Annotated in this window: 90 protein-coding genes and 1 other RNA gene; 50 read left to right on the top strand and 41 right to left on the bottom strand. The window is 49.7% G+C overall.

The window, feature by feature from the left end:
• Nucleotides 1–177: 177 nt before the first annotated feature.
• From ACYVB1_RS04505 to ACYVB1_RS04465, 9 genes are all read right to left on the bottom strand, one after another.
• Nucleotides 178–1,383, bottom strand: a complete 1,206-nt coding sequence (locus ACYVB1_RS04505) for a DUF4861 domain-containing protein (RefSeq protein WP_460921019.1) — start codon at nucleotides 1,381–1,383, stop codon at nucleotides 178–180.
• 410 nt (nucleotides 1,384–1,793) lie between these two features.
• Nucleotides 1,794–3,203 (bottom strand): alkaline phosphatase PhoX, encoded by a 1,410-nt coding sequence (locus ACYVB1_RS04500; protein WP_460921017.1) that lies wholly within the window; start codon nucleotides 3,201–3,203, stop codon nucleotides 1,794–1,796.
• Between the two features lie 507 nt (nucleotides 3,204–3,710).
• Nucleotides 3,711–4,244 (bottom strand): TetR/AcrR family transcriptional regulator, encoded by a 534-nt coding sequence (locus ACYVB1_RS04495; RefSeq protein ID WP_460921015.1) that lies wholly within the window; start codon nucleotides 4,242–4,244, stop codon nucleotides 3,711–3,713.
• A gap of 627 nt (nucleotides 4,245–4,871) precedes the next feature.
• Nucleotides 4,872–7,754, bottom strand: a complete 2,883-nt coding sequence (locus ACYVB1_RS04490) for an FAD-binding and (Fe-S)-binding domain-containing protein (RefSeq protein ID WP_460921013.1) — start codon at nucleotides 7,752–7,754, stop codon at nucleotides 4,872–4,874.
• A gap of 9 nt (nucleotides 7,755–7,763) precedes the next feature.
• Nucleotides 7,764–9,293, bottom strand: a complete 1,530-nt coding sequence (locus ACYVB1_RS04485; RefSeq protein WP_460921011.1) for a sodium:solute symporter — start codon at nucleotides 9,291–9,293, stop codon at nucleotides 7,764–7,766.
• A gap of 247 nt (nucleotides 9,294–9,540) precedes the next feature.
• Complete coding sequence (locus ACYVB1_RS04480; protein WP_460921009.1) at nucleotides 9,541–11,145, bottom strand: glycoside hydrolase; 1,605 nt, start codon at nucleotides 11,143–11,145, stop codon at nucleotides 9,541–9,543.
• 499 nt (nucleotides 11,146–11,644) lie between these two features.
• Nucleotides 11,645–12,017, bottom strand: a transfer-messenger RNA (tmRNA) gene (gene ssrA / locus ACYVB1_RS04475).
• Nucleotides 12,018–12,212: 195 nt separating this feature from the next.
• Nucleotides 12,213–13,361, bottom strand: coding sequence for a transglutaminase-like domain-containing protein (locus ACYVB1_RS04470; RefSeq protein ID WP_460921007.1), 1,149 nt, complete (start codon nucleotides 13,359–13,361; stop codon nucleotides 12,213–12,215).
• A gap of 443 nt (nucleotides 13,362–13,804) precedes the next feature.
• Nucleotides 13,805–16,177 (bottom strand): ABC transporter permease, encoded by a 2,373-nt coding sequence (locus ACYVB1_RS04465; RefSeq protein ID WP_460921005.1) that lies wholly within the window; start codon nucleotides 16,175–16,177, stop codon nucleotides 13,805–13,807.
• 411 nt (nucleotides 16,178–16,588) lie between these two features.
• Between ACYVB1_RS04465 and ACYVB1_RS04460 the strand changes: the two genes are divergently transcribed.
• From ACYVB1_RS04460 to ACYVB1_RS04440, 5 genes are all read left to right on the top strand, one after another.
• Nucleotides 16,589–17,965 carry a sigma-54-dependent transcriptional regulator gene (locus ACYVB1_RS04460; protein WP_460921003.1) on the top strand — a complete coding sequence of 459 codons (1,377 nt, stop codon included), beginning with the start codon at nucleotides 16,589–16,591 and terminating at the stop codon, nucleotides 17,963–17,965.
• Nucleotides 17,955–19,313 (top strand): sensor histidine kinase, encoded by a 1,359-nt coding sequence (locus ACYVB1_RS04455; RefSeq protein ID WP_460921001.1) that lies wholly within the window; start codon nucleotides 17,955–17,957, stop codon nucleotides 19,311–19,313. Before ACYVB1_RS04460 ends, ACYVB1_RS04455 begins: the two co-directional genes overlap by 11 nt.
• 610 nt (nucleotides 19,314–19,923) lie before the next feature.
• Complete coding sequence (cfa, locus tag ACYVB1_RS04450; protein ID WP_460920999.1) at nucleotides 19,924–21,045, top strand: cyclopropane fatty acyl phospholipid synthase; 1,122 nt, start codon at nucleotides 19,924–19,926, stop codon at nucleotides 21,043–21,045.
• 155 nt (nucleotides 21,046–21,200) lie between these two features.
• Nucleotides 21,201–23,126, top strand: a complete 1,926-nt coding sequence (locus ACYVB1_RS04445; RefSeq protein WP_460920997.1) for a DNA polymerase III subunit gamma/tau — start codon at nucleotides 21,201–21,203, stop codon at nucleotides 23,124–23,126.
• A 128-nt stretch (nucleotides 23,127–23,254) separates the two neighbouring features.
• Nucleotides 23,255–26,218: a M16 family metallopeptidase gene (locus ACYVB1_RS04440; protein ID WP_460920995.1), complete on the top strand. Its 2,964-nt coding sequence runs from the start codon at nucleotides 23,255–23,257 to the stop codon at nucleotides 26,216–26,218.
• Nucleotides 26,219–26,502: 284 nt separating this feature from the next.
• Here the strand turns inward: ACYVB1_RS04440 and ACYVB1_RS04435 are convergent, their stop codons facing one another.
• Nucleotides 26,503–28,731, bottom strand: a complete 2,229-nt coding sequence (locus ACYVB1_RS04435) for an NADP-dependent isocitrate dehydrogenase (RefSeq protein ID WP_460920993.1) — start codon at nucleotides 28,729–28,731, stop codon at nucleotides 26,503–26,505.
• Nucleotides 28,732–29,057: 326 nt separating this feature from the next.
• Between ACYVB1_RS04435 and ACYVB1_RS04430 the strand changes: the two genes are divergently transcribed.
• On the top strand, nucleotides 29,058–29,843 hold the full coding sequence (locus tag ACYVB1_RS04430; RefSeq protein ID WP_460920991.1) for an SGNH/GDSL hydrolase family protein: 786 nt from the start codon (nucleotides 29,058–29,060) through the stop codon (nucleotides 29,841–29,843).
• A gap of 10 nt (nucleotides 29,844–29,853) precedes the next feature.
• On the opposite strand, the gene ACYVB1_RS04425 is transcribed toward ACYVB1_RS04430, so the two are convergent.
• The 3 genes from ACYVB1_RS04425 to ACYVB1_RS04415 all read right to left on the bottom strand — a co-directional run bounded on the left by ACYVB1_RS04425 (nucleotide 29,854) and on the right by ACYVB1_RS04415 (nucleotide 33,050).
• Nucleotides 29,854–31,425 carry a hypothetical protein gene (locus ACYVB1_RS04425; RefSeq protein WP_460920989.1) on the bottom strand — a complete coding sequence of 524 codons (1,572 nt, stop codon included), beginning with the start codon at nucleotides 31,423–31,425 and terminating at the stop codon, nucleotides 29,854–29,856.
• A 160-nt stretch (nucleotides 31,426–31,585) separates the two neighbouring features.
• On the bottom strand, nucleotides 31,586–32,212 hold the full coding sequence (locus ACYVB1_RS04420) for a phosphoribosyltransferase (protein ID WP_460920987.1): 627 nt from the start codon (nucleotides 32,210–32,212) through the stop codon (nucleotides 31,586–31,588).
• 154 nt (nucleotides 32,213–32,366) lie between these two features.
• Nucleotides 32,367–33,050: a dienelactone hydrolase family protein gene (locus tag ACYVB1_RS04415; RefSeq protein ID WP_460920985.1), complete on the bottom strand. Its 684-nt coding sequence runs from the start codon at nucleotides 33,048–33,050 to the stop codon at nucleotides 32,367–32,369.
• 220 nt (nucleotides 33,051–33,270) lie between these two features.
• Between ACYVB1_RS04415 and ACYVB1_RS04410 the strand changes: the two genes are divergently transcribed.
• The 6 genes from ACYVB1_RS04410 (at nucleotide 33,271) to ACYVB1_RS04385 (ending at nucleotide 41,557) form a co-directional block, all read left to right on the top strand.
• On the top strand, nucleotides 33,271–33,861 hold the full coding sequence (locus tag ACYVB1_RS04410; protein ID WP_460920983.1) for a hypothetical protein: 591 nt from the start codon (nucleotides 33,271–33,273) through the stop codon (nucleotides 33,859–33,861).
• 144 nt (nucleotides 33,862–34,005) lie between these two features.
• Nucleotides 34,006–34,689, top strand: coding sequence for a deoxyribonuclease V (gene nfi, locus ACYVB1_RS04405; RefSeq protein WP_460920981.1), 684 nt, complete (start codon nucleotides 34,006–34,008; stop codon nucleotides 34,687–34,689).
• 82 nt (nucleotides 34,690–34,771) lie between these two features.
• A complete protein-coding gene (locus ACYVB1_RS04400; RefSeq protein ID WP_460920979.1) occupies nucleotides 34,772–35,035 on the top strand; it encodes a GxxExxY protein in 264 nt (87 codons plus the stop codon).
• 440 nt (nucleotides 35,036–35,475) lie between these two features.
• A complete protein-coding gene (gene clpB, locus ACYVB1_RS04395) occupies nucleotides 35,476–38,097 on the top strand; it encodes an ATP-dependent chaperone ClpB (protein WP_460920977.1) in 2,622 nt (873 codons plus the stop codon).
• Nucleotides 38,098–38,330: 233 nt separating this feature from the next.
• Nucleotides 38,331–38,981 (top strand): DUF4142 domain-containing protein, encoded by a 651-nt coding sequence (locus tag ACYVB1_RS04390; protein ID WP_460920975.1) that lies wholly within the window; start codon nucleotides 38,331–38,333, stop codon nucleotides 38,979–38,981.
• A 419-nt stretch (nucleotides 38,982–39,400) separates the two neighbouring features.
• Entirely contained in the window at nucleotides 39,401–41,557 is a 2,157-nt protein-coding gene (locus ACYVB1_RS04385; protein ID WP_460920973.1) for a T9SS type A sorting domain-containing protein, read from the top strand.
• Between the two features lie 28 nt (nucleotides 41,558–41,585).
• Here ACYVB1_RS04385 and ACYVB1_RS04380 read toward each other — a convergent pair whose 3' ends face one another.
• A complete protein-coding gene (locus tag ACYVB1_RS04380) occupies nucleotides 41,586–42,650 on the bottom strand; it encodes a Gfo/Idh/MocA family protein (RefSeq protein WP_460920971.1) in 1,065 nt (354 codons plus the stop codon).
• A 189-nt stretch (nucleotides 42,651–42,839) separates the two neighbouring features.
• Here ACYVB1_RS04380 and ACYVB1_RS04375 point away from each other — a divergent pair, with 189 nt between their 5' ends.
• The gene (locus ACYVB1_RS04375) at nucleotides 42,840–44,468 is read left to right on the top strand and encodes a M28 family metallopeptidase (protein WP_460920969.1); all 1,629 of its coding nucleotides are present in this window, start codon (nucleotides 42,840–42,842) and stop codon (nucleotides 44,466–44,468) included.
• A gap of 106 nt (nucleotides 44,469–44,574) precedes the next feature.
• Here the strand turns inward: ACYVB1_RS04375 and ACYVB1_RS04370 are convergent, their stop codons facing one another.
• A complete protein-coding gene (locus tag ACYVB1_RS04370; RefSeq protein ID WP_460920967.1) occupies nucleotides 44,575–45,813 on the bottom strand; it encodes a lactonase family protein in 1,239 nt (412 codons plus the stop codon).
• A gap of 303 nt (nucleotides 45,814–46,116) precedes the next feature.
• On the opposite strand from ACYVB1_RS04370, the gene ACYVB1_RS04365 reads away from it, so the two are divergent.
• Both ACYVB1_RS04365 and ACYVB1_RS04360 read left to right on the top strand, forming a co-directional pair.
• Nucleotides 46,117–46,710: a HupE/UreJ family protein gene (locus ACYVB1_RS04365; protein ID WP_460920965.1), complete on the top strand. Its 594-nt coding sequence runs from the start codon at nucleotides 46,117–46,119 to the stop codon at nucleotides 46,708–46,710.
• Between the two features lie 94 nt (nucleotides 46,711–46,804).
• Complete coding sequence (locus ACYVB1_RS04360) at nucleotides 46,805–49,141, top strand: M1 family metallopeptidase (protein ID WP_460920963.1); 2,337 nt, start codon at nucleotides 46,805–46,807, stop codon at nucleotides 49,139–49,141.
• 84 nt (nucleotides 49,142–49,225) lie between these two features.
• On the opposite strand, the gene ACYVB1_RS04355 is transcribed toward ACYVB1_RS04360, so the two are convergent.
• Nucleotides 49,226–50,572, bottom strand: coding sequence for an NAD(P)/FAD-dependent oxidoreductase (locus ACYVB1_RS04355; RefSeq protein ID WP_460920961.1), 1,347 nt, complete (start codon nucleotides 50,570–50,572; stop codon nucleotides 49,226–49,228).
• A gap of 262 nt (nucleotides 50,573–50,834) precedes the next feature.
• The gene (locus ACYVB1_RS04350) at nucleotides 50,835–51,506 is read right to left on the bottom strand and encodes a peptidase associated/transthyretin-like domain-containing protein (RefSeq protein ID WP_460920959.1); all 672 of its coding nucleotides are present in this window, start codon (nucleotides 51,504–51,506) and stop codon (nucleotides 50,835–50,837) included.
• Nucleotides 51,507–51,580: 74 nt separating this feature from the next.
• On the opposite strand from ACYVB1_RS04350, the gene ACYVB1_RS04345 reads away from it, so the two are divergent.
• On the top strand, nucleotides 51,581–51,967 hold the full coding sequence (locus tag ACYVB1_RS04345) for an ArsR/SmtB family transcription factor (RefSeq protein WP_460920957.1): 387 nt from the start codon (nucleotides 51,581–51,583) through the stop codon (nucleotides 51,965–51,967).
• A gap of 146 nt (nucleotides 51,968–52,113) precedes the next feature.
• Nucleotides 52,114–52,815 (top strand): YjjG family noncanonical pyrimidine nucleotidase, encoded by a 702-nt coding sequence (locus tag ACYVB1_RS04340; RefSeq protein WP_460920955.1) that lies wholly within the window; start codon nucleotides 52,114–52,116, stop codon nucleotides 52,813–52,815.
• A 194-nt stretch (nucleotides 52,816–53,009) separates the two neighbouring features.
• On the opposite strand, the gene ACYVB1_RS04335 is transcribed toward ACYVB1_RS04340, so the two are convergent.
• Nucleotides 53,010–53,192, bottom strand: a complete 183-nt coding sequence (locus ACYVB1_RS04335; protein ID WP_460920953.1) for a hypothetical protein — start codon at nucleotides 53,190–53,192, stop codon at nucleotides 53,010–53,012.
• A 404-nt stretch (nucleotides 53,193–53,596) separates the two neighbouring features.
• On the opposite strand from ACYVB1_RS04335, the gene pruA reads away from it, so the two are divergent.
• The 11 genes from pruA (at nucleotide 53,597) to ACYVB1_RS04280 (ending at nucleotide 63,851) form a co-directional block, all read left to right on the top strand.
• Complete coding sequence (pruA, locus tag ACYVB1_RS04330; protein ID WP_460920951.1) at nucleotides 53,597–55,231, top strand: L-glutamate gamma-semialdehyde dehydrogenase; 1,635 nt, start codon at nucleotides 53,597–53,599, stop codon at nucleotides 55,229–55,231.
• Nucleotides 55,232–55,441: 210 nt separating this feature from the next.
• Nucleotides 55,442–55,822, top strand: a complete 381-nt coding sequence (locus ACYVB1_RS04325) for an NADH-quinone oxidoreductase subunit A (RefSeq protein ID WP_460920949.1) — start codon at nucleotides 55,442–55,444, stop codon at nucleotides 55,820–55,822.
• A 79-nt stretch (nucleotides 55,823–55,901) separates the two neighbouring features.
• Nucleotides 55,902–56,456 (top strand): NADH-quinone oxidoreductase subunit B, encoded by a 555-nt coding sequence (locus ACYVB1_RS04320; protein ID WP_460920947.1) that lies wholly within the window; start codon nucleotides 55,902–55,904, stop codon nucleotides 56,454–56,456.
• 5 nt (nucleotides 56,457–56,461) lie between these two features.
• The gene (locus ACYVB1_RS04315; protein ID WP_460920945.1) at nucleotides 56,462–56,968 is read left to right on the top strand and encodes an NADH-quinone oxidoreductase subunit C; all 507 of its coding nucleotides are present in this window, start codon (nucleotides 56,462–56,464) and stop codon (nucleotides 56,966–56,968) included.
• 68 nt (nucleotides 56,969–57,036) lie between these two features.
• The gene (nuoD, locus tag ACYVB1_RS04310; protein WP_460920943.1) at nucleotides 57,037–58,281 is read left to right on the top strand and encodes an NADH dehydrogenase (quinone) subunit D; all 1,245 of its coding nucleotides are present in this window, start codon (nucleotides 57,037–57,039) and stop codon (nucleotides 58,279–58,281) included.
• A 58-nt stretch (nucleotides 58,282–58,339) separates the two neighbouring features.
• Entirely contained in the window at nucleotides 58,340–58,873 is a 534-nt protein-coding gene (locus tag ACYVB1_RS04305; protein ID WP_460920941.1) for an NADH-quinone oxidoreductase subunit NuoE family protein, read from the top strand.
• A gap of 220 nt (nucleotides 58,874–59,093) precedes the next feature.
• On the top strand, nucleotides 59,094–60,440 hold the full coding sequence (nuoF, locus tag ACYVB1_RS04300) for an NADH-quinone oxidoreductase subunit NuoF (RefSeq protein WP_460920939.1): 1,347 nt from the start codon (nucleotides 59,094–59,096) through the stop codon (nucleotides 60,438–60,440).
• A 251-nt stretch (nucleotides 60,441–60,691) separates the two neighbouring features.
• Nucleotides 60,692–61,672 (top strand): NADH-quinone oxidoreductase subunit G, encoded by a 981-nt coding sequence (locus ACYVB1_RS04295; protein WP_460920937.1) that lies wholly within the window; start codon nucleotides 60,692–60,694, stop codon nucleotides 61,670–61,672.
• 3 nt (nucleotides 61,673–61,675) lie between these two features.
• Entirely contained in the window at nucleotides 61,676–62,743 is a 1,068-nt protein-coding gene (gene nuoH / locus ACYVB1_RS04290; protein WP_460920935.1) for an NADH-quinone oxidoreductase subunit NuoH, read from the top strand.
• 75 nt (nucleotides 62,744–62,818) lie between these two features.
• Nucleotides 62,819–63,328, top strand: a complete 510-nt coding sequence (locus ACYVB1_RS04285) for a NuoI/complex I 23 kDa subunit family protein (protein WP_460920933.1) — start codon at nucleotides 62,819–62,821, stop codon at nucleotides 63,326–63,328.
• 4 nt (nucleotides 63,329–63,332) lie between these two features.
• Nucleotides 63,333–63,851 (top strand): NADH-quinone oxidoreductase subunit J family protein, encoded by a 519-nt coding sequence (locus tag ACYVB1_RS04280; RefSeq protein ID WP_460920931.1) that lies wholly within the window; start codon nucleotides 63,333–63,335, stop codon nucleotides 63,849–63,851.
• Between the two features lie 201 nt (nucleotides 63,852–64,052).
• Here ACYVB1_RS04280 and ACYVB1_RS04275 read toward each other — a convergent pair whose 3' ends face one another.
• Entirely contained in the window at nucleotides 64,053–65,087 is a 1,035-nt protein-coding gene (locus ACYVB1_RS04275; RefSeq protein ID WP_460920929.1) for a DUF6929 family protein, read from the bottom strand.
• Between the two features lie 229 nt (nucleotides 65,088–65,316).
• Between ACYVB1_RS04275 and nuoK the strand changes: the two genes are divergently transcribed.
• The 4 genes from nuoK to ACYVB1_RS04255 are packed head-to-tail and all read left to right on the top strand — an operon-like array spanning nucleotide 65,317 to nucleotide 70,538.
• Complete coding sequence (nuoK, locus tag ACYVB1_RS04270) at nucleotides 65,317–65,646, top strand: NADH-quinone oxidoreductase subunit NuoK (RefSeq protein ID WP_460920927.1); 330 nt, start codon at nucleotides 65,317–65,319, stop codon at nucleotides 65,644–65,646.
• 46 nt (nucleotides 65,647–65,692) lie between these two features.
• Complete coding sequence (gene nuoL / locus ACYVB1_RS04265; protein WP_460920925.1) at nucleotides 65,693–67,654, top strand: NADH-quinone oxidoreductase subunit L; 1,962 nt, start codon at nucleotides 65,693–65,695, stop codon at nucleotides 67,652–67,654.
• A gap of 14 nt (nucleotides 67,655–67,668) precedes the next feature.
• Entirely contained in the window at nucleotides 67,669–69,120 is a 1,452-nt protein-coding gene (locus ACYVB1_RS04260) for a complex I subunit 4 family protein (protein WP_460921111.1), read from the top strand.
• Nucleotides 69,121–69,155: 35 nt separating this feature from the next.
• Nucleotides 69,156–70,538, top strand: a complete 1,383-nt coding sequence (locus tag ACYVB1_RS04255; RefSeq protein ID WP_460920923.1) for an NADH-quinone oxidoreductase subunit N — start codon at nucleotides 69,156–69,158, stop codon at nucleotides 70,536–70,538.
• A 119-nt stretch (nucleotides 70,539–70,657) separates the two neighbouring features.
• Here ACYVB1_RS04255 and ACYVB1_RS04250 read toward each other — a convergent pair whose 3' ends face one another.
• The 4 genes from ACYVB1_RS04250 to ACYVB1_RS04235 form a co-directional block, all read right to left on the bottom strand.
• On the bottom strand, nucleotides 70,658–71,428 hold the full coding sequence (locus ACYVB1_RS04250) for a 3-keto-disaccharide hydrolase (protein ID WP_460920921.1): 771 nt from the start codon (nucleotides 71,426–71,428) through the stop codon (nucleotides 70,658–70,660).
• 391 nt (nucleotides 71,429–71,819) lie between these two features.
• On the bottom strand, nucleotides 71,820–72,368 hold the full coding sequence (locus tag ACYVB1_RS04245; protein WP_460920919.1) for a GNAT family N-acetyltransferase: 549 nt from the start codon (nucleotides 72,366–72,368) through the stop codon (nucleotides 71,820–71,822).
• A 42-nt stretch (nucleotides 72,369–72,410) separates the two neighbouring features.
• Entirely contained in the window at nucleotides 72,411–74,168 is a 1,758-nt protein-coding gene (gene aspS / locus ACYVB1_RS04240; RefSeq protein WP_460920917.1) for an aspartate--tRNA ligase, read from the bottom strand.
• A 67-nt stretch (nucleotides 74,169–74,235) separates the two neighbouring features.
• The gene (locus ACYVB1_RS04235) at nucleotides 74,236–75,129 is read right to left on the bottom strand and encodes a glycerophosphodiester phosphodiesterase (protein ID WP_460920915.1); all 894 of its coding nucleotides are present in this window, start codon (nucleotides 75,127–75,129) and stop codon (nucleotides 74,236–74,238) included.
• A gap of 85 nt (nucleotides 75,130–75,214) precedes the next feature.
• Here ACYVB1_RS04235 and ACYVB1_RS04230 point away from each other — a divergent pair, with 85 nt between their 5' ends.
• On the top strand, nucleotides 75,215–76,849 hold the full coding sequence (locus ACYVB1_RS04230; RefSeq protein WP_460920913.1) for a glycosyltransferase family 39 protein: 1,635 nt from the start codon (nucleotides 75,215–75,217) through the stop codon (nucleotides 76,847–76,849).
• Nucleotides 76,850–76,860: 11 nt separating this feature from the next.
• Here the strand turns inward: ACYVB1_RS04230 and ACYVB1_RS04225 are convergent, their stop codons facing one another.
• On the bottom strand, nucleotides 76,861–77,256 hold the full coding sequence (locus ACYVB1_RS04225) for a GtrA family protein (RefSeq protein ID WP_460920911.1): 396 nt from the start codon (nucleotides 77,254–77,256) through the stop codon (nucleotides 76,861–76,863).
• 552 nt (nucleotides 77,257–77,808) lie between these two features.
• Nucleotides 77,809–78,255, bottom strand: coding sequence for a hypothetical protein (locus ACYVB1_RS04220; RefSeq protein ID WP_460920909.1), 447 nt, complete (start codon nucleotides 78,253–78,255; stop codon nucleotides 77,809–77,811).
• Between the two features lie 267 nt (nucleotides 78,256–78,522).
• Between ACYVB1_RS04220 and ACYVB1_RS04215 the strand changes: the two genes are divergently transcribed.
• The 4 genes from ACYVB1_RS04215 (at nucleotide 78,523) to ACYVB1_RS04200 (ending at nucleotide 81,107) form a co-directional block, all read left to right on the top strand.
• On the top strand, nucleotides 78,523–79,077 hold the full coding sequence (locus ACYVB1_RS04215; protein WP_460920907.1) for a hypothetical protein: 555 nt from the start codon (nucleotides 78,523–78,525) through the stop codon (nucleotides 79,075–79,077).
• 138 nt (nucleotides 79,078–79,215) lie between these two features.
• Entirely contained in the window at nucleotides 79,216–79,785 is a 570-nt protein-coding gene (locus tag ACYVB1_RS04210) for an energy transducer TonB (protein WP_460920905.1), read from the top strand.
• Nucleotides 79,786–79,970: 185 nt separating this feature from the next.
• On the top strand, nucleotides 79,971–80,426 hold the full coding sequence (locus tag ACYVB1_RS04205) for a nucleoside deaminase (RefSeq protein WP_460920903.1): 456 nt from the start codon (nucleotides 79,971–79,973) through the stop codon (nucleotides 80,424–80,426).
• A gap of 75 nt (nucleotides 80,427–80,501) precedes the next feature.
• Nucleotides 80,502–81,107 carry a superoxide dismutase gene (locus tag ACYVB1_RS04200; protein ID WP_460920901.1) on the top strand — a complete coding sequence of 202 codons (606 nt, stop codon included), beginning with the start codon at nucleotides 80,502–80,504 and terminating at the stop codon, nucleotides 81,105–81,107.
• Nucleotides 81,108–81,339: 232 nt separating this feature from the next.
• Here the strand turns inward: ACYVB1_RS04200 and ACYVB1_RS04195 are convergent, their stop codons facing one another.
• The gene (locus tag ACYVB1_RS04195) at nucleotides 81,340–83,559 is read right to left on the bottom strand and encodes a protein-disulfide reductase DsbD family protein (RefSeq protein ID WP_460920899.1); all 2,220 of its coding nucleotides are present in this window, start codon (nucleotides 83,557–83,559) and stop codon (nucleotides 81,340–81,342) included.
• A 577-nt stretch (nucleotides 83,560–84,136) separates the two neighbouring features.
• On the opposite strand from ACYVB1_RS04195, the gene ACYVB1_RS04190 reads away from it, so the two are divergent.
• The 3 genes from ACYVB1_RS04190 to ACYVB1_RS04180 all read left to right on the top strand — a co-directional run bounded on the left by ACYVB1_RS04190 (nucleotide 84,137) and on the right by ACYVB1_RS04180 (nucleotide 86,438).
• Nucleotides 84,137–84,448, top strand: a complete 312-nt coding sequence (locus ACYVB1_RS04190; RefSeq protein WP_460920897.1) for a hypothetical protein — start codon at nucleotides 84,137–84,139, stop codon at nucleotides 84,446–84,448.
• A gap of 210 nt (nucleotides 84,449–84,658) precedes the next feature.
• On the top strand, nucleotides 84,659–85,975 hold the full coding sequence (locus ACYVB1_RS04185; RefSeq protein WP_460920895.1) for a hemolysin family protein: 1,317 nt from the start codon (nucleotides 84,659–84,661) through the stop codon (nucleotides 85,973–85,975).
• Between the two features lie 7 nt (nucleotides 85,976–85,982).
• Entirely contained in the window at nucleotides 85,983–86,438 is a 456-nt protein-coding gene (locus tag ACYVB1_RS04180; protein ID WP_460920893.1) for a hemerythrin domain-containing protein, read from the top strand.
• Here ACYVB1_RS04180 and ACYVB1_RS04175 read toward each other — a convergent pair.
• Both ACYVB1_RS04175 and ACYVB1_RS04170 read right to left on the bottom strand, forming a co-directional pair.
• Nucleotides 86,435–86,959 (bottom strand): gamma carbonic anhydrase family protein, encoded by a 525-nt coding sequence (locus tag ACYVB1_RS04175; protein ID WP_460920891.1) that lies wholly within the window; start codon nucleotides 86,957–86,959, stop codon nucleotides 86,435–86,437. The two genes, ACYVB1_RS04180 and ACYVB1_RS04175, sit on opposite strands and share 4 nt — an antisense overlap.
• 111 nt (nucleotides 86,960–87,070) lie before the next feature.
• On the bottom strand, nucleotides 87,071–88,060 hold the full coding sequence (locus ACYVB1_RS04170) for a radical SAM protein (RefSeq protein WP_460920889.1): 990 nt from the start codon (nucleotides 88,058–88,060) through the stop codon (nucleotides 87,071–87,073).
• 338 nt (nucleotides 88,061–88,398) lie between these two features.
• Between ACYVB1_RS04170 and ACYVB1_RS04165 the strand changes: the two genes are divergently transcribed.
• The gene (locus ACYVB1_RS04165; RefSeq protein WP_460920887.1) at nucleotides 88,399–89,022 is read left to right on the top strand and encodes a hypothetical protein; all 624 of its coding nucleotides are present in this window, start codon (nucleotides 88,399–88,401) and stop codon (nucleotides 89,020–89,022) included.
• Nucleotides 89,023–89,096: 74 nt separating this feature from the next.
• Here ACYVB1_RS04165 and ACYVB1_RS04160 read toward each other — a convergent pair whose 3' ends face one another.
• The gene (locus ACYVB1_RS04160; RefSeq protein ID WP_460920885.1) at nucleotides 89,097–90,419 is read right to left on the bottom strand and encodes an amidohydrolase; all 1,323 of its coding nucleotides are present in this window, start codon (nucleotides 90,417–90,419) and stop codon (nucleotides 89,097–89,099) included.
• Nucleotides 90,420–90,921: 502 nt separating this feature from the next.
• On the opposite strand from ACYVB1_RS04160, the gene ACYVB1_RS04155 reads away from it, so the two are divergent.
• Nucleotides 90,922–91,521 carry a porin family protein gene (locus ACYVB1_RS04155; RefSeq protein ID WP_460920883.1) on the top strand — a complete coding sequence of 200 codons (600 nt, stop codon included), beginning with the start codon at nucleotides 90,922–90,924 and terminating at the stop codon, nucleotides 91,519–91,521.
• Between the two features lie 145 nt (nucleotides 91,522–91,666).
• Here the strand turns inward: ACYVB1_RS04155 and ACYVB1_RS04150 are convergent, their stop codons facing one another.
• Nucleotides 91,667–93,193: an AbgT family transporter gene (locus ACYVB1_RS04150; RefSeq protein ID WP_460920881.1), complete on the bottom strand. Its 1,527-nt coding sequence runs from the start codon at nucleotides 93,191–93,193 to the stop codon at nucleotides 91,667–91,669.
• A gap of 151 nt (nucleotides 93,194–93,344) precedes the next feature.
• Between ACYVB1_RS04150 and ACYVB1_RS04145 the strand changes: the two genes are divergently transcribed.
• Nucleotides 93,345–94,250 carry a S66 peptidase family protein gene (locus ACYVB1_RS04145; protein WP_460920879.1) on the top strand — a complete coding sequence of 302 codons (906 nt, stop codon included), beginning with the start codon at nucleotides 93,345–93,347 and terminating at the stop codon, nucleotides 94,248–94,250.
• Nucleotides 94,251–94,264: 14 nt separating this feature from the next.
• Here the strand turns inward: ACYVB1_RS04145 and ACYVB1_RS04140 are convergent, their stop codons facing one another.
• Entirely contained in the window at nucleotides 94,265–94,972 is a 708-nt protein-coding gene (locus ACYVB1_RS04140) for an endonuclease III domain-containing protein (protein WP_460920877.1), read from the bottom strand.
• 236 nt (nucleotides 94,973–95,208) lie between these two features.
• On the opposite strand from ACYVB1_RS04140, the gene ACYVB1_RS04135 reads away from it, so the two are divergent.
• Nucleotides 95,209–95,898: an MBL fold metallo-hydrolase gene (locus tag ACYVB1_RS04135; protein ID WP_460920875.1), complete on the top strand. Its 690-nt coding sequence runs from the start codon at nucleotides 95,209–95,211 to the stop codon at nucleotides 95,896–95,898.
• Between the two features lie 190 nt (nucleotides 95,899–96,088).
• Nucleotides 96,089–96,763 (top strand): DUF2238 domain-containing protein, encoded by a 675-nt coding sequence (locus ACYVB1_RS04130; RefSeq protein WP_460920873.1) that lies wholly within the window; start codon nucleotides 96,089–96,091, stop codon nucleotides 96,761–96,763.
• Nucleotides 96,764–96,864: 101 nt separating this feature from the next.
• Here the strand turns inward: ACYVB1_RS04130 and ACYVB1_RS04125 are convergent, their stop codons facing one another.
• The 7 genes from ACYVB1_RS04125 to ACYVB1_RS04095 form a co-directional block, all read right to left on the bottom strand.
• Complete coding sequence (locus tag ACYVB1_RS04125) at nucleotides 96,865–96,999, bottom strand: hypothetical protein (protein ID WP_460920871.1); 135 nt, start codon at nucleotides 96,997–96,999, stop codon at nucleotides 96,865–96,867.
• Between the two features lie 258 nt (nucleotides 97,000–97,257).
• Nucleotides 97,258–97,965, bottom strand: coding sequence for an OmpA family protein (locus ACYVB1_RS04120; RefSeq protein WP_460920869.1), 708 nt, complete (start codon nucleotides 97,963–97,965; stop codon nucleotides 97,258–97,260).
• 320 nt (nucleotides 97,966–98,285) lie between these two features.
• Nucleotides 98,286–99,041 carry an OmpA family protein gene (locus ACYVB1_RS04115; RefSeq protein ID WP_460920867.1) on the bottom strand — a complete coding sequence of 252 codons (756 nt, stop codon included), beginning with the start codon at nucleotides 99,039–99,041 and terminating at the stop codon, nucleotides 98,286–98,288.
• Nucleotides 99,042–99,285: 244 nt separating this feature from the next.
• Nucleotides 99,286–100,194, bottom strand: coding sequence for an acetyl-CoA carboxylase, carboxyltransferase subunit beta (gene accD, locus ACYVB1_RS04110; RefSeq protein WP_460921109.1), 909 nt, complete (start codon nucleotides 100,192–100,194; stop codon nucleotides 99,286–99,288).
• A gap of 154 nt (nucleotides 100,195–100,348) precedes the next feature.
• Complete coding sequence (locus tag ACYVB1_RS04105) at nucleotides 100,349–101,407, bottom strand: class I fructose-bisphosphate aldolase (protein ID WP_460920865.1); 1,059 nt, start codon at nucleotides 101,405–101,407, stop codon at nucleotides 100,349–100,351.
• Nucleotides 101,408–101,946: 539 nt separating this feature from the next.
• Nucleotides 101,947–103,164 carry an amidohydrolase family protein gene (locus ACYVB1_RS04100; RefSeq protein WP_460920863.1) on the bottom strand — a complete coding sequence of 406 codons (1,218 nt, stop codon included), beginning with the start codon at nucleotides 103,162–103,164 and terminating at the stop codon, nucleotides 101,947–101,949.
• A 91-nt stretch (nucleotides 103,165–103,255) separates the two neighbouring features.
• Entirely contained in the window at nucleotides 103,256–104,557 is a 1,302-nt protein-coding gene (locus tag ACYVB1_RS04095; RefSeq protein WP_460920861.1) for an amidohydrolase family protein, read from the bottom strand.
• A gap of 174 nt (nucleotides 104,558–104,731) precedes the next feature.
• Between ACYVB1_RS04095 and ACYVB1_RS04090 the strand changes: the two genes are divergently transcribed.
• Nucleotides 104,732–105,394: a hypothetical protein gene (locus ACYVB1_RS04090; protein ID WP_460920859.1), complete on the top strand. Its 663-nt coding sequence runs from the start codon at nucleotides 104,732–104,734 to the stop codon at nucleotides 105,392–105,394.
• Between the two features lie 121 nt (nucleotides 105,395–105,515).
• Here the strand turns inward: ACYVB1_RS04090 and ACYVB1_RS04085 are convergent, their stop codons facing one another.
• From ACYVB1_RS04085 to ACYVB1_RS04075, 3 genes are all read right to left on the bottom strand, one after another.
• Entirely contained in the window at nucleotides 105,516–106,529 is a 1,014-nt protein-coding gene (locus tag ACYVB1_RS04085; protein ID WP_460920857.1) for a M28 family peptidase, read from the bottom strand.
• Nucleotides 106,519–108,015 carry a cysteine--tRNA ligase gene (cysS, locus tag ACYVB1_RS04080; protein ID WP_460920855.1) on the bottom strand — a complete coding sequence of 499 codons (1,497 nt, stop codon included), beginning with the start codon at nucleotides 108,013–108,015 and terminating at the stop codon, nucleotides 106,519–106,521. Before cysS ends, ACYVB1_RS04085 begins: the two co-directional genes overlap by 11 nt.
• Nucleotides 108,016–108,125: 110 nt before the next feature.
• Nucleotides 108,126–109,265: an endonuclease/exonuclease/phosphatase family protein gene (locus ACYVB1_RS04075; protein WP_460920853.1), complete on the bottom strand. Its 1,140-nt coding sequence runs from the start codon at nucleotides 109,263–109,265 to the stop codon at nucleotides 108,126–108,128.
• A 348-nt stretch (nucleotides 109,266–109,613) separates the two neighbouring features.
• On the opposite strand from ACYVB1_RS04075, the gene ACYVB1_RS04070 reads away from it, so the two are divergent.
• From ACYVB1_RS04070 to ACYVB1_RS04055, 4 genes are all read left to right on the top strand, one after another.
• A complete protein-coding gene (locus tag ACYVB1_RS04070; protein WP_460920851.1) occupies nucleotides 109,614–110,084 on the top strand; it encodes a ribosome maturation factor RimP in 471 nt (156 codons plus the stop codon).
• Nucleotides 110,085–110,091: 7 nt separating this feature from the next.
• Nucleotides 110,092–111,345, top strand: coding sequence for a transcription termination factor NusA (nusA, locus tag ACYVB1_RS04065; RefSeq protein ID WP_460920849.1), 1,254 nt, complete (start codon nucleotides 110,092–110,094; stop codon nucleotides 111,343–111,345).
• 119 nt (nucleotides 111,346–111,464) lie between these two features.
• Nucleotides 111,465–114,554 carry a translation initiation factor IF-2 gene (gene infB, locus ACYVB1_RS04060; protein ID WP_460920847.1) on the top strand — a complete coding sequence of 1,030 codons (3,090 nt, stop codon included), beginning with the start codon at nucleotides 111,465–111,467 and terminating at the stop codon, nucleotides 114,552–114,554.
• A gap of 287 nt (nucleotides 114,555–114,841) precedes the next feature.
• The coding region (locus ACYVB1_RS04055; protein ID WP_460920845.1) for an IS110 family transposase at nucleotides 114,842–115,343 on the top strand (502 nt) is incomplete at its 3' end.

Below are 115,343 nucleotides of genomic sequence, written 5' to 3'. Positions count from 1 at the left end.
CGGTTGTGGAGGAATCGAGGCCGACTGACGATTGTGTTGCCTCAAATCTAAACCTTCATACACTTACAGGTTTTTCGCCTTGCGCTGCAAAATCTGGTTGTTCCCCAAGCGCAAACTGCGACTGTATAACATATGGTGCATAGCAATTGTTTGATGCAATGCTCCCGCACATAGGTTCTAAAACTTAACTTCCAGTGGTGAGGCTACACGTTTTGCAAAATTAGCCAGGTACTGGTCCCACTCCTCTTTTGACTTGAACTGCCCGCTCTTCTCCCAGCCAAAGCCAGCATAGTAGACGAGTTTGTTATTTTCTGGCTTGGTAATGACGTACAGGTGACTCTGGTCTTTTGTATCCACACGGTGGTCTTTGTAATCCTCTACCACAGCAGGTGCCAGCACAACACCGGTACCCAGGTTTGAGCCGTCCATGGGTTCCCAGTAGCGGAACCACCCCTGCTCCGGGTTGGCTTTCACTTCGCCTTTCTTCTCGTGCAGCGTAATGCCGATGGTGGCATTGGGCAGCGACTGGTCAGCCTCGAGGTAATTTTCGAAACGCGTCATGTTGCTGCCCAAATCAAGGCTGATGCGCTTCTTTTCGTTGATGGTGCGGCCGTCTGCCTGCCACGGCGCATAGCTAAGTTCGAAAACCGTCCGGATAGGTCCTTCCGCAATGGTTTTATATTCCGTAAAGTTTTTTGAGACATGAAGCGTATCGCCTACCAACACGCCAATGCCACCGATACCCCGGCTTGCACCCACATGGTAGGGATCATAGCCCTCGCCGCGGTCAACGTGGTAAAAGTTCGGGTCCTCCTTGTACCCTTCATACCACTTATTGATGATAGGGTAATTCACCCGCTTCAGCCAAACATCCATTCCGCTGGTGAGGGTACCTCCGGGTGTGCCTTCCTCTACCATTCGTTGTGCAACCGGGCCATAGGTGCGGAAAGCTACCCGGTCGTTCTCCCAGGTGTAATCGTCGGTGCGTTCCGGCACAAAGCGGGAGTAGGTGGTTAGCCCGCTCTTTGGCTGCTGTGCCGCACCGTCTGCCGCGCCTGTTATTTCAAAGTTTTTCTCTGCATTGGCCCGGATATCTGTCTGGAAAAGTATCTCGTCTATGGTTCCATCCGCATCATTATCCAGCGCCTGTGTCACGAGCAGGCTGTCTGTTTCGCCGTCCCTGATCAGGATATTTTCAGCGCCATATTCTTTCACGAAAGCCTCCACCTCACTTACAGGAACACTGACAGTCTCAGCTGTGCGGTCCATGTCGAGGTTGTTCTTTACTGTAAACGATTTAGTGTTACTGTTTTCCTGCTGGCAGGACGAGAACAAGACAGCTGCAAGCACCAGACTTGCCCATGTTAGTTTTCTTTTTTTCAAGGCGTAAACCATTAATGATGATAAATTTGAAGGAAGTACAAAGCTGAATCTATTTTCTGAGCCTTACTATCGGAGCTTAGTCCTTTTATCTTTCACTCGATAGCAAAATACTACAGAAGAAAAGACACCTGAACACTTTATTAGTAAAAGCCTTGGGTGCCGCTATATTGGACAGTTAACCAGCACCTTTCAGTACAAATATTTTATATTGGTTGGTAGGTTTTTGCTCTGGTCACTGCTTTGATCTCTGAAATTGCGAGTTGCCGCTATTTTTAAAGAAGTAGCAAAAAGTTTGAAAGAGGAGCTATAGGGCTTTATACAAGAACGGATGCTTCTCCTGCTCAAGTTAAAGGCTTTGAGAATGCTACACACTAACACCCTCAAAGCCTGCTAAAGAACAACAGAACATTTTAGGCTTTTCGCCAGGGCCCAGTGATGGCTACTGTTAAACCGGCTCCCTGTAAATTAACAAAGTATGTTTCGCCTGTTGGCGAAAAAACACCTCCGGCAAACTCGCTCTGGAAACCAACATTCTGTGCTAGCTTATAAAACTCTCCTCTCGGTGTAATTCCCACAATATAAGGTGCAGGATTATCTTCGCACAATATCAAATCACCCCACTGCGACACCGTCATGTTATCACAGGCATTGGCAATGGTGGAGTCGTTTGGCTCTGCAAAAAGCTCCAGCTTACCGGGTTGATGCTTTTCTTCCGGCTTTCCTTCGTAGGGGCTCGGCACATAACGGAACACCTGCCCGTGCATGGTTTTACCGCCATTGGTACAGGCAAAAAAAACTTCGTTGTTTCCAAACCACATGCCTTCGCCGCGGGCAAAGCGCGCAGCTCCTTTGTCGTAGCCCTGCAGCCTGAGGTCGTTTTCCGGCGACTCTACATTTTCTATGTCTATCCAGTCTACATCAAAAGGGAGCCCGACAGGCAGGTCCGGGGTGGTAAGCGCTGCCCAGTTGCGGGTATCCTGCCTCTTCTGTTCTCTTATCACCAGGGCCTGCAGTTTGCCTCCTTTCAGCAACTTTCCATTTTTGTTCGGTATAAACCGGTAGATCAGGCTGTCGCTTGTATCTTCGGTCATGTACACAATGCCCGTCCTTGGATCCACCGAAACAGCTTCATGGTTCATCCTTCCCATTGCCTTAATGGGCACCGCTTTAGTCAGTTTCATCTTGGTGCTGGCAGGCACTTCAAAATTGTAGCCGTGCTCTTTCTCACAGAAATTTGCCTCGTTTGGCTTCAGGACAGATTCCTCACAGGTAATCCAGGTGTTCCAGGGCGTGAGTCCCCCGGCGCAGTTTCTGGTTGTACCTACCAGGCTCAGAAATTCTTTTTCCACCTCACCCGTAGCCGGGTTGTATACAAGGGTAGTGGTACCGCCCAATTCAGGAGATATGCCCTGGCCGTAGTCATAAAATTTGTCCTTGTCTATTTTCGACAGCAGTTCGTTTTGAACACCGAATGCTCCGCTGTTATTATCAGAACCCAATTCATGGTTTCGCACCAGTATTACCCTTCCTTTTGGCCCCGCAAAGGCAGCCATGCCATCAGGGGCATCTGGCACTAACAAACCGTCACTCATTGTACCGCCCTTTCGGGAGATGATTTTGTAGGAGAAGCCTTTCGGAAGGTTAAGTACGCCTTTTGGATCAGGAAGAAGCGGGCCGTACCCCACATTGTAGTCGTTTAAAGCATTGGCAGACGCTGCCAGGGGCGTGTTAACAAAGTAATGAAATCCCATAAAACCAAGGGAAGCCATCCCTGCCAGTTTTAAAAAATTCCGCCTTGAGTTGCCTTGTTCCTTGTGCATTTCTTTTTCAAGATTAGTGTAAAGCTGTATAGCGCAGCCTCCTGACGCTCCAATGAGCCTATGGCGGCTTACATCCTACATTTACCTAATATCAGCATTTTTATTTTATAAATAAAAATGCCTCATGCCAAAAGCCTGAAAGCCCGAAATTCAAGGAAGTACAACAGGAAGGCTGGAAACCCACATACTTTGTACAGGCTTTTTTAACTGCAAGACTTTGACACTTCATAGAACAGGCTTGCTCCGATATAAACTACTGGTGTACCACCTCTGTTTTTCTTACGCCTGTCCCGCATACACTTTACACAAGCAGTCTGTGGTGTTCCCATCCTAATAAAAAGAGAAGCCTATCGTGGAGACAGGCTTCTCAGATTTGCAATGCATGAAGTTGAAAGGTGCCCTTCGCAACCTGCCTCTTTCCAGAACCAGGCGTATTGTATAAGAGGAAGCAGGATCCTCCCTGTATGCCACGCTTTCTGGCGGGGACAAACTTTGCCTTGAGGCTATTTATTTCGTGTACTTGCTTTTTATCAACTCAAGCATCTTTTTAAAATGCTCTTTATCACCGTTTGTTAAAAAGAGCCTCCACAGCCCCTCAACGGTCAGCATCAATATCTCGGATTCCAACTCTGGCTCCTTATAGCCAAGCTTCTTAAACGCATCTGTTAACCGCTGCATAATGGAGTGCGTGTAGCGAGCATGGTGCCTTTGGGAGATTTCCTCGTCTACCAGGCGAAACTGCATAAGCCAGAACTCTCTCTCCTCCTCTACCAGCTTTAACGGCATGTCCAGGACAAGCGCAATTAATTTGGCAGGATCATCTTCTGTAACAAGGCCACTGCTTTTGTCAGTAATCCGTCTGTACCCGGCTTTTACAACCTCCTCCAGTAGGTGCACTTTGCTTTGGTAGTGCTTGAAGACAAGTCCTTCCGAAACTCCTGCCTCTTTTGCAATAAGGCTTGTAGGAGTAGCGTCGTATCCTCTTTCAGCAAACAGATGCAAGGCCGTCTCCAGGATGATTTCTTTTTTTGTTTTATCCATTCAAACGCGAATAATCAAATTTCAACACTGCTGTTATGTAGGGCTCGTAAAACTTTAACCCCGCTTTGCTACACCATCTGCACGTATGGCTGCTCTGCAAAGGCTGTGAAAGTTCTTGTTCTCCATCATATTACCTTTTATGCAAACTTCATTTGAAGAAGAAAAGATAATGGGACAAAGTAGCACCACATTATCTAAACCATCAATCTCTCTATAAAAAATGTAGAAAATAAACGTCTGTAAAAAATACAAAGTTCTTTAAGTCAGAACCTTATAGCACAACAAGAGTATCTTATGTGTAACCAAAAAGTAAAGCTCCTGACAGCGTAAACTATAAAAAGGGCCTGACGCACTCTACAAACCTCTTACAATTAAAGCTTAATAGCTTCAAAACCAGAGACTATTCAAAACCACTTACGGTACTTTCATAAAAACGCTGCTGTTTATGAACACTATATACCTCCTGGTCTCAGGCTAAAATAACGGAAACAGGAAGTTCCAATTTTATAAAGAGGAACACTGCATCTGACTGCCATCAAACTCTAACAACTGCCAGGAAACAGCACATAAACAGCAGCGCCTGCTCCACTCCCGGAACAGGCGCTATCAACTGAGCTATATGGCAGGTTATAGCATTACAGGTGTCTCACACTCTATCCGGCTGCTTATGTCATGGCTGCGGTGCTCCAGGCATTCATCCAGCAGGTATATAATCGATTCATAATTTTTCCCGACAGCTTCTGACAGGGCCATTTCACAGGTGCGGGCACTGGAGTAATAACCATCATAGGTTTGCTGTTTTACCTCCTGTGCCTCGGGCAAGGTGGCCGCTTTGGTGAGTTCCGGCACCAGAAAGCCTCTGTCGCCCGCCATTCCGCAACAGCCTGCGTGCACAGGCACTGTTACCTCTCCGGCCAGCTGTTTGGCAATACTGACGAATTTGGCTTCCAGCCCCATCTTCTGCAGCGAGCAAACAGGGTGCAGCACCACCCGCTCTTTTTTCCTGGCAACATGAGCCCGCGGCAACAAATAGTCTGCTATGTAGTCGATGCTATCGATTATTTTAAGCGCATCGAACTTCCGCCTGTTTTCCGGAGAAAGTACTGCCTGGCAGTTCTGGAGGGTGTGCGTGCAGGAGGTGATGTCCAGTACAAGCGGCAGCCTGCCAGCATCTGTCCACTGCCACACTTTTTGGATGGTTTCGTTTGCGGTAAACGCAAATGCTTTGCTGTATCCTTTTGAGGAAAAAATCTGTCCGCAGCAGGCGCTCTGCACATCCTCCGGAATCAGGAAGCCAAGGCCTGCTTTTTCAGATACACTGCTGAAAACTTCCAGGATGCTTTTCCCGTTTCCTTCTGCTGTCCCCATGGTCCGGGAAATACAGGTGGGGAAATACACCACCTCTGCCTTCTCTTTAGAGCGCTTTGCTCTGGCAACATACGCACCTATGCCCGGAGCAGGAGCCAGTTGATTTGACCACAGTGGGAAAGCAGGAATGACATCTTTTACTCCTTTTGTCAGCTTTGCCAGTGTTGTTGCCCCCAGGAAGCTGTTAACTCCGGCACCTGCCTGCAGCCCTGCTTTAACCGCTGCGGTAACCGGTTTAAAGTTTTTGGCCACCAGTAGCGCCACGCTATTTGCAAAGCCGCTATGGTTCTCTCTCCGAAGCCGCTTTACCAGGTCACCTGTGTTGATGTCCACAGGGCAGGCGGTGGCGCACAAGCCGTCTACAGCACAGGTATCCAGTCCATCGTACTGGTACTGCTGCAGGAGCTCGGCATGCTCCTTTTTATTTTTCTGCCTTTTCAGCTTCAGCAGCTCCCTCCTGACAACGATCCTTCTTCTGGGCGTAAGGGTGATGTTCCGGCTGGGGCATTTATGCTCACAGAAACCGCACTCCATACACTTATCCACTTCCTCCTCTACCTTCGGCAGCTCTTTCAGATGCTGGATATGGGCGTTCCTGTCCTGGTTGATGATCACACCGGGGTTGAGCAGGTTCTCAGGGTCAATGACCTGCTTCAGCGCTTGCATGATACCGTATATCTCACTTCCCCACTCTGTTTCCACAAAAGGAGCCATGTTACGGCCTGTGCCGTGCTCTGCCTTCAGGGCTCCGTTGTACTTCTTCACCACCAGCGCTACCACCTCCTGCAGAAAGCGGTTGTAGCGCTCAATTTCGGCTGGCGTATCGAAGGCCTGCGTTACTACAAAGTGGATGTTACCGTCTTTTGCATGTCCGAAAATAATAGCTTTGTCATACCCATGCACCTGAAAGAGCCCCTGCAGGTCCAGAATGGCATCGCCAAGCCTGGCAACGGGGAAAGCAATGTCTTCGAGTATAACGGTGGTGCCACTTGCCCTTACAGCTCCTACTGCCGGAAACATGCCTTTGCGCACTTTCCACAAGAGCGCCTGCTCTGTGGGGTCTACTGTAAAAACGGGCTGGTTGAGCAGCGACAGCTCCGGAGACAGCTTCACAAACTGCGTAATCTTCTCCTCCAGTTCTTCCTGATTGTTCCCCTGGTACTCCACCAGCAAGGCTGCAGCGGTTTCAGGCAAAGTTTTTATTTCAGCCGGCACACCCGCCATGTGCTCCACCGACCGCAACGAAGCCCTGTCCATCAACTCTACAGCTTCTGCCCCGGATACTGTTAGAGGTACAATGGCCTGGCATGCCGCGTAGATGTCCGGGAAATACATTAAGGCGGTAGACTTGGCCGGGTAGTCAGGCACTGTCTGTAGAATAGCCTCTGAAATAAAGCCCAGTGTGCCTTCGGCACCAATTAACAGATGCGCCAGGATGTCCAGCGGATGCTCATAATCGATGAAGGCGTTAACAGAATAACCTACTGTGTTCTTGGTTTTATACTTCTGCCGGATGGTATCATAAAGCACAGGGCTTTTCAGAACTTGGTCTCTCAACTCCTGAAGCTTCTGGAATAAGCCCGGGCACTCCGTGCTGAACCGTTCATAATCAGCGGGGGCTTCTGTTGTATACGTGTAGCCATTCGGCAATATAAACCGGATGTATCTGGTGGTATGGTAAGAGTTCTTGCTTACGCCACAGCACATCCCGCTGGCGTTGTTCGACAGGATGCCGCCCACCATAGCTGAGTTGATACTGGCGGGATCAGGCCCTATTTTGCGCCTGTGTTTGCGGAGAAAAGCATTCACAATGGCGCCGATAGCCCCTGGCTGTACCCTTACCAGTTCCCCCTCCTCTTCCACATGGATTTTGTTCCAGTACTGGCTCAGGTCTACCAGTATACCATCTGTTATAGACTGGCCCGAGAGGCTTGTGCCAGCCGTACGGAAGGTAAGCGGAATTTTATTTTGATGAGAAAACGCGAAGAGTCCTTTTATCTCCTCTTCGGAGACAGGCTGTACGACAGCTTTTGGCCTTAAATAGTAAAAGCCAGCATCAGAAGCGTAAGACACGACATCTATGAGCCGCGATTTAATGCGCGCTTTTGGCAGAACAGCCTCCAAAAGCTTATCTATATTCATAAAAGGAAATTAATAACTTGTTTGCTTTTGCTTTGCCCCTGGCTTATCAGCTCCAACCAGCCTATCAGCCAGGCCCTCACTGCCCGGCTTGCTGGTGAGCAGCAGCAGTATAAATGTAATAGCTGCATTCACTATAATAAGTTCAAAACCCATGGCATAACCTGTCCATGCAACGGAGTTGCTGTCTATTACATAGGTGATAACAGGGGAGACAAGGCAGATGAACGGCACAAGCCTGTCTGCCACCGCCCGATTGTTTGCCATACCAAAGGCAAACAGGCCAAGCAGCGGACCATAGGTATAGCCGGCGGCTTTGAAAATGGCATTTACAACAGAGTCGTCGTTGATGACTCTGAAAATAAGGATAACCAAAAGCATCACAATCGAGAAGCCTACATGCACCAGGTGCCGTGTGCTGATCAAACGGGGATCGTTCTGGTTTTCCTTTTTATCGAATCCAAGAAAGTCTACACAGAAAGAAGTTGTTAAAGCGGTTAGCGCGGAGTCTGTGGTAGCAAAGGTGGCAGCCGTAAGGCCCAGCATGAAAACAATGGCAGGAATAATATTCAGGTGATTCAGCGCGATTTCCGGAAACAGGTGATCGGGTGTTCTGAGTGCAGTCACGTCAATGCCGTTGGCAGCTGCATATAGGTAAAGGAGCGCACCTACGCTCAGGAAAAAGATGTTGATGAAGACGAACACCACCGTAAACGTCAGCATGTTCATTTTAGCTTCATTGATGTTCCTGCAGCTCAGGTTCTTTTGCATCAGGTCCTGGTCAAGACCTGTCATGGCGATGGTTACGAAGATACCTCCAAAGAAGTGTTTCAGGAAATGAGCCTTGTTGCCCATAAAGTCTTCCCAGAAGAACATTTTGGAGTAGGAGCTTTCTTTTACCGCCTCAAAGGTTTGCATCAGGTTCATGTTCAGGCTTTGGGAGATAAACCAAATGGACAGGAGCACCGAGGAAAGCAGGAAAACGGTTTGAAGCGTATCCGTGATAACGATCGTTTTGAGGCCGCCCCTGTGGGTGTAGAGCCAGATAAGCACCAGGCAGATGGCAACGGTTGCCGCGAACGGAACATTCCAGGCATCGAAAATAAACTTCTGCAGCACAATGGCCACCAGGTACAGCCTGAAAGCAGAGCCAATGACACGGGAAACGAGAAAGATCATTGCCCCGGATTTATAACTCCAGTATCCCATCCGCTTCTCAAGGTAGGTGTAGATAGAGATGAGGTTCAGGCGGTAGTAGAGCGGCAGCAAGATGGTAGCTATCAGCACGAAGCCCACAGCATTGCCCAGCACGAACTGAAAATACCCGAAACTGCTGTTAGCCACAGCTCCTGGCACTGAAATAAATGTAACACCAGACAGAGCAGTGCCAATCATGCCGAAGGCTACGAAGTACCATTTGGAATTACGGTTGGCAATAAAAAAACTGGAGTTATCGGATGCACCCCTGGAAGTGAGGTAGGAAATACCTATCAGGACCGCAAAATAACCCAGTAAAAAGGACAGAAGAACGATTGGAGACATAAGCTTACGTGTTCAAGGGCAGTTATAGTACACCAGCAGACACTTACACTGGCAAATGTAGAAGGCCTGCCGCAATGATACTTTAAAGCAACAAATTTAATATCAGGAACTAAAGAAAAATCTTAAGAGGATATTCAAACTGCCGCTCATACTCCTGCGCAGAGAAGGAAAAGCGCACTACACCTACAGCTTATTCCTGCCAGAAGCGTTATACAGGCTTGTCCTTCTACAAAAGACCTTCTATAGTTTATCGCAGCCTGGCCACCAGTGTGGTAACAGAACGGGGAGCCAGCATTATTTCGCTATCACTGGTAAAGGTATTGCCGGGTGTGAGGCTCTTCTCCGCTGTGGTAACATAAGACCTGACACTGGCTACAGTAGCTCCCTTTACGCTTAACTTCACTTTCAAAGGTGCTGTTCCGGCATTAACAGCCACCGTGATAAGCTGCTGCTCCGCTGCATCGATGTACGAAGAAGCCAGCAGGGTATTATCTTCTGCTCGCTGACCTGCTAACTGTGTACCGACGCGTACGGCACCAGGACGAATGAAGCGACTGTAGTTTCCGAGGGCCCACAGCATTTTGCTTTCATAAACTTCTCCGTCTGTTTTATTTTTATCTACATAAACCAGCCCGTCCTTGTAATCATAGGGTGAGACAGCCAGCCACCACTGCCAGGCAGTAGCATTGGCAATGGTGAGGTCGTTATGAATTACCCGGGCTAAGTAAATAGCAGGTTCAATGCCCAAGTCCCGCTTGTTTCCGTTTATTTCTCCTGCATTGTCGCCTAAAATGCAGTATTCGGATTGCCAGAACTCCAGGTCCGGCACAGAAGCGACTTTTGCCGCCAGCTTCTTTCTCTGGTCAACGGCCTGTGTAAAGGGAGATGTTGTAAAATAACTGTGCGCAGAAATGACTTTGCCTGTATGAGACAAGTCGCCGATATAATAGGGAGAGCCGCTATCAAAGAAGGCAGCAATCTGGTTCCCCCTGTCTGGCTTATCAGCAACCGTATAGAGGTAATCAATTTTACCCGCTTCGGCTATGTCAATTTTAGTATGAAGGTTTCTTCTTTCAAGGGAAGTATTGAGCGCTTTTACAATACCGGCAATGTCTTCGTTCATGAAAGGGCTTCCCTCCTGTCCGCCATCACTCCAGTCCCACTGCGGCTCGTTTACCGGGCTGATGTAAGCGAAAGTAATGCCCTGTGTCCGCTCCATTCCCTGGATGACATCTGCCAGGTAATCAGCAAAAGCGCTGTACCTGTCCGGTGCCAGGTTAGGCTTCGCATCGGAGGCGAAGGCTTTGCCATTCTTCGTAAAGTTAACGGGAGGACTGTTGGGAAAGGCCAGGAACTTGTTTACACCACGTTCCTTTGCTGCTTTTAAAAACCAGACCTGCCCCACCTGCCGCTGCCAGTTATAGCTGCCATCTTCCTCTAAGAAGGATTCAGCCCGCCGCCACTCATCCCGTATCCCGCTTTGCTCTCCCTGCTGCGCGCTACCAGCACCTATGTTGAAACGCCACAGCGACAATCCTATACCTTCAGGCTTGCCAGTTGCTGCCGTATCTGTACTGAAGAGTAAATCGGCTATGGCATTCTTTTTTTCCACTGGCCAATTCCCAACAAACTGGCAGGACCATGCATCGGAGGCTCCAAAGTTGTCTATCCTCTGGTACCTTTCCGAAGCATCTATGCTGATTACGACCTCATCTCCAAGAGGCGAAGAGGAAACTGATTTATTCTCTACAGGAGGACTACCGGCACACCCTGCTAACACAAAAAGTATCACAGGGAAATACCACCACTTAACAGAGTAGCTTTTTTTGACTAAAAAGAGCACTTTTATCATTGTAGAACAATATAGCTTTGGTGGGAAGAACAGAGCCTGGTAATGCACAAAACCTTTACAACAATGCTTTATACCTAAATGCGGGATGAAAGCAGCACACAAAAAAAGCTCCTACCAATGTGTCGCATCTCCTAGTCCGTGGTCAAAAACTTAGAACACAGTCGCTTCTGCTCTTCTTCCGCTATGTTTATGTTTACCTGTGGCCTGTGCCTCTCCTAAAGATAAAGAAAATTGTGCAATAGGCGAGCCAGGCACAGGAGAGGATTATCAAACCTGTATAGTATCTACTGCTACAAAGGCCGCAGAGTAATGATGAAGATCGTTTCTTTATTTAGTCGGCTGGTGAAATGCTTCCCCGGCGTGCTGCATTTCGTGTGTCTGAACACTGTTATTTGACTTTTGCCTTCAGCACTTTGTCAGTGTACCTCGCATGAACAAGTAAAGGATTAAAAGCAAAAAGGCCTGTTAATAAATATTAACAGGCCTTTTTGCTGAATGTTGGTGGAGATGCAGGGATTCGAACCCTGGTCCAGACAAGGAAATCGTCGTGCCTTCTACATGCTTAGGCTTATTCGGATTGTCGGGAGCTTGCAAGTATAAGCCAAACTTATGCGCACTCCTTAGATGCTTAAGTTTCGCCTGTGCATCGCATCGCTACACAGACTAGTAAAACGGATCGAAGCCTCGTATGTGCAGGCAGTTTCACGAAACCTGCACGAGACTATGGCATATTACTTAATACCTAGATTAAGCAGCCATGGCGTAATTAGATTCGCCATTTATTGTTCGAACGCAATTTTTGACAGGTGGCACGTTCAACACCCGGCATGCTTACACGCAATCTGCGCAAGCTGTCAATTCCAGTCATCCCCATAAGTTAAAGAACGTATTCTTGCTGTTTACACTTCAAGAAGCATGCCACAAATATAAGAGATTCTGCGGCTTTTTCTCTGTTCAGCAGGAAATAAACACCGGTATACGTGCAAAAGGTTCACCTGTTTGGCTAAGAAACAGGTGAACCTTACAACAGCACATCTAACCAGCTAAGCGAGAGGGTACTAAAATGTTCAGAAAGAGAAAGCAGTCATTCCGTCCGCATACTGCAGTGTGTTTATTTCTGGCGACTGATACAAATCAGCAGGAGAACTGGTGTACAGGAAACGTTTCATCGGGTATTTTACCTGGAACACTTTTGGATTTTTGGCACCAGCCGGAACCAGCATCAGCGAAGACTTACCTTTTACTGTTCCCCTGTCAATGTTCAGCCCCTCCCGGTTATCGAAGCGCACATCGAAGTAGTACAGGTAAGGATACACCCAGTTTACATATTTTGCTTTGCTGGTGCCGGAAAGGCTTCTTATCTCCAGGTCTTCATAGTTGTTGGCAATAGCCTGCTGAAACTCTACGGCATTGAGCGGCACGTTATGTAACACCGGCATGGCATCGAACTGTCCATCCAGCATCACCCATTTCTGCAGGTCTGGCAGGAATACTTCCAGCAGCACATGTCCGGCTCCGGAGGCAGTGGTTTCCACATCTTTTGTTTTCAAACCCATCACACGGGCGGGCAGGCCAATGGCGTTCAGGCTGGAGGTAGCTACTACGCCGTATTCCACACAACGGAACTGCTTGCCTTCCTTCGCTTCTTTCAATATGGTGAGGGCATCAGGTCTGGACGGTTCGTTCATGCCATTGTGACTCCACTGCCTGTGCACCCAGTTCACCATCCGCAGCGCCTTCTCCGTGTCGTTAGCGGCTCCTTTTACCACCTCATCCAGCTGGTATTTACCACGGAGCGTATTCAGGAACGTGTTGTTCACGTTCTGCTCGTACGTAAATTTGTAGGCAACCTTCGCTTTCAGCAGGTCAAATTTCAAAGCCTCAAACCCAAAGCCCTGCAGCTCTGTCAGTGCATATTTTCCGTTGAGCTGCACATAAAACAGGTGCTTTTCGCCAGCGCGTACATCAACTGAAATGGAATCAAGGTTAGTATAGAACACAACCGTCTCCTGCTGCCCGTGTACCGGCACCTGCAATATGTCCGGAGTTACCTCTGGCATAATATGCCAGGTGCCTTTCACCAGCTCCTCGCCAATCTTGTAATCGGCTATGTTAGAGGTGGCCTCTATAACAGGCAGGCCATTATACATTTTTTGTGCGAAGGCTGGAACAGTTAACAACAGCAGCGCGAACAGGAAATCGAATGATTTTTTCATGGCTTTATTTTGTATGGAATGCGTTATGAAGTGATGATTTTTATTTTATGTACAACAGGTTGTTTCTCAGCCTCTTCATGCAAACCCGGCTTTCATTCTTTATCTGCAGGCTTGCTGAAAGTGTATAAGAAATTTGGATGCCAAAATCATAAATTATTAATAATCAGATAATTAATAACCAAACCATATTTAACCTGTACGGTGCCGATACACCTGCACCTGATACAGTTGTGCGCTTTTGTAACAGTTGTCATCAGTCACATCAGCAGAAAAAGAACAAGAACTTCAGCCACCATTTTAGCGCTATTGAGGAGGGGTGCGGAGAAAACAGAAGCCTGTAAAACAGCAGCAGCCTTGCAAGCTTATTTGCTCACAAGGCTGCTGCTGTTTTACAGGCTCGGGTTAGGTTCCCTTAAAAAATTTGTCTTTTTCAGAAAGGCACCTTACTCGGTGCGCAGCGACGTAACCGGGTTGGTAACCGCTGTTTTCACGGCATGGAAGCTCAGGGTGAGCATGGCAATGACAATGGTCGACAAAAACGCGGCCGCAAATATCCACCAGCTCAGTTCGGTGCGGAAAGCGTAGTCGCTGAGCCAACTGTCCATCAGGTACCAGCTGAGTGGTAGGGCTATCAGGTTTGCAATCAGCACCAGCCGCAGGAAGTCTTTCGACAGCATGTACACAATGCTCGTGATGGAGGCTCCCAGCACCTTTCGGATACCGATTTCCTTTGTTCTTTGCTCTGCAGTAAACAACGCCAAGCCAAACAACCCGAGGCAGGAGATAAAGATGGCGACACCGGCGAAGTACGCTGTCAGCTGCCCCATCACGGCCTCGCTCCTATACATCTTCTTAAAGTCCTCATCCAGGAAGTGGTACTCGAACGGGAAGGCTGGATTGTGTCTCTTTATAACCTCTTCAACAGCCGCTACCGCTGCCGTTGTGCTACCAGGTGCTATGCGGGCAAACAGGGTGTTATTCTCCTGGGGCCGCAGCACCAGGATGAGTGGCTGCATGGCAACGTGCATGGAGGTGGAATGGAAGTCGTTCACAACTCCGATAATAGGTCCTTTCAGCTCTTGCCACAGCTCCAGCCGTTCCCCAACCGGCTGCTGCATTTGCATTAGCCGGGCAGCCTCACTGTTCACCAAGAAAGCGGCCGTATCGGTGCCAAACTCCCTGGAAAACTCGCGTCCCTCCTTCAGCGTTACACCCATCGTTTCAAGGAAGTCATAGTCCACTGTCATGATGCTGAACAGAATACTGGCGTTAGGATCTTTGCCTTTCCACTCTACTCCGCCGGATGAGTTACCGACCATCATGGGGTTCTGGTTAGTTGACGACACCGCCGTAATGCCTGGTATGGCCTCCAGTTCCCGCTTTACAACCTCATATCGGCTCTGCAATTCGCCCTCCAAGGGAACATACATCAGGTTTTCGCGGTCCAGTCCGATATTTTTGGTCCGGATGTAGTGCAGCTGCAGGTATACCACCAACGTGCTGATGATTAGCAGCGCTGAAAGCATAAACTGGAACACCACCAGTCCCTTCCGGAACACCGACACCCGCTTGCTTAGCTTGGCTGTTCCCTTCAGCACGACCGCCGGGTCAAAAGACGACAGGAAGAAAGCAGGGTAACTACCAGAAACAAGGCCCGTCAGTACAGCCACTCCTAAAAGCAGCAGCAGCAGCGTGGGGTCAGTTAAATCAATGGAAATAAACTTTCCGGTCAGGTCGTTGAAGTGCGGCAGCAGGATACCCGCCAGGTTAACAGAAACAAACAGGGCCAGGAAAGCCACCAGCACCGACTCCGTCATAAACTGGTAGACAAGCGCTGTTTTGTTTGCCCCGATGGCCTTGCGCACCCCTACCTCTTTGGCACGCTTGGCTGAACGGGCTGTCGCCAGATTCATGAAATTGATGCAGGCAATAATCAGGATGAAGACGGCCACTACCGAGAACAGGCGCACATCCTCAATATTGCCACTGCCTACCTGGCTGCCATTGCGAAAATTGCCGTACAAATACATGTCGCCTATCGGCTGCACAAACAAATCGATGTTCGACTCTTTTTCATGCTGCTTCACGATGGGTTTGATTTTAGTATTAAAGGCCGCCATGTCAGTGCCTGGCTGCAGTTGCAGGTAGGTACGGATACCGTTATTCCCCCAGCCCTTCAGCCATGCCCCGCCAGGTGTGCTAATCCAGTCCTCCAGCGGCATCACGTAATCGAATCGCATGGTGGAGTTTTTCGGCACGTCCTGCATCACCCCTGTCACTTTGTAGCTCTTGCTGTTGTCTATCTTAAACATCTTGCCCATGGCCGCCTCCGGAGAATCAAAGAACTGCCTGGCTACCGTTTCTGAAATAACGACAGAGTTTGGCTGCTTCAACACCTGTGTGGGGTTACCATGCAACAGCGGAAAAGAGAATATCTCGAAAAACTCCGGGTCCGTGTACCGGCCGCTCACTTTCAGCGCTTTATCATCATAAGCAAACAATTGCTTCCACTCCCAGGTGGTGCTGCGGACGGCATGCTTCACCTCGGGCAGTTCCTGCTCCAGTGCCTCAGCCAGCGGCCCTGGGTTGGCATCGGTTGTCAGGTCGTCGGCTCCAGGGTAGCTCTGCACCTCCATTACCCGGTACAGGTTATTTATATCCGCGTGGAAGCGGTTGATGCTCACCTCATCCTTTACCCACAGCAGAATGAGGATGCTACAGGTCATGCCCAGTGCGAGGCCGGACACGTTAATCAGCGAGAAGACCTTGTGCCGCATCAGGTTACGGTAGGCCATTTTAAGGTAGTTCTTAAACATAGTCTTAGGTATTGTGGTGTAACGTCTGTTTGTCAGGTATTTGCATGTGCTGAACCAGCAACCTAGTTTGCCACAAGAAATTTATATGCCACAATAACAAATACTTAATTATCAATAACTTAACCAATAAAAGCAACTCAAAGGTGTACGGTTTTGATACACCTGCACGCGTTACACCTGACCGCTTCCGGTACAGGAAACTATCTGAATCAGGATTTACAGGATTAACAAATTAGCAGGATGAGAATCTAATTCATCAACGGGAAATACTATAGCCAAATCATTATTGCCTTTATCATATACACCCTTCCTGATAATATCCTGCAAATCCTGATTCAGGCAATGCTACACCACTGCCAAATTTCAAATGGATTAACTATATTCGGTTTCTGAAACAGAAATCACATTCCTATGGCCTCTGCAAAAAATGCCCGTGTTTTGGTGGTAGACGACGAAACTGACGTGCTGTTTGCGTTAAAAATGCTGCTCAAAACCGAAGTAGGGCAGGTCGTGACTGAGAAGAACCCGGATAACCTGCCCAGCCTGCTGGAGCGGGAAAAGTTTGATGTCATCTTCCTGGACATGAACTTTAAAAGCGCCCTGAACACCGGCAACGAGGGATTGTTCTGGCTGCGCCAGATACTGCAGAAAGACAAAGATGCTTCCGTTATCCTGATCACCGCTTATGGCGATGTGGAACTGGCCGTGCGCTCACTAAAAGAGGGCGCCGCCGACTTTATTGTAAAGCCCTGGCACAACGACAAGCTGCTGGAAACGCTGCACCACACGCTGCAGTCCAGGCAGCCCAAAAAAGCAGGAGCCGGCAACACCTCCATCAAAAAGAACACCAGCACCAGCATACTGGGTGAATCAGATGCCATCAAAGAGGTACTTTACAAAATTGATAAAATTGCGCCCACCGAAGCCAACGTACTGATATTAGGCGAAAATGGTACGGGCAAGGAACTGGTGGCACGGGCCCTTCATGAGAAATCGTTCCGGGCAAACAAGCCTTTTGTGAGCGTAGACATGGGCGCTTTAACGGACACTTTGTTCGAGAGTGAGCTGTTCGGCTCTAAAAAAGGAGCCTTTACCGATGCCAAAGAAGACCGCACCGGCCGCTTTGTAGCTGCCAATGGCGGTACACTTTTTCTCGATGAAATCGGGAACATATCGCCTGCCATGCAGGCCAAGCTATTGACGGTGCTGCAAAACCGGCAGGTAACGCCCCTGGGCTCTAACACGCCCGTGCAGGTAGATATTCGCCTCGTTTCAGCCACCAACGAACCTATTTATGAATTGGCAGCCCACAACCAGTTCCGCAAGGACCTCATTTACCGCATTAACACCGTAGAAATTACGCTGCCTCCGCTGCGCCAGCGCGAAGGCGACGTAGAATTGCTGGCCCGTCATTTTGCCGCCATTTACGCTCAGAAAAACCATAAGCCGGAATCGGACTTTGCACCGGCCACCTTGCAGAAACTGAAGCAGCACAGCTGGCCCGGCAATGTGCGGGAACTGCAGCATGCCGTGGAGCGGGCCATTATTCTGGCAGAAAGCAGTGTGCTGCAACCGCAGGACTTCAGCTTCTCGCCCATGGAAATGGCGACTGCCTCCTCCCCTGCCTCGGCCTATGTGCCGGACAAGGCTGTTCCGCTGATTGAAATGGAGCGCGAAACAATTGTCCGCACATTGGAGAAGAACAAAGGCAACATTTCCAGAACTGCCAAAGAACTAGGCCTTACCCGCACCGCTCTTTACCGCCGCCTGAACAAGCATGATATTTAACCGCCTCGAGTTCGGACTCTTTGTTCGATTTCTGCTTTTGCTGGGCATGATGTACCTTACGCTGGAGTACCTCACACAGTACACCTGGCTACAGGTAACCTCAGGCATACTCGTGATGCTGGCGCAATTGTGGGAGCTGGCACATTACGTTACGCGCAGCAACAACGAACTGGCCAAATTCCTGCAATCTGTAAAGCAACGGGACTTTTCGCAGCGCTTTAATGAGCATACCACCAACAGTTCGCTGCGGCAGCTTCATAAGGCTTTTAACCTCATCAACGACACCTATAAGCAACTGCACATCGAAAAAGAGGCGCAGTTTCATTACATGCAGACCATCCTGCAGATGATAGACACCGGCATTATGGCCGTGGACGCTGCTACCGGTGAAGTAGAATGGGTGAACGATGCGTTTAAGAACACGCTCAGTGTGCCTTACCTGAAGAGCATTGAAAGCCTGGAACCGCGGCACCCTGCACTATACGAGGCACTGCAAACCCTTAAACCCGGCGAAAGTAAGCTGTTGAAGCTAAAGCTACCAAAGGGGCAATCGCAGTTACTGCTCTCTGCCACCGCCTTTACCATGCAGCAGCGCGACCTGCTGCTGATAGCCCTCAAGAACGTAAGCGCTACCGTAGATGCCACCGAAACAGAAGCATGGCAAAAGCTGCTGCGCGTGATGACGCACGAGATCATGAACTCCGTAGCTCCCATCGCCTCGCTGGCCGACACGTTGGGGCGCCACCTGCAAATGGAACTTGAGCACCAGGAGCAAAATCCAGCGGCAATCCCGGACCCGGAACTGCTGCAGGATACGGCAGAAGGCATTTCGATCATCAAAAAGCGCAGCGAAGGCCTGCTGCGTTTCGCCCACTTCTACCGCAACCTGAACAAATCGCAGGAACTGATGCTGACAACGGTTTATGTGCAGGAGCTTTTCAAAAGCATCAACGGGCTGATGCGCCCGCAACTGGAGGAGCAGGGTGTTGAGTTAAGTTGCGATGTATCGCCTCCGGGGCTGCACCTGAACGCAGACGTGAACCTGCTCGAGCAGGTGCTCATCAACCTTATCCTGAATGCGAAACGTGCTGTACAGGGCCGCCCCCACCCCCGCATTACTATAACCGCGCAGCAGGTGGATAGCAAAACAATCATGGAAGTACAGGACAACGGCAGCGGCATTCCGGAAGAGTTGCTGGAAAGCATCTTCATTCCTTTCTTTACCTCCCACAAAGACGGCTCCGGCATCGGCCTCAGCCTGGCGAAGCACATCATGCTCCTGCACAAAGGCAGCATTCAAGTAGAGAGCAAAGAAGGCGTAGGCTCTGTATTTAAGCTGGTGTTTTAGGTTATAGGACACAAGTATCAGAACATAAGTTAAAGTTTTTATACCCTCCTTTTACCAAACAACATCAGGCGCATTATATTAAATCACCTAAAGCACTTTCTATAGCACCCTCACTTTTCTGATGTACCGGGTCCAACCACCCCTGCCCCTCCTTGTCCAAGGATGGGAGCCTGCTTCTTCAAGTCGCGTTAGGCTTTTTCCATAGTTATAGCTTTACTCATCGAACAGATTACAAAACTAACTAGCACGAAGTGAATCTGTTTCCAGTCTTTGGGTTGAGCGCCTTGTATTTGATGCGGTGCCGAACGCAGTGAGGCAGCCTGCAGCGGAGCGATGGCAGCTTCAAATGCACAGCGCGATGCCCGAAGACGAGGCCACTCGGCCTAGAGAGCACAGGAAGACAAGATGGAAAAGGCAGCTAATGAGTCACTGGATAAGCTTTCCCTACGGTAGCTTAGACAAACTGAAAGGAGCTGCCTTCCTCTAAAAACTATTCCTTATTCCTATATAACTTTTCCCAACTATTCGCCTCTTCAAGCGTTTATTTCTATTGCTATAAAAACTTTAACTATAGCAGTAACTTATATCTCACTACCTATCTCTCTACGCCATGAAAGAGCAAGTCTTAAAACAGAAGGTAACTGAAATTTTAGCAAAAGCCGACGTAAAGATAAATGGTCCTGATCCCTGGGACTTGCAGGTGCATAACGACCAGTTTTACAAGCGGGTGCTGACACAGGGAACGCTGGGGCTGGGAGAATCTTATATGGACGGCTGGTGGGATTGTGAGCGGATAGATGAGTTTGCCTATAAAGTGATACGGGCAGACCTGTACCGGCAGGCCAAGTTCGGTTGGAAAACGGTGATACAGATGCTGCTGGCAAAAGTGTTTAACCTGCAGGCAAAAGGGAAAGCCGCCCGCAACGCGCAGCGGCACTACGACATCGGCAACAAGCTTTACCGGCTGATGCTGGACAAGTACATGGCCTACAGCTGTGGCTACTGGAAAGGGGCTGACAACCTGGACCAGGCCCAGGAAAACAAGCTGGACCTGATTTGCCGGAAACTACGCATACAGCCGGGCCAGCGGGTACTCGACATTGGCTGTGGCTGGGGAAGCTTTGCCAGGTTTGCCGCCGAACATTATGGAGCCGAAGTAGTGGGCGTTACTGTAGCGAAGGAGCAGGTTGCCCTGGGCCGGGAGTTGTGCAAGGGCTTACCTGTAGAAATACGCCTGCAGGATTACCGTGACGTGAACGAACAGTTTGACCATGTGGTGTCGGTGGGCATGCTGGAGCACGTGGGCTACCGCAACCACCGCGTATTCATGAAAACGGCAGCCCGCTGCCTAAAGGATGATGGCCTGTTCCTGCTGCACACGATCGGCCATCCCTTCTCCAAAACCTCTGCCGACCCATTTACCGACACTTATATTTTCCCGAACTGCCTCATCCCTTCACTAAAACAGCTCAGTGCCGCCATGGAGCATGTCTTTGTACTGGAAGACCTCCATAACTTCGGACCTTACTACGATCCCACCCTCATGACCTGGTTCCGGAACTTCGACCAAAACTGGGATCAGTTGAAGGGAGATTACGACGAGCGTTTTTACCGAATGTGGAAGTACTACCTACTTTCCAGCGCCGGTTCCTTCCGCGCCCGCAACAACCAGCTCTGGCAAATGGTACTCTCAAAGAAAGGAATTATAGGCGGGTATGAAACAGTGCGATAAGTAAAGCTGTCCTCTCCCTTAAACCAGAGTAAAGATAGCCCTTAGTCAAGGCGCATCTGCAGCAGATAACGGTTGAAGTCAGGTGGATAAGTATCTGGAAAACTACTGGATAAATCCCCTCCCATCTCACCTTCAGTTTGATTATCTTTGTAGTAATGGAAAATTTTGTAGTATCAGCGCGTAAATACCGTCCGACCACGTTCGACAGCGTGGTGGGGCAGCACCATATAACCAATACCCTTAAAAACGCCATCAGCAGCCAGCATTTGGCGCAGGCATTCCTTTTTTGCGGGCCACGCGGTGTAGGTAAAACCACCTGTGCCCGTATCCTGGCAAAGACCATTAACTGCCAGAACATAACCCCGGAGGTGGAAGCCTGCAACGAGTGTGAGTCGTGCCGCAGCTTTAACAGCAACAGCTCTTTTAACATACACGAACTCGATGCGGCCTCTAACAACTCGGTAGAGGATATCCGGAACTTAGTGGAGCAGGTGCGTTACGCCCCGCAAACGGGCAAGTACAAAATCTATATCATAGATGAGGTGCACATGCTCTCGAACCAGGCCTTCAACGCTTTCCTGAAAACACTGGAGGAGCCGCCTTCCTACGCTATCTTTATCCTGGCTACCACTGAGCGCCACAAGATTATTCCAACTATCCTGTCGCGTTGCCAGATTTTTGATTTTAACCGGATTCGGATCGACGACATGGTGCGCCACCTGGGCAGCATCGCCACAAAAGAAAGCATACAGGCTGAACCGGATGCACTGCACCTGATTTCGCAGAAAGCAGACGGGGCGCTACGCGATGCGCTTTCTATTTTCGACCAGATGGTGACCTTCTCCGGCAGCAACGTGACCTATAAAGCCACTGTCGAGAACCTCCACATCCTGGACTATGATTACTACTTCCGGCTGACGGACCACCTGCTGGAGCAGAACCTTTCCGGCTCATTGTTGCTGTTTGATGAAATATTGAAGAATGGCTTTGATGCGCACAACTTCCTCATTGGCATTGGCGAGCACTTCCGCAGCCTGCTGGTGTGTAAAGATCAGGCAACTGTGCAACTACTGGAGGTCTCAGATAACATTAAGGCAAAGTATGTGGAGCAATCGGCAAAGGCTTCTGTGTCGTTCCTGCTCTCGGGCCTGAACCTGGTGAGCACCTGCGACATGCACTATAAGAGCAGTAAAAACCAGCGCCTGCACGTAGAGTTGTGCCTCATGAAAATGGCACACCTGAATGCCGCCCTGAGTTTTGCTCAAAACGGAGAAGCAGCAAAAAAAGCTAAGGTAGCAGCGCCGGCACCAGCCGCTACCGGTTCAGCAGGTGCCACTACAACGCCGTCGGCTGGTATGCAGCCACAGCAGGGGCAGGTACCGTCAGAGGGCTTGCAGCAGCCAGCACCGAACGGCTTACCATCAGAGCAGTTGCAGCAACCACAGGCTCCTTCACGGGTGCCTTCAGAGGGACTACAGCAGCCACCTAAACCGCAGGAGGTAACACCGGATGCGCACATTGCGCCCGCTAACCCACAAACTCCGCCAGGCTCCGGTCCTGAGCGTGGCGCAGACAAGCCACGTGCAGGCGTACAACTGCCCCCGCCTAAAAAGCTGAGTAAGCTGCCGAGCCTGAAAGACCTGCACACCCAGCAGGCTGTTGCTGCCACAGAAACAGTTGTGGCCGAGGTGGAGGAAGAGGTTAGCTATGGAACTTCGCTTCCTGTAGACAAAGCCCGCCTGAATACGGTATGGCATGCTATCCTGCGCAGAAAGAAGTCGGAGAACATGATGGAGTATACGCTCCTGAACCGCCAGTACCATGTGAGTGAGGAGAACGAGATAACGCTGGTTCTCGAAAACCATGTTATGCTGGACCAGTTTACATCGCTGCGTCCCTCGCTGCTGGCCGAGTTGAAAAAAGAAACCGGCAACCGCGGCATCAAACTAAAGGCAGAGGTAATGGAGGTGCAGGAAGGAAATAAAATGTACACCTCGCAGGACAAATTCAACTACCTCGCCGATAAATATCCGATGCTCGTCGATATGCGCCAGCGCCTGGGCTTGGACATGGACTTCTAATCTGGAAAAATTCCCTATATTTATCCATTCGTAACAAGCTATAGTACAGGCTACTACTGAAGCAGGTTCAGTAGTAGCCTGTACTATAGCTTGTTGCCTTATTCTTATTCATAAACCACCTATAAACTATGGCTATAAAAAGAGGTTCTACGCTGTTATTGCTTGCGCTGGGCTTAACGTTCACGCAATGTAAGAACGAGACATACCAGACGCAGTCAACAACTGACACGACAGCAACCACCACGCCGCCTGCCGAAAAAGAGTACACCTACGAAACGGCCCCTGATGACCCGTTGAACGCGCGTATCTATACCTTGGATAATGGCCTGAAAGTGTACCTGACAGATTACGAAGAGGCCCCGCGTATACAGACCTACATTGCCGTGCGTGCGGGCAGTAAAAACGACCCGGCTGATGCCACCGGTCTGGCCCATTACCTGGAGCACATGGTATTTAAAGGCACCACAGAACTGGGTACTGCCAACTGGGAGAAGGAAAAGGAAGAGCTGGCAAAAATTGAGGCGCTGTACGAAAAGTACCGCAACACTTCCGATGAAGCGATGCGCAAAAGAATCTACAACCAGATAGACAGCGTTTCCGGTGTGGCAGCCAGGTACGCCATTGCCAATGAGTACGACAAAGCCACGACAGCCATCGGTGCCAAAGGAACGAATGCCTATACCTGGGTAGACCAGACAGTGTATGTGAATGATATCCCGAGCAACCAATTGGAACGCTGGCTGGAGCTGGAAGCTGACCGCTTCCGTGAGATGGTGCCCCGCCTGTTCCACACAGAGTTGGAAGCGGTTTACGAAGAAAAGAATCGCACCCTGGACAGCGATGCCCGCAAAGTGGCAGAGGTCATCAATACAGAGCTGTTCCCGACGCACCAATACGGCACTCAAACGACTATTGGCACGATTGAGCACCTGAAAAATCCCTCTATCACGGCCATCAGAAACTACTTCGACAAGTACTATCTGCCGAACAACATGGCTATTGCCATGTCGGGTGACCTTGACTTTGAAGAGACCATTCGCCTGATAGACAAATACTGGGGAGAGTTAGAGCAGCAGCCGGTGCCTGCTTTTAATGTGGCGCAGGAGCAGCCCATTCAGCAGCCCATTGTGAGGGAAGTGTTAGGGCCGGATGCAGAAAACGTGTCCATCGCTTACCGCACATCCGGCATTAATACGAAAGATGCCCTGGTGGTGCAGATGATCAGTAACCTGCTCTACAACGGCGCTGCCGGCCTGATTGACCTGAACCTGAACCAACAGCAGAAGGTGTTGCGGTCGTATGCCTACGACACACCAATGAAAGACTACGGTTCCTTCCGGATGACAGGCATGCCACGCCAGGGCCAGTCGCTGGACCAGGTGCGTGACCTGTTGCTGGCGCAGCTGGACCTGATAAAGAAAGGCCAGTTTGACGAAGAGCTGATGACGGCAGTGGTGAACAACGACAAGATCAACACCATGAAAGCCTACGAAGACAACAGCAACCGTGCAGATGCCTTTGTAACAGCTTTTATCTATGAGATGCCGTGGGAGAAGTTTGTGAACCGCCGGGAGGAATTTGCCCAAATCACCAAGCAAGACGTAGTGGACGTGGCCAACAAGTACTTCAATAACAATTATGTGCTGGTATATAAGCGTACGGGGCAGGACCCGAATGCACTGAAGGTGGAGAAGCCATCTATTACACCGGTAGAGGTAAACCGCGATGCCCAATCCGATTATTACAAAACCTTCCTGGCAAAGGAAATTGAAGTACAGCCGCTGCAGCCGGTCTTCATTGACTATTCCAAAGACATTGTTCAGGAAAAGCTAAAGAACAACATTCCTTTGCTCTACACGCACAACAAGGAAAACGGCCTGTTCCAGCTTTACTACATCCTGGACATGGGCACCAACAACGACCAGAAACTGGGGATGGCGGTGAACTACCTCAAGTACCTGTGCACCGATAAGTACACAGCAGAGGAACTGCAAAAGGAGTTCTTCAAGCTGGGAACATCTTTTGATGTGTTCTCTTCCGGTGAGCAGGTGTATGTAAGCCTGACAGGCTTGGATGAGAACTTTGAGCAAGGCCTTAACCTGTTCGAAAGTGTGTTGGCCAACCCGAAGCCAGACCAGCAGGCGCTGAAAGACATGGTGGCAGGCATACTGAAAGCCCGCGAAGACGCTAAGAAAAACAAAGGTGTTATCCTGCAGCAGGCAATGGTGAACTATGCCAAGTATGGCCCGAAGAACCCGTTTAACACTCTGCTGTCGGAGAAGCAACTGAAGGCTGTGAAGCCACAGGAACTGGTAAACATCATCAAGAGTATCCCTACCTACGAGCATCGCGTGCTGTATTACGGACCACGTGAAACAGACAACCTGGTGGCAACCTTAAACACCGGCAACAGGGTACCTGCTACACTCAAGCCAGTGCCAGCGGAGAAAGTATACGCCGAAATTGATTTCAAAGAACCAACGGTGTATTGGGCAGATTATGACATGGTGCAGGCGGAGATGCTGTTCCTGAGTAAATCTGTGCCTTACAATAAAGACATTATTCCGGTGGTAAGGCTGTACAATGAGTACATGGGCGGTATTGTGTTCCAGGACCTCCGCGAGTCCAAAGCGCTGGCTTACTCTACTTACTCTTTCTACTCGCCAGCCTCTAAGCAAGGCCGCGCAAACTACTTGCTATCATACATCGGTGCACAGGCAGACAAGCTGTCTGAAGCCATGGCAGGCATGCAGAACCTGCTGACTGAAATGCCATTGGCAGATGCCAACTTCCAGAATGCCCGTGCCTCGCTACGTAACAGCATTTCAACGGAACGCATCACCAAAGCCGGCGTTCTGTTCGACTATGAGCGTGCTAAAAAGCTAGGGCTGATGCATGACATCCGTCAGGATGTGTACCAGAGTGCTAACAGCATGACCTTCGATCAAATGAAGGAGTTCCAGCAGAAGTACATCAAAGGACAACCACAGGCCATATTGGTGATTGGCTCTAAGGATAAGCTGAACTTTAAAGAGTTGGAGAAGTATGGCAAAGTGAAGCAGCTTAGTTTAAAGGAACTGTTTGGGTATTAACCTCCCCCTTGCCCCCTCCTAAAAACAGGAGGGGGTTACTTTTTTCCTTTCGGACTTGAAAATGAAGGGACGCAAAAAGTTGCGTCCCTATAAAACAAAAGCGGCAGCCATACTCTGGCTGCCGCTTTTGTTTTACCTCTCCCTTTTAAAAGCAGGCAGGAAACAGGTTTTCACCAGCAGGCAAGTTACCTTAGGTAAGAATGGAAAATGTTTAGAAGCTGGAGACAAAAAAAGGCTGCCCAAGTACATCTCAGGCAGCCTTTCATTTATTTATGTAATCTTTATTAGAAGTTAGCTAACGCATTGTTGAGTGTTTCGCTTGGACGCATGGCCTTCACAGCTTTGTCAGTATCCGGGTGGAAGTAGCCGCCCAGTTCTACAGACTGGCCTTGCACAGCATTCAGTTCGCTCACAATTTTCTCCTCGTTCTCACCAAGCTCCTTCGCCAATTTAGAGAATCTTTCCTGTAGTTCCTTGTCTTTAGACTGCTCGGCCAATGCCTCTGCCCAGTAAAGCGCCAGGTAGAAGTGACTACCGCGGTTGTCAATTCCGCCTACTCTACGGGTTGGCGACTTGTCTTTTTCCAGGAACTCAGCGTTTGCTTTGTTCAGAGCCTGTGCTAGCACATCAGCCTTTTCGTTCTTAGTCTTGTAAGCAAGATCTTCCAGCGAAACAGCAAGGGCCAGAAACTCGCCCAGCGAATCCCAGCGCAGGTAGTTTTCTTCCATGAACTGCTCCACGTGCTTCGGCGCAGAACCACCAGCACCTGTTTCAAAAAGACCACCGCCATTCAGAAGCGGAACGATGGAAAGCATTTTAGCGCTGGTACCCAGTTCCAAAATTGGGAACAAGTCTGTTAAGTAGTCGCGCAGCACGTTACCTGTTACAGAAATTGTGTCTTTGCCCGCTCTTGCACGCTCTAAGGTATAGCGCATGGCATCTACCGGAGACATCACTTTTATCTCAAGACCATTTGTGTCGTGGTCCTGCAGGTAGCGGTTTACTTTTTCAATCAGGTTGGTATCGTGCGCTCTGTTCGGGTCCAGCCAGAAGATAGCAGGCGTATTTGTGATTCTTGCTCTGGTTACAGCCAGTTTCACCCAGTCCTGAATCGGCAGGTCTTTGGTCTGCGTCATGCGGAAGATGTCGCCTTCTTCCACTTTCTGCTCCATCAGTGTATTACCAGAACCATCTACTACACGCACAGTACCACTTTCGGTCATCTCGAAAGTTTTGTCGTGCGAGCCATATTCTTCCGCCTTCTGGGCCATCAGTCCGATGTTTGGAACAGTACCCATGGTGGTCACGTCAAAAGCACCATGCTCTTTGTGGAAATCGATTACTTCCTGGTAAATACCTGCATAGCTACGGTCCGGAATGATGGCTTTGGTATCGTGCAGCTTTCCATCAGGTCCCCACATTTTTCCGGAAGAACGAATGGCTGCCGGCATAGAAGCATCGATGATCACATCACTTGGTACGTGCAGGTTGGTAATTCCTTTATCAGAATTCACCATCGCCAGCCTTGGTCCTTTTTCATAAGCAGCCTGGATGTCTGCTTCTATCTCTGAACGCTGCTCCTCTGGCAGTTCTTTTATTTTAGAGAAAACATCACCTAAACCATTGTTAGGAGAAACTCCCAACTTTTCAAAGGCTTCGGCGTGCTTTTCAAATACATCTTTAAAGAAAACAGTAACGGCATGCCCAAACATAATAGGGTCCGATACCTTCATCATAGTTGCCTTCAGGTGCAGGGACAGCAACACATCATTATTCTTGGCATCTTGTATTGCTTCTTCCAAGAATGAACGCAGGGCCTTTCGGCTCATTACAGCAGAATCAATTACTTCCCCCTCCTGTAAAGTTACCTTTTCTTTCAGCGTTCTGGTGCTTCCGTCGGCGCCAACGAATTCAATTCTTACATCACCGGCTTTATCCACTACAGCAGATGTTTCGCTGCCATAGAAGTCGCCGCTTTCCATGTGGGCTACATGCGTTTTGGAGTCAGCGCTCCACTCACCCATAGAGTGCGGGTTCTTTTTAGCATATTGCTTTACCGCTTCTGCCACACGGCGATCTGAGTTTCCCTCTCGTAGCACCGGGTTTACGGCACTACCCAAAATCTTGGCATAGCGGGCTTTAACGTCTTTTTCAGTATCGTTTTTAGGCTCTGAAGGATAATTCGGAATGTTGTATCCCTGCTGCTGAAGCTCTTTGATGGCGACCGTTAACTGCGGAATAGAGGCGCTGATGTTTGGAAGCTTGATAATGTTGGCTTCCGGCGTTTTCGCTAATTCTCCCAAATATGCCAAATCATCGTTTTGCTTCTGATCTTCCGTCAGGTTTTCAGGGAAAGCTGCGATAATACGTCCGGCAAGTGATATGTCTCGTGTTTCTACGTCAATACCAGCTGCCTTTGTGAAGGTCTCAACAATTGGCAAAAAAGAGCGTGTTGCCAATGCTGGGGCTTCATCCGTTATGGTATAAACAATTCTTGCTGATTTTTCTGTCATTTTTTCTTTTAGTTTAATTTATATTACCACCAACGAGGGGAGTGAGAACAGGTTATAATAGCAAATATAAGAGTCTTTTTGATATAGGCTAATGAAGAAACCGCTTTCCTGCCACACGTAAAAGCCTGCCTCCGCCTGGGCAGCAATTAGCTGAAGCATAAACAATACTACAGCCACTGGCACCACACAACAGGCTCTGCTTTTACTGACCTCACCTCCATCTGCGTCCCTCCCAGCCCCTGCAACAAGATCAATCTGTCCTGTGCAACAGTCTTTGGCAGGAAACGTCTGTTGTACTTACGTAAATAACCCGCTTCCACTCCACAATGCCCACAAACTATATGTTCATCCACCTCTATCTGCTCCATTACCTGTTTGTTTTCCTCTTTGCTTCCAGGGCCGAGCCATCAACGGCTAGAGTAAAAATACTCTCCCTCGGAAATTCCGTTACACAAGGCACCACGCACCACCCCGGTTACAGGCATAGGCTGTGGCAGAAGCTTATAGATGCAGGTATAGATGCAGAATTTGTTGGGTCGCATGATGTGAATTATGGTGGAGACCCGGAAGTAAAAAACAGGGTGTACAAAGGCAAGTCTTACACTAACCGAAATGAAGGTCACTGGGGATGGTATACAGATGAAATACTGAGGGGCAGGATTGGCAAAGGTAACCTGGCGCAGTGGCTGCAAACTTACACACCCGACATCGCTTTGGTCCACCTGGGCTCCAACGATATGCTCAGGCAATGTGGCGCTGGTAAGTCGGTAAACAAGCCGTGTTACCAGGAAACAATAGATGAGCTAAAGAAGGTTATTCAGCAGATACGGCACAAGAACCCAGCTGTAACCATACTCCTCGCCCAACTTATACCCATGCAGGAAGAAGAAGCAGCTCACCGTATAAAAGAACTGAATAAGCGGCTGCCTGCCCTGGTAAAGGAGCTGAATACGCCGCACTCACCGGTTATACTGGTAGACCAATATACTGGATTTGACCCTACACGAGGAGCCGACACCTGGGATGGCATACATCCCAATGCAAGTGGTGAGGAGAAGATGGCACAAAAGTGGTTTGATGCTCTAAAACCTCTTCTCATCTCCCGCCAGTAGCATACCTCCTTTACCGCTGTTGGTGGCTTTCTTCACCAGGCCCTTGCAGCAACAGCTGTGGCTGATTGTTCTGCCATGTTAGTGTACCGGCTTTCCTCCATGGCCTGTTCATTTGCTTCTGCAAAAAGTCTTTTTCCCACCTAAACTGCACGGCCACTTCTTTAGCCAGTACCCTGAAAGTAGCCTGCTGCAACGGGATGTTATGCTTAGCGGCCCAGAAGCTTGTAAACCGCGCTAACCCGTCCTTTACCTGGGCCGTGTCTTCAGGGTAGGCGCCAATGGTACGGGACCACTTCGTGAACATTCTGCCAAAACTATAGGTAGAGGCCATTCCTTGCCTGTCGATAATGGGCAGCCATGTTGTCTTCTTGTCAGGCCCCACATACGCTACGGCTAGTATGTGGTAGCTACCTTCTTCAAATCCCGTGTAAATCAGGTTTTCTGTTACACCTAATAGTTTGCCATTTATAACTGATAAAGGAAGAAAAGCCTTTTCTGCATAGCTCCGGAACCCTGACATACGGATATATTCTGTTGCGTTGACGAGCAAAGGGGCGTTCAGCAACCTGATGAACTGAGCCAGTATGAGGTAGCAGGTGAAGAAATACAGCAGCTTCACTTTTACCTGCTCACGCCGCTTAATACTGTAGCCACCAACCTCACGAGCCACCTGCCTGTGCTCTGGCAGCAAAACAAGGAAGTGCTTCAGCCAAAACAGGCGTTGCAAAGCAGATGCAAGGTTACTACGCCAGTACTTGCTCTTTAAACTGATTTTAAACCAGAAACTTTCAGGCAGTAAGAGCAGGTATACAACTGCAAAGGTGAACCCAAAGGATGGTATCGGAAACGTAAGTGCAATACCGATGTGCATGCTTACTCCCACTAAAGCAAGCCAGGGCCTGACGCTACGCAACGGAAGCAGGAAAATAAAAAACAACTCAAGCAGCATCACCAGGTAACTTAATCCAATTATCAGTTCCTTCTGGTTGAGCAGCCAAAAGTGAGCGTTGTATATCTGGTTTGGAAGGGAGGCTGGCAGCCATACGCCAAGCCCTTTCAGCCACATAGGTGAAGCCGCTTTGTGGAAAAAGGAATCCAGGTACTGGAGGCAAAGCACCAGCAGAACAGGTAGAAAATAATAGACCTTCCGCACCTTTTGCTCACCCTCCTGTGGTTTTTGAAGTTTGTCCAAAAGGTTATCTATGGAGAGCCTTTTGGATATGGGCAGTATAATCAGCAAAAAACTCAGTCCAACCAGGGCAGCATCAAAGTGATATTTAACAGTGGTAAAAGAGGAGAAGAAAACCAGCGCCAACACATAATTTATTAGAGCAGCCGTTCTGGTAAAAAAGCCCATCAACAGAAAAAACAGCACAGCCAACCACCCCAACAGCACCAGCGAAAAGCTAAGCTCCGCCTCCACGATATAGGGTATTGGATCGAAGTACAGGTGGCGGAAGTAAAACACTTTTGCCACTTCTATTATTAGTATCAGGCTGAAGAAAACCCGGAAGACACTTAGCCCTAAACCTGTAACCCGGGTCTGGCAAAGGGCCTTGAACTTAGCGTAAAAAGGAAGCATGCGTACGTTTGCAACAACAGGGGAAGGAGAAAGCCTTAAAGCTAACCCGGAAGCTAAGCTATAAAATATTTTCTACTTTAGCGTATTTGAAGGCATTCGTACACCTGCTCCCGATATGAAAAGCACCGGCAAAAAGTATAAGCAGGGAGGAAGGCATGAATCAGAAGCTTTCCTGCTCCTGCATTAGTTTTACCACCAGTTCATCGCTTACCTGGGGAAACTCATCATAAAACTGCCCTACCGCCTGGAAAGAGGGCGGAACCAGCAGGCACACCACCTCCTCCACCATACTATCAAGCCTGTCGTAGGCAGCGGCTGAGGCTACAGGCACAGCCACGACTATCTTACGCGGAGCCTCTTTTTTAACCAGTTCAACGGTAGCCATTAGTGTTTTACCAGTGGCTACTCCGTCATCCACAATAATAACCAACCTGTCTTTCATCGGCACGTGCTCACGGTTGCCCATAAAAAGGCTGTACTTCTGGCGCAGGTTCTCCCGTATACGTTCTACCTCGGCCTCAACATACTCCGCTGGTACGTCCGCCCGCTCATCCACCGACGCGCTTACCAGGCTTACAGAGCCAATGGCAAATTCAGGATTAGCCGGGTGGCCGATCTTCTTGGAGAGTGTCACCTCCAGCGGCATCCCGAGTTGCTTCGCGATAGGAGCCGCCACTGGTACACCACCCCGCGGAACGGCAAGCACAACCCCCTGCTCTCCCCTATACTTCTCCAGCCTGTCCGCCAGCAGCCGCGCTGCCTCTTTTCTGTTCCGTATCCTATCCATGGGTAGTCAATTTTGAATGACTGAATTTTGAATAACTGAATTTTAAAGCCTGCCATTTAAGTTGCGGGCGCCCAAGCGGTAAGCTGAAACTGCCTGCATATCAATTCTATTTTATCTAATATCCAAAATTCAGTTATTCAATATTCAGAATTAATCACGGTTGGTTTTGCCGCAGAGGCTGCTGCTTTCCGGGCTCCAGGTATTTCCGGAACCAGTCTGTGGCTAGTTGTGCAGCCATCTCCAGTGCACCCGGCTCCTCAAAAAGGTGTGTGGCATCCGGCACAATCTCCACATCTTTAATACCCAATAATTGATTACTTGCCTGGATGTTCATTTCCAGAACATTTTCATCTTTTCCGCCTACAATGAACACGGTGGGAGACTGCACATCTGCCAGCGCAGTATCAGCCAGGTCGGGTCGGCCACCTCTGCTCACAACGCACTTAATGATATCTCCACCTAAAGCGGCAGCAGCACCCAATGCAGCAGCAGCACCGGTGCTTGCGCCAAAATAGGCGAAGTTATAGGCATTTGTTCGTTGATCCTTCTGAAGCCAGTAGGTTGTTTCAATGAGGCGCTGGGTCAGCAACGGAATATCGAATGCCTTTTTTCCTTCTTCATCTTCCTCAGGAGTAAGCAAGTCGAACAGCAGCGTTCCGAAACCAGATTTTTGCAGGTGCTCAGCCACAAAGCGATTCCGCTCGCTCAGGCGGCTGCTGCCGCTCCCGTGGGCAAAGACCACGAGTCCTTTTGCTTCTTCTGGAATAGCCAGGTCTCCTACCAGCGCCGCATCCGGCATATCGATTCGTACACTTTCATTTATAATATAGTTTGCCATAGTTTTTTTGTATAGTTCAGACAGTGGCTCTGTTACCAAAGCCTACTATGGAGGTACGACCTCCCCCCTTCAAAGTTCAGGAGGCACAACTTCTTACCTGCCTTCCGCCGTAACCATTATACCAAACCCATTTCCCATGCAACATAGCCTCCCACTTCTCCTGCTGCTGTTCACCTTTCTTAGTGCATGCTCTTCTGATCAGCATACAGATACCAGAAGCTTGAGTGATAGGGGCATAGGCTCGCTGGAGGCGGTGCAGGAAGAACCGCAGCGCAGAGAGGACACACCCGGGCGTGACACCATGAGCTTTGAAGTCGCTTTCGAGCACTTTTTCAGAGCGCTGCAGGCAGGAGATACTGTGGGACTGAATCAGTTTGTCTCTCCCCGACTGGGTGTGTGGCTGATAGAACAACCAGGAGCTGTGCCAGCATACTCGCATTTCCGAAGCATACAGGCGGTCCAGCGCAGTTATCAGAATCAGCCCTTCACTTCTGTCCGGGAGCAAATGCAGGAGTGCGATTTACAGGAGCGGCAGGAGTTTCCGAAGTTTGACTGTGCCTGGATGGACAGGGGCCGGACAGGCTTCGCAGAAGATGGCTGTTTCTTCCGCAACACCACCGACTTCAAAAACACCGACATGTGGCGGTATGCCAACCTAACTCCACAGCAGGAAGAGCAGGTACAGCAAATGCAGCAGCAAGTCCAGAAAACTGTATTGCACACCCACAGTTCTTTCCGCTTTTACTTTGCCCATGATGGCGAACGGTGGCGCCTGCTTTTCGCAGACCTTCGCATGCCCTGCAGTGCGTAATCAATTTTGAATGATTGACTTTTAAATAATTGAATAGAAAACACGTACGTATGATAGCTCGAGCGAATCTTACCAGTATAAAGAGTTAACCTTATTACGTTCGCTCAACCACTCATTCTAAAGTCAGTTATTCATACTTAAAAAATGGCCTACTATAGAAAATTTGATGCCCCACCACCCGACCCTGTTGTGCTAAAGCAGCTCACAGCACAACAGAATGAGATGCAACAGCGGGTGGTATTACAAAAGCCAGATTTTGACCTCACGCTGATTGCCGGCTGCGACTCCTCCTTTATAGGCGAGGACAGCATCCTTTCTGTTTTTGTGCTCCTGAAGTATCCTGAATTGGAGGTGGTGGAGAAAGTGTGGCATCACGGGCCGGTAGAACTGCCGTACATACCTGGATTCCTGGCTTTCCGGGAAGCGCCCAACCTGCTAAAAGCCTACGAAAAGCTACAGCAAAAGCCGGACTTGATTATGGTAGACGGCCACGGCATCTCACACCCGCGCAAGTTGGGAATCGCCACACACCTGGGGCTGCACCTGCACAAACCCACCATGGGGGTCGCTAAAAAAGTGCTGGTCGGTAAGTATACAGAACCCGCTCCTTCCAAAGGTGCTATATCGCCACTCATTTACAAAGACGAACATATTGCCAATGTGCTCCGCACCAAAGACAAAGTAAAGCCTGTGTTTGTATCGCCGGGCCATCTGATGGATTTAGCCTCTGCTACGGAGGTTGCTATGGCCTGCGCCATTAAACACAAACTGCCCGAGCCTACACGGCTAGCGGACCATTATGCGGCGGTATTTAAGAAGCTTGTCTGAATCAGGATTTGCGGGATTGAAAAGGATAGGCAGGATTTTTTTAAAATTTTTAGGATGAGGGGGTTGCTCAAATAATACAGTAATGCAGTTAGACGACGTAACTTATAAAATTATAGGATGTGCCATGAAGGTGCATAATACCCTTGGAAGCGGTTTTCAGGAAGTAATCTATCAGCGGTGCCTTGCTCTTGAAATGCAACAGGCTGAACTAAACTTTGAGCGTGAAAAGGAGCAGGTTATTTACTACAATAATATAGAAGTTGGTAGCAGAAGAGCAGACTTTATAGTTGAGAACAACATTGTTGTTGAACTGAAAGCCATAGTCAATCTAGAAGATATCCACTAAGCCCAAGCTAAAAATTATACTGTAGCTTATAACTTCCCAGTTGGCTTACTCATCAACTTCGGCGCCCTCAGCCTATAATACAAAAAGGTGTTCAACAACAGCTACAAATCAATAACTTAATCCTTAAATTTTATATCCAGAAAATCCTGTCTATCCGATCTAATCCTGTAAATCCTGATTCAAGAATCGCCATTTGCTGCATCTCTGTTTATACGAAAACGGTCGCTCAAAAGACCTCACAGCGCCTTTCAGACCTGTGAGCGTCTGTGCCAACAACCGCAGCTCCCTCATCCACTATTCCCTGCCATTATGTCCCAAAATCCACTATACACCTACCACAATCATGACATAATTACATTAAACCCACCTAAAAGTACCACTGGTGCGTAAATTGATTAAGTAGTTATCGTAAGTGCAACCAAAGGAAAACAGACAAAGACATGAACTTTAATAACTATACCATCAAAGCGCAGGAGGCCATACAGAAGGCCACTGAGATAGCAGGCGGCAACCAGCAGCAGGCTATCGAAACTGGGCATATATTAAAAGCGATTCTCGCCACAGACGAGAACGTGACCAACTTCCTGTTGCAGAAGCTGAACATCAACGGCAACATTCTCAACAGCAAGTTAGACGAAATTGTAGCCGGTTACCCGAAAGTAACAGGCGGTGGCGGTCCTTACCTGGCCAACGATACAGCAGCAGCTTTGCAAAAAGCGACCTCTTATTTAAAAGAATTTGGCGATGAGTATGTTGCCATTGAGCACATGCTGCTAGGCCTATTAGCGGGTCGCGACAAAGTGGCTGGCCTGATGAAGGACGTGGGCTTTAACGAGAAGGACCTGAAGAAAGCCATCAAAGAATTACGCGGTGGTGCCAAGGTAACGGACCAGAACGCCGAAGCCAAGTACAACTCGCTGAAGCGCTACGCAAAGGATCTGAACGAACTGGCCCGCGCCGGTAAAATTGACCCGGTGATTGGCCGTGACGAAGAAATCCGCCGTGTGCTGCAGATTCTGAGCCGCCGTACCAAGAACAACCCTGTATTGCTTGGTGAGCCTGGTGTAGGTAAAACCGCCATTGTGGAAGGCCTGGCACAGCGTATTGTATCAGGCGACGTGCCGGAAAACCTGAAGTCGAAGACGCTGATGAGCCTGGACATGGGTCTGTTGGTAGCAGGTGCTAAATACAAAGGTGAGTTTGAGGAGCGACTGAAGGCGGTTATCAAGGAAGTAATTGATGCCGAGGGTGAGATCGTGCTCTTCATTGACGAGATCCATACGCTTATTGGTGCCGGTGCAGGTGGCGACAGTGCCATGGACGCAGCCAACTTGCTGAAGCCAGCATTGGCTCGTGGTGAGTTGCATGCCATCGGTGCCACTACCCTGAAAGAGTATCAGAAATATATCGAGAAAGACAAAGCGTTGGAGCGACGCTTCCAGGCGGTAATGGTGGACGAGCCAAGTGTGCCGGATGCCATATCGATTCTTCGCGGTATAAAAGATAAATACGAACTGCACCACGGGGTGCGCATTAAAGACGATGCAATTATTGCCTCTGTGGAGTTATCGAACCGCTACATCTCCGACCGCTTCTTGCCGGACAAGGCGATTGACCTGATGGACGAAGCAGCTGCGAAACTGCGCATCGAGATAGATTCGTTGCCAGTGGAACTGGACGAGATTCAGCGCCGCATTATGCAACTGGAGATTGAGCGCGAAGCCATCCGCCGCGAGAACGACAAAGATAAAGAAACGGTGCTTTCTAAGGAGATTGCTGACCTGAGTGGTAAGCGCGATGATCTGAAAGCTAAATGGCAGAACGAAAAGCAGATCATCGAAGGGCTGCAGAAAGAGAAAGAAAACATTGAGCAGTATAAACTGGAAGCCGAGCAGGCGGAGCGTGCCGGTGACTATGGCCGCGTAGCAGAGCTGCGCTACGGTAAAATCCAGGAAGCTGAAGCGAAGGTAAAGCAACTGCAGGAGCAGGTGCGCGAAATGCAGGGCGAGAACCCGATGCTGAAGGAAGAGGTGAACGCCGAAGACATTGCCGAGGTAGTAGCAAAATGGACAGGCATCCCGGTAAGCAAAATGCTGCAGAGCGACCGTGAAAAGCTGTTGAACCTGGAGCAGGAATTGGGCAAGCGTGTAGCGGGTCAGGAAGAGGCCATCGAGGCGATTTCTGATGCGGTGCGCCGAAGCCGTGCCGGTATGCAGGACCCAAGACGCCCTATTGGTTCGTTTATCTTCCTGGGTACAACCGGTGTAGGTAAAACAGAGCTTGCCAAGGCGCTGGCCGATTACCTCTTCAACGATGATAATGCCATGGTGCGTATCGATATGAGTGAGTACCAGGAGCGCCACGCTGTGAGCCGCCTGATTGGTGCGCCTCCAGGATACGTGGGTTACGATGAAGGCGGCCAGTTAACAGAGGCTATCCGCCGTAAGCCGTACTCTGTGGTGCTGCTCGATGAGATTGAAAAAGCGCACCCGGACGTATTCAACATCCTGCTGCAGGTACTGGACGATGGTCGCCTGACAGACAGCAAAGGTCGTGTGGTAAACTTCAAGAACACCATCATTATCATGACGTCGAACATTGGCTCGCACATCATCCAGAGCAATTTTGAAAGCATGGATGAGTTCAATCACGATGAGGTGATTGAGCGTACAAAGGACGAAGTGTTCGACCTGCTGAAGAAGTCAGTAAGACCAGAGTTCCTGAACCGTATCGATGAGCTGGTGATGTTCCGTCCGCTGAGCCGTGGCGATATCAGAAAGATTGTGGATATCCAGTTCCGCCACATTCAGGACCGTCTGGAAGAGACAGGCATCCAGCTAATTGCCACCGACGAAGTTCTCGACTACCTGGGCGAGCAAGGTTTTGACCCGCAGTTTGGTGCCCGTCCGCTGAAGCGTGTGCTGCAGCGCCAGATTCTGAACGAGCTTTCTAAAGATATTTTGTCTGGCAGAATTAGTAAAGATTCTGTAGTGGAAGCCACACTGGAAGACGGCAAGATACGCTTTGTGAACGTGGACATTGAGCTGCCGACAGAAAGGTAATCTATTGATTTTAAAAGTTTAGCTGTTTAAACGGCCACTCCGGTTGGGGTGGCCGTTTTTCTTTATACCATCACCAGTCAGGCCTGATGAAGCATCTTTCTCCTGTTCTTTACCGGCACTACAAGCATGTTCAAACACGCGTTATCAGTTAACTTTTTCACTTTAGGCAAAGTTTTAACTCCCTTCTTTTTAACTCGTATAACTAAGTTGTTTTACCAATAACCTAGTTAACTATGAAAAAGCAAACATCTTTTCTAATGATAGCGGCCCTGCTTGCTGGCACAGCCTGTTCAAGCACCGACTCAACGACAACCGCTGACGCAACAGCAGTAAACACTTCGGAAACTGTTACTTCCGCTGGTGATGCACCAACTTCTAATACAGAAGCAACAACAGAATCAAATTTGGATACAGGCACCGATATTGCCACTGATGTAGCCTCAGCCCTGATGAACATGGATGATGCTACCTTCCTGCAAACAGCTGCCAGTAGCAATTTACTTGAGATAGAGCTTGGAAACTTAGCCATACAGAACGCATCGTCTCCGGAAGTAAAAGAGTTTGGGCGTATGATGGTGGAGCATCATAAAAAGGCAAACCAGGAGCTTCAAACAATAGCTTCGCAAACAGGCGTTACATTACCGGAATCTTTAATGCCAATGCACCAGACCTTAGCCGAAAGGGTAACCGGTAAAACAGGTACTGAGTTTGATGAGGACTACATGGATACAATGGAAACTGCCCATAAAATGGATGTCGCCATGTTCAAAGCTAAAAGTGAGAACGCTTCTGCGCCAAACGTAAAATCATTTGCCTCTAAAACATTGCCACTGCTGGAATCACATCATAAAAAAGCCAGCGACCTAGAAGATAAAGTAGATTAAGTGACAGTTTATTAAATTTATTTAAAGCAAAAAGCGCCAACGGGTATAAAATCCGTTGGCGCTTTTACTATGCAGGCAGTGCAAAAATCCTCGCCTCTTTAAGCTCTCTTAGAACTTGTTTGCAAATGTATTTCTAATCTGTAGCGATATAGCATCACCTGCTCCTGATGCTGCAGGAATACTTTTGTATCTCAAATTCTCAGATTAAACAGCACAAAATCCACCTGAAAATTTTTAGAACTTTACCCCCTCCCGTTTCACTCCAACAGCAGTTTGCCACCATAAATATATAATTTTTCTAATAAAGCCATAAGACACTCGTCACCTAGAATAAAATAAAGTCTCAATTTCATAATATATCGTAAACAATATATAGTAGTTTTGCAACCCAATAGCGAGATATAGTACAATAAGATATTATGAAATTACAGCGGCTTACAAAGAACCTGTTCACCTTATCAATAAAGTTAAGTAGCATCCTTTTCCTTTTCTTCTCTTTCACCACCTCTGTTTTAGGCCAAGGCTCCGTTGAAAAAGAAGTTCTCTCTGAGAAATTTTCAGGCAACGTACTTCCCGTAGGATGGCTTAGCACCTCAATTTCGAATTACAAGTGGGAAGTGGCACAGGAAGCAAACGACCCTCAGGTTTCTGCTCTCTCTATTACAAAAACAAACACCAGAATCATTGATTTAAATGCATGGGCATTTACCTCAAGCATCTGGATGTATCCCGGTGTAGAATACACCATCAGCTTCAATCAGCGAAACAAAGCAAGTGGTTCCGCTTCATTTAAAGTTGTTAAAAGCGCTTTACAGGATCTTACTTTAACTACGGCTATTACCTCCCGGACAATCAGCGGCAAAACAGACTGGAGCAGACAGGAGATTAAGTTTACAGTAACCAGGGAAGGTATTCACTACCTTGGCTTTGTTATTAACCGGGCAGACGGCGACCTGAACATAAGCCTTGATGATATTAAAGTAACTGCCACACATGAGGTAAAGGTTTTTTATAATAATAGCCTGGGAGACTTCTCTTCGCCAGCTGCATGGGGCACAAACAAAGACGGAAGCGGTACCCAGCCGGTAAGCTTTACGCTCCCTTACCAGAGCTTCCACATCATCAACTACCCTACCAATACCTCGTTTCAACTGGCCAACAACTGGCTGGTTACCGGAGAGGGCTCAAAGATAGTGTTAGGAGATGGCTTCACTCCTGTAACAATGCAGCTCACAGATACTAAATCGTTGGAAGCGGGTTTGATTGATGTAGCGGACCATGCTACGTTATCAGTGGATGCACCAAAAGTTCCTAAACTGGGTACGTTGGGTCGTCTCAGCACCATCATCTTTGGAAAAAACACTCCTGCTGAGGTCACTGAGGGTACTGAGTTCGGTACTGTTATATTCAACTCAGGCAAGCAGAACAAACTCATGAACAAAGTTTTCATCAAAGGTAATCTTGACCTGATGGATGCAAAGCTGGAATTAGGTGATCATGACCTGGAGGTAGCCTCCGGAGCTGCCATTTTAAACAGCTCAGTTAACAATTATGTGGTAATTAGCGGCAAAGGCCGTCTGCGCCAGGCCCTCAAAGCAGGCGGCAGCGAGGTGACACTGCCAGTGGGCAACAAGAGCTATAATCCGGTAAAGCTAAAGTTAGCCGCCGGCTCACAGGACGATGTGTTCAGCGTAGGCATCCTTGACGGTATGTACGGTTCTTACATCAACGATGTACCTCAGCTAAACTCGGCTCTTACAGAAAAGGCATTGAACAAAACGTGGATTATAAGCGAAGACGTGAAAGGCGGTTCTGATATAACGATGACCCTCTCCTGGAATGCCAGCGATGCACTACCTGGCTTTGATGCTGAAAACTGCCACATCAAGCACTACGAGAACGGCACCTGGGACGAGACAGTATCAGTAAGGGCTACACTCTCCGGCACAACCTATTCTGTTACACGCTCTGGCATTACTTCGTTTTCGCCTTACACTGTGTCTTCCGGAGAAACAACAGTAACCCCAATGCCCGTGGAGCTGCTGTATTTTGCGGCAAAAGCAACTCCGGACAACACGGTAGAGCTGACATGGGCTACTGCCATGGAAAAAGACAGTGATTACTTTTCAGTAGAGAGAAGTACTGATGGCATATCCTTTACACAAATTGCCCGCGTAAACAGCGTTGGCACAACCGGCACCCGCACCAATTACAGCTTTACCGACAAGAGTACTTTATCCGGCACACTTTACTACCGCCTGCGCCAGGTAGATGTAGATGGCTCCTTTGCATTGATGCCCGTGCGGGTGGTTACCCTGAAAAGTGCCCAGAAGCCAGTGCTAACGCTCTACCCTAACCCGGCACAGGGAAGCAACGTGAACCTGCGTGTGCAGGGCCTGCCCCAGGGTGAGGAAGCAACACTTTTGGTGACTGACATGATGGGCAAGAACGTGCTGGAGCAGCGCCTGCAATCAGAAGGAGCCGTGTTAACAAAGAACGAGCTAAGTGCAGGCACCTACCTGGTCAGGGTGGTAAGCAAGGCTGGATCCCTAAACCAGAAACTGGTTATCAGGTAAGGAAATTGTTTGTAATCCGGTTATGCTTTTACTTCTCTAGCACCACTCTCTTCCCTTTTCTCGCTGACTCCTGGGCGGCCTCCAGAATCTTTACGACGGTAAGGTTGTTTTCCAGTGAAGAAAGGTCCTGTCTTGGATTGATGTCACCTCTTACCACAGCAGCAAAGTAGGAAACGTAATCCTGGTAAGGGGCTGCCAGTGGCTCTATTTTGTCTATTTTGTAGTCACTGTCGCTTGCTTTTTTCGTGCGTAGCGTGTCCTGGTTTACTGCCTGCAAATAACCGGTCTGCCCGTAAACTTCAAGATCCTTAATGTCATAGGGCCAGTTCCAGGAGGCTTCAATGATACCTGTTGCCTGCGGGTACTCCAGGACAATTGTCGCATCATCATCCACATCAGGATAAACCTCTGGCTTCAACTGGCGTGTGATGGCTGTAATAGCCAGAGGTTCCTGGCCCTGCATCAGCCACGTCATCAGGTTAGCACCATAACAACCAAAGTCCATGATAGCTCCGCCGCCATTCTTTTTCGGGTCCGTCAGCCAGCCTAAGAACTCCTTTGAACAGCCCAGCTCTTTAGGCCCTATGTTGCCATCGTGCACCACCATCTTCCGGATATCTCCTATGGCTATATGATGGCTCACCATAATGCACAGCTCCTGGTTGCTGGGGTACCAGGTGGTTTCGTAGTTGGTGAGCAGGTGTATCTGGTGCTTATGTGCCAGTTCTGCCATACGCGCTGCGTCTTTTACCGTAGTAGCCAATGGCTTTTCCACCATCACATGCACGCCCAGAGGAGCACAGGCCTCTACCACCGCTGCATGCTCTGCTATGGCGTTATAGGCCATCACCACGTCAGGCTTTTCATATTCCAGGAGCATGGGAAGGTTCTTGTAGAACAGCGATTCTGGTAACTGATAGCTCCTCCGGTAGCGCTGCACCAGTTCATCGTTATCTTCTGCAATGCCTACGACAAGCACATCCTCCTTTGAAAGGCGATCCAGCGCACCCTGCACATGGTCGTGGCTCAGCCCGGCCAAAGCTACTTTCAGCGGCTGTTTTAGCTTAGCCGAATAATTGTTTTTATATACCATCTGTAATACCAGCTACAAAACTGACTCACTCGCTTAGATAAACACCAAAACTTCTTTTTAAGAAAGCCTTTTACTTCTGCATAGTTTCCTTCCTGTGTGCTGTTGTCGAGGCTTTTGAGTAATTTACTCGTTCAATCAGTTTAGGTTAATATGATCAGGAAATTTAAATCTTTTCTTCTCCCTGCTTTTATGGGGTTGTTTGCCGCCTGCCAGTCCGCCAGCACGACAGACACCGCTTCTGTAAGTCAGGACTTATCTTCTTTCACAACGGAAGGATACAGCGACTATGTAACAGCACTTGCTTCTGATGAGTTGGAAGGAAGAAAACCTTTCACAGAAGGTGAAAAGAAAACGCTTCAGTACCTGGAGCAGGAATTCAGAGAATTAGGCCTGGAGCCGGGAAACGGCAACAGCTACCTCCAGGAAGTACCGATGGTAGAGATCACCACTGCTCCCGCTCCTACCATGATGGTGAAAGGCAAGAAGGGCAGCTTTGAGTTGAAAGGCTTGGAGGACTATGTTATCTGGGCCAGGCGAACGGATGAGATTGTTGAGATAAAAGAAGACGAATTAGTTTTTGCGGGTTTTGGCATTGTGGCACCGGAATACAATTGGAATGACTATGCTGGCACAGATGTAAAAGGCAAAATAGTGGTGGTGCTTGTGAACGACCCCGGTTTTTACACACAGGACACAACGCGGTTCAACGGCAAGGCCATGACCTACTATGGCAGATGGACCTATAAATATGAAGAAGCGGCAAGGCAAGGCGCCAAAGGCTGCCTGATCGTGCATGCCACCGCGCCTGCCGGATATGGGTTTAATGTTGTACAGAACAATTGGAACACTTCTAAACTTTATCTTGACCCACGCGGGAAAGAAACCTACCGCTGTGCCATGGAGGGATGGGTGACAACTCCTGTCGCGCATAAATTGTTTGAAGCGGCAGGCATGGATCTGCAGGCAGCCACTCAAAAGGCCTTACAGCCTGGATTCAAGCCTGAACCGATGCACCTGGCCGCAAGCACCTCTATGGCAGTGAAAACGAGATATGACAAGACGCACAACTTCATAGCCAAAATTACCGGAAGCAAAAGACCGGAAGAAACGGTTATTTACTCGGCCCACTGGGACCACCTGGGCATCGGCAAGCCAGACGCAACAGGAGACAGCATCTACAACGGGGCGGTAGACAATGCCAGTGCCGTGGCCGGTCTGTTAGAAATTGCGAAGGCTTTCCAGAACCTCCCGGAGAAACCTGAGAGAACGGTGGTTTTCCTTTCTGTAACCGCCGAAGAGCAGGGCCTGTGGGGTTCCGCTTTCTACGCGGAGAATCCTGTGTTTCCGAAAGAAAAAACAGTTGCCAACATCAACATGGACATGCTAAATCCTTATGGCGCTACCAAAGACATTGTGGTAGTGGGAAAGGGGCAGTCTGAGCTAGAGGATTACCTGGCAGAAGAGGCGAAGAAAGCAGGCAGGTACGTCGTGGCTGAGCCTACTCCCGAGGCAGGAATGTACTACCGCTCTGACCACTTCAACTTCGCCAAAATTGGTGTACCTGCCTTGTTCACTGCCTCCGGCATAGACGATGCAACAAAAGGAAAAAGTGAAGGCCTGAAGCTTCAGGAAGGCTATGTAACCGATTTCTACCACAAACCCTCCGACGAGGTAAATGAAAACTGGCAGATGCACGGGGCAGTGGAAGACCTGAAGTTACTCTACAGCATCGGAAAGCGGCTGGCATTTTCTGAGCAATGGCCAAAATGGAAGCCAGGCTCTGAGTTCAGAGCTATCCGGGAGTCTTATAAGCAATAACAATAAAACAAGCTGTTACAGCAAAGGCAAAGCAAGTCAGCCTCTTAAAACAAAGGAGCGCCAGCCGTACCGGCTGGCGCTCCTTTGTTTTAACCGCAAAATCAGGCTACTGAAATTTGGGTACCACCTGCACGTTTACAGGCTTGTGCACCTCCGCCTCATGGCCTGTAGCTGTTAGCTTGCCTGTGGCTTTGTCTATTTTGAAAGACACAATGTTGTTGGAGCGCTCGTTAGCTACGAGCAATATATTCCCGGTCAGGTCAATCGTAAAATCACGGGGCCAGTCCCCTCCGGAAGGTACTGTTTCCACATGCGTCAGTTTTCCGGTCTCCTTGTCTATGGCATATACAACAATGCTGTTGTGGCCCCGATTTGAGCCGTACAGGAACTTACCATCCGGAGACACCCGCACAGCAGCAGGCTGGTTGTTTTCTTTGAAGTCAGCAGGCAGTGTTGGTAGCGTCTGTATTTCAGAAAGAGAGCCGTCGCTGTTGTAGGTTAATGCCGTCATGGTGGAGTTCAGTTCATTGATAACATAGGCATACTGCCCGTTCGGGTGAAACGCCAGCTGCCGCGGACCGGCACCGGGCTTGGCCGTAAAGGCTACGGCAGGCTCCATTGGCACCAGAGTGCCTCCTTCCGAAGCCAGGCGGTAACCATAAATTTTATCTACACCCAGATCCACGGCATACACATAGCGGTTGTCGGGGCTGGGAGCCACGTAATGCGCATGGGCTGCTTCCTGGCGGTCCTTGTTAGGACCTGTTCCCTGATGCTGCTCCACAGAAGCGGCTTCTGCCAGGTGCCCGTTTTCCTGAACCGCGAAAGCGGCAACGTTACCGCCCACATAGTTTGCCACCAGCACAGTTTTGCCCTTATTGCCTACAGAGATGTAGCAGGGAGCACCGCCTTTAGAGGGGACTTGATTCAGAAAAGTCAGGTTCCCGTTTTGCTGGTCCACAGCAAAAGCACTCACGGCTCCGCTGTTCTGGCCTTTGTACTCTGTTGTTTCGTTTACAGCAAACAGGCACCGCTGCTGTTCATCCAGCGTCAGAAAAGAAGGATTTGCTCCACCTTTAAAGCCATTTACCCGGCTTAGTTCGCCGGTTTCAGGGTTTAGCCTGTAAAGAAAAATGCTTTCGTTCTCCGGGTCAGCATAAGTACCTACATATACCATAGATGTCTCGATAGTTTCTGTTTGATTTTCTGCTGCAGTTTCATCTGAGGCTGCATTATCCTGCTGCTCTGAAGAAGTACATGCTGAAGAAGCCATTGTTAAACTCATAGCACCTGCTACTGCTACTTTTACAAAGTTGCGCCGTGCATGGTTGTGGAAATGATTCATGTGCCTGATTTCGGGTTAGCTTTTGGTTAGCTTAAAGGTAGATTTTTTATGTGAAAGTCCCGTACACTTGTGGCAGCCTAATGTAATGGATGTTGTAGTGTAAGCTTCATCAACAGGCTTTTTTCCGGAAGCTGCCTGTGTATACCTTAACCTGGTACAGTAGCAAAAGAATACCCGGCGCTGCGTCAGAGCCTGGTGAATGCATGGCTGCGGTATGATCCGCTTACTTAACGCTGTTGCAACTCAAAGGGTAAAACTTTAATTTGCCGCCTTGTATTATTTCACCTTACCTCACCCCCGACTGTGTCATCTGTTTTCTCGACGTACATTGAGCTAGGCTTTCATCATATCTTTGATTTCAAAGCCTACGACCACATGCTGTTTCTGCTGGCTCTGAGTGCTATCTACACCCTGAACGACTGGCGTAAAGTCATCGCACTGGTTACCTCCTTCACCATCGGGCATTCCATCACGCTGGCACTCGCTACTTTTAACATCATCCGGTTTAACACCGATCTCATTGAATTCCTTATCCCGGTTACGATTCTTTTTACCTGTATCACCAATTTTTTTAAGCTGAAAGGCGCTGCCTCCAAACAGCCGACTATCCTGTCGTTGCATAACTTGATGGCGCTCTTCTTTGGCCTGATTCATGGCATGGGCTTCTCTAACTTTCTGAAGGCGATGCTGGGGCGCAATGGCAGCATCTGGAAGCAACTGCTGGCCTTCAACATTGGCATAGAACTCGGCCAGTTACTCATTGTTGCTATCCTGCTGATACTCGGCGCTATCGTGATGAATATCTTCAAAGCGAAAAAACGCGACTGGATAATGGTGCTGTCGAGTGCCGCGGCAGGCGTTGCCCTTGTTTTAATGATGGAAACCAGTATATTTTAAGGTCCAAACATTTATATTTGAACTTTATAGCAGAACTACTCCCTTATAAAACTAACCGACTTTTAAACTAACCTAAACTACTAATCAGATATACATGAGAAACCTTTTAGCAGGTTTGGCACTGATGGGTCTGGTGGCAGGGCCTATAGCGGCACTGGCACAGGACACCAAGTTTGGCCAGCTGGGCCAGGAGCTGCCAACTCCCAACACGTATCGTACTGCGTCAGGAGCACCTGGCCACCAGTACTGGCAGCAGCGGGCCGACTATACCATTAAGGTAGAGTTGGACGACAAGAACCAATCTATTACCGGCTCCGAAACCATCACCTATACCAACAACTCTCCGGATGTGCTGACATACCTGTGGGTGCAGCTGGACCAGAATATTTTTGAGCCGAAGTCTATGAGTAACCTGACGCAAACAGGTAAGCTTCAGGACAGAATGTCGGTGCAGGCAGTGGAACACCTGACGCGCGAGGAGTTTGACGGCGGTTTCAAGATCAGCAAAGTGACTGACCGCAATGGCAGGGCACTCAACCACACCATCAACAACACCATGATGCGTGTAGACCTGCCTTCACCGCTGAAGCCAAACCAGAGCTTCACCTTCAACGTGGACTGGAAAAACAATATCAACAACCAGAAAACGCTGGGTGGCCGCTCGGGCTATGAGTACTTCCCGAAAGACGACAACTACCTGTACGAGATGGCGCAGTGGTTCCCACGCATGGCGGTGTACGACGACGTGAATGGCTGGCAGCACAAGCAGTTCCTGGGCAGCGGGGAGTTTGCCCTGCCTTTCGGCGATTATAAAGTAAGCATCACGGTACCCTCCGACCATGTAGTGGCCGGCACCGGCGAACTGCAGAATGCCAACCAGGTGCTTTCTTCCACACAGCAGAAGCGTTGGGCTGAGGCCGCCAAAAGCAATAAGCCAGTTGTAATTGTAACACAGGAAGAAGCCACACAGGCAGAAAAAGCCAAAGCCACAGGCAAGAAAACCTGGGTATACGCAGCTAAAAACGTACGCGACTTTGCCTGGGCAAGCTCCCGCAAATTTATCTGGGATGCCATGAACACAAACGTAGGCGGCAAAAACGTGCTGGCTATGTCTTACTACCCGAAAGAGGCGAACCCGCTTTGGGGCCAGTATTCGACAGAGGCAGTAGGCCATACGCTGCGCGTTTACTCCAAGCACACCATCGACTACCCTTACCCGGTGGCAATTTCTGTACATGGTCCTGTGGGCGGCATGGAATACCCGATGATATCGTTCAACGGCTACCGCCCTGAAGAAGACGGCACTTACTCTGACCGTACCAAATACGGCCTTATCTCTGTTATCATTCATGAAGTAGGCCATAACTTCTTCCCGATGATCATCAACTCTGATGAACGCCAGTGGACGTGGATGGACGAGGGCCTGAACACCTTTGTGCAGTACCTGGCGGAGCAGGAGTGGGAGCGCGGTTACCCCTCGCGCCGCGGTGAGCCTAAAGATATTGTAGAGTACATGAAGAGCGCCAAAAACACACAGACGCCGATTATGACCAACTCTGAATCGGTGCTGCAGTTTGGCCCGAACGCTTACGGTAAGCCTGCTACCGGTTTGAACATCCTGCGCGAGACCATCATGGGCCGTGAACTGTTTGACTATGCTTTTAAAGAATATGCAAAGCGCTGGGCCTTTAAGCACCCTATGCCTGCCGACTTCTTCCGTACCATGGAAGATGCCTCCGGCGTAGACTTAGACTGGTTCTGGAGAGGCTGGTTCTATACCACCGACCACACCGACCTTGCCATCACAGATGTAAAATGGTATGCTATTGATGCGCAGCACCCGGAGTTTGTAAACGCACAGCGCCGTGAGCAGCAGAACAAGGCGCCTCAAACGCTTTCGCAGCAGCGCAACCTGCAGGATATTTCCAAAACGCTGGTAGATGAGAAGCCTGAACTGAAAGACTTCTATAACAGCTACGACCCACTGGCCACCACGGCCTCTGATTTGCAACGTCACCAGGCTTTCATGAAAAACCTGACGGCTGATCAGAAAAAGGCGCTGGAGTCTGGCCTGAACTTCTATGAAGTAGGCTTCCAGAACAAAGGTGGGCTTGTAATGCCGCTGATTGTGAAAATGAACTATGAGGACGGCTCAGAGGAAGTAATGAACATTCCGGCAGAAATCTGGCGCTACAACAACAATGAGATTACTAAGGTATTTATCACAGAGAAGCCTGTGGTAAGCTTTACCCTGGACCCTTACCTGCAGACGGCAGACACTGACTTGTCTGATAACAGCTATCCACGACGTATGGCACCATCTCGATTTGAGATATACCAGCAGCAGAACAGGCAGCAGCAAAACCCAATGCAGCGAGAACGCGCTACAAGCCGCTCCAACAGTGGCGGGAACAGCAACTCTGCTCAGTAACTGGTATTAGTTATAAAATCAAAGGCCTTCAGAAAACATCTGAAGGCCTTTGATTTATAGATGAGCACATGCACATTACAAAACCTAATCTGCATTGTACTTGCTGATGAACTCTCGTTTGGCCCTGTCTCCCTTCCTAACAAAAGGCCTGATGATAAGGCGCGTACCACGCTCATAGGTAAAGAAGCGGTATAGCCAGTTGCTGAGCACCACCAACTTGTTCCGGAAACCAACAAGGAACATGATGTGCACAAACAGCCAGATCGTCCAGGCAAGGAAGCCACTTAAATGCCTGTCTTTTGGCAAATCGGCCACCGCACGGTTCCTGCCTACAATAGCCAGCGAGCCTTTATCATGATACTTGAATGGCTCCAATGGCCGTCCCCTGATTATTCTTGGGAGGTTCTTCGCCAGGAGTTTCCCCTGCTGAATAGCAGGCTGTGCCACTCCAGGGTGTCCTTTCGGATATTCCTCCGTCTTCATCAAAGCAATGTCACCAATCGCAAAAACATCATTGAATCCCAGCATCTGGTTATACTCGTTCACCAGTATTCTGCCGCGTTCAACCGACTCTGCAGGTAAGCCATCTATTAAGGCACCGGACACGCCTGCAGCCCATATCAGGGTATGCGTCTTAATTTGCTCCCCTCCTTTTAACATGGCGACATTGCCGTCATAAGACTCTACCAGCGTGTTCAGCTTAATGTCGATACCGAGTTCCTCGAGATACTGGTGCGTTTTGGCACTGGACTCGATCGACATGGGCGGAAGCACCCTGTTCATACCTTCCACCAGATAGATGTTCATTTTAGAAAAGTCCATTCCGGGGTAATCTGTTGGCAGGATGTGTTTCCGCATCTCTGCCAATGCACCGGCCAGTTCCACTCCTGTCGGGCCACCACCCACAATCACAATATTCATCAGGCTCTGCTTGACTTCCGGATCGTTGGTCATGCTGGCCTGCTCAAAGCACTGCAAAAGCTGGCTGCGCAGGTTCAGGGCATCGGGTATCTGCTTCAGCGGGAAAGAGTATTTCTTTACCTGCTCATTCCCGAAGTAGTTGGATTTTGTGCCTGTGGCTATCACCAGGTAATCGTAGTGCAGATCGCCTATAAGTGTAGAAACAGTTTTGGCAACCGGGTTAATGCCCGATACTTTCACCAGACGGAAGTGAAAGTCCTCAAAATCATCACTGCCAAATATCTTACGAAGTGGTTCAGCAATAGCATCAGGCTCGAGACCCGCAGTTGCCACCTGGTACAGGAGCGGCCAGAAGCCATGGTAGTTCTGCCTGTCGAACATCACTACCTGAAAGTCTTTGCATTTTAGTTTCTTGGCCACGTTGATACCTCCAAATCCACCTCCAATTATAACAACACGAGGTTTTTTGGTATCGGGTATATTGAGCGATAACAGATCAGTTTCAAGCATAAGTTTGTTTCTTTAGTTTTTCGGATCACCGGGCAACAACTAAAAGCTGTTTTCCCGGTAGCTACTGCAGCACAGCATGTAGCTACATTCAGAAATAACGAAACAAACGGCGCTTAGTTACCTGCAGGCAACTTTACAGTCCGTAGAACTATAAAATACAAAGTATCAACGACGGTGCGCAAAGCCATTCTTTGAAAACAACAATTCAGGCTGTTGTTTCCGTTAAAGCACCTATAAAAAGAGAATACAAAAACTGCGGGGGTTAATTCTGCTTGAAATCCCCGTTCACAATCGACTTGATCAGGGCCGGGATGGCCAGAGGGTTGATGGTAGGGTACATGTAGCGGTTCTGCTGTAACTGCCGCTGCTGCTGCATCCCGTGCCTGAAGTTTCCGGCACCGTCCATAGGAGTTGATTTGAAGAGTTCTTCCAGGCGCTCAGGATCCAGGTTGCGCATGGCCATGGCCCGGCCTTCATCCGGTAGCTTTAGGTTTGCCACCGCCTCCCGGAAGTCACGCTCTGTTGCCCAAGGGAATACATCCACCATGGGCAGCTCTGTTGGGTCTTCCTGCAGCTGCATGATGATGGAGTAGCTCTGGCTGCTATAGCCTTTAGGAATAATAAGGTATTGCTTTTTAAAGCCGAGAGCACTGAAGAGTACACTGTCGCCGGCTAGCACCGGAACAGAAAAGAAACCATACTCGTTCGAAATTGTTCCACGTGTGGAGTTTGGCACATATACGCTTACTCCTCCCACTCCGTACAGGCTGTCTCCTGTGGCCACAAAGCCTGACAGCTGCACCACGCGGCGCGTCTGCCCCTGTGCCTCAGCCTCCTCTGTTGTGCCTAGCAGAAACAACAGGCTTAACAATGGCAACAAGAGCCATCGCAGGGGCTTCATATCAGAATGTGGCACGTGTAAAGTAAGCTTCATGTGATACAATTATACTATTTTTATTATTTATAATAGCTGCTTTTACCTATTTTTGTTCTATTGCCACCCTACATATGAGGCTCAAACACTTCAGTCTTTCTTTTGGCGAACAAATTTTAAAAGCCCTCGCCGACGAATCCCGCATCCGCATCCTCTTCCTGATTTTGCGCAACAAGGAGATGTGCACTTCTGATCTGGAACAGGTGCTGGACTTTACACAGACCAAAACCTCCCGTCACCTCTCTTACCTGCGCAACGCGGGCCTGGTGGCTCCCCGTAAGGTAGATCAGTGGGTCTTTTATGCCATCAAAGATGAGGCGGCAGACTTCCTGCAACAAATCTTCTCTTATATGGAACGAGATGCCGTGCTGCAAAAAGACGAGGAGGTTTACCAGATTCTTTTCTCTAACCGCGAGCTTGCCGTAAATAAACTGCAGACCCGCCGCTGGACAGCCTCCTAGCATTTGCTGCCTCCATCATAACTATATAAACCAAAATATATTGCATTGGTTCAGGTGGCGCGCAGTTTCGTTCAAGCCAAAACAATGCAATTCTCAAAACATACGCCCACTCAGCGCGTTTTACTTACACCTGATTTGATTTACACATGAAAGCATACACCCATATCCTCTTCGACCTGGACCACACGCTCTGGGATTTTGAGAAGAATTCTGAAGAAACCCTTTATACCTTATACGACCAGTTTGAACTGGCCAGCTTTGGAAAGTTCGACAGCAAATCCTTCTATAAGAAGTACAAGTTCGTGAACACCCGCCTCTGGGACCTGTACAACAAAGGCAGAATAAAGCAGGCGGAGCTGCGCGAAAGTCGCTTCGTTAAAACCCTGACAGGGTTAGGATTAGAGCCGCATGAGGTGCCGCAAGGCCTTTCGGAAGCATATATGGAGCTTTGCCCTACTAAAACAGCTGTATTTCCTTTCACTTTTGAAGTGCTCGACTACCTGCGGCCAAAGTACGGACTGCACATACTCACGAATGGGTTTAAAGACGCACAGCATGTAAAAATGACTTCCTCTAACCTGCATGGATACTTCAAGGAAATAGTTACCTCTGAGTGCTGTGGCTATAAAAAACCAGACCGCCGCATGTTTGAGCACTTGCTCGAGCGTATTAACGTGCAGCCGGAAGAATGCCTGATGGTAGGCGATAACTATGAGTGCGATATTGAGGGTGCCCGCGATGCCGGCATAGACCAGGTGTTTTTTAACCCGGAGAAAGTTAAAAGAAAAGGCAGCTCCAAACCCACCTACGAAATACATTGCCTGAGCCAATTAAAAGAGATGCTGTAGCCAGAGCAGCAAAGCTTTAAGACATTGGGCCCGGTGTTGTACCTGTATAAGGTGTCAGTGCCGGGCCCAATGTCTTAAAGCAAAATCACTTTTAAAGAAGGCGCTTCCAAAGAACCCACCTGTTCCTGATAAGCACAACACGGCATAAAAAAGACCTTGCAGCGTGCGCAGCTCCTGCGCGCGTCTGGACACTGCTACTTCCAGAAGGACAGCTTATCCTGTGTTGCTTGTTTCTGTGCTGCCTCTGTAACATGCTGCTCTCCGGCAACAGAGGTTTTGTTTGCGTTTAAAGTATAGTTGGCTACTTCTGCCGCAAAGGAAAACCCAATGGCCAATGCCAACAGCCCCTTTGCATATGTTTTGTTTCTGTTTTTCATAGTTAATTAAACTTATAAGCTATTCTCCCCGGCAAGCAGGGAGAGTTATTACGGGAAACAGTACGATTAAGGTTGCAACACCTTTATAGATTTGGTGTATCTGACTGAAAGGAAGACTACTCAAATTCGCCATTTCCAAAACAATCCAGTAATAGCTCATTCGGGCATCTTTGTCTGAATGCCACCTGCCGTGGATTTCCTAACTCCCGTATACTGTATAACGCGGACCAGGAAGGCCGCTTCAGTGTAGCGCATTCACCTCCCCTCCAGACACCCACCTATAGCAAACGAGCGTTCGTTTGCCGCTTTTCCGGGAAATCCCGTTACATTTGTAAAGAAGGCACTGCTATTTCCGTAACCTTCAGGAATACCTTAATCATATTTATAATTACAATTATAAACGCATGGCAACCGGATTCTTTAGAGTACCAACTCCTGTTAACGAACCAGTAAAATCTTACGCTCCAGGCTCTCCTGAAAGAGAGGAACTTCAGCGAACTTATAAAGAACTGAAGTCTAAAGAGCTGGATGTACCGATGTACATTGGCGGCGACAGAGTATTTACAGATAACAAGCGGCCAATGGTGCAGCCGCACGACCACCAGCACGTCCTGGGTTACTTCAGCGAAGGGGATGCGTCCCACGTGGAACAAGCTATCAATGCTGCCCTTGCTGCCCGCGAGATGTGGTCGAACATGGCCTGGGAACACCGCGCCAGCATTTTCCTGAAGGCCGCCGAGCTGTTAGCTGGGCCGTGGAGGGCCCGTTTGAATGCGGCCACCATGCTGGGGCAGTCCAAAAATGCATACCAGGCCGAAATAGACTCTGCCTGCGAACTAATCGACTTTCTGCGCTTTAATGTGCAGTACGCCACCGATATTTACCGCATGCAGCCGGAGTCATCTCCGGGAGTGTGGAACCGTATGGAGCACCGCCCTCTTGAAGGCTTCGTGTTTGCCTTGACGCCGTTCAACTTCACGGCTATTGCAGGTAACCTGCCCACTTCTGCCGCTATGATGGGCAACGTGGTGGTTTGGAAGCCAGCTTATACGCAGATTTATGCTGCCCACATGATCATGGAGCTGCTACAGGAAGCCGGTTTACCGGAGGGAGTAATCAACCTGGTGTATGTGGATGGCCCGGAAGCAGGTGACGTTGTTTTCAACCACGCTGACTTTGCCGGCATTCACTTTACAGGTAGCACAGGCGTTTTCCAGCACATCTGGCAGACCATTGGCCAGAACATTCACAAGTACAAAGCTTACCCACGCATTGTAGGCGAAACCGGTGGCAAGGACTTTATACTGGCACACAGAACAGCGAATGCCAAGCAACTGGCAACAGCCATTACACGCGGTGCTTTTGAATACCAGGGCCAGAAATGCTCTGCCGCCTCCCGTGCCTATATCCCGAGCAATCTCTGGGACGAGGTGAGAGAGTACGTGATAGAGGACCTGAAATCCTTCAAAATGGGTCCTCCGGAAGACTTCTCTAACTTCATCAACGCCGTTATCGACGAGAAGTCTTTTGATAAGATAGCGAAGTACATCGACAACGCGAAGAACAGCAATGAGGTGGAGTTGATTGCAGGTGGTAACTACGACAAGTCGAAGGGCTATTTCATCGAGCCAACCGTACTGTTGTCGCACAACCCAACTTACGTGACCATGTGCGAGGAAATCTTCGGACCGGTTATCTCTATTTATGTATATGATGAGGATAACTTTGAAGACACCGTAGAACTGGTGAATGCCACTTCGCCTTACGCCCTGACAGGTGCTATCTTCAGCAAAGACCGTTATACCATTGAGTATGCCACTAAAAAGCTCAGCGACTCAGCCGGTAACTTCTACATCAACGACAAGCCGACTGGTGCGGTGGTAGGCCAGCAGCCATTCGGTGGCTCCCGTGCCTCCGGTACCAACGACAAGGCCGGCTCTATGCTGAACCTGTTGCGCTGGGTATCAGCCCGTTCTATCAAAGAAACGCTTAACCCGCCAACAGATTACCGTTACCCGTTCCTGGGCGAGGATAAGTAAAACGTCCGTCATTTAAACCATAACAGCGGCCATGTTCTGAAAAGAGCATGGCCGCTGTGTTTACCGGTCAGCTCATACGGTCTCCATTCTGCCTTTTGTTATGCCTGCCCTTACTTGAACTTTTGCATCATCTACTATAGATTTATGCTTTTGATTGTTGGCTATTTATACCTAATTTTGTCTCTTAATTTTAAAAAGGACTACCGCATTATGGAACCAACTGTGGATCAGTATGTACCGTCTGATTACCTGCCGATTTTAATTCAGTTTGCAGCCGCCCTCGGCTTTGTGATTTTTGCACTCACACTCACGCACCTGCTGGGGCCAAAGCGAAACAGCGAAGTAAAAGGCGCTGCCTGGGAAAGTGGTATTGAATCTGTGGGTGATGCCCGCACCCCTATCTCCTACAAATACTTCATGACAGCCATCCTGTTTGTACTATTCGATGTGGAAATCATCTTCCTGTACCCATGGGCTGTCAACTTCAGAAGCTTCGGTATGGAAGGCTTCCTGCAAATGCTCGTTTTTATGGGGCTGCTGTTGGCAGGTTTCTTCTACGTGATTAAAAAAGGTATCCTGAAGTGGGAATAGGATATTAAACTTTTAAGAGCAGGTTTGTGTTCTTTAAGTACACAAACCCACGCCTTTAAGGTACAAACAAACTATTTACATGAGCGACTCAAATAAAGATATCAATTTAGTGGATGCACCGGATGGTGTGTCAGGTGCTGGTTTTTTTGCCACTTCATTAGAAAAAGTTATCGGTCTGGCGCGTAAGAACTCGCTGTGGCCATTGCCCTTCGCTACCTCCTGCTGCGGTATTGAGTACATGGCGACGATGGGCTCTAACTACGACATCTCCCGCTTTGGTTCAGAGCGCCCAAGCTTCTCCCCACGCCAGGCAGACATCCTGATGGTGATGGGTACCATTGCCAAGAAAATGGGCCCTGTTGTGAAGCAGGTGTACGAGCAGATGGCAGAGCCCCGCTGGGTAATCGCTGTTGGCGCCTGTGCCTCTTCCGGTGGTATATTCGATACATATTCTGTACTGCAGGGCATTGACCGTGTAGTACCGGTAGATGTTTACGTGCCTGGATGCCCACCCCGCCCGGAGCAGATTCTGGACGGTTTGATGCGCGTACAGGACCTGGCAGAAAACGAATCGCTTCGCCGCCGCAACTCGCCGGAGTATCAGGCATTGTTAGCCTCTTATAATATTAAATAAGCACAATGGAGCTTACGAACGAAAACGTACTCGGTAAAATCATAAGCAAGTTTGGGGAAGACAACATTCAGGGTGCTTACAGCCCGGATGGCATCATGACGTTCACCACCAACCGCGAAACCATTATCGAGCTGATCCAATACCTGCACGACGACCAGGAGCTGCAGTTAAACTTCCTGACCACGATGTGCGGTATCCATTACCCAGACCAGAAAGACAAGGAACTGTGCGTGATGTACCAGTTGCACAGCCTGCGTCACAACTATCGCCTGCGCATTAAGGTGTACATGTCTGCCTCAGACCCGGTGATGCCTACGCTGACAAATGTTTACGCTACCGCCAACTGGATGGAGCGGGAGACTTTTGACTTCTATGGCATCCAGTTTTTAGGTCACCCGAACCTGACCCGAATCCTGAACATCGAGGAGATGGAGTACCACCCGATGCTGAAGCAGTACCCGCTGGAAGACCAGACAAGGGAAGACAAGATAGATACTTATTTCGGACGTTAAGCCAATTCGCTGTTGCCTGTCTGGCACCTGTTAAGGCGGGATACAGCACATAACAAAGGATATACATAATGGCTACTGAAAATAAAACCGCAGAGCTCACCGAGCTGGAGCAGTTCCGCAAAGACCACGGACTTGCTTTGCAGGACGAGCAGCAACTGACTACGCTGAACCTGGGCCCAACCCACCCGGCGACGCATGGTATTTTCCAGAACATCCTTCAGATGGACGGTGAGAAGATTGTGGACGCTGTACCAACAATCGGCTACATTCACCGTGCCTTCGAGAAAATAGCAGAACGCCGGCCATTTTACCAGATCACGCCGCTGACGGACCGCATGAACTACTGCTCGTCCCCTATCAACAACATGGGGTATCACATGACGGTAGAGAAGCTGCTAGGTATTACCATACCGAAGCGTGCGCAGTACATCCGTGTGATCATGATGGAGCTGGCCCGTATTTCGGACCACCTTATCTGTAACTCTATCCTGGGTGTGGACTCCGGCGCCTTTACAGGCTTCCTGTACGTGATGCAGGAGCGCGAGCACATCTACGATATCTATGAGGAAGTATGCGGTGCCCGTCTGACGACGAACATGGGCCGCATCGGCGGGATGGAGCGCGACCTTTCACCAAAGGCCCTGCACCTGATTGGGGAGTTCCTGAAGCGCTTCCCCAAAACCTGGGCAGAGTTTGAGAAAATGCTGACCCGCAACCGTATCTTCATCGACAGAACAACAGATGTGGGTGCTATATCGGCTGAGCGTGCTTTAAACTACGGCTTTACCGGCCCTAACCTGCGTGCCACGGGTGTAGACTACGACGTGCGCGTGATGAACCCTTATTCTTCTTACGAGGACTTCGAGTTCGAAATCCCGGTTGGCTCTAAAGGCGATACCTACGACCGCTTCCTGGTGCGCAACGAGGAAGTATGGCAAAGCTTAAAAATCATTGAGCAGGCTTATAAAAACCTGCCGGAAGGCTCTTACCACGCGGATGCACCGCATTATTATCTTCCTCCGAAGAAGGACGTGTACACCAGCATGGAAGCGCTTATCTACCATTTCAAAATTGTGATGGGTGAGGCCGACATTCCGGTAGGCGAAGTGTACCATAGCGTAGAGGGCGGTAACGGAGAGCTGGGCTTTTACCTGCTCAGCGACGGTGGCCGCACGCCATACAGACTGCACTTCCGCAGACCTTGCTTTATCTATTACCAGGCATACACGGAGATGATCAAAGGCGGGCAGTTGGCTGACGCCATCCTGACGCTGAGCAGCCTGAACGTAATTGCTGGCGAGCTGGACGCATAAACATTAACTATATACCATTCAACATTGGTCAGTATGAAGTGACCAATGACAAAGAAAAATGGCAGAGACTATAAACGAAGTAAAGTTTTCTGATGCGGCCATGGCCGAAATCCAGCGCTACATCAGCCATTACCCTGAAGGTCGCCAGAAGTCTGCCCTGCTGCCTATCCTGCACATTGCGCAGGCTGAGTTTGGCGGCTGGGTAAGCCCGGAGGTGATGGACAAGATTGCTGAAATCCTGAACATACAGCCGATTGAGGTGTACGAAGTGGCTACCTTTTATACCATGTTCAACCTGAAGCCGGTGGGCAAGCATGTGCTGGAAGTATGCCGCACAGGCCCTTGCGCATTGCGTGGTTCCGATGAACTGATCAATACACTGAAGCGCAAGCTCAACATTGAGGAGGGCGAAACGACCGCAGACGGTATGTTCACACTGAAGCCGGTAGAATGCCTTGCCTCCTGCGGAACAGGCCCGATGCTGCAGGTGCGCGAACTCTACTATGAGAACCTCGACTCCGAGGAGCGTGTGGATGAGTTCCTGGCCATGATGCGCCAGAAAGAGCACGAAATACCAACCTGGGCACAGTAAGATTAGACAAAAGAAGAAGGACAAAGGAAGAAAGACCAGAGAGTACCATGCCCACCCGCGCCATTGTTGGTGCTTTTACCAACAACTAATAAAGCAACGGCCTAATTACTTGCTGGTAAAACACCAGCAAGGGCATGAAAGACTTCTATGTAAGCAAGCATTCGTCTTTTGTCCTTTGTCAAAAATTCCTTTATCATAAATAGCTATATATCCTGCTGAAATGGGACTTAAGATATTAACCGAACATATAAACGTACCCGGCATCGAAACGCTGGAGGTATACCGTAAGCATGGCGGCTACAGATCTGTAGAGAAAGCCCTGAAAACGATGTCTCCGGAAGAGGTGGTGGAAGAGGTGAAAACCTCCGGCCTGCGTGGCCGTGGTGGTGCCGGCTTCCCGGCGGGTATGAAGTGGAGCTTCCTGGCTAAGCCAGAAGGTATTCCGCGTTACCTGGTTTGCAACGCCGACGAATCAGAGCCCGGCACCTTCAAGGACCGCTGGTACATGGAGAAAAACCCGCACGGACTGATTGAGGGGATGATTACCTCCAGCTATGCGCTAGGTGCAAACACCTCTTATATCTACATCCGCGGTGAACTGATGTTTATCCTGCGCATCCTGGAGAAAGCGATTGCCGAGGCATACGCTGCCGGTTTGCTGGGCAAAAACATCCTGGGCTCCGGCTACGATCTGGACCTGCACGTGGCGCCAGGTGGTGGTGCTTATATCTGCGGAGAGGAAACAGCCTTGCTGGAATCTCTGGAAGGCAAGCGTGGTAACCCGCGTAACAAGCCGCCGTTCCCGGCAGTGAAAGGCCTTTTCCAGAGCCCGACGGTGGTGAACAATGTGGAGACTATCTCTTCTGTGCCTTGGATCGTGAACAACGGTGGCGCGGAGTATGCCAAAGTAGGTATCGGGCGCAGCACAGGTACAAAGCTGATTTCTGCCAGCGGTAACATTAACAACCCTGGTGTATATGAAATTGAGCTGGGTGTGCCGGTAGAAGAGTTTATTTACTCTGATGAATACCTCGGCGGTATCTGGAAAGGCAGACAGTTAAAAGCGGTGGTACCGGGAGGTTCTTCCGTTCCGATTCTGCCTGCTAACCTGATCCTGAAAACAGCAGCCGGAGAGCAGCGCCTGATGACGTACGAATCTTTGGCTGACGGTGGCTTTGTAAGCGGCTCTATGATGGGTTCCGGTGCCTTCATTGTCTTCGACGAAGAGCAGTGCATTGTGCGTAACACGTGGAACTACTCCCGCTTTTATCACCATGAGTCATGCGGCCAGTGTAGCCCATGCCGTGAAGGTACAGGATGGATGGAGAAGGTGCTGCACCGCATCGAGCACGGCCACGGCCATCAACAGGACATTGACCTGCTGGTAAGCGTTGCCAAGCAGATTGAAGGAAACACCATCTGTCCGTTGGGCGATGCCGCTGCATGGCCGGTTGCCGCCGCCATCCGTCACTTCCGTGACGAGTTTGAGTGGCACATTAAACACCCGAAGGAGGCAACAGCACCAGGCGCAGTTTACCGCGGCCAGCTGGATGCAGTAACAGCCTAGTTTTAGACATAAGTATCAGGACGTAAGACACAAGACTTTAATATGTCATGATTGCTTAACTTGATACTGTGCCTGACATATAAATGCTTTTTTATGTTATTCTAAAAGAACTGTAGTAGACGCCATTTTTTGCGGATCCAGAGCTTCAGAATGACCAAAAAGAGAAATAGTAATAAGTATAGCATATAAGTTTGTGTTGTTTGCCTCCCCTCGGAGAACGAACAACGAAAAACGAACAACGAAATATAAAAATGGCTAAAGTAACAATTGACGGCATTGAGATAGAGGTAGAAGATGGAACTACCATCCTGCAGGCCGCAAGAAAAATCGGTGGCAAAATAGTGCCGCCTGCCATGTGTTATTATGGACCATTGAAAGGCAGTGGCGGTAAGTGCCGTGTGTGCCTGGTAAAAGTAACACAGGGCTCTGCGAAAGACACCCGCCCTATGCCAAAGCTGGTTGCCTCGTGTATTACACAGGTGCAGGATGGCATGGTGGTAGAGAATACTACAAACGAGGAAGTACTGAATGCCCGCAAGAGCATCGTAGAAATGCTGCTGATCAACCACCCGCTGGATTGCCCTATCTGCGACCAGGCCGGTGAGTGTAGCCTGCAGGACCTTTCTTACGAGCATGGCGTGAGCGCGCAGCGTTACGAGGAAGAGCGCCGCTCTTTCAACAAAGTAGACCTGGGCCCCTACATCCAGCTGCACATGACGCGCTGCATCCTGTGCTACCGCTGCGTGTATACGGCTGACCAGATTACAGAGAAGCGTGTGCACGGTGTACTTGGTCGTGGCGATGCCGCTGAAATCGGCACCTACATCGAGAACGTAATTGACAACGACTTCTCCGGAAACGTAATTGACGTATGCCCGGTAGGAGCGCTTACTGACAAGACGTGGCGCTTTAAGAACCGTGTATGGTTCACGAAACCACTCGATGCGCACCGCGACTGCCCTACCTGCTCCGGCAAAGTAACGCTCTGGACGCGTGGCGAGGAAGTACTGCGTGTAACAGCCCGTAAAGACCAGTACAACGAGGTGGAAGAGTTTATCTGCAACACCTGCCGTTTCGATAAGAAAGAGACAAAAGACTGGACCATCGAAGGCCCACGCCACATCGATCGTTCTTCTGTTATCTCGGCAAACCATTATGAGTTGCCGGTCGTGAACGTGCCGATTGTACCAAACTTACCAGTGTCCACTAAGAAAAACCTGCCTCAGGAATAACATATGGAGTCAGTAGACCTACTATATAAAGCAATATACATTCTGGTGATTTTCGGTATCACCCTGTTGATAGCGACATACTCCACCTACTTCGAGCGGAAAATTGCAGCGTTCATACAGGACCGTGTAGGCCCTAACCGCGCGGGTCCTGCAGGTTTGCTGCAGCCGCTGGCTGATGCCGGTAAATTGTTCTTCAAAGAAGACTTCATACCTGCCAAAGCAAGTAAAGCGCTGTTCATTATTGGCCCGGGCATTGCGATGCTGGTTGCTACCATGTCCAGCGCGGTGATACCGTTTGGCGACACGCTGATTGTAGGTGGCCGTGAGATCTTTCTACAGGCGATAGAAGTAAACATTGGAGTGCTTTATATTTTTGGGGTCGTTTCGCTGGGTGTGTATGGCCTGATGATTGGCGGCTGGGCATCAAACAACAAGTTCTCGCTGCTGGGCGCCATACGCGCTGCGTCACAGAACATTTCTTACGAACTGGCCATGGGCCTTTCGCTGATAGCGGTGCTGATGCTGAGCGGCTCATTGTCGCTTCGCGAGATTGCGGCGCAGCAGGCGGGCTTTAACTGGAACATCTGGTATCAGCCACTGGGCTTTATCATCTTCCTGGTGTGTGCTTTTGCGGAGACTAACCGTACACCTTTTGACTTACCGGAAAGTGAAGCCGAACTGATTGGTGGTTACCATACAGAGTATGGTTCAATGAAGCTGGGTATGTACCTGTTTGCAGAGTACATCAACATCTTCGTAGCATCCGCCGTAATGGCAACGCTTTACTTCGGCGCTTATAACTTCCCGTTCATGGCGGAGCTACAGGTTTGGCTGACAAATGCAACAGAAAGTGCAGTTACAGCCAATAACATTGTTACACTGGTTGGTGTAGGGGTGATGTTCCTGAAGATATTCCTGTTCATCTTCTTCTTTATGTGGGTACGCTGGACGCTTCCACGCTTCCGCTATGACCAACTGATGAAGCTGGGTTGGCAGATTCTGATTCCGCTTGCCATCCTGAATATAGTGCTGACAGGCGGCGGTATTCTGCTAAAAGATTACTTATTTTAACTAATTTGAATGTTGTCAGCCGCCTTTCTGTTAAAGCAGGGAGACACACACGACGACAATCATAAGCTGAAACAAATGGAACCACTATCAAATAGAAGAAAGAATGTTGAGAAAAGGGAGATGACGTTTGCTGAAAAAGCGTATCTGCCTGCTATTGCCCAAGGACTTGGCATCACCCTGAAACACTTCTTCAAAAAGAAAGCAACCGTACAGTACCCGGAGCAAACGCGTGAACGCAGCGAGGTATGGCGCGGCCTGCACGTGCTGAAGCGCGATGAGAAGGGCGCGGAACGCTGCACGGCCTGCGGACTATGTGCCGTAGCCTGCCCGGCAGAGGCTATTACCATGACATCCGGAGAGCGTAAGGCGGGTGAAGAGCACCTGTACCGTGAAGAAAAGTATGCGGTAACCTACGAGGTAAACATGCTGCGCTGCATCTTCTGCGGATTATGCGAGGAAGCTTGCCCAAAAGCCGCTATCTTCCTGCAAGACGACAAACTGGCTCCTGCCCGTTACGAGCGCGATGAATTCATTTATGGCAAAGACCGCCTGGTAGAGCCGTTAAAAACTACTGAAACTAAATAAAACCATGTCTGATAGCCTGTTTTTCTTTCTTGCTTCGCTTACACTGCTTTGCGCCCTGATGGTAGTGATATCCAAGAACCCGGTACACAGCGTACTGTTCCTGATTATAACGTTCTTTACCATCTCCGGCCACTATATCCTGCTGAATGCACAGTTCCTGGCTGCCGTCAACATTATCGTGTATGCCGGTGCCATCATGGTACTGTTCCTGTTCGTGATTATGTTCCTGAACATGAGCAAGGAGTCAGAGCAAAAGGTAAAAACTTCCACTCTTAGCAAAATAGCAGGCACTATAGCCGGCGGTTTACTTTTTGTGGTGATGATAGCGGCTCTGAGAGACACAGAGATAGCAGGCTACAACGCCGAAACCTATAACTCGCAGATTGGTATGGTGGAAAGCCTGGGCGTGGTCCTGTTCACCGAGTACCTGCTGCCATTTGAATTAGCCTCGGTGCTTTTCCTGGTAGCTATGGTGGGAGCGGTAATGCTTGGTAAGAAAGAAACCGGCGAACAGCACTTCTAAGAAGACAGCAACCAGTACATAAAAGCGCCAGTGCAGTTACTGCACTGGCGCTTTTGCTTTATAAATGGATAACATGTTTCAAGTTTCACCTGAACAGAGCAGAAGCAGAATAATTGTTGGTGAAAACACCAACAATGGTTAAAAGCAGAAAAAGAATGGTTTTACTGTTACGCTGGTGCGGCAGCAGTAAAGTAGCCGCTACTACCGCACCTCCAACTGCAACTCCAGCAGCTCCGAGCCGCCTAAATCATCATCTGATACCACGACTATATCGTAAGTGTCGTTAGTACGGCCTTTCACCACCAGCGACTCTGCTTTGCCTTTATAGACAGAACCATCCTGGTTCGTCAATTGCACCGTTGGCACCTGTAGCGGGTTAGCGGCATCGGTAGCGTAGGGCAAGGCGTTTAAATCAATCATCCCCACCATACTTCCTTGTACTTCTCCGTCTTCAATGGCATTCTGGGTGCTTTCTACAGAGGCGGTAAATAAAAGACGGTCTTCGTGGGCATAAGCCCCGGAGAAACCAGCCACATCCCCACCCATGTCCGGAAGGGCAAAATGATACACGGCAACGGGTGGTATCTCATCGTTGTTCATCAGGAAACCTTTAAAGTCATTTGAATCAAAACGCAGCAGCATGTTACCGCCTGTTCTAAGACCACGCTGCATCATATAGGTATAGGTGTTATCTATCGACAGGCCCTCCAGGTTCAGGACGCCTTCGGCTTCAATGCGGAGCACCTGCTTTAGAAAGGTATTTAGGCGGTTGAAATCCAGCTCCTTCACCACCATACCATCCGTAATATTCACCAGGAAAGCCCTGTTACGGGCAGTGCTGGCACCGGAGCCCAGCAGCAGCAGCATCTCATTCCGGCCGTACTTGAAGTGCGCCATCCCCTCCAGGTCAGGCTTTAGCGCTTTTGGTATGCGCCCGGTGGCAAAGTCTGCCGTGTCGAAAAGCATGTGCCGCTGCACCAGGTTGTACTGCTCGTCCAGTTGATAGAGGAAAGGCGAGTCATCCCCCACTACATAGTAACTGTTTCCGACCTTTTCTATTCCAGAGGCAGAAGGCAGTTGCTGGAGAAGGCGTTGCTGTTGAACGGTGGCTGATAATTGTATATTTTTCATACGGGCTTCGGCATTGGCTAACCGTGACACGGATGGCGGATCAGATTTGCAGGCCGACAGCGCCAGAACGGTAAGCGTGAAGTAAAGGACTTGTTTCAAATTCATAGTTTTTAGGTCTGCGTCACCTTTAGCTACGGAAACACAGGCCAAAAGTATGGCAGCTGCTGCCAAAGGAAGAAAAGCAGGGCCTGCTCTGGCTGGTAAAGAACCGAAAGGCTACGTGCCACTATCAAAGAAGATTCAGATAATTTATGTTAATTTAAAAATTGGGGATAACTTTACAGCTTGATTTTAAGACTTCATTAAACCCATATTACGTTCAGGCTCCCAGAAAATGAACCACATACCTGAGGTTATCAGAACCATTCCACTTGAATATTACCTGTTCTTTAGCACAGCCCTTTTTGCCATCGGAGTTATAGGTGTACTGACGCGCCGTAATGCCATCGTGATTTTCATGTGCATCGAACTGATGCTAAACGCTGTAAACCTGTTGCTTACAGCTTTGTCGGCCTACCGTGCTGATGCCACGGCACAGGTGTTTGTATTCTTTATTATGGCAGTGGCAGCGGCAGAGGTCTGCGTCGGCCTGGCCATCATCGTGATGACGTACCGCAACATCCGCTCCACAGACGTGCAGTTGCTGAATTACCTGAAGTGGTAACAGCCCATATTTTCAATTCTGAACAGCTTAAATAACAAATATACAGATGCAAGAGATTGTAATGCCGAGTAATAACCAAGCCATGGCACTGCTCTGTTTGCTCGTTCCGTTACTGCCCTTGCTGGGCTTTATCCTGAACGGTTTAGGCAACAGGAAACTGGCAAAAGGATTGGTTAGCTTGATAGGATGCGGCACTGTGCTGGCCTCTTTCCTCATTTCCATCTTCCTTTTCCTTGATTTTACTGCCAACGGCAGCCGCGCCTACATGGTGGACTACTACGACTGGATATCCGTGGGCGACATGCGCATCGGCTTCTCCTTCCTCATCGACCAGCTTACGCTGTTCATGATGCTGATGGTAACCGGTATCGGTTTCTTCATTCACCTGTACTCTGCCGGCTATATGAGCCACGACGAGAACTTTGGCAAGTTCTTCTCCTTCATCAACCTCTTCATGTTCTCAATGCTGCTGCTGGTGATGGGCTCTAACTATGTGCTGATGTTTGTAGGCTGGGAAGGTGTAGGGCTTTGCTCTTACCTCCTGATTGGCTTCTGGAACAGGAACGTTAGCTATAACAATGCCGCTAAAAAAGCCTTCGTGATGAACCGTATCGGTGACCTAGGCTTCCTGCTGGGCATCTTCCTTATTTTTATGACCTTCGGCAGCGTAAGCTATCCGCAGGTGTTTATACAGGCAGCACAGTATGCCGGCGGCGTAGACTCAGCGGTGATGATTACGATTACGCTGTTGCTGTTTGTAGGAGCCATGGGTAAAAGTGCGCAGATTCCGTTGTTTACCTGGCTGCCCGATGCGATGGCGGGCCCTACACCGGTTTCGGCCCTGATTCACGCCGCGACCATGGTGACGGCGGGTATTTACATGGTGGTTCGCTCAAATGTATTGTATGCGCTGGCTCCTTCTACCCTGGAGGTAATTGCCATCATCGGTGCTGCTACGGCTGTACTGGCTGCTACCATTGGCCTGGTGCAAAACGACATCAAGAAGGTGTTGGCTTACTCCACCGTTTCGCAGCTGGGTTATATGTTCCTGGCACTGGGTGTGATGGCTTTCTCTTCTTCGCTTTTCCACGTACTCACACATGCGTTCTTTAAGGCACTGCTCTTCCTGGGTGCAGGTTCTGTAATTCACGCCATGAGCAATGAGCAGGATATCCGCAACATGGGTGGCCTGCGCAAGTACCTCCCCATCACGTTTGCCACCTTCCTCATTGGTACGCTGGCTATTTCCGGTATACCGCCTTTCGCCGGTTTCTTCTCTAAAGACGAGTTGCTGGCCCATACTTACCAGCATAGTACCACGCTGTGGGCGCTGGGTATGATAACCTCTTTCATGACATCTTTCTACATGTTCCGCCTGCTGTTCCTGACCTTCTTTGGAACGTTCCGGGGCACGACAGAGCAGAAAAACCACCTGCACGAGTCTCCGGCATCTATGACCATTCCGCTGATTGTGCTGGCCGTACTTTCAACTGTCGGTGGTTTTATAGGCATGCCAGAGGTATTCGGCGCAGAGCATGTGCTGGCTAACTACCTCTCTCCAATCTTTGACTTCGCCCGCATTGCCAATGGTCCTGCGCTTGCGCCCATACAGCTAGACCATGCTACAGAATACATGCTGATGGGCTTATCCGTGGCAGTAGCGCTGATAGCCGCCATCATTGCCTATGTCATGTATGTGAGCAAAAATACAGTGCCAGCGCAGGAAGGTGAGCGCCTGGGCCCTGCACACAACCTGCTTTACAACAAATACTATATCGACGAGCTGTACAATACCATCATTGTACGCCCGGTTATGTGGCTCTCCTCTTTCTTCCACCGTGTGGTGGATACGCTGGTGGTAGACGGTGTGGTGAATGGCTTCGGCAAGTTTGTGTCGGGGAGTGGCCGCACGCTGCGCTATGCACAAAGCGGCGTGATTGGTTTCTATATCCTCGTGATGGTGTTCAGCATCGTGCTGATTCTATTTTTAAACTTCTTTATCGGATAGGTTTTTAGAAGATGATACTTACAGCTATAATACTTTTCTGGCCTGCCTTAGCTGCACTGGTAGTGCTGCTCATGAAAGGGCAAGCCGCCAGAACAGTGGCTTTCGGGGCAGCCCTTATTGAGTTTGTTCTGGCGCTGGTGGCACTGGCCGGTTTTAACACAGCCAGCGGCAGCACACAAATGGCCCTGTCTTTCCCGTGGGTGGAGAGTGCCGGCATCGGGTTCACCATCGGCATGGATGGCATCAGTCTCCTGATGGTGCTGCTGACGACGTTCCTTGTGCCACTCATCATCCTTTCCTCTTTCAAGCACGCATATAAAAACCCGAACGCCTTTTACGCCCTAATCCTGTTCATGCAGTCGGGCCTGATTGGCGTATTCGTGGCCCTGGATGCGTTCCTGTTCTACTTCTTCTGGGAACTGGCCCTGATCCCGGTGTACTTTATTGCTGCCATCTGGGGCGGTGCCAGAAGAATACCGGTTACCTTTAAGTTCTTTGTGTACACCATCTTCGGCTCGCTGTTTATGCTGGCTGCTTTTGTGTACCTCTACCTGCAGACACCAGGCAATCACTCATCAGAGGTTTTCGCCTTCTACAAACTAAACCTGTCAAGCGAGTCGCAGAGTTGGATCTTCTGGTTCCTGTTTATCGCTTTTGCTATTAAAATGCCGGTGTTCCCTTTCCACACCTGGCAGCCGGACACCTATACTGAGTCTCCGACGCAGGCCACGATGTTGCTTTCTGGCATCATGCTGAAGATGGGGATTTACGGTGTGCTGCGCTGGTTATTGCCGGTGGTGCCGTACGGTGTGAGCCAGTGGGCTGAACTGGTGCTGGTGCTGTCCATCATTGGCATTGTGTACGCCTCTTTCATCGCCATTCGCCAGCGCGACCTGAAGCGCCTGATAGCTTATTCTTCAATTGCGCACGTGGGCCTGATTGCAGCCGGTATCTTTACACTGAATGAGCAAGGCCTGCAGGGCGGTGTAATACAGATGCTGAGCCATGGTATTAACGTGGTAGGCTTATTCTTCATCATTGACATCATTTTCAGCCGTACTCAGACCAGAGAAATAACCAGCCTGGGCGGTATTACGCAAACTACTCCTGCCCTCTCCATCTTCTTCATGATTCTGATGCTGGGTTCTATTGCGCTGCCGCTTACCAACGGCTTCGTAGGAGAGTTCCTGCTGCTGTCTGGTGTGTTCCAGTACAATGGCTGGTTTGGCGCCGCGGCTGGCTTAACCATCATCCTGGGTGCAGTTTATATGCTGCGCATGTTCCAGGGCGTGATGTTCGGACCGAAATCTCCGGCAACAGAGGTCTTCGCTGACCTGACCATGAACGAAAAGGCGGTGCTGATTCCGTTAGTTATCATGGTATTCTGGATAGGTTTGTTCCCGAACACCTTCCTGAGCATCTCAGAGCCTGCTGTGGGTAATCTACTGAACATCATCAGACGCTAAGCGAGAATAAAAAGAATTAAAGGAAACACGACGACATGACTTCGATCATACTTCTCTCCTTCTTCGGCATCCTGAACCTCTTTATAGGTTTTGCGAAATCAAAGAAGCCATTGCTGCCACTGGCGCTGCTGTTTCTGGCAGTAGTGTTTGGTGTAAACCTCTTTAGCTGGAACGATACCCAGAGCTATTTCAACAACATGCTCACCATCGACAATTATGCGGTGGCATTCACGGGTATCATGGTGCTGACTACCCTGCTGCTCGTACCCTTCTCACAGCGTTACGTGGACCACAGTGACGATAACTTAGCTGAGTTTTACTCTTTGCTGTTGTTCTCCCTGGTAGGCGCTGTGATGATGGTGGGTTACGAGAACATCCTGATGCTGTTCGTTGGCATCGAGATTCTTTCCATTGCCATGTACGTGCTGGCCGGCAGCGATAAAAAGAGCCTGCGCTCAAATGAAGCAGCTTTGAAATATTTCCTGATGGGCTCTTTCTTTACTGGTATCCTGCTGTTTGGTATTGTGCTGATTTATGGCGCGACCGGCACCTTCAATATCACAGAGATTGGGGCAGTGCAGGCAGCTAACAACGGCGTATTAAGCGCAATGTTCCTGCTGGGCCTGCTGATGGTCATCATCGGTATCTCATTTAAAATTTCAGCTGCGCCATTCCACTTCTGGGCACCTGATGTGTACGAAGGTTCTCCTACCTTCTTCACAGCGTTTATGTCCACTGTAGTGAAAACTGCGGGTGTGGCGGCTTTCTTTAAACTGATGGCAGCTGCTTTCGCGGCATCATATGCCACTTGGTTCCCGACACTGGTTGCTATTACCACGCTGACACTGGTTGTAGGAAATATCGGTGCGGTGGTGCAGACAAATGTTAAGCGCATGCTGGCCTACTCCAGTATCTCGCACGCAGGTTACCTGCTGATGGCGCTGGTTGCTTTCAACGAACACTCGGATTCTTCTATCCTGTTTTATTCACTGGCTTACTCTACTGCTACAGTAGCTGCCTTCGGCGTGTTAAGCATGGTAAAAGCACAGCGTGGCGGTGAAGTGTACGAGGCTTTCAACGGATTAGGCAAAACAAACCCGCTGCTGGCTTTCGTAATGACGGTTTCAATGTGCTCGCTGGCAGGTATTCCGCTTACAGCCGGTTTCTTCGCTAAGTTTTTTGTATTCGCCGCCGTGTTGCAGGACACAAACCAGGTGTGGCTGGTAGTAGTAGCCGTTATTCTGGCTGCTGTAGGTATCTACTATTACTTCCGCGTAATAATTGCCATGTACATGCACCCGGCAGAAAACTTAAAGCGACTCGAAGTGAGCAGCTTCTCCACTTTCATGCTTATCTTCATCACGGTGCTCACTATCCTGCTCGGTATAGCCCCGGCACTTGTAAGTGATATCATCTAGACCTTTTTATAAGACACAGATAAAACAAAAGCGGCTGCTCCTGAAGGGGCAGTCGCTTTTGTTTTTATGATATTTGTGCCACTGTAGCTGTACACAGAGACAAGTAAGGGAACAGCCTGTTACAAATCTCTAATCCAGATATTGCGGAAGCTGATAGGTACACTTTTATCACCGTGTGCCTGCAGTTTTATAGGGGCAGCACCATGTGGTTTATAGGAGGGCTGGCCAATATACTGTGTAGGGCCCTGCAGCTCTACATTATTTTGCACCAACACACCATTGAACATCACCGTTACCCGCGCAGGCGTCTTTACAGAACCATCTGCATTAAAAGTAGGCGCTTTCCAGAACACATCATAGGTCTGCCACTCGCCTGGCTTCCTGGTAGGGTTTGCCAGCGGGATAGACTGTTTGTAGATACTGCCCGCCATGCCGTTTACATAGGTCTTGTTGTTATAAGAGTCGAGTATCTGCAGTTCATATCCCGCATCGCCTTTGCCTGTAGAGGCCAGGAAAAGCCCGCTGTTACCCCTTGACTGCCCCTCCAAATTGATGTTCTCAGGAATACGCCATTCAAGGTGCAGTTGGTAATCTGTGAATTCCCTCTTTGTTTCAATGTTACCGGTTTCTTTATTCACAGTGAGCACGCCATCAGACACCTTCCATTGTGCCGGCTTGCTCCTGTCCTGGGTCATTACCCACTCATCCAGGTTCTTCCCATCGAAAAGGAAAATTGCATCTGAAGGTGCCTCTATCCGCACCTCCCCCGGCTGTACCTTTTTAGGTACAGGTTCCCACACTTCCGTGTCTTCTGGTCTTGCCTTTTGCTGTGCCTGTGCCATAAAAAAACTGCCTGCTAACAGGACTGTCATTACGATTTTAGATGTCATAGAATAGTGTTGAGTTATACGATCACTTAAAGTTTTATTTGCCGGTCCAGTATAGTAATCTCCCGAAGAAAGGATGTTAAGCAAGTGCTAAAGGAGTAACCTTTAGTAGAGCCGATGGCATTCTGCATCTCCGCCTCTACTATTAAGATTGCCGCTTGCTACTGCTATGATACACATTTTCAGCGTGAAGTGCAACGTGCCAATTTCAGTTCTCTTGAGGTAATGCTCTACAGGCAAGCTGTTCTCAAGCCTGCTTTATCCTGATGTGCCTTTGAAAACAGGCGGAATAAAAAAGCCTGCAACCATTTCCGGCTACAGGCTTTTAGTTTATGGTTCAGTTGCTTCCACTGAAGGAAGCTAAAAAGGAAAGCTTTCATCCTGCTACTTCTTATTACAGGTTCAGCGTCATAATAATGCTTTCGCTGTAATCAACCTGTTCTTCGGGTGCTACATCCGGGTTCTTCCCTTCTACTTTAAAGCCCGCCTTCTGGTACAGTCGTACGGCACGTTTGTTCGCCCTCTTTACCTGCAGGCAAAGTACCTGCAGCTGGTGGTTTTGCCGGGCCCATGCTATCGCCTCACGTAACATCAGGGAGCCCAAACCCTTGTTCTGATACGCCTGCAGGATGCCCATCGTGATCAAACCGGACTGGTCCTCATACGCTTCATCGCTGCCGGTCAGGTCAAGGTTACCGATAACTTCTCCTTTGTGCAGGGCAAGCAACAACAGGCTGTTCGGGTTCTGCCGCAGTTCTTTTATCCACTTCTCCTCATCAGCTACCGTGCTGTTAAGATCTTCGGGAGCCACAATCAGGTACCGGCTCGTGAGCACATATTCCCGCACGGTTTCCAGTAAGGCTTCCGAATCGGCTACTTTTCCTTCCCGGATCAGGACTTTCTCACCCGTTCTCAATTCATACTCCTGCGCTGCTACCTTCACCTGTGCGGATAAGAAATAAATGTATAATCCTACTGCTACTGCTTAAGCAGGCAGGTTTTTCATGCGGATGTGCAATTCGTTTAACTGCTCGTCCGAGATTGGCGACGGGGCATCTATCATCACATCACGGCCCGAGTTATTTTTCGGGAAAGCAATGAAGTCGCGGATAGAGTCTGCGCCACCAAATAAGGAGCAGAGCCTGTCGAAGCCAAAGGCGATACCACCATGCGGCGGCGCCCCGTACTCAAACGCATTCATCAGGAAGCCAAACTGTGCCTCTGCCTCCTCGGTAGAGAAGCCCAGCAGCCGGAACATCTGCTCCTGCAGCCTGCGGTCGTGGATACGGATAGAACCGCCTCCTACTTCCACACCGTTGATTACCATGTCGTAAGCGTTGGCGCGAATGTCCCCTGGCCTGTCATCGATGAGTGCAAGGTCCTCAGGCTTCGGCGAAGTGAACGGGTGGTGCATGGCGTGGTAACGCTGCGTCTCCTCGTCCCACTCCAGCAGCGGAAAATCTACTACCCACAGCGGCGAGAACACGTTCTTATCACGCAGGCCAAGCTGCTCTCCCATTTCCAGGCGCAGCTCGTTCAAGGCCTTACGTGTTTTATCAGCATTACCTGCTAAAATAAGCAAGAGGTCACCAGGTTTGGCATCAAAGGCTGTGCCCCATGCGTCCAGGTCCTCAGCTGTAAAGAATTTATCTACAGAAGATTTGATACTGCCGTCCTCGTTTACGCGGGCATACACCAGCCCAGTGGCACCTACCTGCGGGCGCTTCACAAAGTTTGTCAGTTCGTCAAGCTGCTTGCGGGTATAAGAGGCGGCACCTTTCGCATTGATGCCCACTACCAGTTCCGCGTTGTCGAATACAGGGAAGCCTTTTTGCTGAGCAAGTGCATTTAACTCCACGAAACGCATATCGAAACGCGTATCCGGTTTGTCAGAGCCGTAGAACTTCATGGCGTCGGCATACGTCATGCGCGGCAGCTTGTCGATGTGGATGCCTTTTACCGTGGCAAACATATGCTTGATGAAGCCTTCAAACGTGTTCAGGATATCTTCCTGCGTCACAAAAGACATCTCACAGTCTATCTGCGTAAACTCCGGCTGGCGGTCAGCACGAAGATCTTCGTCACGGAAGCACTTCACAATCTGGAAATACTTGTCGAAGCCTGATACCATCAGCAGCTGCTTAAACGTTTGCGGCGACTGTGGCAGGGCGTAAAACTCACCCGGATTCATGCGGCTTGGCACTACAAAGTCACGGGCACCCTCCGGCGTAGACTTAATCAGCACCGGCGTCTCCACCTCAATAAAGTACTGGCCGTCCAGGTAGTTGCGGGCTTCGCGCATCATGCGGTGGCGCAGCTCCAGGTTGCGGCGCACCGGCGTACGGCGCAGGTCAAGGTAGCGGTACTTCATGCGCAGGTCATCACCGCCATCTGTCTCGTCTTCTATCAGGAATGGAGGCAGCTTGGCAGCATTCAGCACCTCCAGCTTCGTTACTTTTACCTCTATATCGCCTGTAGGTATTTTATCGTTCTTCGAGAAACGCTCAATCACACTTCCGGTCGCTCGCACTACATACTCCCGACCTAAATCACGGGCCTGCTCTAATATGGCAGGAGGTGTAACACCTTCTTCAAAAGAGAGCTGCGTAATACCATAGCGGTCGCGGAGATCCACCCATGCCATGCCGCCTTTGTCGCGCACACGCTGTACCCAGCCTGTCAGGATTACCTCTTCATTTACATTGTTAAGGCGGAGTTCGCCGCAAGTATGTGTTCTGAGCATAGTTTAATTCAATGAATGTGTTCGTGCAAATGTACTAATTTGTAAGCTACTATGAATTGGAAAGATGTTAGTCGAGCATCTGGCGCATAGTGGCCACATCGTTTACCTGGATGGCGTCGGGCTCCATGGCTATCATCTTAGAGATACGGGAGTAAGACTTACCACCAAACAGCACTACCAGGAGCCCTTTTTGCTTTGCCTGGCGCACCTGCTCTGCATTTATATCCCTGCCGTTGGCGCAAATGCCTTGAAACTCACGTTCCAGCACCGTCTGTATAGCTTGCTCATGGTCTCCTCCCGTGTCTATAACCAACACCGCTTCCGGCTCCTCTTCCCGGAAAGCCTCCAGGAAATCAGGATTGGGAGAGATGAAAGCCAGTTTCTGCAGCGGGTAGTTGTACTGGCGCAACATAGCCATCAGCGTTTGAGCGTAGAGGGCATGGCGAGAGGCATCGTGATTGCGCAGGTCGAGGTGCAGGTACGGCTTTTCCGGGTAGGTGCTGAGGAGCTTTAGCAACTCTTCCAGGGTAATGATTTTCTCGTCGTGAAACAGGTCGTAAGGAAAGCCTCCCTTATACGCCAGCCCCACCACCTTAGAGGCGGGCATGTTGTCGATGGTATCCGGCTCAGGCCACACGGTCATCGAGGCTACTGTCACGTCATGGTACAGGATGGGCACACCGTCTTTGCTCAGCTGCACATCCACTTCCAGGCCATCGGCTCCCTCCTCCATCGCTTTCTCAATAGAGGCTCTGCTATTAGGCGGCAGCGGGTTAAACGGATTGAGTGGTGAGAAAAAGGCAGAGCCAGCATGCCCCAGCAGCAACACCTCAGCCTCCTTATACCTGGAGGCATAGTAGAAATGGAGTCCCAGGGAAACAAGCACTCCAAGGCCAACCAGCAAAACCAACGCAGGCATAAACCTGTAACGCCGCTTTTTTGCCTGTTTCACCGAATACATACTTCTCCTTTTCAGATTAAAAAGACAAAGTTAACACCATTTCTTTTTAATTCCCCTTAAATTTGTGCAGTACTACGTCAGTCACATGTCAAGCTCTACGAAAACTACTGCCGGTGCAGGCGCTACAACTGAAACTCCGGCTCCGGGGCAGGCAACAACCCCATACCTGGTTCCGCTTTCTTTTATCATGCTGCTTGCCCTGCTCATACGCATGGTGGCGGCTTTCTTTTCCAAGGGATTTGCATTCAGCGACGATCATTTTGATGTTATAACAGTAGCACAAGGCTGGCTTAACGGACTCCCGATTTGGCTGAACGAGCCGATACCGCCACGCCACAGCATGCTGTACGCGCTCGCGCACTATGGCATTTTCTATGTGCTGGAGGCAGTGGGTATTTTCAGCCCGGAAACAAAAATGACAGTTGTGCGGGTGCTGCATGGGCTGTACTCCCTGCTGGTGGTATATTTTGGCTATAAAATCACGAAGTTGCTCTCGAACAGGATGAATGCCCGGCTGGTGGGGCTGATGCTGGCGCTGGTTTGGTTTATGCCTTTCATGAGCGTGCGCAACCTGGTGGAGATGGTGTGTATCCCGCCTTACCTCGCTGCCTTTTACCTGATGCTGAGACAGGACCAGGCTGTTCGAAAGCGGGTGATGCCCTATTTTTGGGCTGGTGCGCTGTTTGCCCTTGCCTTTACCATACGCTACCACACGGCTTTGTTCGGAGCCGGTGCCGGGCTGGTGCTGCTCTACCGCCGCCAGTGGCGCGAAGCAGTGGCCGTATTGGCAGGCTTTACCGTAGTCGCATTTCTGGTGCAGGGTGTCATCGATATTGTCTTTTTTGGCTATCCCTTCCATTCTGTTGTTACATATTTCCTTTACAACTCCGAGAATGCAGAGAACTTCAGCACGGGCCCTGTATACCGTTTCGCCCTCACCATTCTTGGTTTCCTCGTGCCTCCGGTCAGTGTATTCCTGGTGCTGGGTTACGCCCGCACCGCCCGGCTGGCCCCAAAGCTGTTCTGGGCAGGACTGCTCTTTTTTGTGGCACACTCGCTGTTTCCGAACAAGCAGGAGCGCTTTATTCTTCCCCTGTTTCCGTTGATCATGATTTTAGGGGTTATCGGCTGGCAGCAGTTTGTGCAGACGTCCTCGTTCTGGCACCGCCGCCGTAAGCTGCTGGCCTGGAGCTGGGGCTTTTTCTGGACGTTGAACATACTGGCTACAGTAGGCATGGCTTTCACCTATACTAAAAAGAGCCGCGTAGCCCCGCTGGTATACCTATCAGACAAACCTGACCTGGACGGTGTGGTGTTGGAGTTCGGGAACCACAGCGTAAAAAAACCACCTCTCTTTTACCTGGGCCGCCTGAGCGCTGAGTACAGGGAGTATGTACTGGATGGGGACAAGGTGTGGCAGGAGTACCTGCAGGAGCACCAGCAGCTGCCGGGCAACTTTGTGATGGCCTATACTTTTAATGAAGAAAAAACGCCTAAGGAACTGCAGCAGGAGATAAACTCTGTGGACTTTAAGCCTGATTATGTGGTGATGGTGGGGAATGATGACCAGGAAGAACGCATGGCAAGGCTTCGCAGCCTGTTCCCGAACCTGCAGCTGGAGCACACCATCACTCCTTCGCTCTACGACCAGCTGCTGCACCTGCTGAATCCGCGCGTGCACAAAGACGAGCATGTGCAGATTTTCCAGATACTGCCCTAGCTAGCCTCTTCTTACCTCGTGAAGGTATAAAAGTAATTGATGGAGAAGTTCCAGAAGAACACTATTACGATGGCACCAAACTTAGCGATATAAAAATTAAGTTTAGCGCGCTCTGTTAGCAGGTACACAATAAAGTTATTGAGCAACAATCCTATCACGGCTACAAGCAGGAACTTGGAGAACTGCCACCCTACCTCCGGGTCTGCGCTATGGAACGTCCAGATACGGTTGAGGTAATAGTTGCTGATGCTGGCAACCAGAAAGCCCAGACTGTTGGCCACATATTTGTTCCACCGCAGCCGCTCTTTTGCGATATAGGTAATACCAAAATCCAGCACCAGGCCCGAAAATCCCACTACTCCAAACTTGAGAAACTTTAAAAACAGGTTTAGTAAACTTTCAGACATTCCCCCGGACGTTACACTGCATTTAAGGCCTGGCAGTAAGGCCCTAAGATGAAAGAAGCCGCAAAAATAGCAGACTTCCGGCAGGTCACCAACTTTCCTGTTTATCTAAAGAATCCTTTTCTACTGCCAGACTCATGCTTCAAACTGGTTGATAGTTTGAGTTTCACGTTCAGACACAGATGCCCCCGTACAGCATCCTGCGGAAACAAGGCTGGACTTAAGCGAAGAAAGGAAAAACAAATTCCTGAAATAGGAGTTTACTTCGTACCTTGTAAGCTGCTAGCAAAGCAGTATGAAGCTGCACCACTTTACCCTGGACAACTAAGGGCGAAGGTGGTCAGAAAACAAACCGCGTAAAGAACAACCCTGCTTTATCAGGCATTTTATATTTCAAAGACATTGTTGGCAGCTAAAGCTCCCGGCAATAGGGCAAGCTTATTTAAAAGGGGGTAAGCCTTGTCTTTCTGCACCAAACAACCACAAGTGACGTTAAAAAAAGAAGCCATACCCGCTAGGTATGGCTTCTTTCATTATCCGCAAAAGCACTTTACGTTACTTAAACATGCCTCCCAGCTTACCGCCAAGGCCTTTGGTAAGGGAGTCTTTGATACCGCCGCCTATCAGGCTGCTCATAATATCAGACTGCCCCATGCCCTCCTGGGTTACTTTGCTGGAGAACCTGTTCATAATGAAGGTCATCACAAACGGCGCTACCTGGTTAGCTACAGAGGCCGGAATCCCCAACTTGGTAGTCAGGTCCCCGACATATCTTTGGATGGCGCTGTTTACGGCGGTGCTTTCAGTAGCACCTTTATTACCCTTTAACACATCCATAATGCCCCCAAAATCGCCACTGCTGGCGCGGTTTTTCATTTCATCCATCAGGTTGTCCTTGGCCAGATCTACTGATTTATTCGCTTTCTCAGGCTCCAGGTTATACTTGCTCTGCAACTCACCTGTCAGCTGCCCTTTCATGTTATTGATAATATCTGCAAACATAGTTTTTATGTATAGTTAAATTTTGTCCTAAACTTTTTAGTACGGGCACGAACATCCTTTGTGTGTTGTAGCAAGCACACTTCTTAGAGGAGTGCCGTATGCACCAGATAAACCACTTCTTTAATTAACGATGAACACTCGCAGAAGATATTGCAGGCACAATGAAAGCAGCACAGCTTCGTTATGGACTTTGGCAAAATAATTGCTTCAAATAAGCAATTCCTGGCCACTGCCCCCGGATTTTTAATAGCTTTGCCAACCCATATTATGAATATGCGATATTTAGCTTTTTTAGCCATTCTTTTTTTAGCTGGTGTTGCTTTTGCCCAGCCTAAACTGAAAAAAGTAAACATCAGTAAGGAGATCAGCATTATGCTGCCCCAGAACTTCACGCCCATGCCGGACGATGGCATTGCACGCCGCTACCCTGCCACCACAAAGCCACTGGCCGTTTACACCAGCCCGAATGGCCAGGTAGACTTTAGCGTAACGCAGAAAATTTCCCAGTTCAGAGCGCAGGACCTGGGCATGATGCGTGAGTTTTACAAGGCCGCCTTGATGGAAAGGCATTCCAAAATCGATTTTATCCGGGATGAAGTGACCAAAATCAAGGGCAAGGACTACATCGTTTTTGAATATGTATCCTCGGTAGAGGACGAGCGCAGCACCTCCAACCTGGCTCCTGTGCAGAAGTACAGCATTGTGCAGTATGCCATTTCAGGAAACCAGATGATGGTTTTCACGTTCCATGTGCCTTTTATGCTGAAGAGCGATTGGCAGGAGCCGGCACGTGAAATCATGAGTTCTATCAACATCAAGTAAGTGCACGGCACTTGTGCTATAAAGCCCCTCCTTTCCGGTGGGGCTTTATCATGCCATAACAAAACAGGCAGAACAATTCAGAATCATTATATTTATACTTCTAAAACCTTATGCGGCGCAATTGTTCTGAAATACATCATGCACAAAATAATCCCACCTTTCCTGTTTGTTTCCCTTTTCATCTTTTCCTGCTTCGTCAATCCTTCCCTTGCTCAGGCTCAAAGCCTTTCATCTAAAGCACAGGAAAAGGCTGCCGCTATGGCTTCCGCAGATGATGTAAAGGCTCCTCAGTTTCCGGGGGGAGAAAATGAAATGCTGAAGTTCCTGGCCATGAACACAAAATACCCTACCCGTGCACAGTTAACTAAAACAGCAGGGTTTGTGGTGATGCAGGTGACAATAGATGAAACAGGCAAGGTAAAAGACATAAAGGCAGCACACGCTGATAGCCCGCTGCTAGACAAGGAACCTTTGAGAGTGCTTAAGCTAATGCCCCGCTGGGAACCTGCCTTACATAAAGAAATTCCTGTTAGCTCCACCTACCTGTTTCCATTCCGGTTTAACATGGAAGGCGCAGCAGGAAGCAGCAAGCCCCTGCCGGAGGATTACCTGACAGAAATTTCAAGGAAGATAAAAGCAGATGCTCCTAACCACCCCGTGTTCTTGTCTGAAGAAGTTACTGTCACCGGGTTTGGTGCATCCAGATAAACTGCTGTGGTGTGCCAAACCAAAAGCCTGCGCTGTACCTGCTTTTTGATTCGTACGGCTTATGTCTTAAATTTGAAGGAGGAGGCACGTACTGCTTTCTGCTTCGGCCGCTTCATGAATAAAGCACCCGGAAACAGTTCGCCCTTTAACCGGTTATAGTCCGGGTTCCCTTTAAACAAAAACGAATGGCAACAGACTTTTTATCTATATACAGCGACGAGAACTTTATGCAGCAGGCATATGTGCAGGCACAACAGGCTTATGCCGAAGGCGAGGTTCCGATTGGCGCTGTCATTGTTTCTAATAACCGCGTCATAGCCAAAGCCTATAACCAGACCGAGAAGCTGAACGATGTGACGGCACATGCCGAAATGCTGGCTTTTACCGCTGCCTCTGAGTACTTGGGCAACAAATATCTCCACGACTGTACCCTGTACGTAACAGTGGAGCCCTGCATTATGTGTGCCGGTGCCAGCTATTGGGCACAGCTGAAGCGGGTGGTGTTCGGGGCACCCGAGCCCAAGCGCGGTTACCGCCGGGTAGGCAACCTGCTGCACCCTAAAACAGAGATGGTGAGCGGGATTATGGCACAGGAGTGCGCCGGACTGATGGCCTCTTTCTTTGCTGCTAAAAGAAATTAACTAACTTTGAGACCAAGCCGTACACTTAAAGCAAGTGTATGAACATCATTTTTCAACCATAAACCACATAAAACTATGGCTTTCGAACTTCCGAAACTACCTTACGATTACAACGCACTGGAGCCGCACATCGATGCGCGCACCATGGAAATCCACCATACAAAGCACCACCAAGCTTATACTAACAACCTGAACAATGCCATTCAGGGCACTGACATGGAGAATAAGTCTATAGAAGAGATCCTGAAGAACGTAGGTGGCAACACAGCTGTCCGCAACAACGGCGGTGGTTATTACAACCACAACCTGTTCTGGACCATCCTGTCGCCAAACGGCGGTGGGCAGCCATCCGGCGAACTGGCAGACGCTATCAACAGCGCCTTCGGTTCTTTTGATGCCTTCAAAGAAGAATTCAACAAAGCTGCGGCTACACGTTTCGGTTCCGGCTGGGCCTGGCTGTGCGTAGACAACGGCAAGCTGACTGTTTGCTCTACTGCAAATCAGGACTCTCCTATCATGGATATTGAACAGGCTTGCGGCGGCCAGCCAATTCTTGGCCTGGACGTGTGGGAGCATGCGTATTACCTGAACTACCAGAACCGTCGTCCAGACTACATCAGTGCATTCTGGAACGTAGTGAACTGGGATGAGGTATCACGCCGCTACAGCGAAGCGAAGTAGTCATTTTAAGACATCAGCTACAGACCTGAAGCGTCTGTAAGATTATGTAAAAGCCCCTCCAGCAATGGTGGGGCTTTTACAATTTACGGAGCTAACTGCCAGTACTGCGCCCTTCAGCTTCGCAGTTGGCAGAATATTCGTAAATTCGGAGGACGGAAGAGGTTCTAAGACAAAATCCCCTGCCACGGCAGCTACCATGGCAGGGGATTTTGTCTCAGCTTGATTATGCTGCTTACTGTTGCGCTACCTGTTGTCTTGCCTTGTAAGAAGCGACACCGGCATCCAGGAAGTTCACAAAGTTCTCCACATTCAGGTCGTAAGTAATTGGCTTTACCAGCACGTTCTCGTTTTCATCCATCAGCACATAATACGGCTGGGCATTTACATTGAACTTAGTTATCTGGTAGTCAGCGTACTGTTTTCCAATGGTCTTTTTCACTTTATTGTCGTAGTTGCTAGTGTACCACTCCGATTCCGGCAGCTCTGTCTTGTCATCCACATAGAGCGCAAGAATGACATAATCTTCGCGAAGCCGTTTCAGCACTGCAGGGTCTGACCACACGTTTGCTTCCATTTCGCGGCAATTCACGCAGCCATGCCCCGTAAAGTCGATGAAGATAGGTTTGCCCTGCTCGGCGGCACAGCGCTTTGCCTGCTCCAGGTCAAAATATCCTTTCAGGCCGTGTGGCAGGTGCAGGAAATCAGCATACTTCGGGGGCTCACAAAGTTGGTTCGCATCAGCAGCGACACCCGCTCCTCCCCCTCTCTGCGCGATAGTGTTTAAGTCGAAGTCCTGGGTTGTCTGCGGCGGCAGGTAACCGGCCAGTGCTTTGAGCGGTGCCCCGAACATGCCCGGTATCAGGTATACGACAAAGGCAAAGGTGGCAATTGCGAAGAACAGGCGCGGCACACTGATGTACTTCAGCTCAGAGTCGTGGGAGAACTTCAGCTTGCCCAGCAGGTAAAAGCCCATCAGTGTGAAAATCACAATCCAGAGCGCCAGGTACACTTCCCGGTCCAGGATGCCCCAATGATACACCTGGTCTGCTACGCTTAAGAACTTAAGCGCCAGCGCCAGCTCTATAAAGCCCAGCACCACCTTCACGGAATTCAGCCAGCCTCCGGATTTTGGCAGGCCACTCAGCCACGACGGAAAAACAGCAAACAAGGTGAAGGGCAGCGCAAAAGCCAGTGAGAACCCGAACATGCCCACCACAGGGCGTATGGTTTCACCTCCTGCTGAGGCCACCAATATGCTTCCTACAATAGGGCCTGTGCAGGAGAAAGACACCAGCGCCAACGTAAAAGCCATGAAGAACACGCCAATCCAACCACCTCTATCCGCCTGGGCATCTACCTTTGTAAGCCAGGAACTGGGCAGCGTAATCTCGAACATGCCAAAGAAAGACATGGCAAACAACAGGAACACCAGGAAGAACAGCAGATTCGGGAACCAGTGCGTGCTGATAAAATTAGCGCCATCGGCTCCGAATAGTTTGGCTACCACCGTTCCGATGATCGTGTAAATAGCGATAATAGATAAGCCATAGACAAGCGCTTTCAGGACAGCCTGCCCTTTGCTGCCGCTGCTGCCCGTAAAAAAGCTCACCGTCATGGGCACCATCGGGAAAACACAAGGCGTCAGCAGCGCCACCAGGCCTGAACCGAAGGCTATCAGCATAAAAGCCCAGAGGCCATCTGAGCCCGTGGCAGGCGCCGGCTCAGAGATAGCTGAAGGAACATCGCTGCCCCCTGCGGGGGAAGCCTCAGCAGTTGCGCCAAGTTCCGGAAAGGCGGTCATATCTCCTGCACTGCTCTGGGCAGCGGCAGTATCTTCAGTAACCGCTGCCTGTGTCTCCGCAGGTTGCGGTGCCGATTGCGCAGGCTCCTGTGCCGGCGCTTCCTGCTCTACCTTTACAGGCACCTTGTTAGCCGGCTGAGCTGCTGGGCTTGCAGCAGCCGTAACAGCTATCTGCTTGTTTGTGAAGGTGAAAGTATCATCAAACGGAATGCAACGGCCGTCCACGTCTGTACAAACCTGGTATTCGTAGCTGCCTTTTACTTGCAGGTCGGGCTGCAGTACGCGTATTTTCTGCCGAAACTGTGCCGTACCGGTAAAGTACGTGTACTCTCCCTCCCAGATATCGTCGTATTTCTTTTTCGGGTTGATGGGTTTTATTTTACCTACCAGCTCATAAGACGGGTGCTTCTGAAAGTTAAACTCTGTTACCATTGGTCCCAGGTCAGGGTCAAAGTCGGAGGAGTAGAGGTACCAGTCTTTGTCAATGCGAACATTGAAAATCAACTCTACCTCCTCCCCCACGGCCACCTGCTTTTTGGAGACGCCATAGCTCCAGGTAGCAGGCTTCAGCACCTGCGCCTGCACCATCACCGTTACCATCAGAAGCAACCAGGTTACCAGCAGCGGTTTTACTATGTTATTATTCATCATAGGGGTTGGTTCACTTTAGATACTAGCATTGCCTTGTACTAATTACCAGTATCATGACTGCTACAAAAATAGGTAATTTTGCACTGATCTGGCACCCGACGCTTCAGGTGCCAGATAAACAACAACTAAACAGCGCCTAACGTTACCTGCCTGGCCATATAAAACCACTCCAGTGACCACTGATGGCTTTTTGAGGTGCAGGGTGAGCGTGTTATTTTTAAGAATCCTCAAAATTTGAGCTTCTGAACAGTCCAACTCCCTCCATTCAGATTTTAGCCAAAGAACCGCCTGCTGTTTTTAAACAGGTGTTTCAAAAAACCACCTCCCTTTAGCACAACTCATTCAGTGCAACTAAAACTTAAATATTAAACAATACATATATTAAAAAATAAACATTGTCAAATACTTTCCGTAGAGAATACCAAAATTTGATCGTTTACATACAGAAGAAGAACTTTTACCATTAGAAAACATACACTCACGGACAAACACGGTTTTCTACGTAACCCTGTGAATTAAATATCAAAAACATCTTGTAATATTTACATCAGGCAAAGCATAATATAACACATCAGATATGGAAAAAACTTTACACAGCTATGTTGATTTCACTTTACGAACCGAATGTGGCAAGACGTTCGAGAATGTTTTCAAGGCCATAAAGTTAGTGCGAGACGAGAAGCACAACTTCCATATAGTTTACAGGACTTTTTCTGATGAGTATATTTACTCTTTCTGCAATCCTTTTCAGGATGAAGTTGCCACGCACGCATACAAAATAATTTCCGAGTCAGAGGCCAGGAACATCTTCCTGCCGCGCCTGTCCCAGGAAAACGCCAGCGAGTTGTTCAGCACCGCCAAGGCGACCTCTGCGCAGTTGCGCTCCTGAGTAATTTTGCATGTCTGAGAACAAAAAGGTGCTTTGCGGCACCTTTTTGTTTTTGTGGCATTTTATAAAATCTATATAGAAAACCCCTCTTACTGCCTGCACAGGCTGTTATGCACAGGTTTTCCCTACAGCAACCCATACCCTTCTGGTAAAAGCACGTATTTTAATTAATTTTACAGCTTTGCTGCTACACAACAGCAAAAACTCTCTATGGCGTTTGATATACTGTTAACCATCTTCCTGGTCCTTCTAAACGGTTTCTTTGTTGCGGCTGAGTTTGCACTTGTAAAGGTGCGATCCTCACAAATCGAACTACGGGCGCTGGCAGGCAACAGCATGGCAAAGCTAACTCAGAACATGCTCACGCACCTGGATGCCTACCTCTCGGCTACACAGTTGGGTATTACGCTTGCCTCACTGGGCTTGGGTTGGATAGGCGAAAGCGTGGTGTCTCAGATCGTGATTAACGTGATGGAGTTTTTTGGTTTCAGGGGCAGTGAGGAGCTTGCGCACCAGATTTCCCTGCCCATTTCTTTTGCCATTATCACCGTGCTGCACATTGTGTTCGGTGAGCTTGCCCCTAAATCGCTGGCTATACAGCGCTCCGAGTCTACTGCGCTGAGTGTGGCCTTTCCGCTTCGTTTCTTTTATATCTTATTCAGCCCGTTTATCTGGCTGCTAAATGGCCTGGCTAACCTTGTGCTACGCGGCATGGGCATACAGCCAACACACGGCGCTGAGGTACACACAGCAGATGAGCTTCGGCTGCTGTTTGAACAAAGTGTGGAGAGCGGCGCTATTCTGGATGCGCACCATGAACTGATTGAGAATGTTTTTGAGTTCAACGAGCGCATGGTGAAGCAGATCCTGGTGCCACGGACCAAGGTGGTTGCCGTTGATGTAAGCATCTCTGAGCAGGAACTGATGGAGCTGATCTTTAACGAAGGCTACTCCCGCCTGCCCGTATACAACGGCAACATCGACAATATTGTAGGTATCCTGTATGTAAAGGATATTCTCAGCATTGTGCGCCGGGGCGAAGCCATAAATGTAGAGGAGCTGATGCGCCCGGCTTACTTTGTGCCGGAAACAAAGAAAATAAACCTTTTGCTGAAGCAGTTCCAGCGCCGCCACATGCACATGGCCGTTGCCACAGACGAGTTCGGCGGCGTTTCAGGCATCGTGACCATAGAAGACATTATCGAGGAACTGGTAGGCGAGATACAGGATGAGTACGACGAGGAAGTACCCATTGTGCAGAAAGTCGGTGACTTTGACTTTAAAGTGAGCGGCGCTGCCACCATTTCCGATGCCAACGACTACCTGCCCTACCCGCTACCCGAAGGCGAAGACTACGAAACCGTAGGCGGCCTTCTGAACGTGATCTACGGGCAAATACCAGAGACCCTCAACGACATCATCAACTTCAACGAGTATGAAGTACGGGTACTGGAGAAATCGGAAAGACGCGTGGAGTGGGTACTGCTAAAGGTGCGCGAAGAAATGTTGAAGGGCGAGGAGGCATAGCAGGGTTATGAAACGCCACCAGAGCCTGATACCTATCTCACGCCAGCACCACGGGGGCCTGCTCACAGCAAGGCTTTTGCAACACGGTGCCCCGCCTTACAAAGGAATGCCCACCACTGCCGTAGCCAAACGCGATTATGTACTGCAGTTTTACGAGGAGCACCTGCAGCCGCATTTCGCCCTGGAAGAAACCACTGTTTTTGCGCTTGCCGGCACTTTCTCCCTTAATCTCAAGCAACAGGCCCAACAGTTGCAGGCAGAGCACCGGCAACTGGAAGAACTGATACAGGCATTGCCGCAGGCTGCTGATATAGCACTGCCTGACAAGCTTCACGAGGTAGGGCAGCTACTGGAGCAGCACATACGGCAGGAAGAGCGCGTGTTTTTTGAGCAACTGCAACAGGAACTACCGGAAGCTGAACTGCAACGCTTAGAGAAGCAAGTGGAGCAGCACCTGGCTTAAACCAGGTCCCGGCCTGTAAACCAGCCGCTGTACATTACATAGTTGTTCGCTACCTTGTCCAGCCCTTCTACCTGCTCCGGGCTCAGCTGCTTTACTTTTTTTGCCGGTATGCCTGCATATATCCACCCGGACTCGCACACGGTATTTTCAAGCACAATAGCCCCCGCTGCCACAATACAGTTCTGCTGCACCACTGCATTATCCATCACAATAGACCCCATGCCGATTAACACATTATCCTGCACCGTGCAGCCATGTACAATGGCGTTGTGGCCGATGGATACGTTGCTGCCAATGGTGGTGGCAGCCTTCTGGTAGGTGCAGTGAATGACTGCTCCATCCTGTATGTTGGTTTTGTCCCCGATGCGGATGCTGTTCACATCGCCCCGGATGACGGCGTTAAACCAGACAGAGCACTCGTTTCCCAAAACCACATCGCCTACTATGGTGGCATTCTCGGCAATAAAACAGCCTTCGCCCATTTGCGGCTTCACACCTTTAACCGGAAGTATAACTGGCATAACTTTAATCTTGAATGATTGAATTCTGAATAACTGAATATAGGTTTGGTTTGAGAGCCCGGATGAGGAGACATGGAATCACCCCAATCACAAATTGATAATTGACACCTGTTAACTGTTAAATGGAAGCAGTCTTTTCCAGGTTCCCTTCATGTAGTTGTACTTAAGGGTGCTGGGCAGGGCTTTCCAGAAGTACTTGTTCACTTCCACCGCGAAGCTGGGCTGCATGTAACAGTTAATAGTGCAACCCTCGCACTCCGGCAGCCTTCCCTCCTGCCGCTTCAGTTCCTCCACCTCCTGTGACCGGTATAGCTCATACAGCTTCCCGTTGATAGGGTAACTTTTTGAGCCGAGGTGGTAACAGGGCAGCACCAGTTCGTTTTCCGGGGATATAACCAGCGTGGTGCTGGCAGCTTTGCAAACCGGATCTGCTATGTGGTTGCCTCCGTCGCGGCGCAGCTGCACAAACCCCTCGTTCAGGTATACGCTTTTGCGCTTGCCGAAGGCAGCCAGGTAGCTGAGTTCTTCCGCCGTCAGTTGCTCCCCGGTATCCACGGCATTGTACTCAAAAGCCGGGTTGATAATGAGCAGCAGCTTGTTGGGGAGTATGATGTTCTGGTACACCTCCTCCAGCTGGTGCAGATTGCTCCGGAACACGGTAAACAGGATATCAGGGCGCTCACCCAGTTGCTTGGCACTGGCAATAGACTCCATCACAAAATCGTAGCAGGCTACCCCTCGGCCTTTGTCGTGCGCTTCTTTTTCCGAAGAGTCGAGGGAGAAGTGCAGCATGTCGACCTTGCCCTTCAGCCGCTCAGCCAGTTTCGGGTACAACATGCCGTTGGTGGTGAGGGTGGTGATAAAACCCATGTCGTGTGCCATCCCCAGCATCTCGTCTATCTGGCGGTGCAGCAGCGGCTCTCCGCCGGTAAAGTCTATCACCTGCACGCCCAGCCGCTTCAGGTCCTGCAGGTTTTGGTGCACATCCTCCAGCGTAATGTAAGGCGACGGCTTTTCCCAAATGTCGCAGAACGAGCACTTTGCGTTACAGCGGTAGGTAACGTAGTAGTTGCAAAGCACAGGTTTGGAGGTCAGGCGCATGTAGCAAAGATAAGGTTCAAGAAGCACAATCAGCAATCTGCTTCTCTTTTCTGCTGCTGTCATTAAATCTTAGTTAGCGCTGTGGCTTTTACAGCACTAATTAGCTGGCCAAAGCAACAAATCAGCATCGAAACAGGCTACTGAATTTTACAATAGCAGGAGGTGCTAAAGCTTAACAATACTTTTATCTTTAAGGAGAAAAATATTGCCCTTATAGTTCATGCACAGTATGGGTTATTTTCAGCAAAAGCAGATGGGAAACCCTATTTCACTTATAGTGTAAACAGCAGGAGTAACACTCCTGATAGACAATGGTTAGAGGCAATTAAAATAACAGAATGAACGAGACAGAAAAAAACGAAATTCTTTCAATTAGTAAGGACCTTGGTGAAATAGGATTGGACAAACTATTAGAAGACGGCTTGTTCAAGGACATTCCAATAATTGGGACAGGAATCTCAGTAGTGAATTTAATTAATTCCGTGTCAGACAAGATTTTGTTGACTAAAATAATTCACTTCATAAGCGAACTGGGTTTAAAGAATCAAGAAGAAGTAACTGAGTTTAAAGAAAAATACTTAAAAGATAAAGACTATAGTAAGATAGGGTCTAAGATCTTATTAGTTTTGGAAAGGGCGGATAGCTTAACTAAAATTAGATGGCTTGCTAAAAGCCTTAGACTCTTTGTTTGCCGAGAAATCTCAAAAGACGAGTTTTTACGAATTTCTTCTATAATCAATACTGCCTATGTGGAAGATGTCATTCAAATTATAATTTTTGACAAACGAGAAGAAATCACCTCTCATAATGACCTAATTGATACATATATACTCGACCATCTTTTTTCAGTAGGACTTCTCGCAAACCAAGGAATTGATGGTGGAGATATGACAGGTACTAATGCGGGTACCATATATGCATTAAATAAATTCGGAAAACTGATGAAAGAAAAAATAATATAATACCCCCTAATACTGTGTAAATGCCGGCATCGGTCGATGACCTCGCGCGCCCCTTACACGAAACAGTTACTTTCTTACTTCCCAAACAATTCCAGCGCAGCGGCGCTCATTGCTTTTACACCTGTTTTAATGGTTGGCTCCGGTAGTGGCGCAAACAAAGGAGAGTGCAGCGACGGCAGTGCTTCTCCTTTCTGTTCAGCCGCCCGCACTTTGGCCGGATCTACGGCTCCTAGCCAGAACATGCAGATGGGCACTTTCTTGTCTTGGCGGCCAAAGCGGCTGAAGTCCTCCCCCACCATATTAGGCGGCATTTCTACAAGATTCTCTTCTCCGAAGCTTTTCTTTAGCACACCCACAAGCCTCTTCGTCAGGGCAGGATCGTTGATGGTGGCCGGTGTCTGTGGGTCGCGGATGCTGATAATGGGCATTTTGTTTTCAGGCAGACCGGCAGACTCTGCCAAGTTCTGGCTGATCCGGCGAATGGCGGCAATAGTTTGCTCCCGCACCTCGTCTGAGTAAGAGCGCAGCGTCAATTGCAGCTTTACTTCGTCCGGGATAATATTGTGTACGGTGCCACCGTGTATGGAACCTACTGTTACCACGGCCGGAGCAATCGGATCTAGTGTGCGGCTGACAATAGTCTGGAACGCCATCACCATCTGCGAACTGAGCACGACCGGGTCGATGGTGGTGTGTGGCGCGGCACCATGGCCACCCTGCCCGAATACGGTGATGTCCATCATATCCACACTGGCCATGAAAGCGCCTTCGCGGTAACCGATCTTGCCGGCTGGCAATGAGGCGTTGTCGTGCATGGCAATGGCATAATCAGGTGTGGGAATCTTATCATACAGTCCGGCCTTAAACATCAGGTCTGCCCCAAACCCGTTCTCCTCCGCCGACTGCGCCACCATCACCAGTGTGCCTTTCCATTTGTCTTTTGTATGCACCAGTGCCCGTGCCGTTCCGGTAAACACCGTCATGTGAATGTCGTGCCCGCAGGCATGCATCACGTTTACTTCGTTGCCTGCTGCGTTCACGCCCCTGGCTGTGCTGGCATATGGGAGGCCTGTTTTCTCCTCCAGTGGCAGGGCATCCATATCAGTGCGGATGAGGACAGTAGGGCCTTTTCCGTTCTTCAGCACCCCCACCACGCCATGGGCGCCCATTTTCTCCATCACCTCAAAGCCGAGGCTCTTCAGTTCCTGTGCCATCACCTGGGCAGTTTTCTCCTCCTGCAGCGAGAGCTCCGGGTTCTGGTGAAGCTGCTTGTAGAGCTTGTCCAGCGATGCATAATTTTTATCAGTATAAGCGCTGGCTTCTTTTAGTGCAGGAGACTGTGCATAGCTGATGCCGGCAGAAAGGGCCAGGCCCAAGAGTAAGGAAATTTTCTTCACGGGTAGCAAAATAGATTGAAGCGTAATTTACAGCTTTACCCCGACATTCACCACCTCGCCGGAAAGAGATAAGCAGCCACACTTAAGACTGTGGAATCAATTTACATGTTACAGCACAAATCAGAATATAGCTCAAGCTCCGCTTTTCCCACCTATTTCGGGCAAAGGTTAGAACACATCTTTTACTGCTGCCTTTGCCTTATGGCATAGTTGGCATAGCCCGGCTGACAAGTGCTTTTTACTGTTCGTCTATACATTCGCGCAAGTGGCACTATAAAGCAGCCGCTTCGTCTAAATTAACATATACAGTGCTGTTAAATCGCTACTTTTGTTTGATTCTAAAAGCAACGGTGTACTTGTTTAAGGTGAGATGTAAGTAAGTTACCTACCGTTAAAGTTCAGAAGCCGCACCCGGTTGGGGGCGGCTTCTGTCTTTTCATACCATTTGCTGCTCTCCCAGCGTTATGTTCTGAAAAAAGCACCTAAACAAAACGCAGGAACTATGAAGAGACTGGTGATGATAATGGCCTTGCTGGCTACCAGTGTGGCAGCAAGGGCACAACTACAGGCGGGTGTGAAAGCAGGGCTTAGCACCGCAAACGTGGAGATACAGAAGCTCCGCAACGACCCGTGGCAGTATACCAAAGCAGAAAATGTGACCGGGTACCACGCCGGTGCGTTTGCACGCCTCCAGGTAGCTGGCTTTTTTGTGCAGCCGGAGGCTATATTAACTTCCACAGGCGGCAGAATAGAAGTATCAGGTGCCGACAACATGGGCGTACGGGTGGAGGATTTTAAATTCAACCGCCTGGACGTACCGGTTATGGTGGGTTATAACTTCCTGAATGTGCTGCGTGTGCAGGCCGGCCCTGTATCCTCTACCCTGCTCAGTGCCAGGCAGGAGGGGCAGGACATCAAGCAGTACATGGAGAATGCTGACTGGGGCTTCCAGGCTGGTGTAGGAATCGACATCGGCAGCATGACAGCTGATGTGCGGTACGAGCGCATTAACCGCCAACTCACGAACACGGCCCAGCAAACCGGCATGGAGGTGCATAACCAGCAGTTCATTTTTAGCCTGGGCTATAAACTGTTCAGGTAAGGCTGGGCGACCAAAAGGCAGAAGCCGCAGGTGGTTACCACCTGCGGCTTCTGTGCTTAAATATGTCATACAACAGAATCTTCTGTACACCCCAGCGTATGGCCTGAAGTCCTGTGTCTTTTATCCTGATACGCTGGTGCAATGATCAGGGCATGTACATGTCTGCACCCGGACCGATGGGCAGGCCCAGCAGAATCCAGAGAATGAGCAGCACAACCCAGCCAATGAAGAACACCACCGAATAAGGCAGCATCGTGGAAATAACCGTACCGATACCCGCATTCCTGTCATAACGCTGTATGAAGGCGACAATGAGGGCAAAATAAGACATCATCGGTGAAATGATATTGGTTACGCTGTCGCCGATACGGTAGCCTACCTGCGTGAACTCCGGTGTATAGCCCAGCAGCATAAACATCGGGATAAAGACCGGCGCCATAATAGCCCACTTCGCGGAGGCAGAACCCATCACCAGGTTGATGAGAGCGGCCACGATGATGAACGTGATCATGAGCGGGATATCACTCAGCCCCAGCGTTTTCAGCACATCAGCTCCGTTAATAGCCAGAATCAGCCCGAGATTGGTCCAGTTAAAGTAGGCAACGAACTGCGCCGCAAAAAAGACCAGCACAATATAGGAGCCGAGGGTTTCCATTGATTTGGCCATGCCCCGCATTACATCGCTGTCGTTTTTAATGGTTCTGGCACCCACACCATAGGCTATACCCGCTATACCTGCCAGCAGGAAGATGAACGCCACGATACCAGACATGAAAGGCGAGTGCAGGATCTCGTTTGTCTCCGGGTCGCGTAGGTAACCGTTCTCCGGAATAAGCCCTCCCAGAATAAACGCCGTCATCAGCAGAATGGCAATGGTGGCGTAGAGCAGCCCGCGCTTTTCCTGTGCATTCAGCCTGTCGATGCTTTGCGGCTTTTCATCTCCCTCATACTCCCCCAACCTTGGTATCACAATTTTTTCCGTTACCCAGGTACCCAGGGCGGCAATGATGAAAGTGGACACAAACATAAAATAGTAGTTCGCCGCCGGGTTTACGGCATAGTTGGGGTCAATGATCCTGGCTGCCTCTGTAGACAAGCCTGCCAGCAGCGGATCGACGGTACCCAGCAAAAGGTTGGCACTGTAGCCACCCGACACCCCGGCAAACGCTGCCGCCAGACCGGCCAGCGGGTGGCGACCTGCCGCCAGGAAGATAACTGCAGCCAGCGGCACCAGCAGCACATATCCTACCTCTGATGCAGTGTTAGAGATAACCCCGGAGAAAACGATGACAAACGTAAGCAGGCGCTTCGGCGAGGACAGCACCACCAGGCGCAGCACCGCCCCTATCAGGCCGGTGCCCTCTGCAATGCCGATACCTAACAACGACACCAGCACCGTTCCCAGCGGCGCAAAACCGGTGAAGTTGGTGACCATGCGCGTCAGGATCATGTGCAGGCCCTCAGTGGAAAGCAGGTTTACCGGCGTCACTGTCTCGCCGGTTCCCGGGTGCACCACGGCCATGTCGAAGAGGCTGGCCACCCACGATAGGATAACCACCAGCACGGCAAAGCCGGCAAAAAGCGTGGCAGGGTGCGGCAGGGCATTGCCTATGCGCTCTACCACGGATAAGAACTTGTCGACGCCTGATTTCTTCTGTTGTAGGTCAGCCATAAGAACAGTTTAGGTTTGCTTCTCAGGAGTGTTGCAGGTTAAATGCTTCACCGCCCACTTCCAGAGGTTCCGAATTTGGCCAAAAAATGGCTGCGCCGCAAATTTTATCTTAAAAGCCCTATATTAGCCTTTCGTCCTGACATACTTGCCTATGATTCCTGCTTTACGCCCCGGCGACACCATCGCCATCCTTGCCACCGCCAGAAAAATAACTTTACCTGAAATTGAATTTGCCATCCGCACTTTCGAGCGTTGGGGGCTGAAGGTAGTGCTGGGGCAGACCATAGGCGCCAGCTACAATTATTTTGCCGGCGACGACGCTTTGCGCCTGCAGGACCTGCAGCAGATGCTGGACGATGAGCACATAAAAGCCATTGTGTGTGCCCGCGGCGGCTACGGCACCACTCGCATCATAGACCAGGTGGATTTCACAAAGTTTCAGCAGCACCCAAAGTGGCTGGTTGGCTTTAGTGATGTTACCGCCCTGCATAGCCACATCCATACCCTCGGAATTGAAAGCGTACACGCCATTATGCCCTTGCTGTTTCCTAAAGAAGGTACTGCCAGTTCCATCGAGACACTCCGGAAGGTATTGTTCCGGGAAGAGCTGGCGTATACCGTTGCACCCCATGCCCTTAACCGCACCGGTACCGGGCAGGGGCAACTGATTGGTGGAAACCTTTCGATGCTGGGAACCCTCACCGGCACCCGCTCAGAAAGCAGCACCGCCGGTAAGATCCTGTTCCTGGAAGACCTGGACGAGTACCTTTACCACATCGACCGCATGATGGTGCACCTCGACCGCAGCGGTAAGCTGGCCCAACTCTCCGGCCTCATCATCGGCGACATGAGTGATATGAAAGACCCAGCCTTACCGTTCGGCAAAACGGCTTATGAAATTATCCTGGAGCACACGGGTAAGTACAATTACCCTGTCTGCTACGGCTTCCCGGTGGGGCATGAGCCGCTGAACCTGGCATTGGTCTGTGGCAGGGAGGCGAAACTGGAGGTAAGTGAACAGGCTGCGGTGTTGCGTTATGTGGAGGACAAGGCCTAAGCTTTTCTGGACTTCTACGCCGCCTGGTCTGTTCCCTTCTGCCGCACATCCTGATAATAGTTACAGATGCTGTTGAGCACACATTCCTCACATTTTGGGCTGTAGAAAGTACAGATGCGCTGGCCGTGCCAGAACAGGTGCTTGTGGAAGTTGAACAGTTCTACAGCATCCTGCGGCAGCATCCGGAGGAGCAGTTCATGCGCCTTGTTGGCTGTTACCTTCGCCCCGATTAACCCTACCCGCTGGCTTACCCGGAACACATGTGTATCTACAGGCAGCACGGGTTTCTTAAAATTGAAAAGCAGGAGCAGCGTGGCTGTCTTCAGGCCTACACCCGGCAGATTCGTCAGCCAGTCCATGGCCTCCTCCACCGGCATGTCCTTCAGGAAGTTGATGTTAATCTCGCCCCGTTTCTCTTTTATGGTGCGGAGCGTCTGCTGTATCTGCGGCGCTTTCTGCCCGGGGTAGCGCGTGGTTTGCACAGCATCTGCCAGTTCGTCTACGTCTGCGTTCATCACGCCTTCCCAGTCGCCGAAGCGCTCCAGCATGGTGTAGTAGGCTTTTACTTCGTCGGCGTGGTTGGTGCGGTGCGAGAGCATAGTGGAAACTAGCTCGTGCATAGGGTCGCGGCGGCTGTTCAGTTCCAGGCGCTTGTAAGCCTCATTCAGCAGCTCGTGCGTCATCAGGGTCTTGTCTTCCTTCGGCAGTTTGTGGGCATCCATAGGCTAATCTTTCTCTTCCCCTACTTTACGGCAGCGCCTGCACCACTGTTCTTTTTGAATATTTCGCAAAAGATACCTCCTTGCCATTAACTTTTACCGCGAATTCAGCCCATTTACTATAAGGTCTGCAATAGTCCCTTAAAAAATATAACTATATACACAACTATTTTCACCCCTTTCCGCTATATGTCTTAATCTGTTCAATGCAGCCTATGTTGTCACATTAACGAACGTGTATGCAAATTAAATTTTTAGGGACTGGCGGAGCTTTTGATACCGACTATCGTAATTCAGCGGCAGTACTGGAGTTTCGGGGTATCAACCTGTTGATTGATTGTGGGTTTACCGTGTTCCCTACATTGGTGGAAAAGAACTTAACACAGAAAATAGATCACATCATCCTCACACATTTACACAACGACCACTGCGGAAGCCTGGCAAACCTACTGCTTTACAAACACATTGTAGAGAAGAGCAAGCGCCCGGTCATCCTTTACCCATCCGAGCAGTTTAAGCAGCAGCTTTACCAGTTCCTGCAGATACAGGTAAAGGAACCTGATAAATATGCTGAGTTTGTACCGCTAGACCAGGTAGAGGGCATTATACCTATCGATACCTATGGACAACACTCGGAGGGACTGCAAACCTATGCCTATATTTTTGACAATGACAGCCGCATTGTGTACTCCGGGGACCTGAGCAAGCCTGAAGTGCTTTTCGAAAGACTGGAACGGCTACCAGAGAAAAAAACGGCTGTCTTCCACGACATCACCTTCAATTCTGATAACACGGGCCACACCTACTACAAAAAGCTGCTGCCTTACATTAACGGCATTGACATGTACGGCTACCACTGCGACCCTACCCAAAGCCCACAGGATAATCCTATCAGGCTGGTATTCTACGAGAAAGCCCTGCTGGCGTAGCTGCTGCTGCCTTTGGCCTTTAAAAGCAAACCATGCCTTTTAGCAAAGTAGCAATTTAAAACAGCTGTTGCTGATGTGCAAGGTATTGTAAAAACGAAAGCGCCGGACACACAGCAAGTTATGCGCTGGAATGCTTGCGCTCTAAAACCTATCTTGTGATTTAAGGTTATCGCTGCAAAACAAAAAGCTTTTGCCTGAAGTACCAAAAGTTACCATGACCGCGAGACCAGATGCCCAAAGGCCTTTTCTGAGCCAACCCCTGCATATAGGCTATTGCCTGCTGTTTGCCGGGTTCTGGGTTTACACAGGACTCACCACGCCTGACCTGATGAATTGGCTGCTGGAGAATACGCTCACACTATCTGTAATCATTTTTCTGGTGGCGTTTTACCATATTTTTCGCTTTTCAGACACCAGCTACACGCTTATATTCCTGTTCCTGCTGCTGCATGTCTATGGCAGCCAGTACCAATATGCCGATAATCCGTTTGGCGAGTGGCTTAAAGAGCAATTTAACCTGCAGCGGAACCACTACGACAGGCTGGTACACCTGGGCTTTGGCCTTTTACTGGCTTACCCTATACATGAGGTACTGGCTTACGGCTTTAAAATAAGGCCCTACTGGTTGAGTTTTCTGCTCCCGGTAGAGCTTACGCTGTCACTCAGTGCCCTGTATGAGCTGGTAGAGTGGTTTGTGGCTGATATAGCATTTAGCGGCACAGAGCAGGGCATGGATTTCCTGGGAATGCAGGGCGATATCTGGGATGCGCAAAAGGACATAGCCTTAGCGTTTGTGGGTAGTTTAATAGCAATGGGAGTAGCTTTTGCCTTAAAGCGCCGGCGGCTCTCCAAAGAAGGGACCTAAGAGAGGCAAGTGCTGTCTCTTAAACGGGAAACAGGAATACCAGGCTTCTTTGGGCATTTCACAAGATCTGCCGCTTACATTCGCTCCCCTGAGAGAAACAATTATTTAGTACCCGCTGCAGTTCCTGTTCCGGTAATGGTAGTGACAGCGGTATCACCAAGCAGGCACTCGCAGGCGCTAAAGAAAGCGGTAATAAACATGCTCAGCAATGCCATGTACAAGAATTTCTTAATCATACATTTATTTCAGGTATGTTCTGATACAGCTGTCAGGCTACAGAAAAAATCACTGGCACAAAGACTTTTACGCACCCTGGTTGTAGCCTGAAACACTTCACAAAAATAGCATAGCCAGCACTTAAAATCCTTCCTTATCGCCAGGAAAAGATAATGTTAACCTATATCAACAACAGGTGGTGCGCTGCCGTAATGCCAGGTATAAAAAAAGCCAGCCGCACCTTAGGTACGGCTGGCAAAAGATCGAAACTCAGTTCCTTATTTCAAATCGCCTCGCTCTGCGGCTTTCTTCATTTCCTCATTTGCAAAGATGGCAATCTCTACACGGCGGTTCTGCTGACGTCCGGCTTCGGTAGAGTTGTCTGCAACCGGCTGGTCAAAAGCATATCCCTGAGTGGTCATGCGGCTGCGATCTACGCCCATAGAGGCAGCGTAGTCCGCCACTGCCTGTGCACGGCGCTCAGAAAGGGGCTGGTTGATTTCACGGGAACCTGTGTTATCTGTATGCCCTTCAATCAGGATGTTGGTATCAGGATACTTTTTTAATGTCTCAGCTAGCTGTGCAATTTCTGTCTTGGCAGCTGGCTGCAGCTGTGCAGAGTTTGTCTGGAACAGGATACCGGAGTTGAATGTTACTTTAATACCCTCGCCAACACGCTCCACTTCCGCATTCTCCAGGTCACGGCGAAGTTCCTCTGCCTGCTTATCCATTCTACGGCCGATAACGGCACCTGCAGTACCACCCACAGCAGCACCAATAATAGCACCTGCGGCGGTGTTACCAGCTACTCTACCAATTACACCACCTACCACGGCACCAGAACCGGCGCCAATTACACCGCCCTTTGTAGTGTTACTCGTGCCTCTGCGCTCAGAGGTAGTACCTGCCTGCTGCGAAGTATTACACGAGGTGAACAACAAGCTAAATATGGCTAATATTGAAAGGTAAATTCTAAAGTTTTTCATGATTTTCATTTTAAGTAAATTTTTTGAACAACGAAGTTCAGTGCTAAATACTACTCCTTCTTTTAAAAAATGTTCCGTTTCTGTAAGCTTCTCCGCTTATCAATCAGCACTTAAACGACTATTCCTCCTAAAGGTTAGTGCTTTAGGCGTATTATACATTTTTATATTTAACGTTCCTGCTATTTACAGGTTTTAAGTACCTGGCTACCGAAAGCTTTGCCTGGCATCGCAAACTTATAGGGGGCAGCGGTAAAAAAGCAGCGCCCGCCAACTTACGTTAAACGGACGCTACCCAAATTGAAAACAGGAAGTAATAGCAATTATTTCAGCGCACCGCTTTCGGCAGCTTGCTTCAACTCTTCGTTGGCAACAATGATTATTTCTACACGGCGGTTCTGCTGACGGCCTTCTGCCGTTGTGTTATCAGCAATAGGCTGGTCGTAGCTATAGCCTTTCGCCTGCAGGCGGGAATGCTCCACTCCTAAGCTGCGTGCATAAGCAGCCACTGCCTCTGCACGGCGCTCTGACAGCCTTTGGTTCAGTTCATAAGAACCGGTATTGTCTGTATGTCCTTCTATGATAACATTAGTACCCTGATAGTCTTTGAGTGTTTTCGCCAGTTTCTCAATGTCTCGCTTCGCATTGGCACTCAGTTCTGCTGAGTTCACCTGGAAGAGAATACCGGAGTCAAAGTTTACACGGATGGCTTCGCCTACGCGCTCTACTTTAGCGCCTTCCATGGTCTTCTCCAGTTCTTCCGCCTGCTTATCCATGCGTCGGCCAATTACGGCACCCGTGGCACCACCTACGGCTGCACCTACTATGGCACCGGCAGCTGTGTTACCTAATCTGTTGCCGATAAGGCCACCAATCACAGCGCCACCACCAGCTCCGATGATACCACCTTTTGTGGTCTTTTTCATACCGGGTTTGTCGGTCTCAGCAGTCTCAGCGGTTTTGGCTTGTGTAGTTGTTTCGTAGTCTCCGGAACCTGCTACTGGTGCTGTGGACTTGCAGGAGGCAAACAGCATGGTAGCGGCTAAAAATGAGCTAAGTGTTATGTTTGTTAATTTCATGGTCTGTATTGTAAAAGTTTGGCTAATATTCTTTTGTTGTTTTGATGTTACTAAACTTATGAAGCATGCTTAGCACACCAATTGCAACTCTCATGCCAAAACGCCACGCCCCCTGCTATTAATATTTACTTGGTAATATATTTTTCTGGTCTTATAAAGGCTTTTCGTATACAGCCCTGAAAATGAGCGGGGTCTGCTATTAAAAAAAATAGCAGACCCCGCTGATTAAATATAGGCTTACGCCTTAAGATGCTGGTGCAGTTTTACGCTTCCTGGTTTTTTCGCTTTTAGCTTTTTCTTCCTGAGCAGACGGCATCACCATGCTCAGCAGGTCTGTCAGCTTTTGCTTCATCGCCTTACGGTCTACTATAAAGTCAAGGAAGCCATGCTCCAACACAAACTCAGCACTCTGGAAGCCTTTTGGAAGGTCTTTCCCAATTGTTTCTTTGATTACGCGTGGGCCGGCAAAACCAATCAGAGCACCTGGCTCAGCTATGTTAAAATCCCCTAGCATGGCATAGGAGGCTGTTACACCACCCGTGGTCGGGTCTGTCAGCAAAGAGATGTAAGGCAGTCCCTCCTCAGCAAGCAGGGCCAGCTTAGCAGATGTCTTGGCCATCTGCATCAGCGAGAAGCCTGCCTCCATCATACGCGCACCACCTGATTTAGAAATCATCAGGAACGGCGTGCGGTTTTCGCGGGCATAGTCGATGGCACGGGCAATCTTCTCCCCCACCACTGAACCCATAGACCCGCCGATAAAGGCAAAGTCCATGCTGGCAATGGTGATGTCTTGTCCATTCATTTTACCATAGGCAGTGCGAACGGCATCTTTCAGACCGGTTTTCTTTTCCGTAGCGGCAATCCGCTGTGGGTACGGCTTTGAATCCACAAACTCAAGTGGGTCTCCGGATGTCAGGTTTTCATCCAGCTCTGTGAACTCATTGTTGTCAAACAGAATGGCAAAATACTCTTTCGAGCCAATACGATCATGGTAATCGCATTTCACGCAGGTGTGCATGTTCTTGCGGTGCTCGGCCATGCTGGTAACGGCTTTGCACTCCGGGCACTTGTACCACAACCCATCCGGTGTCTCCTTCTTCTCCTCTGTGGGCGTGTGAATTCCTTTTTCAACTCTTTTAAACCAAGGCATCATAGACAAAAGCGTGCTTGCCGCACTTTTAAATGTTGGGTATTATTCTTTGCCGGCAGCAAAGTATAAAGATGTATGCCTGCCCCAGCCCTTACAAAGGCTTTTAAAGAGGCAGGCTACAAAAATATGTAATTATCAGCAGTTGTGCTACAAATTATGCTATTGTGATCTCTTTTGCCAGATAAACGTCCTGAACCGCATTCAGCAGCTCCACACCTTCTGCAAACTCTCTCTGGAAAGCCCTTCGCCCCAGAATCAGGCCTGTACCACCGGCACGCTTGTTTATAACAGCTGTTCGTACAGATTGCTGCAGATCAGACGCTCCCTGCGATTCGCCGCCCGAATTGATGAGACCGGCACGGCCCATATAACAATTGGCCACCTGGTAACGGCAAAGGTCAATCGGATGGTCGGTGCTCAGTTCAGAATACATTCTTTTATCAGACTTGGAGAAATTGATGGCGGTGAAGCCTCCATTGGTTTCAGGTAGTTTCTGCTTGATGATATCTGCCTGAATAGTTACCCCAAGGTGGTTGGCCTGCCCTGTCAGGTCGGCCGCGACGTGATAGTCTTTTCCGTCTTTTTTGAAGCTGTTGTTGCGGGTGTAGCACCACAGGATAGTGGCCATACCCAATTGGTGCGCCCGCTCAAAAGCCTCGGCCACCTCTATAATTTGCCGCGACGACTCCTCCGAGCCAAAATAAATAGTAGCTCCCACAGCCGCCGCACCTAAATTCCAGGCTTCATCCACTGATCCAAACATGATCTGGTTGTACTTGGTAGGATAAGTCAGCAGTTCGTTATGGTTAATCTTTACGATAAACGGAATCTTGTGCGCGTACTTCCGCGACATCATGGCCAGGTTTCCAAAGGTGGTGGCCACTGCGTTGCAGCCACCTTCTATTGCCAGCTTCAGGACATTCTCCGGGTCAAAATAAATAGGGTTCGGGGCGAAGGAAGCGCCGGCGGTATGCTCAATACCCTGGTCAATGGGCAGTATTGAAATATAGCCTGAACCAGCCAGGCGGCCATGATTGAACAGCTGTTGCAGGTTGCGCAGCACCTGCGGGCTCCGGTTTGTCTGGGCAAATACCCTGTCTATAAAATCAGGCCCCGGCAAATGCAGCTGTTCTTTGCTGAAGGTTTTACTTTCATGCTGCAAAAGGCTGTCCGCATCCGAGCCAAGCATCGAAACAATGTTATCGTAGGTCATCTGTCTTAAATTTTTGAAGTGGAAGCACTATGATAGGTTAGCGTTCATAAATACAGAAGGTGCTGCGGGTGCATATTCCTGTAGCCGGACAAGACTGATGCTATCATTGCTGCCTGGCTTGTGGAGGAAGCTATCTGGAATGGCTTCCTCCAAGCTATACTATGGACCGCCTAAAAAGTTACCCGGCAACCACAGCACCAGCAACTTATAGTCAGCACTTAAATAGCTAGCAGTCAGCTATCACCTAAAAAACTGCGGACAACAACTTCCCCGTTAAGCTTCTGCCGCTTTGTCTGTTTCAGAAGGATGCGTTCCGGGTGCGCTGCTGTGGCAGGGAGTGCCATGTGGCAGGAACTAAAAAAGAAAAGCCCCTCAATAGGTTGAGAGGCTTTTGGTTGATTAAAGTCAATATTACAGGCCCTTTACGCAAAGGGTCTTCTGACAGTAGACATACATATACTTGTAGCTTTATGACGTGCGGTGGATGCAGGCTTACTACCTGCTGCTTTAACACTGTGGTATCAGATTGCTTCTTCTTTTCAGTGGCACTCCTGGCTCACCACCTTACCGTCAATAATCACGGCGCAAACATGAGTGGTGTATTCAAAAGGGTCGCCGTCAAACAGCACGACATCAGCGTCTTTGCCTTTTTCCAGTGAGCCGACGCGCTGTTCCAGGCCAATTAGCCTGGCAGGCGTAGTGGTAACGGCAGCCAGGGCCTGTTCCGGGCTCATACCGTTGGCAACGGCTACGCCAGCCTCAAACAGCAATACGCGTGCGCGCGGCACATATGCCTCAAACCCGCTTTGGATAGCAACAGGCACCCCGGCTTTAGCCAGCATGCCGGCTGTTTCAAAAGATATATTTTTGTTATCCCCTCCAGCCCGGGCCATAGTAGGGTGCAGAATAACAGGAACGCCTGCGGCCTTTATTTCATCTATTAAAAGATAAGCCTCCGCGCCTCCATCCAGTATCATATCGAGGTTAAACTCCTTTGCCAGCCTTAGGGCCGCCATAATATCGTTGGCTCTGTTCGCTGTAACAAGGGCTTTGTACTTTCTGTCCAGCACACCAGCCAGGTACTCCAGCTTCAGGTTGCGGTCCGGACGTTTACTTATGTCCGCATTGGAGGCCTTTCTTGCGTAAGCCTGCGCTGCCTGCAACTCTGCCCGCAGCATGGCCATGCCTTTCGCCGAGGTTTTAGGAGAGTTATAGTTCTCTCCTACCGTAGCCCCAAGCGTAAAGGCGATCATTTTTGTGGTATCCACCAGCGTGGCAAACCCGTCCGGCGATGTTTTTATCGTCATGGTCTGGCCGCTTACCAGGGCACCCGGTCCGTGGCCGGTGTTAATAGTCGTAACGCCATGGTTGCGCACCCACTCTACCAGTTCCTCCTGCGGGTTATAAGCGTCGAGGGCACGCAGTTCCGGCTGAATGGGAGCTGTTTTCTCCAGTTGCTGCTGGTCGGACGGAATGTTGTAAATACCTGCCAGGCCCACGGAAGTATGAGCATCCACAAAACCCGGTGTTACTACTTTTGCAGTGTAGGTTGTGTACCCCTGGGGCACCTGCACAGTATTGGCAGCACCTACCGCTTCTATCTTGCCATTGTTTATCAGCACCACGCCATTTTTCACAGGCGATCCGGCCATGGTATAAACCGTTTCGCCTTTGATGGCAATCTGCGCCTTCGCCTGCGGCATGCCCAGTATGGCCGCCGCAAACACGGCAGCGGCCAGTTGTATATTTCTTTTCATTTAGTATTCTGGAAGTTATTTAACAAGTGGCGATGAAAGCATTCAAAACCCCCTCTCCACCTCATAGCTCTGAACTTTAACTTTTAGCTTGTTAATGCGCGTGGTAGTGAAGTTCTCCATCGTAGGCATTGTAACCGCCGGTGGCAAAGGCTTTGTCTTCAGGCTTGCTGAAGTCGAAGCGTTTCTGCCCCTCTACCCACGTTTGCTCTACCCGGGTGTATACACTGAAAGGCTCCCCGTTCAACACAATGAAGTCAGCGTCTTTGCCTTTCTCCAGCGAACCCACACGGCTATCCAGTTCAAGCATTTTAGCACCTGCAATGGTTAGTGCCTCCAGCGCTTTCTCCTTGCTCATACCTGCCCGCACGCCCAGGGCGGCACCACGTATAAACAGGCGGGAGTCTGTAATACCATCATCTGTATGGAAAGCTGTGAGCACCCCGGCTTTTTCCAGCACGGCTCCGTTGGCATTGCTGATCTCTACCGCTTCTGTTTTACCGCCCGGTGAGTCGAGGGTGATGATAGAAGCCGGCACCCCGGCTTTCGCAATCTCATCCGCTGCTTTCCAGGCCTCGCTCACGTGGTGCAGCACCAGCTTAAAGCCGAACTCTTTCTGCAGCCGAAGGGCCGTGAGAATATCGTCGTAGCGGTGTGTGTGGAAGTGAACGATGCGCTGGCCGTTCAGCACCTCCACCAGTGGCTCCAGTTGCGGCTTGCGCTCCGGCATTTTATCGGTTTTGGCTTTGGCTGCCTTCACTTTGTTATTGTACTGCTGCGCATCCAGGAACAACTGACGCACCATGGCTGCCGACTTGGCTCTTGTACCCGGAAAGGGAGCCGCTTTCATAGGGTTGGTACCGTTGGCCATTTTCATGCCCCCGCAGATACCGTTCGTTACATCGTCGCAGAAGGTCAGATCGCCAATGGTTTTGCCCTCCCGCATTTTCAGGTAAACGGTTTGCCCGCTCATCAGGTGGCCGGAGCCAGGCATCACATTCACCGTGGTAATGCCCCCTGCCAGCGCACGCTTAAAGGTGTCGCTCATTGGATTAATGCCATCAATGATGCGCACATCTGGGTGCAACGGCGCAGAGGCATCTCCGCCCGAACCCTCGCCCAGGTGTGAGTGCGTGTCCACCAAGCCTGGCATCATCACTTTTCCTGTCATGTCGAACTCTACGGCACCTTTGGGCACCCGCACTTTATCAGCGGTACCCACGGCTGTTATTTTACCGTGCTGCACCACCAGTACACCGTTCTCAATCGGCTGCCCGGCTATAGGAATGATTCTGGCGCCCCTGAAGACATGCGGCTGCTCCTGTGCCATTGCCGATCCGGCGCCCAGTAATACTGCGAGTCCAAAGGTGGCCAACAATCGCTTATTGGTTATCATAAAAGTATAAGGGTGATAGTATAGGTTTATTTAGCCACACAACTTAGCCATTTTATTTTTCCCGTAAAACAACAGGTGTTAATTCCTGTTCATGTTCCTGCCAAGCCTGTTAATATCCTAAGCGCCTGAACTGCGTTATTAAAAGGACAGAGAATAACCTAACCGCAATAAACTATGAAAACAACGATGAACTCATTCCCCCAAAAGCTCTTGCCCTACGTTACTGCTTTAGTCATAGGCTTCGGTGTTTATGGCTGCGCCGCCTCCACAGAAGTAACAGGTTCCTGGAGGAGTCCGGAAGCCACTACAAAAACTTACAATAATGTAGTAGTAGCCGCCATGACAGACAATGTGCAGGCGCGCCAGGTAATAGAGGAGCAGATGCAAAACCAGTTAGCGCAGCGAGGTATAAATGCTACCAAAAGCATTGAGCTTTTCCCACCTTCTGCCAACAGGCAGGGCGGAGACCCTGATGTGATGCTACAGCGCATGCAGGGAGAGGGCTATGACGGCATAGTTACCGCAGCCGTGGTAGACCAGGAGACGGAAACACGCTATGTGCCCGGAAACTATGGCTATGCCCCAGCAACCCGCTTCGGCTGGTACAATTCTTTTAGAGGCTATTACGGGCACATGTCACCGATGGTGTACCAGCCCGGCTACTACACAGAAGACAAAGTATATTTTCTGGAGGCTAACCTGTATGATGCCCAATCAGAAAACCTTGTCTGGTCGGCACAATCCCGATCCTACGATCCAGGTACCGTTACCTCATTCGCTGATGAATTTGCGGAAGTAACGGTGAAGCAGATGGCAAGAGACAACATCATTCCTTAAGTACAGGCAAACACCGGGTACAGGAATGATTCTGTACCCTTCTGCCACCGCTTCCTGCACCGCGCTATAAAAGCAGAAAGGCATCCTTTAGGGGATGCCTTTCTGCTTTTATGAGGTTTGCCTACTCGTTGTATAACACATGCAGCACCGTTTGCCCTACTGCCTTTAGGGTGTTTTTGCTGATCACATCCAGGTTATCGCTGTGGCGGTGATGATAAGGGCCAAAGTAATCGCCGTCGGCGGCATTCATGTTGTACTCAATGATGTCAATCATGCGGATATTCCCTAGCCGGTTCACATAGTAATGATCATCTATGATAGCCGGCGCATTCACGTACTTAAAGTAATCAGAATAGCCAATTTTGTTACCTGCTTTCCACACCTTGTTTACAACTTCGCGGGCAAACTGCATGGAGTGGCCCTCGCGGGCAAAGCGGGCATTCTCGGCCCCCACCATGTCCAGCAGAATGCCATAGTTGGCCCTGTAGTTGGGTACGTGCTTGTTCTGGCTCCAGTATTGTGAGCCAAGGCACCAGGTGTCATCTTTGTAAGGCAGACTACTGTCATCTGGCTGCCCATAGTCTTCTCCGTCAAAAAAGATAAGGTCTACGCCCACATCCGGTTTCTGCTGTGCCTGATGTATGGTTCTGGCAATTTCCAGCAGCACACCAACCCCACTTGCACCGTCGTTGGCGCCTGCAATTGGTGAGTCTGGCTCGTTCTCGTCTTTGTCCGCAATAGGGCGGGTGTCCCAATGAGCGGCCAGCAACACACGGTTGGCAGCACCAGGATTGTAAGAAGCAATTACATTGCGCAGGTTCAATGTGGTGCCATCGTAAGCCTGCATCTGAAACTTCTGCTCTTTCACCTCTGCGCCATACTCCTTCAGCTTCGCCACAATCCACTCGCCGGTGGCATAGTGCGCCGCCGTATTGGGTACACGGGGTCCAAAGCTTACCTGCTTCTCTACAAGGGCATAGGCAGTGTCAGCATTAAAAGCGGGTGCCTGCACTGTTTCGGTTTCTTCCTCTCCTACCCTTACCTGTCGCGCCGCGCCGTTGTCGGCTGAGTCGCAGGAGTAAAGGGCGAGCATTCCGCATAATAGCAGTGCCAGCATGTTCAATTTATTCTTCATAAGCCCAGTCAATTCCTGTTTTAAGGTCTTTGATCACAATGCCTTGCTTTTTCAGCTCAGCCCGTATCACATCAACCTTGTCGTAATGTTTGGCCTCTTTGGCCTCTTTGTAAAACTGCAGCACCAGATCCAGCATTTCCGCCGCATCCCCCAGTGCTTCTTCCTGCAGCCCCAGCACGTTCAGCACCAGTTCCTGGTAAGTATCCCGGACGGTATCAAACGTACCCCGCTCCAGCTGCTCCATTTTAATCTGACCCAGGTTCAGGCTGTTGATTTTCTTCAGCAGGTTAAACAGCGATGCAATGGTACGGGCAGTATTCAGGTCATCGTTCAGCCCCCTGTAGCAGTCCTCCGTCAGCTTCAGTAGTTCCTCGTTCAGTTTGGCATCTGGCTCAACAGCCGCTGTGTCCTCCGGGTACTTCAGCTTTTTCAGCACATTCAATCCATTCATCAGCTTGGTGTAGCCTTTGCGGGCAGCCTGCAGTGCCTCATTGCTGAAATCGAGGGTGCTGCGGTAATGCGCCTGCAGTATGAAAAAGCGGATGGTCATGGGGCTGTAAGCCTGCTCCAGCATCTCATGGCTGCCGCTGAACAGCTCGCTCAGGTTGATGAAGTTACCCAAAGATTTCCCCATCTTCTGCCCGCCTACTGTAATCATGTTGTTATGTACCCAGTAGCGGGCCCCTTCACCGTGTTCACAACTGGCCTTGTTCTGTGCTATCTCGCACTCATGGTGCGGGAACATCAGGTCCAGTCCTCCACCGTGTATATCAAAGGTTGTGCCTAAATACTTGCGGCTCATGGCAGAGCACTCCAGGTGCCACCCGGGGAAGCCATCGCTCCACGGGGAGGGCCAGCGCATGATATGTGTAGGAGAAGCCTTTTTCCAAAGGGCAAAATCTACAGGCGAGCGCTTTTCATCCTGCCCTTCCGTGTTGCGGGTATTCCCCAGCAGGTCCTCAATGTTGCGCCCTGACAGCTTGCCGTAGTTATGGTGCTCGTTATATGCCTTTACATCGAAGTAGATAGAGCCGTTTACCTCATAGGCAAGTCCGCTGGCGAGTATCTCCTGTATCATCTCTATCTGCTCGATGATGTGGCCGGAGGCACGTGGCTCAATGTCCGGCGGCAGCACGTTCAGCTTGCGCAGTTCTTCATGGTAGATGTTGGTATAGTGCTGCACCACTTCCATTGGCTCCAGGTGCTCTAACTTGGCTTTCCGCTGTATTTTATCTTCGCCTTCGTCGGCATCGTTCTCCAGGTGGCCCACATCGGTTACGTTGCGCACATAGCGCACTTTGTAGCCCTGGTTCTTCAGGTAGCGGTATAGGATATCGAATGTAACGGCACTGCGGGCATGGCCCAGGTGCGGCTCTCCGTAAACGGTTGGTCCGCAGACATACATCCCTACAAAGGGAGCGTGCAGCGGCTCAAACACCTCTTTTTTTCGCGTCAGCGTATTGTACAGGTTCAGTTTCTGTTGCATGATAATCGAATATAAGCACCAGCAGGTGCAGCCACATCGGGCACAGTGGCCAGGTAATTCTGGCCGTTTAATGTTTCAAAACTATAAATATTGCCTGCTATCTCCTAACGCTACTCTCCCTCCTTTGGCTCCACGATATACTTAGCCGATATCGGGAAGTGGTCTGACAAAGCCATTTCATAGTGCGTCTCAAACTCGTATGCCCGAAGCCCCTCAGAGTAAAATTGGTTGTCGATCCGTAAAAAAGGCAGCGGGCCGTTATAGGTAGCTCCCAGGCCACTGCCTGCTTTCACAAAAGCATTGCTCAGCTCTTTGGCCAGCTCATTGTAAGTATAGCTGAAAGGAATGTCGTTGTAATCGCCGCTAATAACGAACGGGTACGGGCAGTTCCTGAAATGCTCCAGCAGCATCTCCACCTGGTAGCCGCGCGCTATAAAGCCTTTCCGCAGGCGCCGCGCCAGGTTGCGTCCTTCTCTCCTAAAGCTTTCCTCGTCCGTTCCGATAGAGGTGTAAGTGTTCTCTATGTCCTCTGCTTTAATGCTCATAGACTGCAGATGGGCGGCATACACCCGCACCGTATCCCCGTCCATATCCAGGTCTGCCCATATGGCCCGGTTGCCGCTGGATTTCTCGGAAAAATGAATGACGCCTTTGTCTACGATAGGGTATTTGGAAAAAATGGCCACTCCCAAGTCACCGTGCTTACGGCTGGAACTTGCTGCGGAGAAGAACTCCACTTTACCGTGGCGTGTGCCTATCCTGTTAATAATGTTATAATTATATTCCTTAGACTTAGGGTTGCTGAAAAATTCCTGCAGGCAATACACATCTGCCGGATGCCCCGCTACCCAATCTACCATTTCAGTGGACACGCCCGCGGTCCGCCTTTCTTTGCCTTCATAGGCTGTAAACATATGGGTATTCAGGCTCATCACATGCAGGGTTTTAGCGTCCTGTGGCGGCAGCTCCTTTACCAGGCCCAGCGGTACCAGGCGTTCATAATAGCTCCAGCCCAGCACCATCACCGCAAGGGGCAAAGCCACATACCAGGAGCGGCGCAGCGCCCAGTACACGAGGAACAGGAAGTTTAGTACCAACGCTCCGGGCAGCGAGAATGCCACAAAGCCCGCAGGCCAGAATTTATAGGGCGGCACCTGCATACACAGCACTCCCAGCAGCAACCACAACACTACTGCAATGTTGAGGAAGAGCCATATGCGTGTGCGTATTTTTTTGAAGGTATCAGACACAAGAGCAAACTTACGAATTATGACAGTATCTATTTCTATCCCACGCCTGAAGACACAAGATATTATGTTGCCGCAAAACAAATTTTGTTCCCCGGCACACTATCTCAGCACTGCCCGAACTAAATTACAGCAGCGCCTGTTACATACCAAGGCCGCGCTTTAACAGGCCTCCTGCACTGCCGGGCTTTTGCCATCGCTTCCTTGTAATTAAGTGATTCTGATAATTTAATACAGGCATTGGCAATACGCTATGTTGTTTATCTAAGGATTTTGTAGTAAATTTGTGCCATTATTTCCAAGGAGATGAGGGGACACGGGGTCCCCTTCTTTATTTCTTAACCGTTTGCTATGGCACTTACTGAAACAACCATAAGAAAAATGGCGGAGACGAGCCTGCCGGAGCAAGACCTGTTTATAGTGGATGTGGCCGTGTCTGACTCGCCCCGCCCTAAAATCACGGTGCTGGCCGATGGAGAGCAGGGCATCACGATAGACCAGTGCGCCACCATCAGCCGTCGCATTAACAAGCAAATTGTGGAAGTGTTTGGCGAGGAGTTAAGTTATGTACTGGAGGTAAGTTCACCTGGTTTGGACTTTCCGCTGACACAGCCACAGCAATTTAAACGTAATATAGGCCGTAACCTGAAGCTAAGGCTGCAGGATGGCAAAGAGAAAACAGGAAAGCTGGAGGAAGTTACTGAAACCGGGCTTAACCTGTTGGAGGAAGTTAAACAAAAAGGCAAAAAGGCAACGTATGTGCCTGCGCAAATACCTTTCGGGGAGATTGTAAAAGCAAATGTTGTAATATCTTTTAAATGATAAAATAATGAACAGTTCAGTCCTGATCGAGTCGTTCTCCGAATTCGCGAAATTCAAGAACATTGACCGCCCGACCATGATGCGCATCCTTGAGGATGTGTTTCGCACCATGATTCGTAAAAAGTGGTCTACTGACGAGAACTTTGACATCATTCTAAACGTGGAAAAGGGTGACCTGGAGATTTGGCGTAACCGCGAGATTGTGGACGACAACTCTGAAGACATCTGGGACCATGACAAGATCAGCCTTTCTGATGCCCGCAAAATTGAGCCTGACTTTGAGGTAGGCGAGGAAGTATCAGAAGAGGTGAAACTGGAAGACTTTGGCCGCCGCGCTGTACTCACAGCCCGCCAGACCCTGATCCAGCGCATCAAGGACATGGAGAAAGAACTGGTGTTCCAGAAGTACAAAGACCAGGTGGGAGAAATTATCTCCGGCGAGGTATACCAGGTGTGGAACCGCGAGGTGTTATTACTCGACCAGGAGGAAAACGAGCTATTGATACCAAAGGTAGAGCAGATACCCAAAGACCGTTACCGCAAAGGTGATGTAGTAAGAGCGGTGGTGCAGCGTGTGGAGATAGTAAACGGTAACCCAAAGATTATCCTTTCCCGTACATCGCCAGCCTTTTTGGAGCGCCTGTTCGAGAACGAGGTACCGGAAATTTACGATGGCCTGATTGCCATCAAGAAAATTGTACGTGAGCCAGGTGAACGCGCCAAGGTAGCAGTGGAGTCTTTTGACGACCGCATTGACCCGGTAGGAGCCTGCGTAGGCATGAAAGGTTCCCGCATCCACAGTATCGTGCGCGAACTGGAGAACGAGAACATTGACGTCATCAACTATACCGAGAACCTGGAGCTTTATATTCAGCGTGCCCTTAGCCCGGCTAAGATCAGCAGCATGAAGATAGACGAGGAAAACGGACGTGTGTCGGTATTCCTTAAACCAGACCAGGTATCGCTGGCTATTGGTAAAGGCGGCCAGAACATCAAACTGGCAAGCCGCTTGGTGGGCCTTGAGATCGACGTGTTCCGTGAGTCTGAGACATACGAGGAAGACATCAGCCTGGAAGAGTTCTCAGATGAAATTGAAGATTGGGTGATTGCAGAATTGAGACGCATTGGCCTCGATACAGCGAAAAGTGTGCTGGCTGTGAGCAAAGAAGATTTGCTGCGCCGCACAGAACTGGAAGAAGAGACGATTGAGGATGTGTTCTCTATCCTGCGAGAAGAGTTGGAAGAAGAAGATAACCAGTAGTTGCGAGTTGCGCTCTGTTCGTTTAATTTTGAAAGAATTACAGCAGAGCGCGGCTTTTAGTCTCTGACAAAGCAACTATATTTTTTACACAGAAATAAAAGACAGCATATTAGAACAAAATGGCAGAAGAAAAAACAAGGAGGCTCAAACAGGTTGCAACTACATTGAACATTGGTACTACTACCATTGTGGACTACCTCTCTGCTAAAGGTTTTGACGTGGACAATAAGCCCACTACCAAAATCACGGCAGAGCAGTTCAGTATGCTGGCTAAAGAATACGCTTCTTCTATGCAGGACAAGCAGGAGGCGGAAGAAATCAATATAGGCAAGAAGCCGCAGAGCAACCAGGTAATTGAGTCTGAAAAGCATCACCCTGAACCAAAGAAACAAAGCGAGCCTGAGCCGGAAATGTTGATCAAGAACAGCAACCAGCCCAGGCCGGCAGCGCCTGCACCTCAGCCGGAAGCGCCCGCTGAGCCTGCTTCCAAGTTGCCTGGCATTAAAGTGTTAGGCAAGATTGAGCTGGATGCCAAAGGTCGGCCTGTTCCGAAAAAAGCGGAACCTGCACCAGCACCGGCGCCGGCAGCTGCATCAGCTCCTGAACCAAAACCGGAACCAGCACCTGCGCCGAAGGCAGTCGAGAAGCCTGCTGCAGAAGCGCCACAGGCACCGGCACCACAGGCCGCTGCACCTGCGCCTGCACAACCTGCTGCACCGGCACTAGAGAAAACAGAAGCTCCAAAAACACCGGAGGCTCCTGTTACACCGGCACCACCAGCTGCCAAGGCTCCAGAGGCTCCTGCCAAGCCAACAGAACCGGAAGCACCTGCTGCACCACAACCTGCGAAGCCTGCAGCTGAAAAACCAGCCGCAAGCGCTCCGCAACAGCCAGCACCAGAGAAGGCGCCTCAGCAACCGGCCTCTCCTGATGCAGCGAACGACCAAGAAAATAAAAAAGACATAGAAAAGATTTCAGGAAGAGCAGACCAGTTAAAAGGTCTCACTGTACTTGGCAAAATAGAGTTGCCGACAGAATCGCGCAGAAAAGGCTCTAAGCCTGTGGCGTCATCAGACGACAAGAAAGGCAAGAAGAAAAAGCGCAAACGCATTATTGTAGGCACAGAAGGCCAGCAGGGTCAGGCACAAGGCCAGGGACCCGGGCAAGGCAATCAGCGCCCTATCGTGCCTTCGCAGCAACGAGGCGGCGGCGGAGCTCCCGGAGCACGCCCTCCAAGAGGTGGCGGCAAAGGTGGGCAAAGACCTACCACCCCAGCTAGCAGACCGGCAAAAGCAGAGGTTACTGATAAGGAAATCCAGGAGCAGATTAAAGCAACGCTGGCAAAACTTAGCGGTGGTAAAGGTGGCAGTGGCAACCGTGCCAAGTATCGTCGTGAAAAGCGTTCAGCTGTGGCTGATGCCAACGAAGAGCGCCGTATGGCGGAGCAGGCAGAGTCAAAGACACTGCGTGTAACAGAATTCGTGTCAGCTAATGACCTTGCTGCCCTGATGGATGTGAGCGTGAACGACGTCATCAAAGTGTGTATGCAGATGGGCATGTTCGTGTCCATCAACCAGCGCCTTGATGCAGAAGCCATCACGGTGATTGCAGATGAGTTTGGCTACGACGTTGATTTTATCACAACAGAAGAAGAGCAGGGGCTCGAAGATATTGGAGAGGAGAACGAGGAGGATCTGGAAGAGCGTGCACCAATCGTGACCATTATGGGTCACGTTGACCACGGTAAAACATCCCTGCTTGACTACATCCGTAACGCAAACGTTACAGCCGGTGAGGCCGGTGGTATTACGCAGCACATTGGTGCTTATAAAGTTAAAACTGAGAGCGGCCGTACTATTACCTTCCTCGATACACCAGGTCACGAAGCCTTTACGGCGATGCGTGCCCGTGGCGCCAAAATAACAGACGTTGTTATTATCGTGGTTGCTGCTGATGATTCGGTGATGCCTCAGACAAAAGAGGCCATCAATCACGCACAGGCAGCTGGCGTACCGATTATCATTGCGCTGAACAAAGTAGATAAGCCGAACGCTAACCCGGATAAGGTTAGAGAGGAACTCGCCCAGATGAACATTCTGGTGGAAGAGTGGGGTGGAAAATACCAGTCGCAGGAAGTATCCGCTAAAACAGGCCAGGGTGTTCCGGACCTACTAGAGAAGGTACTTCTTGAAGCCGAAATTCTTGAGTTAAAGGCTAACCCTGAACGAGCCGCAATCGGTACCGTTATTGAAGCCTCCCTTGACAAAGGCCGTGGTTATGTAGCTACCGTGCTGGTACAGACAGGTAAGCTGAAGATTGGCGATGTTGTACTGGCTGGCTCGCACTATGGTAGAGTAAAAGCCATGACCAACCACCTGGGTAAGAAAATGAAAGAAGCAGGTCCGTCTACACCGGTGCAGTTGCTTGGTCTGGATGGAGCACCACAGGCCGGTGACAAGTTCCTGGTAATGGAATCAGAGCGTGAGGCACGTGAAATTGCCACAAACCGTTCACAGGTACAGCGTGAGCAGAGTTTACGTACCCGAAAGCACATCACACTGGATGAGATTGGTCGTCGTCTGGCTATCGGTTCGTTCAAAGAGCTTAACGTAATTGTGAAAGGTGACGTGGACGGTTCCGTAGAGGCACTTGCTGACTCCCTGTTGAAGCTGTCTACACCTGAAGTGCAGGTAAGCATCATTAACAAAGGAGTGGGTGCCATCTCAGAATCAGATGTACTCCTGGCTTCGGCTTCTGATGCAATCATCATTGGTTTCCAGGTGCGTCCTTCGCAGAATGCACGTAAACTGGCAGAGCAGGAACAAATTGATGTACGCCTGTATTCTATCATCTACGACGCCATAAACGAGGTGAAAGACGCCATGGAAGGTATGCTGGCGCCAACACTGAAGGAAGAGATTACGGGTAACGCACAGGTGCGTGACGTCTTCAAGATAACGAAGGTGGGTACCATTGCAGGCTGTATGGTAACAGACGGCAGCATTCAGCGTAACGCCAAGGTTCGCCTGGTGCGCGATGGCATTGTAGTGCACGATGGTGAAATACTGGCACTGAAGCGTTTCAAAGATGATGTATCGGAAGTGAAACAAGGCTACGAGTGTGGTATCAGCCTAAGAAACTACAATGATATAGAGGTTGGCGACGTGATTGAGGCCTACGTAGAGAAAGAAGTAAAACGTACGCTGTAAAACAGAGCATATAGATAAACAAATCGCCCCAGCTGCAAACGCGGCTGGGGCGATTTGCTTTAAAACGTGTATGTTGTATTGTAGCTCCTGTGTTCTTTGTTCTAATGCTGTTCGGTATGGGCAACTCGCGACACAAGGCCATCAACTTAAGGTGAACAGTTACCAGACTGTCATCCTATCTTGGCCAAAGTTTCTGCAAGTGCAATTGTGGGATTCCAAGAGAAGGTTTGTCTCTGTAGCTTTAAGGGCAAAAGAAGAAGGGGAAAAGAGTAAGGCCGCTTCNAGGATTGATAAGAGAGAAAAGCAGTTCTTCTTCCAACTCTTCTAAACACAAAGATATGGAATCTGCTGAAAAACAATTAGCGTACGTGGGCATCGACATCTCCAAGGACTTCTTCGATGCGGCCCTGCCTGCAGCGGGAAAACACCGCCACCTGCGGCTGAGCAACGACAGGGCCGGCTTCGAGCAGCTGCTGCTGCAGATAAGGGAGGCCCCGGCCTGCTGTGTGATGGAGGCCTCAGGCCCCTACTACCTGCGCCTGGCCAGCTTCCTGTGTGAAAGGGGCGTGAGCGTGTCAGTGGTCAACCCGCTGTCGGTGCGCCGCTTCTGCCAGATGCGCCTGACCAGGGCCAAGACAGACAAGAAGGACGCCGTGATGATTGCCCAGTACGCCAAGGCAGAGCGGCCGGCAGCGTGGGAGCCGGAGGCGGCGCACGTGCTGGAGCTCAGGCAGCTGCAGACGGTGGCAGAGGGGCTGCAGAAGACCTTGCACCAGCACGCACGGCAGC

The organism is Pontibacter brevis (assembly GCF_054779655.1).
The sequence above is the reverse complement of the archived record's forward strand: the minus strand, read 5'-3'. Positions and strand labels throughout refer to the sequence as shown.

Excerpts from the sequence above, each read along its gene's own strand:
- ACYVB1_RS04500 (WP_460921017.1), bottom strand. The coding sequence starts at position 3,203 with ATGCACAAGGAACAAGGCAACTCAAGGCGGAATTTTTTAAAACTGGCA.
- ACYVB1_RS04495 (WP_460921015.1), bottom strand. The coding sequence starts at position 4,244 with ATGGATAAAACAAAAAAAGAAATCATCCTGGAGACGGCCTTGCATCTG.
- ACYVB1_RS04490 (WP_460921013.1), bottom strand. The coding sequence starts at position 7,754 with ATGAATATAGATAAGCTTTTGGAGGCTGTTCTGCCAAAAGCGCGCATT.
- ACYVB1_RS04485 (WP_460921011.1), bottom strand. The coding sequence starts at position 9,293 with ATGTCTCCAATCGTTCTTCTGTCCTTTTTACTGGGTTATTTTGCGGTC.
- ACYVB1_RS04480 (WP_460921009.1), bottom strand. The coding sequence starts at position 11,145 with ATGATAAAAGTGCTCTTTTTAGTCAAAAAAAGCTACTCTGTTAAGTGG.
- ACYVB1_RS04470 (WP_460921007.1), bottom strand. The coding sequence starts at position 13,361 with ATGAAAAAATCATTCGATTTCCTGTTCGCGCTGCTGTTGTTAACTGTT.
- ACYVB1_RS04465 (WP_460921005.1), bottom strand. The coding sequence starts at position 16,177 with ATGTTTAAGAACTACCTTAAAATGGCCTACCGTAACCTGATGCGGCAC.
- ACYVB1_RS04460 (WP_460921003.1), top strand. The coding sequence starts at position 16,589 with ATGGCCTCTGCAAAAAATGCCCGTGTTTTGGTGGTAGACGACGAAACT.
- ACYVB1_RS04455 (WP_460921001.1), top strand. The coding sequence starts at position 17,955 with ATGATATTTAACCGCCTCGAGTTCGGACTCTTTGTTCGATTTCTGCTT.
- cfa (WP_460920999.1), top strand. The coding sequence starts at position 19,924 with ATGAAAGAGCAAGTCTTAAAACAGAAGGTAACTGAAATTTTAGCAAAA.
- ACYVB1_RS04445 (WP_460920997.1), top strand. The coding sequence starts at position 21,201 with ATGGAAAATTTTGTAGTATCAGCGCGTAAATACCGTCCGACCACGTTC.
- ACYVB1_RS04440 (WP_460920995.1), top strand. The coding sequence starts at position 23,255 with ATGGCTATAAAAAGAGGTTCTACGCTGTTATTGCTTGCGCTGGGCTTA.
- ACYVB1_RS04435 (WP_460920993.1), bottom strand. The coding sequence starts at position 28,731 with ATGACAGAAAAATCAGCAAGAATTGTTTATACCATAACGGATGAAGCC.
- ACYVB1_RS04430 (WP_460920991.1), top strand. The coding sequence starts at position 29,058 with ATGCCCACAAACTATATGTTCATCCACCTCTATCTGCTCCATTACCTG.
- ACYVB1_RS04425 (WP_460920989.1), bottom strand. The coding sequence starts at position 31,425 with ATGCTTCCTTTTTACGCTAAGTTCAAGGCCCTTTGCCAGACCCGGGTT.
- ACYVB1_RS04420 (WP_460920987.1), bottom strand. The coding sequence starts at position 32,212 with ATGGATAGGATACGGAACAGAAAAGAGGCAGCGCGGCTGCTGGCGGAC.
- ACYVB1_RS04415 (WP_460920985.1), bottom strand. The coding sequence starts at position 33,050 with ATGGCAAACTATATTATAAATGAAAGTGTACGAATCGATATGCCGGAT.
- nfi (WP_460920981.1), top strand. The coding sequence starts at position 34,006 with ATGGCCTACTATAGAAAATTTGATGCCCCACCACCCGACCCTGTTGTG.
- ACYVB1_RS04400 (WP_460920979.1), top strand. The coding sequence starts at position 34,772 with ATGCAGTTAGACGACGTAACTTATAAAATTATAGGATGTGCCATGAAG.
- clpB (WP_460920977.1), top strand. The coding sequence starts at position 35,476 with ATGAACTTTAATAACTATACCATCAAAGCGCAGGAGGCCATACAGAAG.
- ACYVB1_RS04390 (WP_460920975.1), top strand. The coding sequence starts at position 38,331 with ATGAAAAAGCAAACATCTTTTCTAATGATAGCGGCCCTGCTTGCTGGC.
- ACYVB1_RS04385 (WP_460920973.1), top strand. The coding sequence starts at position 39,401 with ATGAAATTACAGCGGCTTACAAAGAACCTGTTCACCTTATCAATAAAG.
- ACYVB1_RS04380 (WP_460920971.1), bottom strand. The coding sequence starts at position 42,650 with ATGGTATATAAAAACAATTATTCGGCTAAGCTAAAACAGCCGCTGAAA.
- ACYVB1_RS04375 (WP_460920969.1), top strand. The coding sequence starts at position 42,840 with ATGGGGTTGTTTGCCGCCTGCCAGTCCGCCAGCACGACAGACACCGCT.
- ACYVB1_RS04370 (WP_460920967.1), bottom strand. The coding sequence starts at position 45,813 with ATGAATCATTTCCACAACCATGCACGGCGCAACTTTGTAAAAGTAGCA.
- ACYVB1_RS04360 (WP_460920963.1), top strand. The coding sequence starts at position 46,805 with ATGAGAAACCTTTTAGCAGGTTTGGCACTGATGGGTCTGGTGGCAGGG.
- ACYVB1_RS04355 (WP_460920961.1), bottom strand. The coding sequence starts at position 50,572 with ATGCTTGAAACTGATCTGTTATCGCTCAATATACCCGATACCAAAAAA.
- ACYVB1_RS04350 (WP_460920959.1), bottom strand. The coding sequence starts at position 51,506 with ATGAAGCTTACTTTACACGTGCCACATTCTGATATGAAGCCCCTGCGA.
- ACYVB1_RS04345 (WP_460920957.1), top strand. The coding sequence starts at position 51,581 with ATGAGGCTCAAACACTTCAGTCTTTCTTTTGGCGAACAAATTTTAAAA.
- ACYVB1_RS04340 (WP_460920955.1), top strand. The coding sequence starts at position 52,114 with ATGAAAGCATACACCCATATCCTCTTCGACCTGGACCACACGCTCTGG.
- ACYVB1_RS04335 (WP_460920953.1), bottom strand. The coding sequence starts at position 53,192 with ATGAAAAACAGAAACAAAACATATGCAAAGGGGCTGTTGGCATTGGCC.
- pruA (WP_460920951.1), top strand. The coding sequence starts at position 53,597 with ATGGCAACCGGATTCTTTAGAGTACCAACTCCTGTTAACGAACCAGTA.
- ACYVB1_RS04325 (WP_460920949.1), top strand. The coding sequence starts at position 55,442 with ATGGAACCAACTGTGGATCAGTATGTACCGTCTGATTACCTGCCGATT.
- ACYVB1_RS04320 (WP_460920947.1), top strand. The coding sequence starts at position 55,902 with ATGAGCGACTCAAATAAAGATATCAATTTAGTGGATGCACCGGATGGT.
- ACYVB1_RS04315 (WP_460920945.1), top strand. The coding sequence starts at position 56,462 with ATGGAGCTTACGAACGAAAACGTACTCGGTAAAATCATAAGCAAGTTT.
- nuoD (WP_460920943.1), top strand. The coding sequence starts at position 57,037 with ATGGCTACTGAAAATAAAACCGCAGAGCTCACCGAGCTGGAGCAGTTC.
- ACYVB1_RS04305 (WP_460920941.1), top strand. The coding sequence starts at position 58,340 with ATGGCAGAGACTATAAACGAAGTAAAGTTTTCTGATGCGGCCATGGCC.
- nuoF (WP_460920939.1), top strand. The coding sequence starts at position 59,094 with ATGGGACTTAAGATATTAACCGAACATATAAACGTACCCGGCATCGAA.
- ACYVB1_RS04295 (WP_460920937.1), top strand. The coding sequence starts at position 60,692 with ATGGCTAAAGTAACAATTGACGGCATTGAGATAGAGGTAGAAGATGGA.
- nuoH (WP_460920935.1), top strand. The coding sequence starts at position 61,676 with ATGGAGTCAGTAGACCTACTATATAAAGCAATATACATTCTGGTGATT.
- ACYVB1_RS04285 (WP_460920933.1), top strand. The coding sequence starts at position 62,819 with ATGGAACCACTATCAAATAGAAGAAAGAATGTTGAGAAAAGGGAGATG.
- ACYVB1_RS04280 (WP_460920931.1), top strand. The coding sequence starts at position 63,333 with ATGTCTGATAGCCTGTTTTTCTTTCTTGCTTCGCTTACACTGCTTTGC.
- ACYVB1_RS04275 (WP_460920929.1), bottom strand. The coding sequence starts at position 65,087 with ATGAATTTGAAACAAGTCCTTTACTTCACGCTTACCGTTCTGGCGCTG.
- nuoK (WP_460920927.1), top strand. The coding sequence starts at position 65,317 with ATGAACCACATACCTGAGGTTATCAGAACCATTCCACTTGAATATTAC.
- nuoL (WP_460920925.1), top strand. The coding sequence starts at position 65,693 with ATGCAAGAGATTGTAATGCCGAGTAATAACCAAGCCATGGCACTGCTC.
- ACYVB1_RS04255 (WP_460920923.1), top strand. The coding sequence starts at position 69,156 with ATGACTTCGATCATACTTCTCTCCTTCTTCGGCATCCTGAACCTCTTT.
- ACYVB1_RS04250 (WP_460920921.1), bottom strand. The coding sequence starts at position 71,428 with ATGACATCTAAAATCGTAATGACAGTCCTGTTAGCAGGCAGTTTTTTT.
- aspS (WP_460920917.1), bottom strand. The coding sequence starts at position 74,168 with ATGCTCAGAACACATACTTGCGGCGAACTCCGCCTTAACAATGTAAAT.
- ACYVB1_RS04235 (WP_460920915.1), bottom strand. The coding sequence starts at position 75,129 with ATGTATTCGGTGAAACAGGCAAAAAAGCGGCGTTACAGGTTTATGCCT.
- ACYVB1_RS04230 (WP_460920913.1), top strand. The coding sequence starts at position 75,215 with ATGTCAAGCTCTACGAAAACTACTGCCGGTGCAGGCGCTACAACTGAA.
- ACYVB1_RS04225 (WP_460920911.1), bottom strand. The coding sequence starts at position 77,256 with ATGTCTGAAAGTTTACTAAACCTGTTTTTAAAGTTTCTCAAGTTTGGA.
- ACYVB1_RS04220 (WP_460920909.1), bottom strand. The coding sequence starts at position 78,255 with ATGTTTGCAGATATTATCAATAACATGAAAGGGCAGCTGACAGGTGAG.
- ACYVB1_RS04215 (WP_460920907.1), top strand. The coding sequence starts at position 78,523 with ATGAATATGCGATATTTAGCTTTTTTAGCCATTCTTTTTTTAGCTGGT.
- ACYVB1_RS04210 (WP_460920905.1), top strand. The coding sequence starts at position 79,216 with ATGCACAAAATAATCCCACCTTTCCTGTTTGTTTCCCTTTTCATCTTT.
- ACYVB1_RS04205 (WP_460920903.1), top strand. The coding sequence starts at position 79,971 with ATGGCAACAGACTTTTTATCTATATACAGCGACGAGAACTTTATGCAG.
- ACYVB1_RS04200 (WP_460920901.1), top strand. The coding sequence starts at position 80,502 with ATGGCTTTCGAACTTCCGAAACTACCTTACGATTACAACGCACTGGAG.
- ACYVB1_RS04195 (WP_460920899.1), bottom strand. The coding sequence starts at position 83,559 with ATGATGAATAATAACATAGTAAAACCGCTGCTGGTAACCTGGTTGCTT.
- ACYVB1_RS04190 (WP_460920897.1), top strand. The coding sequence starts at position 84,137 with ATGGAAAAAACTTTACACAGCTATGTTGATTTCACTTTACGAACCGAA.
- ACYVB1_RS04185 (WP_460920895.1), top strand. The coding sequence starts at position 84,659 with ATGGCGTTTGATATACTGTTAACCATCTTCCTGGTCCTTCTAAACGGT.
- ACYVB1_RS04180 (WP_460920893.1), top strand. The coding sequence starts at position 85,983 with ATGAAACGCCACCAGAGCCTGATACCTATCTCACGCCAGCACCACGGG.
- ACYVB1_RS04175 (WP_460920891.1), bottom strand. The coding sequence starts at position 86,959 with ATGCCAGTTATACTTCCGGTTAAAGGTGTGAAGCCGCAAATGGGCGAA.
- ACYVB1_RS04170 (WP_460920889.1), bottom strand. The coding sequence starts at position 88,060 with ATGCGCCTGACCTCCAAACCTGTGCTTTGCAACTACTACGTTACCTAC.
- ACYVB1_RS04165 (WP_460920887.1), top strand. The coding sequence starts at position 88,399 with ATGAACGAGACAGAAAAAAACGAAATTCTTTCAATTAGTAAGGACCTT.
- ACYVB1_RS04155 (WP_460920883.1), top strand. The coding sequence starts at position 90,922 with ATGAAGAGACTGGTGATGATAATGGCCTTGCTGGCTACCAGTGTGGCA.
- ACYVB1_RS04150 (WP_460920881.1), bottom strand. The coding sequence starts at position 93,193 with ATGGCTGACCTACAACAGAAGAAATCAGGCGTCGACAAGTTCTTATCC.
- ACYVB1_RS04145 (WP_460920879.1), top strand. The coding sequence starts at position 93,345 with ATGATTCCTGCTTTACGCCCCGGCGACACCATCGCCATCCTTGCCACC.
- ACYVB1_RS04140 (WP_460920877.1), bottom strand. The coding sequence starts at position 94,972 with ATGGATGCCCACAAACTGCCGAAGGAAGACAAGACCCTGATGACGCAC.
- ACYVB1_RS04135 (WP_460920875.1), top strand. The coding sequence starts at position 95,209 with ATGCAAATTAAATTTTTAGGGACTGGCGGAGCTTTTGATACCGACTAT.
- ACYVB1_RS04125 (WP_460920871.1), bottom strand. The coding sequence starts at position 96,999 with ATGATTAAGAAATTCTTGTACATGGCATTGCTGAGCATGTTTATTACC.
- ACYVB1_RS04120 (WP_460920869.1), bottom strand. The coding sequence starts at position 97,965 with ATGAAAAACTTTAGAATTTACCTTTCAATATTAGCCATATTTAGCTTG.
- ACYVB1_RS04115 (WP_460920867.1), bottom strand. The coding sequence starts at position 99,041 with ATGAAATTAACAAACATAACACTTAGCTCATTTTTAGCCGCTACCATG.
- accD (WP_460921109.1), bottom strand. The coding sequence starts at position 100,194 with ATGCCTTGGTTTAAAAGAGTTGAAAAAGGAATTCACACGCCCACAGAG.
- ACYVB1_RS04105 (WP_460920865.1), bottom strand. The coding sequence starts at position 101,407 with ATGACCTACGATAACATTGTTTCGATGCTTGGCTCGGATGCGGACAGC.
- ACYVB1_RS04100 (WP_460920863.1), bottom strand. The coding sequence starts at position 103,164 with ATGAAAAGAAATATACAACTGGCCGCTGCCGTGTTTGCGGCGGCCATA.
- ACYVB1_RS04095 (WP_460920861.1), bottom strand. The coding sequence starts at position 104,557 with ATGATAACCAATAAGCGATTGTTGGCCACCTTTGGACTCGCAGTATTA.
- ACYVB1_RS04090 (WP_460920859.1), top strand. The coding sequence starts at position 104,732 with ATGAAAACAACGATGAACTCATTCCCCCAAAAGCTCTTGCCCTACGTT.
- ACYVB1_RS04085 (WP_460920857.1), bottom strand. The coding sequence starts at position 106,529 with ATGAAGAATAAATTGAACATGCTGGCACTGCTATTATGCGGAATGCTC.
- cysS (WP_460920855.1), bottom strand. The coding sequence starts at position 108,015 with ATGCAACAGAAACTGAACCTGTACAATACGCTGACGCGAAAAAAAGAG.
- ACYVB1_RS04070 (WP_460920851.1), top strand. The coding sequence starts at position 109,614 with ATGGCACTTACTGAAACAACCATAAGAAAAATGGCGGAGACGAGCCTG.
- nusA (WP_460920849.1), top strand. The coding sequence starts at position 110,092 with ATGAACAGTTCAGTCCTGATCGAGTCGTTCTCCGAATTCGCGAAATTC.
- infB (WP_460920847.1), top strand. The coding sequence starts at position 111,465 with ATGGCAGAAGAAAAAACAAGGAGGCTCAAACAGGTTGCAACTACATTG.